Consider the following 103,255-nt stretch of genomic DNA (forward strand, 5'->3'; position numbering starts at 1 on the left):
CCCTCACCGCCCTCGGCTACCGCTGGTCCACCACCACCTTCAACCGCGACCCCAAGTAACCACGGTGACGACGCGGGCCTCTCCCGCTCCCCCGCACCGCACCGCACCGCACACCGCCCCAGGACGGCGCACCCGACACCACGTCGGCCCGCGCCGGCCCGGGGCGGACGGCTGTCCGGAGACGGGACGTGCTCCGGGGCAGCGGCTCGGGCGGAGTCGCAACGGCGGTACGGCCCGGCCGCCCCGCTCTCAGACCGTCGGGCCCCCGTCGAGCTGCTCGATGGTGGCGATGGACGGGCGGCGGGTGCGCTGCAGACCGCGAGCGACCTCCTCGGCGTCGCGCAGGACGCGGACGGCGTTGTGCCAGGTGAGCTTGGCGAGGTCGGCCGCCGACCAGCCCCGGTGGAGGAGTTCGGCGATCAGGTTGGGGTAGCCGGCCACGTCGTCCAGGCCGGCCGGGACGAACGCGGTGCCGTCGAAGTCGCCGCCGATGCCGATGTGGTCGATCCCGGCCACCTCGCGCATGTGGTCCAGGTGGTCGGCGACGGTCGCGGGGGTGGCGACCGGGCGGGGGCTGGCCGCCTCGAAGGCGCGCTGCTGGTCCATCGCGGCCGGGGTGGTCTCCAGCGGGTGGAAGCCGTGCGCGCGCATGTTGTCGTCGGCGGCGAGCGTCCACTCGATGGCCGCGGGCAGGATGAACTTGGGGACGAAGGTGGCCATCGCCAGACCGCCGTTGCCGGGCAGCTGGGCGAGCACGTCGTCGGGGACGTTGCGCGGGTGGTCGCAGACCGCGCGGGCGGAGGAGTGCGAGAAGATCACCGGCGCCTCGCTCACCCGCAGGGCGTCCCGCATGGTGCCGGCGGAGACGTGCGAGAGGTCGACCAGCATGCCGAGGCGGTTCATCTCGCGGACGACCTCCTCGCCGAAGCGGGTGAGTCCGCCGGCCACCGGCTTGTCGGTGGCGGAGTCGGCCCACGGCAGGTTGTCGTTGTGGGTGAGCGTCAGGTAGCGCACGCCCAGTTGGTGCAGGGCGCGCAGGGTGGCCAGCGAGCAGTCGATGCTGTGGCCGCCCTCGGCGCCCATCAGCGAGGCGATCCGGCCCTCGGCGCGGGCGGTCTCCATGTCGTCGGCGGTCAGGGCGAGCCGCAGCCGGTCCGGGTAGCGGTCGGTGAGCGCCCGGACGAAGTCGATCTGCTCCAGGGTGGCGCTGACCGCGTGGTCGCCGGCCAGGTCGGAGCGGACGTAGACGGACCAGAACTGGGCGCCGACCCCGCCCGCGGCGAGGCGGGCGAGGTCGGTGTGCAGCCGTACGCGCTGGTCGGCGGCCAGGTCGATGGCGTCCAGGTCGTACCCGGCCTGGGCCCGCATCGCCCAGGGGAGGTCGTTGTGACCGTCCACCACCGGGGCCTCGCGGAGCAGCGCCCTGGCCCGCTCGACCAGCTCCGGGCCGGGCCCGCCGGCCGGGGCGGTCCCGGGCGTCGAAGCCCGGCCGCCGGCCGGCGCCGGTCCGTCGTTCTGCCCGTCGGCCTGCCCAGGGATCTGCTCAGAAGTCATATGACCTCTTGTATCCCGAAGAGCTACTTCCCGAAACCGAAGGCGGTGGAGCCCGCCACCTTGGCGCGCAGCTTCTTGCCCTTCTCGGTGGCCTGGCTGTTCAGCTCGGCCTGGAAGTCGGTCATCCGCTCGGTCAGCTCGGGGTCGAACGCGGCCAGGATGCGGACGGCCAGCAGGCCGGCGTTGCGGGCGCCCGCGACCGAGACGGTCGCCACCGGCACGCCGGCGGGCATCTGCACGATCGACAGCAGGCTGTCCATGCCGTCCAGGTAGCGCAGCGGCACGGGGACGCCGATCACCGGCAGCGGGGTGACCGAGGCGAGCATGCCCGGCAGGTGGGCGGCGCCGCCGGCGCCCGCGATGATCGCCTTCAGGCCGCGGGTGTGCGCGTTCTCCCCGTAGGCGACCATCTCGCGCGGCATCCGGTGCGCGGAGACGACGTCCACCTCGTACGGGATCTCGAACTCGTCGAGCGCCTGGGCGGCGGCCTCCATCACGGGCCAGTCCGAGTCCGAGCCCATGACGATGCCGACGACGGGAGCAGTGGGGTTGCTCATTCGGTGATCGTTCCTCGCAGGTAGGCGGCCGCGTGGCGGGCGCGCTCGCGGACGTCGTCGAGGTCCTCCCCGAAGACGTTGACGTGGCCGACCTTGCGGCCGGGCTTCACGTCCTTCCCGTACATGTGGATCCGCAGCCCGGGGTCACGGGCCATGCAGTGCAGGAAGGCGTGGTACATGTCCGGGTAGTCGCCGCCGAGGACGTTCACCATGACGGTCCACCGGGCGCGCGGGCGGGGATCGCCGAGCGGCAGGTCGAGCACCGCGCGCAGGTGGTTCTCGAACTGCGAGGTGACCGAGCCGTCCTGGGTCCAGTGGCCGGAGTTGTGCGGACGCATCGCCAGCTCGTTGACCAGGATCCGGCCGTCGCGGGTCTGGAACAGCTCCACCGCGAGGTGACCGGTGATGTCCAGGTCGCCGGCGATCCGCAGGGCCAGCGCCTGGGCCTCGGCGGCCATCGCCGGGTCGAGGTCCGGCGCGGGCGCGGTGACCTCGGCGCAGACGCCGTTCTCCTGGACGCTCTCCACCACCGGGTAGGCGACGGCCTGGCCGCTGGGCGAGCGGACCACGCTCGCGGCCAGCTCGCGCAGGAAGTCGACCTTCTCCTCGGCCAGCACCGGGACGCCGGCCAGGAACGGCGCGTGCGCCTGCTCCTCGTCGTCGACGACCCAGACGCCCTTGCCGTCGTAGCCGCCCCGGACGGTCTTCAGCACGACGGGGTAGCCGTCGCCCTCGTTCGCGAAGGCGGTCACGTCGGCCGGGTCGGCGACCAGGCGGTGGCGGGGGCAGGGCACGCCGATGGAGTCGAGCTTGGCCCGCATGACGCCCTTGTCCTGGGCGTTCACCAGCGCCTCGGGGCCGGGCCGCACCGCGATGCCGTCCGCCTGCAGCGCCCGCAGGTGCTCGGTCGGGACGTGCTCGTGGTCGAAGGTGATCACGTCGCAGCCGGCCGCGAAGCGGCGCAGGGTGTCGAGGTCGCGGTAGTCACCGAGGACGACGTCGGAGACCACCTGCGCGGCCGAGTCCTGCGGGGTGTCGGCGAGAAGCTTGAAGCGCACACCGAGCGGGATGCCCGCCTGGTGCATCATGCGGGCCAGCTGCCCGCCGCCGATCACGCCCACCACTGGAAAATTCGCCTTGCCCGGGAAAGTCACCTTGCAAGGATATCCGGGCCGGTGGGGGCCGATGGACAGGCCGCCCGCGGGCCCTCACGGCCGGCCTGGCGGGCGTTCCCCGGCCGAGGCCCTGCTGAGCCACCTGGCTGAAGCGAGTAGCCTGGATCGCTGGGTCCCGGAGCACGCTGATCGGATCATGTGTGCGGTGGGTTCACGGAGTGCTGCGCGCCCGCGCAGGTATCTCTCGTCCGCAGGCACAGGAGACAGCCGGGTATGACGACGACCGCCCCTTCGCGACCTTCCCTCACCGAGCGGCTCAGCGGCATCTCCGGTGAAGTGGTCAAGTTCGGCATCGTCGGCCTGATCGGCGTCGTCGTGAACTTCGGCGTCTCCAACGCCGTCCTGCACCTCACCGGCTGGGCACCGGTGCGCTGCTCGGTGATCGGAACGGCGGTCGCCATCGCGGCCAACTACCTCGGCTACCGCTACTGGGTCTACCGCGACAGCGACGCGGCCTCGCGCCGCCGCGAGATCACCCTGTTCCTCATCTTCAGCGGCATCGGCATGCTGATCGAGAACGGCACGGTCTGGTTCTCCACCTACACCCTGGGCCTGCACGGCACGCTCGCCTACAACGTCTCCAAGGCCGTCGGCACGGGCCTCGGCACGCTGTTCCGCTTCTTCTCGTACCGCACCTGGGTCTTCAAGGCGATCCCCGAGGTGGCGAAGCCCGAGGAGGCGGCGCTGCCGCGCCCACAGCTCGGCACCGAGGGCCAGGCCGGCCGGGCCGCCCACGCCGGGCCGCCCGCGGCGGGCGGTCACGTCCCCGCACCCGCGCCCGCCGAGCGGGTCGCGGCGCGCTGAGGGTCCGGCACCCGGAGCACCGGCGGCCCGGTTCGCGAGCAGCGAGCCGGGCCGTTCCTGTACCCGGCTGATCCTCGTTCGGGCCCGGCTGATCCTCGTTCAGGCCCGGCCGGCCCGGCGCCCGGGGGGCCGGGTCCTAGCCGGCCCGCTGGTCGTCGTCCTTGTGGCTCCGCCCGAGGAAGAGCGCGAACACCGGCGGCCGCAGCGAGAGCAGCTCCAGCCGGCCGCCATCCGCCTCCGCCAGGTCCCGGGCCACGGCCAGGCCGATGCCGGTGGAGTTGCGGCCGCTGACCGCGCGCTCGAAGACCCGGTTGCCGAGCTCCGGCGGGACGCCGGGCCCCTCGTCCTGGACCTCCACCACGATCGTGGTGCCGGACGGCCGGACCCGCAGGGTGATCATGCCCGCGCCGTGCATCAGCGAGTTCTCGATCAGCGTGGCGAGCACCTGGGCGACCGTGCCCGGTGTGCCGACCGCCGCCACCCCGCGCAGGCCGTCCACCTCCAGCAGCCGGCCGGTGCCGCGCAGCGAGGGCGCCCACTCCTCGACCTGCTGCTTGATCACCTCGTCCAGGTCGAAGGAGACGGCGGCCGGGCTGCGCGGGTCGCGCTGGTTGGTCAGCAGCCGCTGCACGACGTCGGTGAGCCGCTCGACCTGCTGGAGGGCGATGGTCGCCTCCTCCTTGACGGTCTCCGGGTCCTCCGCGACGGCGGTGATCTCCTCCAGCCGCATCGAGAGCGCGGTGAGCGGGGTGCGCAGCTGGTGGGAGGCGTCGGCGGCGAGGCGGCGTTCCGCGGTGAGCATCCGGGCGATCCGCTCGGCGCTGAGGTCGAGCACCTCGGCCACCCGGTCCAGCTCGGGCACGCCGTAGCGGCGGTCGCGCGGGCGGGGGTCGCCCGAGCCGAGCCGCTCGGCGGTCTCGGCGAGGTCGGTGAGCGGCCGGGCCAGCCGCTTGGCCTGCCAGACCGCGAGGGCGACGGCCGCCTGGACGGCCAGCAGGGCGACCACGCCGAGCAGCAGCAGCATGTTGGCGATCTCGTGGTCGACGTCCGCGCGGGACTGCTCGACGATCACCGTCTCGCCGCTGGCCCCCTGGTCGACGGCCTTGAGGACGTGGTCCCCGGCGGGGCGGGTGCCGGTGGAGACCACCGCCTGGCCCGGGATGTCCACCTCGACGTAGCTGCCGTCGGTGACCTGGTTGGCGAACTTGTCGCCGGAGACCGGCTCCCCCGCCGCGAGCCGGTCCTCGACCAGGGCCAGCACCCGGGCCGCGGTCGCCTCCACCCGGTCCTGGGCGGAGTTGACGATGGTGCGCTTCTCGACCAGGGCGAGCGGGACGCAGAACACCACGACCACCACCAGGACCACGCCCAGCAGCGAGTTGATCATCCGGCGTTTCACGCTGCTGCTCCTGGGGTGGTCCGGGCCGGCCGGCCCGGGCTCGTACTCGGTCGTTCAGGTCCTGCGGGCGGTCAGTTCTTCTCGAACCGGAAGCCCACGCCGCGGACGGTCGCGATGTAGCGCGGGTTGGCCGCGTCGTCGCCCAGCTTCTTGCGCAGCCAGGAGATGTGCATGTCGAGGGTCTTGGTGGAGGTCCACCAGGTGGTGTCCCAGACCTGGCGCATGATCTCCTCGCGGGTGACCACCCGGCCGGCGTCCCGGACCAGCACCCGCAGCAGCTCGAACTCCTTGGCGGAGAGGGTCAGCTCCTCCTCGCCGAGCCAGGCCCGGTGCGACTCGATGTCGATCTTCACGCCGTGCGCGCCGGTGGTCAGCTGGTCGACGTTGCCGCGGCGCAGCAGGGCCCGGACGCGGGCCAGCAGCTCGGCGAGCCGGAACGGCTTGGTGACGTAGTCGTCGGCGCCGGCGTCCAGGCCGACCACGGTGTCCACCTCGTCGGCGCGGGCGGTGAGCACCAGCACGGGGCAGCTCTTGCCGTCGGCGCGCAGCCGGCGGCAGACCTCCAGGCCGTCCATCTCGGGCAGGCCCAGGTCCAGGACGACGAGATCGACCTCCTCGGTGAGGCCGGCGGCCAGCGCGGCGGGGCCGTCCTCGCGGACGAGCACCTCGTAGCCCTCGCGTCGCAGGGCCCGGGCCAGCGGTTCGGAGATCGCCGGATCGTCCTCGGCGAGAAGCACACAGGTCATGGGGCGATCGTAGTCCGCCCGGCACTCCGCGTTGACCCTGTGAGGTGATTCACAGAGAGTGATCATCCGGCGAGGGCGACGCCCGTTCGACCACGATCGTCACCACCGACGCTTCGTCGAATATTCTGCGATTCGATCTTGATTTCCAAGGAAACTATCCGCATTAGCCATGGATGGACGAGTAAGGCAAGCCTCAGGCTTTACCTCCGCCATACCTTTTCGCCGCGATTTGTCAGCCGATGTGCCCAAAAACGGCCACGTACAGTGGTTTGGTCCCCGTCCAGTCCACCACCCTCGGCGGACGGGTCCCCCGCAGCAAGGAACCTCTACTCATGGCGTCATCGACCCTGGACGTCGGCGTACAGCGCCCGACGTCCCCCGGCGGCAAGACCTTCCTCGGGCACCCCCGGGGCCTTGCCACCCTCTTCATGACCGAGATGTGGGAACGCTTCAGCTTCTACGGAATGCGCGCCCTGCTGGTGCTCTACCTGGTCGCGGGCACCTCCGAGGGCGGGCTCGGGTACACCGCCGCCGTCGGCGCCGCGATCTACAGCGTCTACAACGCGATGCTCTACCTGCTCGCCCTGCCCGGCGGCTGGCTCGCCGACCGCTTCTGGGGCGCCCGGAAGACGGTCGCCGTCGGCGGCGGCATCATCATGACCGGCCACTTCCTGCTGGCCGTGCCGTCCACCGCCTCCTTCTTCGCCGGCCTGGCCCTCATCGCCGTCGGCTCCGGCCTGCTCAAGGCCAACATCTCGACGATGGTCGGCCACCTGTACGACGGCCCGAACGACCCCCGCCGTGACGGCGGATTCACCATCTTCTACATGGGCATCAACCTCGGCGCCTTCCTGGCCCCGCTGGTGATCGGCACCGTCGGCCAGAACATCGGCTGGCACTTCGGCTTCGCGCTGGCCGGCGTCGGCATGGCGCTGGGCCTCGTCCAGTACCTGATGGGCACCCGGCACCTGAGCGCCCGCAGCGACGTGGTGGCCTCGCCGATCACGCCCGCCGAGAAGACCGCCGTGTTCCGCAAGGCCGCGGTCTGGGCGGCCCTGGCCGTGGTGTTCTTCGGCGTCGTCACGCTGTCCGGCCGGATGTCGGTCGACTGGGTGATCTGGCCGCTGTCCATCGCCGGCATCGCCGTCCCGGTGCTCTACTTCGCCCGGATCAAGCGGGACAAGGACCTGGACGAGGCCGAGCAGTCCAAGATGAAGGGCTTCATCTGGTTCTTCGTGGCCGCCGCCGTGTTCTGGATGATCTACGACCAGTCCGGCTCGACGCTCAACATCTTCGCGACCGACTCGACCGCCTCCACGCTGTTCGGCTTCGACTTCCCGTCCAGCTGGTTCCAGTCGCTCAACCCGCTCTACATCATGGCGCTGGCCCCGGTCTTCGCCTGGCTCTGGGTCTGGCTCTCGCGCCGCGGGAAGAACCCCAGCACCACCATGAAGTTCGCCTTCGGCCTGCTGCTCATCGGCGCGTCCTTCCTGGTCATGATGCTGGCGATGGGCGCGGCCGCCGGCGGCGCCAAGGTCTCGCCGCTCTGGCTGGCGATGGTCTACCTGATCCAGACCGTCGGCGAGCTGACGCTCTCCCCCGTCGGCCTGTCCGTCACCACCAAGCTGGCCCCCGCCAAGTACGGCAGCCAGATGATGGGCCTGTGGTTCCTCGCCGTCACGGCGGGCGACTGCGTGGCCGCCATCATGCAGCTGCTGGTCGGCGACGCGACCGGCTCCACCTGGTACTTCGCCTCGCAGGGCGTGCTCGCGGTGATCGCCGGCATCGCGCTCACGATGTACCGCAAGAACGTGGTCCGGATGATGGGCGACGTGCACTGACGCCAGGCGCACCCGCACACGCGTGAGGGCCGGTACGGATCCGTCCGTACCGGCCCTCACGCGTACCGCGGCCCCGCCGCGGGTCAGAGCTCGCGCACCCCGGCCCGCCAGACGGCGGCGGTCAGCGGCACCCCCGGCCGGTAGGCCAGGTGGACGTGCGAGGGCGCGTCCAGCAGCAGCAGGTCGGCCCGGGCGCCGGGGGCGATCAGGCCGACGTCCGGCCGGCGCAGCGCCCGGGCGCCGCCGGCCGTCGCCGCGTGCACGGCCTCGTCCGGGGTCATCCCCATCTCACGGACCGCGACGGCGATGCAGAAGGCCATCGAGCTGGTGAAGCTGGAGCCCGGGTTGCAGTCCGTGGAGAGCGCGACGGTGGCGCCCGCGGCCAGCAGCCGGCGGGCGTCCGGGTAGGCGGCGCGGGTGGAGAACTCCGCGCCGGGCAGCAGCGTGGCCACCGTCGCCGAGCCGGCCAGCGCGGCCACGTCCTCGTCCGTCAGGTGGGTGCAGTGGTCGGCGGAGGCCGCCCCCAGCTCCACCGCGAGCTGCACGCCCGGGCCGTACGACAGCTGGTTGGCGTGCACCCGGGGGGTCAGGCCGCGCGCCACGCCGGCCGTCAGGACCGCCCGGGCCTGGTCCCCGTCGAAGGCGCCGTTCTCGCAGAACACGTCCACCCAGCGGGCGAACGGGGCGCAGGCGTCCAGCATCTCGCCGGTGACCAGGTCCACGTAGCCGGCCGGGTCGTCCGCGAACTCCGGCGCGACCACGTGCGCACCGAGGTAGGTGGTCTCCGGGGTGTGCCCGGCCGCGATCCGCAGCGCCCGGGCCTCGTCCTTCACGGTCAGGCCGTAGCCGGACTTGCACTCGACCGTGGTGGTGCCCTGGTGCAGCGCCTCGCGGACGAAGCGGGCCAGGTTGGCGTCCAGCTCGGCGTCGGTGGCCGCGCGGGTCGCGGCCACGGTGGTGCGGATGCCGCCCGCCGAGTAGGCCTGCCCGGACATCCGGGCGTTGAACTCGGCGGTCCGGTCACCCGCGAAGACCAGGTGCGCGTGCGAGTCGACGAAGCCGGGCAGCAGGGCGCGGCCGCCCGCGTCGAACCGCTCGTCGGCGGCCGGCGCCGCACCGGCCGGGCCGACCCAGACGACGGTGCCCGCGTCGATCACCACGGCCGCGTCGGTGAGCAGCCCGAGCGGGCCCGTCCCGTGCGCGGTGTCGTTGGTGACCAGGCTGCCGATGCCGGTGATCAGGGTGCTCGGCGCCGCCGGGGAGCCCGGCGCGGCCGTGGTGCTGTGCGTGCTCACAGGAGCCCTTTCAAGGTGATGGCCCCGGGGGCGGGCGCAAGGTGGTGGCCCCGGGGGCGGACGGCGGGATCAGCCCCCGTGCCCGCCCCCGGGTGTCTTCAGGAGCTCAGCGCGGCGATCGAGTCGCGCAGCGCCGCCGGGACGTCCGGCACCAGCTGGTGCACGCCGTCCCGGACGACCTGCCGCCCGCCGACCACCACGTGCCGGACGTCGGCGGCCGACGCGGCGAAGACGGCGGTCTCGGCGCCGAGCCGGGCCGGCGGGCCCGCCGTGCGGACCGAGTCGAGCGCGAGGACGGTGAAGTCGGCGAGGGCGCCCGCCTCGATCCGGCCGGCCTCCGGCCAGCCGAGCGAGGCGTGGCCGTCCTCGCTGCCGGCCCGGAGCAGCGCGTTGGCCGTCCAGTGGCCCCTGGTCCGGGTGCGCAGCCGCTCGTTCAGCTCCAGCGCGCGGGCCTCCTCGAACGGGTCGATCACCGCGTGGCTGTCGCTGCCCAGGCTGACCGGGCAGCCGGCCGAGGCGAGCCGGCGGGCCGGGCCGATGCCGTCCGCGAGGTCCCGTTCGGTGGTCGGGCACATGCAGATGGTGGTGGAGGAGTCCGCCAGCAGCCGGATGTCCTCGTCCGTCAGGTGGGTCGCGTGCACCGCGGAGGTGCGCGGGCCGAGCACGCCGTGGTCGGCCAGCAGCCGGGTCGGGGTGACGCCGTGCGCGGTGAGGCAGGCGTCGTTCTCGGCGGTCTGCTCGGAGAGGTGGACGTGCAGCGGCGCCCTGCGCATCGACGCCCAGTGCGCGATGGTGCCCAGCTGGTCGGCCGGCACCGCCCGCACCGAGTGCACGGCCGCGCCGATCCGGGCGTGCTCGCGCGGCTTCAGGCCGTCCGCGCGGACGGCCCAGGCGTCGGCGTCACCGTCGCTGAACCGCAGCTGCGGCTTGGTCGGCTCGGTGCCGAAGCCGGAGGAGAGGTAGCAGGTGTCCAGCAGGGTGATCCGGATGCCGGCCCGGGCGGCCGCCTCGATCAGCGCCTCGCCCATCGCGTTGGGGTCGTCGTAGCGGCCGCCGCCCGGCGCGTGGTGGAGGTAGTGGAACTCCCCCACCGCGGTGATCCCGGCCAGCGCCATCTCGGCGTAGACGGCGGTGGCGAGCGCCAGGTAGCTGTCGGGGTCGAGCGCGCAGGCGAACTTGTACATGGTGTCGCGCCAGGTCCAGAAGGTGCCGGAGCCGACCTGCACGGTGCCGCGCAGCGCCCGGTGGAAGGCGTGCGAGTGCGCGTTCGCCTGGCCGGGCACCAGCAGCCCCTCCAGCCGGACGGCGCCGGACGGGCAGGGCCCGCTGTCCGGGGTAACCTTGGCGATCCGGCCGCCGTCGACGGTGCTGATCAGCACGTCCCGCTCGACCACCGGGCCGTTGACGTGCGGGAGCCAGGCGTACTGCGCCCAGAAGGTTACCGACACGCCAGGTCCTCCAGTACGTGTGCCAGCGCGGCCACCCCGGCGAGGCAGTCGGCCTCCTCGGCGTGCTCGGCCGGGGAGTGCGAGACGCCGGTGGGGTTACGTACGAACAGCATGGCGGTCGGCACGGCCGATGCCAGGATTCCGGCGTCGTGTCCCGCGCCGGTCGGCAGCACCGGCACCCCGCCGAGGGTGCGGGCCAGGCGGTCACGCAGCACCTGGTCGAACTCGACGACCGGGGTGAACGACTCCCGGGTCAGCTCGACCCGGACGCCGTCCCGCCCGCCGTGCTCGACGGCCGCCGCCCTGATCTCCTCGACCACCCGCTGCAGGGTCGCCTCGTCGGCTGCCCGGGAGTCCAGCCAGCCCCGGACCAGGGAGGCGATCGCGTTGGTGCCGTTCGGCTCGACCGCGACCTTGCCGAAGGTCGCCAGCGCGCCCGCCGAGCGGGCCCGCTCGCGCGCGGCGAGCACCGTGCTCGCATAGCTGAGCATCGGGTCGCGGCGGTCCTCGATCCGGGTGGTGCCGGCGTGGTTGGCCTCGCCGTGGAAGTCGAACCGCCAGCGGCCGTGTGGCCAGATCGCGCCCGCCACGCCGACCGGCTGGTCCTCGGTCAGGTAGCGGCCCTGCTCGACGTGCAGTTCGACGAACGCGCCGACCCGGCCCAGCCGGTCGGTGTCCGCGCCGATCGCGGCGGGGTCGTAACCGGCCTTCTCCATCGCGTCCGGCAGCCGGGTGCCCCGGGCGTCGCGCAGCTCGAAGGCCTGCTCCTTGGAGAGCACGCCGGCGCTCAGCCGCGAGCCGATGCAGGCGACGCCGAACCGCGCGCCCTCCTCGTCGCCGAAGTTGACGACGGCCAGCGGCCGCCGGAACTCCGCCCCGCGCGAGCGCAGCTCGTCCAGCGCGGCGAAGGAGGAGACCACGCCGAGCGGGCCGTCGTAGGCGCCGCCGTCCGGCACCGAGTCCAGGTGCGAGCCGGTGACCACCGCGTCGCCGGCCTCCGGGTCGCCGAGCCAGGCCCACTGGTTGCCGTTGCGGTCCAGTTCGTAGGCCAGGCCGCGGCTCTCGGCCTGCTCGCGGAACCACGCCCGGCACTCGGCGTCGGCGCCGTCCCAGGCGTGCCGTCGGTACCCGCCGGAGGCGGCGGAGCGGCCCACGGGGAGCAGCTCCGCCCACATCCGGCGGAAGGAGTCCTCGCTCACAGCTCGTTCATGGGGACGCGGACCCCGCGCTCGTCGGCGACCTCGTCGGCCCGGTCGTAGCCGGCGTCGACGTGCCGGATGACGCCCATGCCCGGGTCGTTGGTGAGCACCCGGCGGATCTTCTCCCCGGCCAGCGCGGTGCCGTCGGCGACGGTGACCTGGCCCGCGTGGATGGAGCGGCCGATGCCGACCCCGCCGCCGTGGTGGATGGAGACCCAGGACGCGCCGGAGGCCACGTTGACCATGGCGTTGAGCAGCGGCCAGTCGGCGATCGCGTCCGAGCCGTCCAGCATCGCCTCGGTCTCGCGGTACGGGGAGGCGACCGAGCCGCAGTCCAGGTGGTCGCGGCCGATCACGATCGGCGCGGCGAGCTCGCCGGACGCCACCATGTCGTTGAACCGCTCGCCGGCCTTGTCGCGCTCGCCGTAGCCGAGCCAGCAGATCCGCGCCGGCAGGCCCTGGAAGTGCACCTTCTCCTGGGCCATCTTGATCCAGCGGTGCAGCGACTCGTTCTCGGGGAAGAGGTCGAGCACGGCCTTGTCGGTCTTGGCGATGTCCTGCGGGTCACCGGAGAGCGCCGCCCAGCGGAACGGGCCCTTGCCCTCGCAGAACAGCGGCCGGATGTACGCGGGGACGAACCCGGGGAAGGCGAACGCCCGGTCGTAGCCGGCCAGCTGGGCCTCGCCGCGGATCGAGTTGCCGTAGTCGAAGACCTCGGCGCCGGCGTCCATGAAGCCGACCATCGCCTCGACGTGGCGGGCCATCGACTCGCGCGAGCGGGTGGTGAACTCGGCGGGCTTGGCGGCCGCGTAGTCCGCCATGTCCTCGAAGGCGACACCGGTCGGCAGGTAGCTCAGCGGGTCGTGGGCGCTGGTCTGGTCGGTGACGATGTCGATCGGCGCGTCCATCGCGAGCAGCTGCGGGAAGACGTCCGCGGCGTTGCCGAGCAGGCCGATCGAGAGCGGCTGCCGCTTGTCGCGGGCGTCGGTGGCGAGCTCCAGCGCGTGGGCGAGGCTGGTCGCCTCGACGTCCAGGTAGCGGTGCTCGATCCGACGCGAGATCCGGGACGGGTCGCAGTCGATGCAGATCGCCACGCCGCCGTTCATGGTGACGGCCAGCGGCTGGGCGCCGCCCATGCCGCCGAGGCCGGCGGTGAGGGTGATGGTGCCGGCCAGCGTCCCGTCGAACTTCTTGTTGGCGACGGCGGCGAAGGTCTCGTAGGTGCCCTGGAGGATGCCCTGGGTGCCGATGTAGATCCAGGAGCCGGCCGTCATCTGCCCGTACATGGTGAGCCCGAGGCTCTCCAGCCGGCGGAACTCCTCCCAGTTGGCCCAGTCGCCGACCAGGTTGGAGTTGGCGATCAGCACGCGGGGCGCCCACTCGTGGGTTTGCATCACGCCGACCGGGCGGCCGGACTGGACCAGCATGGTCTCGTCCTGCTTCAGGGTCTGCAGCGTGCGGACCATGGCGTCGTACGAGCGCCAGTCACGGGCGGCCTTGCCGGTGCCGCCGTAGACGACCAGCTTGGACGGGTGCTCGGCCACCTCGGGGTCGAGGTTGTTCATGAGCATCCGCAGGGCGCCCTCCTGCTGCCACCCCCGGGTGGTCAGGCCCGTCCCGCGTGCGGCACGCACCTCGCGCGGACCACTGCCCGTCTGCTGCTGCACCATGCTGCCGGCCTCCTTGCGGATGGATTCATTCAGGGTTGATAAGACTGAATATATCCAAACATCCGGGCGGCGGCCAGACATGCGGCCGGACATGCACGCGGGCCTGGGGTGAAGAGCCCCGTTCAGGCCGCGGACGGACCCGGGCCCGGGGCGCCGCCGGACCGGGCCCGCGGACGGTCCGGGCGCGTCAGCCCGGCGGTCCCGCGGACGGAGGTGGTGGCGGCGGCGCGGACGGAGGTGGCGGCGGGGGTGCGGGCGGCGCGGCCCCGCCCCGCAGGGCGGCCACCCTGAGCCGGTACTCGTCGACGTCGATCTCGCCGGATGCCAGCCGGCCCGCGAGCACCTGCTCGGGCGTGGGCGGCGCGGCGGCGCCCTGCCAGTGCGGCGGCGCGGCGACCGGGCCGGGGGTGCGGTGCGCGATCGCCCGCCACAGCAGCACCAGGACGCCGATCAGCACCAGCCCGAACAGCAGCGTGAAGATCCCGGGCACGATCCACGTCCACGCCGTGTCGTGCCCGTCATGCCAGTAGTGCCTCATCCTGCTCACCCGTCACAGACCGTGGGTCAGGTGGATATCCGCACGGTCCAGTGTGCGCCCGCGGCGCTGTGCTGCGCATAAGCGCCGTGCTGCACGGGAGAGCTGCCGGGGCGCCGCGCACGGGCGGCCGGGGCGCCGCGCGCAGGAACGGCCGGGGCCCGGCGGCCGCCCGCGCGGGGCGGGGCGGCCGGGGGCACCCGGCCGGCGGGCGGTGCTACGCCGCCGTCTCGCCGTCCCAGTCGATGCCGATCTCCGCGAGCCAGCGGCGGTCGTCGGCGTGCGGGGCGGGGCGGGGCGGCTGGTCCTGGCGGGCCGACGCCGCCGGGGAGGCCGGGACGGCCGGGTCCGGGGTCCGGGGCGAGCGCGGGATCTCCTGGATCGGGCCCAGGCCGTAGCGTTCGGCGGCGGCGGCCGAGGCGGCGTCGGGTTCGATCACGCCGACATGGACGGCGCTCTCGTCACCGGGGTCGAGGACGATGAGTTCGGGCTCGGGCAGCCGGCGCAGGGAGACCCGTCGGCCGCAGGTGGGGCAGGTCCACTCGTCGGCGCCCGTACCGAGCCGGCCGACCAGCTTCATCTCGTGGATCACACGCATGTCGTGCACTCCCCCAGCCATCGGCGAGGGAGGCCCCCGCCGTTCTGGTGGCCCCGTCAACAGGGCCTGTGGAGGGGATGCCCGGGTTTGGGTGGACTCACTCCCGGCGGGGCAGGTCCGGGGCCGGTCTACACCGAACTGTGCCCGGCGCGGCCGGTGCCGGCCCGTACGCCCGCGCCGGGCGGCCCCGGTGACGGTCACTCCGGCCCCACCGTCCACGCCTTTCCCGTGCGCCACGGGCTGCGGATCCGCCCGCCCGCCGGCTCCGGGCACTCACTCCAGGAAGAGCCCCCGGGCCGTCGCGGACTGCTCGATGCTCTCCAGCCGGGCCTCCGCCCCCGGGAGTTCGTCGCACATGGCCTGCAGCAGCACCCGGCCCAGCATCATCGGGGCGCAGGCGGTGTCGAAGACCAGCCCGGTGCCCACCGCCGCCGGCAGCAGCACGTCGGAGAGCTTAGCGACCGGCGCGAAGGCGCTGTCGGCGACGGTGAGGACGGTCAAACCGCATTCGCGGGCGGCGGTCAGAGCGTCCATCAGCTCGCGCGGGTAGCGCGGCAGGGCGAAGCAGAGCAGCGCGCTGGCCCCGGCCGCGGCGGCCTGCTCCAGGCGGTCGGTGAGCATCGAGCCGCCCTCGTCGATCAGCCGGATGTCCGGATGCACCTTGCCGGCGAAGTAGGCGAAGCCGCGGGCCTGGGCCGAGGCGGCGCGCAGGCCGAGCACCGGCAGCGGCCGTGAGGCGGCCAGCATCCGGGCGGCGCGCAGGACCGGCCCCGGGTCGGCGAGGAGTTCGGCGAGGTGACGCAGGTGGGCGATCTCCGCGAGGACCGCCTGCTGGTGCTCGTTGCGGACGGCGTCGTCCGGGCTCTCCGGCGCGGCCGGCTCGCCCGCGCCCAGCTCGCGCAGCTGCTTGCGCAGCGCCGGGTAGCCGTCGTAGCCGAGGGCGACCGCGAAGCGGGTCACCGAGGGCTGGCTGACCCCGGCCAGTTCGGCGACCTCGACGCTGGAGAGGAACGGCGCCTCGGTGGCGTGCCGGACCAGCGAATGGGCGATCCGGCGCTGGGTCGGCGTGAGCCGGTGCCCCTCGAACAGCTGGAGCAACCGGGCGGAGGGGCCGACGGAGCCGGCGTCGTCGGTGGCGGTCATCGGCTTTTCCTCCGGATGCGGGCTGTTCGGACGACTGTGCAGCAGTCTCGGCCCGTGGGCAAAGACGTCTCGACCGCCGGGACGGCGGCGGCCTCGGGGTGACCCTGATTTCTCCCTGAGCCGCCCCCGAAACCGGGCCCGTCCGGTGGACCCTGACGATCCGCCGACCGCAGAGTGACCGGTATGGACACTCGCCAGGACGAACTCAAGAAGGACCTCGACGCCGCCGTGCAGGCCCGCAAGGAGCTCGGGAAGGAGTTCGAGTCCGAACTCGTCGACTCGTTCCTCGCCCGGATCGACGCCCGGCTGGACGCCCGGGTCGAGCAGCGGGTCGCCGAGCGGCTCGGCGGGTACGGGCCGGCCGGGGCGTACCCGCCTGCCGACGCGTACGCGCGGGGCGGGCCGCACGGGCACCCGGGCCGGCGCCGGGGCCGGTTCGGCGGCGCCGGCCGGATGCCGGTGCTGTCCCTGGTGATGGGCGTACCGCTGTCCGGCATCGCCGCCGGCACCTCCGGATTCATGGGCCTGCTGGTGTGCTGGGCCGGCATCGTCGGGGTGAACTTCGCCGCCGCGCAGGCCGAGCGGCGCGAGGAGCAGGGCGCCAAGGACACCGCCCGGAGCGAGTGGGCCTGACCGGCGGCCGGTACCGCGGCCGGCCCACCCGTCCCCGGCCCACCCGCGGCCGGCCCACCCGCTCCGGGACGGATCAGGCCAGCGGCCCGGTGACGCGCTCGACGGCCCGCACCAGCTCGCCGGAGGCGACCAGCCCGGCGGCGGCCTCCAGGTCCGGCGAGAGGAAGCGGTCCCGGCCGGCCCCGCCCACGCCCGCCTCGCGGGCGGCGGCGAGCGCGGCCGCGGTGGCCGGGGCCAGCGGTCCGCTGCCGTCGGCCTGCCGGCGGATCTCCAGCGCGCGGGCGGCGGCGGTCAGCTCGACCGCGACGATCCGGCCCAGGTTCTCGACGGCCTGGCGCAGCTTGCGGGCGGCCGACCAGCCCATCGACACGTGGTCCTCCTGCATCGCGGAGGACGGGATGGAGTCGACCGAGGCCGGGACGGCCAGCCGCTTGTTCTCGCTGACCAGCGCCGCCTGGGTGTACTGCGCGATCATCAGGCCGGAGTCCACGCCCGGGTCGTCGGCCAGGAAGGCCGGCAGGCCGTGCGAGCGGGCCTTGTCGAGCAGCCGGTCGGTGCGGCGCTCGGAGATCGAGCCGAGGTCGGCGGCGGCGATGGCGAGGAAGTCCAGCACGTACGCGACCGGGGCGCCGTGGAAGTTGCCGTTGGACTCCACCCGGCCGTCGGCCAGCACCACCGGGTTGTCCACCGAGGCGGCCAGCTCGCGGGAGGCGACCAGCTGGGCGTGCGCGAGGGTGTCGCGGCCGGCGCCGGCCACCTGCGGGGCGCAGCGGATCGAGTAGGCGTCCTGGACGCGCGGGGCGTCGTCCTGGTGGTGGCCGGTGAGGCCGGAGCCCTTGAGCACGGCGAGCATGTTGGCGGCGCTGAGGGCCTGGCCCGGGTGCGGGCGGATCGGGCCGTGCAGCTCGGGGGCCAGCACCTTGTCGCTGCCGAGCAGGGCCTCCAGCGACATCGCGGCGGTGATGTCGGCGGTGGTGAACAGGCGGGACAGGTCGGCGATGGCCATCACCAGCATGCCGAGCATGCCGTCGGTGCCGTTGATGAGGGCCAGGCCCTCCTTCTCCAGCAGCTCGACCGGGGCGATGCCGGCCTCGGCGAGCAGCTCGCCGGCCGGGCGCTCGGTGCCGTCCGGGCCGTACGCGACGCCCTCGCCCATCAGGACGAGCGCGCAGTGCGAGAGCGGCGCCAGGTCGCCCGAGCAGCCGAGCGAGCCGAACTCCCGGACGACCGGGGTGATGCCGGCGTTGAGCAGGTCGGCGATGGTCTGCGCGACCAGCGGGCGGACGCCCGTCCGGCCGGAGGCGAGGGTCTTCATCCGGAGGAACATCAGCGCCCGGACCACCTCGCGCTCCACGGCCGGGCCCATGCCGGCGGCGTGCGAGCGGACCAGCGAGCGCTGCAGCTGGGCGCGCAGCTCGGGGCTGATGTGGCGGACGGCGAGCGCACCGAAACCGGTGGAGACTCCGTAGACGGGGCGCGGCTCGGCGGCGAGGGCCTCGATGGTGGCGCGGGCGGCCGCCATCTCGGCGAGCGCGTCCGGGCCGATCTCGACCCGGGCGTTGCCCCGGGCGACGGCGAGGACGTCCTCGGCGCTGACGTCGGCCTTGCCGACCCGGACGAGCGGCGCGTCGGGGGCCACAGCACTGTGCATATCCATATACACCATCACATCAGGTGAATGAAGATATGACAACCGGTGGCGCGACCCCGGCCGGGTGATCCGCGCCGCCACCCCGGATTACCCGGTCCGCCCCCGAGTGGCGCAGGCTGGTGGGGCGGACCGAACGAAGGCGGAGAACTGATGGGGCGAGCGACGGCACGGCGCCGGGTGGTCCGGCTGCGCGGGGACACGACCGGCGCGCGGCCGGACGCGCTGGCGGCGGAGGAACCGCTGGAGATACGCGTCGGCGGCGAGCCGCTGACCGTCACCATGCGCACCCCCGGGGACGACTTCGACCTGGTCGCCGGGTTCCTGGTCGGCGAGGGGCTGGTGCACACCGGCGACACCCTGGCCGCCCTGCGGTACTGCGCGGGCACCGACGAGGACGGCGCCAACACCTACAACGTGGTGGACGCGACCCTGCGCGGCGGCGCCGCGCTGCCGCTCTCCGCCCACCGGAACCTGCTGACCACCAGCGCCTGCGGCCTCTGCGGGCGCGACACCGTCGAAGCGGTCCGCACCCACGTCCGCTGGCCGGTCGCCGCCGACCCGCTGCGGGTCGCCCCGCGGCTGCTCTACGGGCTGCCGGACCAGCTCCGGGCGGCCCAGCGGACCTTCGACTCGACCGGCGGCCTGCACGCCGCCGGCCTCTTCGACGCCACCGGCCGGCTGCTCTGCGCCCGCGAGGACGTGGGCCGGCACAACGCCGTGGACAAGGTGATCGGCTGGGCGCTGCGCGAGGGCCGGCTGCCGCTGGCCGGGCACCTCCTGCTGGTCAGCGGCCGGGCCTCGTTCGAGCTGACCCAGAAGGCGGCGCTGGCGGGCGTCCCGCTGCTGGCCGCCGTCTCGGCGCCGTCCTCGCTGGCGGCCGACCTGGCCGAGGAGCTCGGCCTGACCCTGGTCGGCTTCCTGCGCGGCGAGAGCGCCAACGTCTACACCCGCCCCGACCGGGTGACCGCCGGGCCGGCCCCCGCGCCCGCCGGGCCGCCCGTCCACCAGCACGCGCACGGGGGCTGAGGCCCGCCGGGCGTCCGGGCAGCGGGGGCGGAACGCGCCGGCCCGGAACGGCACCACCCGGAACGACACCGTCCCGCCCACCGGTGGTGGACGGGACGGCGGACCGGACGGCCGGGGGCGCGGGACGGCTCACGTCCCGGCCGGGCCGGCGGACGTCAGTCGCGGCTGCGGCGACGGAGCATCAGCACCACCGCGATGATCACGGCGATCACCACCAGCAGCACCACGATGCCGATGACCACGCCGATCAGCTTGCCGAAGAACCCCGACTTCTTCTTCTTGGACTTGGACTTCGACTTCGCCAGCTCGGTGTGCTTCTTGGCGACGGTCACCGTGCTGCCGCTCGCCGGGGCCGCCGCCGGCGCGCCCTGGACGGCCTGCGCGGCCTGCGCGGGCGCTCCCTGGGCCGACACGGCCACGGCCGTACGGGGCGCGGCCTGCGCCGGGGCCGCGGCGATCGCCGCACCGCCGAAGGCCAGCGTCATGGACAGGACCGCACTAGCCAGACGTGCTCTCATCGACTCATCTCCCCGATCCGGCCGGGCCCACTTGGCCGCCGATCGCGCTCACTGTGCCACGCGCCACGACGGTGCGACAGGCCTGCGGCCACGACTGTTCCCGGACCGCTACCTGCCCGGAACAGAGCGGTCACCGACACGCACCGGCTACCCCGCCCGCCCCCGTTCATTCATGGGCCGGGCCGGTGCGCCGGCCACCCGGCGGGCGGGACGGGCTCAGGACGGCGGCGGGGAGGCCGGGCCGGAGAGGGCGACCGCGACCAGGGCCCGCATCGCGGAGGCGACCTGACCCAGCGGCAGGGTCGCGTCGTCCGCGAAGAGTTCGACCAGCCAGCCGCCGGCCACGTTCTGCCCGCCCGCCGCGACCATCCCCCGGTAGCCGCTGACCACCAGCATGGCCTCCTCGGCGGGGTCGTTGCCGGCCGCGCCGGCCCGCAGGGCGAAGGAGCCGCCGCGGACGGCGCGCCGGGTGAGGGGGTAGTGGCGCAGGTCGAAGATGGCGTCCGGGGCCTCGATCTGGGCCCGCTGGGTCTCGGCCCGGGAGCTGCTGGGGCCGCTGGTCATCCGGTACACGGCGTGCTGGACGGTGCGCATGAGGTGCGAGCCCGGCGGGACGTAGGAGATCCACCAGCCGACCGCGTCCAGCAGCCGGGCGGCGGTCTCGGCCACCCCGGCCAGCCGGCCCAGGGTGTCGGCGGGGTGGTGGGAGCGCACCGCGCCGGCCTGGTCGAGGGTGGCGAGCACGGCGGTGAGCAGCTGGCCGGGGTCGGCGCTGTGGGCGGCGCCGCGGATCCGGCGGCGGTCCCCGGCGGCGCGCGAGGAGGAGCCGCGGCCGCGGCCGTCCGCGCGGTGGTGCGGGTCGGCGGCGTCGGCGAGCAGGACGGTCGGGTCGGGGGTGAAGCCGGGGCCGTGGCTGCGGCCGGCCACCACGGGGTGGGCGGCGCGGGCGGCCTTGGCGCGGTACTGGGCGGCGTCGGCGAGCCGGAACAGCCGGTCGGGGGTGGTGACCGGGCCGATCGAGTCGCCGGTGGAGGCGACGCCGCAGGCCACGCCCTCGCCCTCGGCCAGGGCGAGCGCCCGGGCGCAGAGCTCCTCGGCGACGGCGACCACCTCGTCCGCCTTCTGGCCCTCCGCGAGCAGGCAGAACTCGTCGCCGCCGAGCCGGGCCGCGAGGCTGCCGGGGAGTTTGGCGGCGCCCAGCGAGAGCTGGTGGGCGAATCGTTCCAGCAGCCGGTCGCCGACCTCGTGGCCGAGCTGGTCGTTGACCCGCTTCAGGCCGTTGACGTCGCAGACCACCAGCGAGACGACGGTGTGGTCCCGGTTGTGGGCCTCCAGCGCGCTCTCCAGCCGGGCGTCGACGGCGCGCCGGTTGGCCAGTCCGGTGAGCGGGTCGGTGAAGGCGAGCCGGCGCAGGTCGGCGAGCCGTTCGGTCTGGGCGAGGCCGGCCGAGATCTGGGCGGCGAGCAGGGTGGCGTAGTCGGCGTCGGCCTCGGTGAACACCGGCAGACCGGCGGTGCGGGCCAGGTACAGCTCGCCCCAGGCCTGACCGTGCAGCACGATCGGCGCGACCAGGCAGCACTCGCGCCCGCGCCGGCGCAGCCCGGCCGCGCGGTGCTGGCGGAACGCGCCGGCGCCCGGCTGGGCGTGGCCGGCGGGTTCGGCGCCGTCCTCGGGTCCGGCCGGGCCGGCGGTCTGCAGCCAGGCGCGCGGCAGCCGGCCGGTGGTCCAGCGCTCCTCCAGGTAGGTGACGATCTCGGGGAAGTCCGCGACCGGGTAGGACTCGTCCTCCGGCAGCTCCTCCTCCCCCGGCGCCAGCTCGCCGTGGTTGACCAGCACCCGCAGCCGGCCGGACTCGCGGTCCCAGACCGAGACGGCCGCCATGGTGGCGTCGAGGGCGGCGGTGGCGCGGACGGCGGCGACCCGGACGGCCTCCAGCGGGGTGAGGGCGCCGGCCATGTCCTGGGCCAGCTCGACCACCGACTGCAGCCGCAGGTCGGGGGAGGGCGCGGACTGCTCGCGGTCCGTGACGCTGGCCTCACCGCTCACCGGCTCGCCTCGATCCTGTGGTCGGTCGTGGGTCGTTCGTGTGGTCGTCCGGTCGTCGTGGGTGCCGCCACGGTCACCGCCTCGGCCGGGCACGACTCCGGTGCCCCAAGACTAGGGCGACTTGCCGGGCGTATGCCCCATTTGTCCGGGACGACGCGTCCGGCCGCGCCACGGCTTCAGTCGTTGCGCGTACGCCGGGGGCGTCAGGCGTACGGCCGGCGCCGGTCGCTCCCGGAGCCCGGCGGCCCCGGAGTCCGGCGGCCCGGCCCTGGACGCAGCGGCAGAGCCGCCCCGCGGCCGTCAGTCCGTGCGGACCCGGCGCGAGAGCAGCCAGGGCTCGACCAGGCCGAGCCCGCGCACCGGGCGGCGCCACATCGGCTGCAGCCGGAACCGGTGCCCGGCGTTGACGTCCACCCCGACCGGCAGTCCGGCCGCGGCCGAGATGGCGTCGGCGAGGTCCGGGCCGTCCAGCTCCGCGGGCGCGACGCTGCCGTTCTGCTCCAGCACGGCCGCGAACTCGCCGTCGATCAGCACCGCGTCCTTGGGCGCGATCGAGGTGAGCCGGCTGGCCAGGTTCACCGTGGTGCCGAACACGTCGCCCATCCGGGAGGTCACGGTGCCGAAGGCGAGACCGACCCGCAGCTCGGGCATCGTGTCGTCGTCCGCCAGCGTCTCGACCAGGCCGAGCGCGATCTCGGCGGCCGTCACCGGGTCCTCCGAGACGTACAGGATCTCGTCGCCGAGGGTCTTGATGACCCGGCCGCCGAGGCCCGCGATCAGGTCCGAGCAGGTGTTCTCGAAGGTCTCGACCAGCTCGCCGAGCTCCTCCTCCTCCAGCCGGCGCGACAGCCGGGTGAACCCGACCAGGTCGGCGAAGCCGACGGCCAGCCGGCCGCTGGTGATCTCGGCGTCCTCGGCCGCCTGCACCACCCGGCCGGTGACGGCCGCCAGCTGCCGGCGCCAGACGTAGACCAGGAACTGCTCCAGCTCCGGCAGCAGGAGTTCGACCAGCGGGTAGGCGACGTCGGCGCGGGTCAGGCCCGGTTCGACGGCCTGGGTCAGGCTGTCCAGGAAGGTGTCCATCTGCCAGCCGGCCAGCCGGGCGGTGGTCTGGCCGGTGGAGCGCGCCACCTGGATCGCCATCGACTCGCTCAGCAGCCCGGACTCCACCAGGCCGGCCAGCCGGCGCAGGGCGATCACGTCGCCGTCGGTCAGCGCCCGGGACTGCCCGATGTCCGGGAAGCCCATCGCCCGCCAGAAGCGGGTGGCCAGCTCCATCGGCACATCGGCGGCCCGGGCGGCCTGGTACGGGGTGTAGCGGCGTGGTGCGTCCAGGATCAGCCGCTCAAGATCCAGCGCGACCGTCTGGTCGTCCGGATCCGCCTTGGCGCCGCCGTTGCCGTCCTCTGCCACCGGTCCGTCCCCGTGCGGTCGCCGCACTCGCTCATGTCCCGCCTACTCGACTTCCCCGGCGGTGGCGCACACCGCCCACCCCGGGGGGTAGTGGCGCGCCTCACACCGCTGCCAGGTGGAATGTTCGCACGAAATCGCGTAATCCGGGGCATCCGCCCAGGGCGGGCGGGCCCGGGGGTACCGACTCAGCCACTCTCCGGCCGTACGTGTACGACGTCCCCGGCCGCGACCGGCTGCCGGGTCCCGTCGGCCGTCCGGACCACCAGACGGCCGTCGCCGTCGATCGCCACCGCCTCGCCCACCAGCTCGCGCCCGCCCGGCAGCTGGACCCGGACGGCCCGGCCGAGGGTGGCGCAACGGTCGGTGTACGCGGGCAGCAGTCCGCTCGCCTGCGGGTCGCCGGCGGCGGCCGTCCACTCCCGGTACAGGTCGGCGAACTCGCGCAGCAGGGCCCGCAGCAGGGTGTCGCGCTCGGTGACGGCGGCGCCGGCCAGCAGCAGCGAGGCGGCGGCCGGGACGGGCAGTTCGTCGGCCCGCAGCGAGACGTTGATCCCCAGGCCCGCGACCACGGCGCCGCCGCCGAGTTCGGTGAGGATGCCGCCGATCTTGCGCTCGGTGCCGTCGATCGTCACCTGGAGGTCGTTGGGCCACTTCAGCGAGACGTCCACCTCGGCGACCCGGCCGAGCGTGCTGGCGGCCGCCACGCCGACCAGGATCGGCAGCCAGCCGTAGCGCTCCACCGGGACGGCGGCGGGGCGCAGCAGGACGGAGAGGAAGATCCCGGAGCGGGCCGGCGCCGTCCAGGTGCGCTCCAGCCGGCCGCGCCCCGCGCTCTGCTCCTCGGCGATCAGCACCGCGCCCTCGGGCAGGCCCTCGCGGGCGCGGGCGGCCAGGTCGGTGTTGGTGGAGCCGGTCCGGGCGACCACGTCGACGGAGGTCCAGAAGCCGCCGGGGCCCAGCAGGTCGTGGCGCAGCGCCGTGGCGTCCAGCGGCGGGCGGTCCAGGTCGGTCCACGGGGACGGCCCGGCGCCGCCGAAGCCGCGCAGTCCGCTGCGGCGGGGGGCGGACTCGTCGGCAGGTTCGCTCAGTGACTCGCTCATGGGGCCGAGCCTAGAGGCGGCGGGTGACGGCGGCACGCAGGCGGCCCGGTCCGGTGACCGCGGGTGACGGCGCCACCCGGGCGGCCGGCACGGATGAGCACGGGCGGTGTCGGTGACCGCGCGTTGCAACGGCGGGCCGGCGGGCGGCCGGGACAGGATGGTGACGGGCGCCGGCACCGGCGCGCAGTCCGCCCCATCGTCCCGCATAACGCTCGTTAACACACTGTGTCGCTGGCCATAACGGGAAACGGTCCGCGCTGGCTACGCTACTCAACGGTAGTTCGTTGCGCCGCCCTGCCCTCACCCCAGTACTGACAGGTCGCGGCCCATGGATCAGGGAGAGCCACCGGATGACCGAGGCGTCGTACGACCCGCACACCACCGCCGGCAAGCTCGCCGACCTACGGCGCAGGCTCGACGAGGCGGTGCACTCCGGCTCGGCCGCGGCCGTGGAGAAGCAGCACGCCAAGGGCAAGCTGACGGCCCGTGAGCGGGTCGTGGAGCTGATGGACGAGGGCTCCTTCGTGGAGTTCGACGAGTTCGCGCGGCACCGCTCGACCAACTTCGGTCAGGCGAAGAACCGCCCGTACGGCGACGGCGTCGTCACCGGCTACGGCACCGTGGACGGCCGTCAGGTCGCCGTCTTCGCGCAGGACTTCACCGTGTTCGGCGGCTCGCTCGGCGAGGTGTTCGGCGAGAAGATCGTCAAGGTGATGGACTTCGCGCTGAAGACCGGCTGCCCGGTCATCGGCATCAACGACTCCGGCGGCGCCCGGATCCAGGAGGGCGTGGTCTCGCTCGGCCTGTACGGCGAGATCTTCCGCCGCAACGTGCACGCCTCCGGGGTGATCCCGCAGATCTCGCTGATCATGGGCCCGTGCGCGGGCGGCGCGGTGTACTCCCCCGCGATCACCGACTTCGTGGTGATGGCCGACCAGACCTCGCACATGTTCATCACCGGCCCGGACGTGATCAAGACCGTCACCGGCGAGGACGTCGGCATGGAGGAGCTGGGCGGCGCCCGCGCCCACAACGCCAAGTCCGGCGTGGCGCACCACCTGGCCGCCGACGAGAAGGAGGCCATCGAGTACGTCAAGAGCCTGCTCTCGTACCTGCCCTCCAACAACCTGAGCGACCCGCCGGCCTACCCCGAGGAGGCCGACCTCACCGTCACCGACGAGGACCTCGAACTCGACACCATCGTGCCGGACTCGGCGAACCAGCCGTACGACATGCACAAGGTGATCGAGCACGTCCTGGACGACGGCGAGTTCCTGGAGACCCAGGCGCTGTACGCGGGCAACATCCTCACCGGCTTCGGCCGGGTCGAGGGCCACCCGGTCGGCATCGTCGGCAACCAGCCGATGGACCTGGCCGGCTGCCTGGACATCGCGGCCAGCGAGAAGGCCGCGCGCTTCGTGCGCACCTGCGACAGCTTCAACATCCCGGTGCTGACCTTCGTCGACGTGCCCGGGTTCCTGCCCGGCACCGGCCAGGAGTGGGACGGCATCATCCGGCGCGGCGCCAAGCTGATCTACGCCTACGCCGAGGCCACCGTCCCGCTGATCACCGTGATCACCCGCAAGGCCTTCGGCGGCGCCTACGACGTGATGGGCTCCAAGCACCTCGGCGCCGACCTCAACCTGGCCTGGCCGACCGCGCAGATCGCCGTGATGGGCGCCCAGGGCGCGGTCAACATCCTGCACCGCCGCGAGATCGCCGAGGCCGAGGCCGCCGGGCAGGCCGAGGAGAAGCGCGCCGAGCTGCTCGCCTCCTACGAGGACACCCTGCTCAACCCCTACCTGGCGGCCGAGCGCGGCTACGTGGACGCGGTCATCGCGCCCTCCGAGACCCGCCGGCACATCGTCCGCGGCCTGCGGGCCCTGCGCGGCAAGCGCGAGACCCTGCCGCCGAAGAAGCACGGCAACATTCCCCTGTGAGCGGGTTTGGGAGAGGATTGAGCATGGCCCCGATCCACGTGCTGCACGGGCAGCCGACCCCCGAGGAGCTGGCCACCGTCCTGGCGGTGGTCTCAGCCCGGGCCGCCGCCACGCAGGCCGCCGCCGGGGCGGCCCGCGCCGGTGCCGGCCCGGCGACCCCCTGGAACGACCGCGCCCGGCGCCTGCGCACCACCCCGAAGCCGGGCCCGGACGTCTGGCGCACCTCGGGCTGGGCCCGCTGACCGGGCCCGTCGCACCGCATGACCCGGGGCGGTCCGGGCCGGATGGCCCGGATTGCCCCGAAACCTGAGTACGGATACTCAGGCGCCCCGCAGGCCGCGCGGCGCACCCTGGAGAAGTGCTCTGGTCAGACCCCCGCGACGAGCCCTCCCCCGACACTCGTCAACTGCAGGAACGGCTGCGCCGTGCCGGACCGCTGCTCGCGGTCCTCGCCCTGGTGATGGCCGTCCTGTTGATGCTCTGAGCGGGCCGTGCGCCCCCACGGCGCGGCCGGCGGCCGCCGGGCACCCCCTACCCTGGTGCCCATGACCGACCGCCGCACCCTCGTGCTCGCCTCCGCCTCCCCCGCCCGGCTCGGACTGCTGCGCCAAGCCGGCCTCGACCCGCGGGTGGTCGTCAGCGGGGTCGACGAGGACGCCGTCACCGCCGCCACGCCCTCCGAACTGGCCCTGGTGCTCGCCGAGGCCAAGGCCAAGGCCGTCGCGGCCGAACTCGCCGGCGGGGAGCTGGTGATCGGCTGCGACTCCGTCCTGGAGCTGGACGGCGAGGCGCTCGGCAAGCCCGCCGACGCCACCGAGGCGCTCGCCCGCTGGCAGTCGATGCGCGGCCGCTCCGGCGTGCTGCGCACCGGGCACTGCGTGATCGACACCGCCACCGGCCGGCAGTCCTCGGCCACCGCCTCCACCACCGTCCGGTTCGGCACCCCGGACGACGACGAGGTCGCCGCGTACATCGCCTCCGGCGAGCCGCTGCACGTGGCCGGCGCGTTCACCCTGGACGGCCGCTCGGCGCCGTTCGTCGAGGGGATCGACGGCGACCCCGGCAACGTGATCGGCCTGTCGCTGCCGCTGCTGCGCCGGCTGCTCGCCGATCTCGGGGTGCGGATCACCGACCTCTGGGTCTGACCGGGACCGGGCGGCGGCGCGCCAGGGCCCCGGAACACATCCGGGCTGCCCCGCCCCTGCCGATTCCGACAGAGACCCGGCCGGACATCTGTGCCGGTGATCCAGCCCCTTTGACCGGACCACGCCGATAGGCTGGCCGGGCCGCCGACCCGGAGAGGACATGCAGGGATGACCGACAGCGTGCTCAACGTGGTGCTCGGCCTGGTCGCCACCGCGATCAGCGCCTCGCTCGGCTGGCTCGCCCAGAACCTGCGCCGCCGGCGACGGCTCGGCCGGGTCCGCGAGTTCTTCGGCATGCCCGGCGGGTCGGAGTGCCTGCTGGTGGTCAACCGGCACACCGCGTCGAACAGTTCGAAGAGCGTCTCGCGCAACGACGTGTTCGCCCTGATGGAACTGTCCGCCCTGGTGAAGGAGTGCGGCGCGCAGGCCGAACTGGTCACCCACGACGAAGTGCGCCAAGGGCTGGGCCACAAGGCCGAGTTCTGCCTCGGCGGGCCCGCCAGCAACGACCGGACCGCCGCCCACCTGGCCTCCTGGCTACCGGGCGTCAGGTTCGCCGAGGACCCGGTCAAGCACCACGAGATGAGCCTCGTGGTCGGCGCCGAGGAGTACGCCTTCGAGAGCCCCTCGCGGACCTCCGGCGGCCGGGTCTACGCGCTGCTGGCGCGGATCCAGACCGGCCACGGCGGCCGGCCCGCCTTCCTGATCGCCGGCCAGACCGCGACGTCCAACCACGCCGCCGTCCGCTACCTGGTGGCCAACCACCGGAAGCTGGCCCGTACCTACGGCACCGACGGGACGTTCGCGCTGGTGCTGCGGCTGGTCAACTCCACCGCCTACGGCCCGGACCTGGTCGAACTGGTCGCGGACGTCACCCGTAAGGCCCTGGCCCCGCCCGAGGCGCCCGCCACGCCGGCCGCCGTGCCGGCCCAGGCCCCGGCGCCGTCGACATGATGTGGCGAAGGCCACGGCACGGCGGGGCGACGGCGCGACCACCTCTCAAGGCCCAGGCCTGACACTGTCACCATCCACGACCTGCGGAGCGTCCCGTTCCGTGCCCGACCGGTCACGCAATCGCGTCACCCTCCGTGTGGGATAGCTCACCACCTTGGGCTACTCGCCGGTACCACCCTGTAATCCCTAGACTCGACGAGGTTCAAGAAGGGAGCCATTGTGCGCAAGGTGCTCATCGCCAACCGCGGAGAAATCGCCGTCCGCGTCGCCCGGGCCTGCTCGGATGCCGGTATCGCCAGCGTCGCCGTCTACGCCGAGCCGGACCGGGATGCGCTGCACGTCCGCGCGGCCGACGAGGCGTACGCGCTCGGCGGCGACACCCCCGGCACCAGCTACCTGGACATCGCCAAGGTGCTGAAGGCAGCCGCCGACTCGGGTGCGGACGCCGTCCACCCGGGCTACGGCTTCCTCTCCGAGAACGCCGACTTCGCCCAGGCCGTCATCGACGCGGGCCTGACCTGGATCGGCCCGCCGCCGCAGGCCATCCGCGACCTCGGTGACAAGGTCACCGCCCGGCACGTGGCGCAGCGCGCCGGTGCCCCGCTGGTCGCCGGCACCCCGGAGCCCGTCTCCGGCGCCGACGAGGTCGTCGCCTTCGCCACCGAGCACGGCCTGCCGGTCGCCATCAAGGCGGCCTTCGGCGGCGGCGGCCGCGGCCTCAAGGTCGCCCGCACGCTGGAGGAGATCCCCGAGCTGTACGACTCGGCCGTCCGCGAGGCGGTCGCCGCCTTCGGCCGCGGCGAGTGCTTCGTCGAGCAGTACCTCGACAAGCCGCGGCACGTCGAGACCCAGTGCCTGGCCGACCAGCACGGCAACGTGGTGATCGTCTCCACCCGTGACTGCTCGCTGCAGCGCCGCCACCAGAAGCTGGTCGAGGAGGCGCCCGCGCCGTTCCTGACCGCCGAGCAGAACGCCGAGCTGTACCGGGCGTCCAAGGCCATCCTGCGCGAGGCCGGCTACGTCGGCGCGGGCACCTGCGAGTTCCTGGTGTCGCAGGACGGCCTGATCTCCTTCCTGGAGGTCAACACCCGTCTGCAGGTCGAGCACCCGGTCTCCGAGGAGGTCACCGGGATCGACCTGGTCCGCGAGATGTTCCGGATCGCCGACGGCGAGGAGCTGGGGTACGACGACCCGGCGGTGCGCGGTCACTCGATCGAGTTCCGGATCAACGGCGAGGACCCGGGCCGCGGCTTCCTGCCCGCCCCCGGCAACGTCACGCTGTTCGCGCCGCCGTCCGGCCCGGGCGTCCGGCTGGACGCCGGCGTCGAGACCGGCTCGGTCATCGGCCCGGCCTGGGACTCGCTGCTGGCGAAGCTCATCGTCACCGGCGCCACCCGCAAGCAGGCGCTGCAGCGCGCCGCGCGTGCGCTGGCCGAGTTCAAGGTGGAGGGCATGGCCACGGCCATCCCGTTCCACCAGGCCGTGGTCACCGACCCGGCGTTCGCGCCGGAGGTGCACGGCGGCGAGGGGCCCTTCACGGTCTTCACCCGCTGGATCGAGACCGAGTTCCAGAACACCATCCCGGCGTTCTCGGGCGCGGGCGGCGAGGCCGACGAGGCCGACGCCCGCGAGACCGTGGTGGTCGAGGTCGGCGGCAAGCGGATCGAGGTCTCGCTGCCCTCGTCCCTCGGCGTCTCGGCCGCCCCGGCCGCCGGCGCCTCGGGCGCCAAGGCCAAGCGCCGGGTCGGCGCCAAGAAGGCGGGCTCGGCGGTCAGCGGTGACACCCTGGCGTCGCCGATGCAGGGCACCATCGTCAAGGTCGCCGTCGAGGAGGGCCAGGTCGTCGCCGAGGGCGAGCTGATCGTCGTCCTGGAGGCGATGAAGATGGAGCAGCCGCTGAACGCGCACAAGGCCGGCACGATCGTCGGCCTGAAGGCCGAGGTCGGCGCGAGCGTCAGCAGTGGCGCCGCGCTCTGCGAGATCAAGGACAACTGACGCGGGATCCGCGCCATCGGGCGGCCCGTACACCTCCGGGTGTGCGGGCCGCCCGGGCGTTCCCCGGGGCGGCCGCTCCCGCCCCCCGGCCGGCCGGCGGGGTGCCCGCCGGGCGCCGTGACACTCCCCGGCGACGTCTGCTTCCGGCCGAATTCATCCCGCCGTCATGCTCCGGCTCGGCTCGCGCCCTACCCTTCCGCTAGATTGACGGCGCGTCGTACCGGGGCCCCGGCACGGGCCCGGCGGCGCACCCGTCATCGCCGGGCGGACGGCCACCCCGCCGCCGGGCGTTCCGCGTCCGGGCGGCCGCGCGCCGCCGCGGGCCCCACCCAGCTCGCCCCACCCGCCGGTCCCCGCGCCGGCCGCACTCCCCGTGCCCACGGCCGAGGGGCCGGCCCGCGCCGGGTCCGCTCCTCCGGAGTCGTCCATGCCCCAGCCCCAAGGCCCCCGTCCGCACCACCGCCGCGCGGCGGCCGCCGGCTCGCTCGTCCTCGCCGTCCTCTGCCTGGGCGGCGGGCCGGCCACGGCGGCGCCCACGGCGGAGCGGCCGGCCCGCGGCGCCGACGGCGGCCACCGCCCGGACGTCCGGCTGCTGGACACCATCACCGTCCCGGTGGGCACCGTGCTGGACGGGGTGCCCTTCGGCGGCGTGTCCGGGATCGACTACGACCCGCGCTCCGGGCGTTACGTGGCCCTCAGCGGTGACCGCTCCGAGCCGGCCCCGGCCCGGCTCCACGTCCTGCGCCTGCCGCTGGACGCCAAGGGCTTCGCGGTCCGCACCCCGCAGCCGGCCGGCAGCACGGTCCTGTCCGGCCCCGACGGCAAGCCGCTCCCGCGGCGGACGGTGGACCCGGAGGCGATCCGCTGGGCACCCGGCGGCAAGGGCCTGCTGTGGGCCGGTGAGGGCGACGCGGCGGCCGGCCTGCCGCCGTTCGTCCGCGAGGCGGCCACGGACGGCGGCCACCGGCGCGAGCTGCCGCTGCCGGCGGCGTACCGGCCGGTGCTCGGGGCGGACGGCACGCCGGTCTCCGGGGTCCGCGCCCACCAGGCCTTCGAGGGGCTGGCCCTCTCCCTGGACGGCTCCAAGGTGGTCACCCTGACCGAGGGCTCGCTGGTCCAGGACGGTCCGGCGCCGACCGCCGCCGCCGGCAGCCGCTCCCGCCTGCTGGTGCAGGGCCGCGCCGACGGGCGCCCGCTGGGCGAGTTCGTCTACCCGCTCGGCCCGCCGACCGACGCCGGTCCGGTGCCGGCCGGCACCCGGCGGGGCGCGTCGGAGATCCTCGCGGTCAACGAGACCGACTACCTGGTGGTCGAGCGGACCGCGAAGTCCGGCACCGACTTCGGCATCCGGATCTGGTGGACCACCACGGTCGGCGCCACCGACGTGAACGGCCGGGCGGCGCTGGCCGGCAGCGAGCGGGTGATGCCCAAGCGGCTGCTGTTCGACTTCGCGACGGCCGGGGTCGCCCCCGACAACGTCGAGGGCCTCACCTGGGGGCCCCGGCTGGCCGACGGCTCCCGCTCCCTGGTGCTGGTCAGCGACGACAGCGCCGGCGCCTTCGGCAGCCCCGGCACGGCCTTCCACCTGCTGGCCGTCCGCCCGGGGCTGCTGGCCGTGCACAGCCCGGACGTCGACCACGACGGGTGCGTCGACCGGGCGGACCTGCGGCGGCTGCTCCGCTCCGGCCGGGCCGGCGACCTGAACGGCGACGGCCGGACGGACGGCCGCGACATACGGCTCTGGGGCTCGTACGGCCGTACCTTCCCCTTCCCGCGCGGGGACTGACGCACCGGCGGCCCGCCCCGGACCGGCGGGCCCGCCCGGCCCCGGGTCAGGGGCGCCCGGTGGCGAGCGGGCGGACGATCATGCCGCTGTGCGCGCCGGGGCGGCGCTGGCCGGGCAGCGGCGCGGCACCGGGCGGCGGCGGGGCGGCCCGGCGCGGGCCGACGCCGAGCGGGGCCTGGTGCTGCACCGGGCCGGTGCCGTGCACCGGCTGCTCGACCGGCAGCCCGAGCGGGGCGACGTCGATCTGCACCCCGCAGTCGGCCAGCGCGTCCAGCTGACGGGCGGTGGGGTCGTCCGCGGTGGCGTGCTCGTCCGTCACCAGGCGGGTGATGGCGTCGGTCGGGACGGTCTGGAACATGGTGTCCGCGCCGAGCTTGGTGTGGTCGGCGAGGACGATGACCTCGGCGGCCGACTGCACCAGAGCCCGGTCCACGCTCGCGGAGAGCATGTTCGTGGTCGACAGCCCGCGCTCGGCGGTCAGCCCACTGCCGGAGATGAAGGCCTTGGAGACCCGCAGCCCGTGCAGCGACTGCTCGGCGCCGCTGCCGACCAGGGCGTAGTTGGAGCCCCGGAGGGTGCCGCCGGTCATCACCACCTCCACCCGGTTGGCGTGCGCCAGGGCCTGGGCGACCAGCAGGGAGTTGGTCACCACCGTCAGCCCCGGCACCCGGGCGAGCCGGCGGGCCAGCTCCTGGGTGGTGGTGCCGGCGCCCACCACGACGGCGTCGCCCTCGGCCACCAGACCGGCCGCGAGATCGGCGATGGCGCTCTTCTCGGCGGCGGCGAGATGGGTCTTCTGCGGATATCCGGGTTCGCGGCTGAAGCCGCCGGGGAGCACCGCGCCGCCGTGACGGCGGTCGAGGAGCCCTTCTGCCTCCAGTGCCCGTACGTCCCTGCGGACGGTCACTTCGGAGGTCTGGACGACGCGGGCCAGTTCACGGAGCGACACTGCTCCGTTGGCGCGCACCATTTCGAGGATCAACTGGCGACGTTCTGCTGCAAACACAGAACCGACGGTAACCTGAATGACCGTCTGCTTTCAGGCGTTTGCTCCTGGTAACGGGAATTGCTCACACAAGGGCGGCGCGTGACCGTACACTACGCGCCGTCAGGCCCCGGGGAGCACGCCCGCCGTACGGGTGATGCGCCGGCGCGCGGAGCGGGCGGCCGCCCCACGACGGCCGCCCCAACTGCTGGTTCCCCGCTCAGGATTCGCCCTCGGCCCGCTTGCGGATGTGCAACTGCCGGGCGGCCTCGGCGGTGGAACCGGACACCGACGGGTAGACCGTGAACGCACTGGCCACCTGTTCGACCGTCAAATTGGCGTCCACCGCGAGCGAAATCGGGTGAATCAGTTCACTGGCGCGCGGCGCCACCACGACACCGCCGACCACGATGCCGGTGCCCGGACGGCAGAACAGCTTGACGAAGCCGTCCCGGATGCCCTGCATCTTGGCCCGCGGGTTGCCGCGCAGCGGGAGCTTCACCTCGACCGCGTCCATCTTCCCGCAGGAGACGTCGGCGGCGGTGTAGCCGACCGTGGCGATCTCCGGGTCGGTGAAGACGTTGGAGGCCACCGTCTTGAGGTTCAGCGGCTGCACCGCGTCGCCCAGCGCGTGGTACATCGCGATCCGGCCCTGCATCGCGGCCACCGAGGCCAGCATGAAGACGCCGGTGCAGTCGCCGGCCGCGTAGACGCCCGGGGCGCTGGTGCGGGAGACCCGGTCGACCTGGATCTGGCCCCAGTCGTTGAGCTTGACCCCGGCCTCCTCCAGGCCCATCTCCGCGGTGTTGGGGATCGAGCCGACCGCCATCAGGCAGTGCGTGCCCCGGATCACCTGGCCGTCGGCGAGCGAGACCTCCACGTGGTCGCCGACGCGCTTGGCGCCCTCGGCCCGCGAGCGGCCCATCACGTTCATGCCGCGACGGCGGAAGACCTCCTCCAGCACCTCGGCCGCGTCCGGGTCCTCGCCCGGCAGCACCCGGTCGCGGCTGGAGACCAGCGTGACCTTGGAGCCGAGCGCCTGGTACGCGCCGGCGAACTCGGCGCCGGTGACGCCGGAGCCGACCACGATCAGCTCGCGCGGCAGCTCCTCCAGGTCGTAGACCTGGGTCCAGGACAGGATCCGCTCGCCGTCGGGCTGCGCGTCGGGCAGCTCGCGCGGGTGGGCGCCGGTGGCGATCAGCACCGCGTCCGCGCGCAGCGTCTGGACGCCGCCGTCGGGGCCGTCCACCAGCACCTCGCGGGAGCCGTCCGCGGCCTGCCCGCCGCCGCCGAGCCGGCCCTTGCCGCGCAGCACCGTCACGCCGGCCCGGGTCACGGACTGGGTGATGTCGTGCGACTGCGCGATCGCCAGGCGCTTGACGCGTCGGTTGACCTTGCCGAGGTCCACGCCGACGACCCGGGCCGAGCCCTCGACCGGGGGCGTGTCGTCCGCGACGATGATGCCGAGTTCCTCGTACGAGCTGTCGAAGGTGGTCATCACCTCCGCGGTCGCGATCAGCGTCTTCGACGGCACGCAGTCCGTGAGCACCGCCGATCCGCCGAGGCCGTCGCGGTCGACGACGGTCACCTCCGCGCCGAGCTGGGCCGCCACCAGGGCTGCCTCGTATCCGCCAGGTCCGCCACCGATGATCACGATCCGAGTCACGTGCACCATTGTCCCGCACGCCGACCCCGCCGCCACGCCGGGGTCACGGCTGCTCCGCGAACAGTGGGCGACCGTCCGGCCGGCGGCGGCCCCGGCGCACCGGTGAACGCTCCCCCCGGCCGGTTCCCGCGTTCAACTCCCGTAGGCTGACGCCCATGCCCCTCTACGCCGCGTATGCCACCAACCTCGATGCCCGGCAGATGACCCGCCGTGCTCCGCACTCCCCGCTGCGCGGCACCGGCTGGCTGGACGGCTGGCGGCTGACCTTCGGCGGCGAGCAGCTCGGCTGGGAGGGCTCGCTGGCCACGGTGGTGGAGGACGAGAAGGAGCAGGTCTTCGTCTCGCTCTACGACGTCGCGCCGATGGACGAGGAGGGGCTGGACCGCTGGGAGGGCGTGCAGCTCGGCATCTACCGCAAGATGAAGCTGCGGGCGCACACCCTGGACGGCGACATCCAGGTCTGGACGTACGTCCTGAACGACTACGAGGGCGGCCTGCCCGCCGCCCGCTACCTCGGGCTGATCGCGGACGCGGCCGAGAGCGCCGGCGCCCCCCACGACTACGTGCTGGACCTGCGCCGCCGGCCCTGCTGACGGCTCCCGGGGCCGGCCCGCCGGCTGCCCGCGCACACCCGTTACGCGCCGCCCGCCGGCCCGCCGCACCCGCGCCGCCCACCGGCCGAGCACCCGCGCGCCCACCGTCCCCGCCCCGGAGCACGCCCGCCGGCGCCGCCCGCACCCACCGGCCCCGCCGCCGCGCGGCGCCCGTCGGCGCGACGCCCGCCCCCGCCGGGGCGTCCACGTTTGTGGGTATCGCCGGAAGGGCACGGTCAGATCCGGCCTCGACCTGTGCTTTTGGGTCATCCGGGTAACAATCCGGCATGGCCTGGGAGGGTTTTCTACGCGCGTAGTCGATTCCCGTCTATCCTCGGACCCGTGAACGTATCTCCTCAGTCGGTCGTCTCCGCCGACCCCTATGCCGCCGCCCAGGCCGCCGCCGAGCGCCTGCGCGAGCTGACCGGTGCCGAGCGCCACGACGTCGCCCTGGTGATGGGCTCCGGCTGGGTGCCCGCCGCCGACGCCCTCGGAGAGACGGTGGCCGAGTTCGCGGTCACCGAGCTCCCCGGCTTCCCCGCCCCGGCCGTGGCCGGCCACTCCGGCAAGATCCGCTCGGTGCGGATCCCCGGCCCGGACGGCGACCGGCGCGCCCTGATCTTCCTCGGCCGCAACCACTACTACGAGGGCTACGGCGTGGCCACCGTGGTGCACGGCGTGCGCACCGCCGCCGCCGCCGGCTGCGGGACCATCGTGCTCACCAACGGCTGCGGCGGGCTGCGCGAGGGCTGGGTCCCCGGCCAGCCGGTCCTGATCAGCGACCACATCAACCTCACCGCGGACTCCCCGATCGTCGGCGCCAACTTCGTCGACCTGACGGACCTCTACTCCAAGCGGCTGCGCGAGCTGTGCCGCGAGGTGGACCCGTCCCTCGACGAGGCCGTCTACGTGCAGTTCCGCGGCCCGCACTACGAGACCCCGGCCGAGGTGCACATGGCCCGGGTGATCGGCGGCGAGCTGGTCGGCATGTCCACCACGCTGGAGGCCATCGCCGCCCGCGAGGCCGGCGCCGAGGTGCTCGGCATCTCCCTGGTCACCAACCTGGCGGCCGGCATCACCGGCGAGCCGCTCAACCACGCCGAGGTGCTGGAGGCCGGCAAGGCCTCCGCCGAGCGCATGGGCGCGCTGCTGGCGAAGGTCCTTGAGCGGATCTGAGCCGCCCGCGGCGCAGAATCATCACTGACGGGGTCCGCGGGACGCGTCCCGCGGACCCCGTCGGTCCGCCCGCCCCCTGCCCGCGCGCCTTCGCCGGCCCCGGGCCCGACCGCCCCCGGACCCCGTCCCCGGCGTCCCCCGGCGAACCTGCCGACATCCGCACGACTTCCCCGTTGGAGCTGGAAGCGATGACCCAGGCACCCACCACCGACCTCCTCGCCCGGGCCCGGGCCTGGCTGGCCGAGGACCCCGACCCGCAGACCCGCGAGGAGCTGTCGGCCCTGCTGGCCGAGGCGGAGGGCGAGACCGAGTCCGGCAACCGGATCGCCTGGTCCCAGCTGAGCGAGCGCTTCGCCGGCCGGCTCCAGTTCGGCACCGCCGGCCTGCGCGGCGAACTCGGCGCCGGCCCGATGCGGATGAACCGCGCGGTGGTGATCCGCGCCGCCGCCGGCCTCGCCGCCTACGTCAGGCGCGAGCAGCTGGGCGACCTCGTGGTGATCGGCTACGACGCCCGCCACAAGTCGTACGACTTCGCCCGCGACACCGCCGCCGTCGTGGTCGGCGCCGGCCTGCGCGCCGCCCTGCTGCCGCGCGCGCTGCCGACCCCCGTCCTGGCCTTCGCCGTCCGGCACCTGGGCGCGGCCGCCGGCGTCACCGTCACCGCCAGCCACAACCCGCCGCAGGACAACGGCTACAAGGTCTACCTGGGCGACGGCGCGCAGATCGTCCCGCCCGCCGACGCCGGCATCGCCGACGAGATCGACGCCGTCGTCGCGCTGGCCGACGTCCCGCGCGCCGAGGACGGCTGGGAGGTGCTCGGCGAGGAGGTCGTCGAGGCGTACCTGGCCCGCGCCGCCGGCGTCCTCGAACCTGGCGGCCCGCGCGACCTCGACGTCGTCTACACCCCGCTGCACGGGGTCGGCCGGGACGTCCTGGTCGCCGCCTTCGCCAAGGCCGGCTTCCCCGCCCCGACCGTGGTCGCCGAGCAGGCCGAGCCCGACCCCGACTTCCCGACCGTGGCCTTCCCCAACCCGGAGGAGCCCGGGGCGATGGACCTGGCCTTCCGGACCGCCGCCGCGGCCGGCCCCGACATCGTCATCGCCAACGACCCCGACGCCGACCGCTGCGCGGTGGCCGTCCCCGACCCGGCCGCCGGGAGCGGCTGGCGGATGCTGCGCGGCGACGAGGTGGGCGCGCTGCTCGGCGAGGCCCTGGTGGCCAAGAAGGCCGCCGGCACCTTCGCCACCACCATCGTCTCCTCCACCCTGCTCGGCCGGATCGCGGCCGCCGCCGGCCTCGGCTACGCCGAGACGCTGACCGGCTTCAAGTGGATCTCCCGCGCCGAGGGCCTGCGCTACGGCTACGAGGAGGCGCTCGGCTACTGCGTCGACCCGGAGGGCGTCCGCGACAAGGACGGCATCAGCGCCGCCCTGCTGGTGGCCGAGCTGGCCGCCGGCCTCAAGCGGGCCGGGCGCACCCTCACCGACCTGCTCGACGACCTGGCCGTCGAGCACGGGCTGCACGCCACCGACCAGCTCTCCGTCCGGGTGAGCGACCTGTCGCTGATCACCGACGCCATGCGCCGGCTGCGCGAGCAGCCGCCGACCGTGCTGGCCGGGCTCCGGGTCACCCAGGCGGACGACCTGACGGCCGGCTCCGCCGACCTGCCGCCCACGGACGGCCTGCGCTACCGGCTGGCGGGCGAGGGCGTCCGCTCGGCCCGGATCGTGGTGCGCCCCTCCGGCACCGAGCCCAAGCTCAAGTGCTACCTGGAGGTGGTCCTGCCGGTCGGTTCCGCCGAGGCGCTCGGCGCGGCCCGGGAGGCGGCGGCCGGCGTGCTGGCCAGCATCAAGCGGGACCTCGCCGAGGCCGCGGGCATCGAGGCCTGACCTCCGGAGCACCCCGCCCCGCGGAACACCCCGCACGGCAACGGGCCCGGCCGACGCAGTCCTGTCGGCCGGGCCCGGGTGCGTCCGGGGCGGGGCGGGTCAGGCCGCGATCACCGCGATCAGGGCGACCAGCCCGGCCAGGGTCGGCGCGATGACCCACCAGCACCAGGTGGCGGTCGCCTCGCCGGCGGCGTCCGGCCGGCCGCCGTTGCGCTCGGCGAGCTCCTGCAGCACCGCGACGACCTGGTCGGAGTAGGCCCGGTTCGGGTCCGGCGCGCCCGGCAGCACGGGCATGCTCGGGCGGACCAGCGACCCCAGCCGGGAGGCGTGCGGGTCGCCCGAGGCGGCGCTGCGGGCCGCCAGCCGGTTGGCCCGCTTGCGCTGGCGCAGCGACACCGGCACGGCCCACACCTGGTACTTCTTGCCGCTGGCGAAGAGTTCGACCGAGTACCCGGCGCGCAGTCCCTCGACCGAGGCCCAGGGCGCGTGGACGGTCCGCAGCGGGTTGCGGACCAGCAGCCGCCGGTCGTCGGCCAGGACGGCGGGGCGCAGCGTGTAGGCGACGACCGGGGCCGCGAACACCGGCACCGCCGCCAGCGCGACCCACGGCGTCTTGCCGGTGCCGGTGAGAACGGCGTCGATGATCAGCCAGCCGGCGATGGCCAGCAGCATGACACCGGAGATGATGCCGGGAACGGAGCGGTACACGCGGTCGGCGTACACGGGCTCGCCTTCGGGGGCGGCGGAGCCCTGGTGGGGCGTGCCGTCTGAATCGGTCATGGCGTCGATTCTGCCCCATGGGCCCCCCGATCCACAGGGGTCGAGGGGGCCCGGGCCGAGGTCACAGCGCCGGCCGCCGGTTCACGCCGTCCGGCGGCGCAGGGTGGCGGCCCCGAGGGCGAGGGCGAGCAGGGCCGAGCCCGCGATCACCGCGAGGTCCCGCAGCAGCGGGCCGCCCGTCCCGGCGGTGGTGGTGATCCTGCTCATGGCGTCCACCGCGTAGGAGAGCGGCAGCACGTCGGAGAGCCCGCGCAGGCCGGAGGCCATGCTGTCGCGCGGCACGAACAGCCCGCAGAGCAGCAGCTGCGGCAGGATCACGGCGGGCAGGAACTGCACCGCCTGGAACTCGGTGGCGGCGAAGGCGGACACCAGCAGGCCGAGGGCCATGCCGAGCAGCCCGTCGCCCAGGGCGACGGCGAACAGCAGCCAGGTCGGCCCGGCGACGTCCAGCCCGAGCAGGCCGAGGGTGAGCGCGGAGGCCAGCGCGGCCTGGACGAGCGCGACGACACCGAACGCCAGGGCGTAGCCGAGCAGCAGGTCGAGCTTGCCGAGCGGCATGGTGAGCAGCCGCTCCAGGGTGCCGGTGGTCCGCTCGCGGAGCATCGCCACCGAGGTGACCAGGAACATCACCAGCAGCGGGAAGATGCCGAGCAGTGCGGCGCCGACCCGGTCGAAGGCCTGCGGCTGGCCGTCGTACATGAAGCGCAGCAGGGTGAGCAGCAGGCAGGGCACGACCAGCAGCAGCGCGATGGTGCGCGGGTCGTGGCGCAGCTGGGCGAGCACCCGGCGGGCGGTGGCGGTGGTACGGGCGAGGTTCATGCCACTGCTTCCGTTCTGCCCGCCACCAGGGTGAGGAAGGCGCTGTCGACGTCGGCGGCGCCGGTGCGGCGCAGCAGTTCGGCGGGGGTGTCGTCGGCCAGCAGGCGGCCCTCGCGCATCAGCAGCAGGCGGTCGCAGCGCGAGGCCTCGTCCATGACGTGGCTGGAGACCAGCAGGGTGCTGCCGTGGTCGGCGAGGTCGCGGAAGAGCCGCCAGAGGTCCTGGCGGAGCACCGGGTCGAGGCCGACGGTGGGTTCGTCCAGGATCAGCAGCTCGGGCCGGCCGAGCAGCGCGGCGGCCAGCGAGACCCGGGCGCGCTGGCCGCCGGAGAGCCGGGCGGCCAGGTCGTGCTCGTGGCCGGCCAGGCCGACGGCGGCGACGACGCGTTCCGGGTCGCCCTTGGGGGCGCCGAGGACGGTGGCGAAGTAGCGGAGGTTCTCCAGGACGCTGAGGTCGCCGTAGACGGAGGGCGCCTGGGTGACGTAGCCGACCCGGTGGCGCAGGCCGGCGGTGCCGGCGGGCAGGCCGAGCACCTCCACCTGGCCGGAGGCGGTCCGCTGGACGCCGACGATCGCGCGCAACAGGGTGGTCTTGCCGCAGCCGCTGGGGCCGAGCAGGCCGGTGATCGAGCCCCGGGGGACTTCGAGGGCCAGGTCGTGCAGGACGCTCCGGCCGCCGCGCAGCACGTTGAGCGCCGTGACGCGGATCGCGGGAGGTTCGCCCGCGAGTGAATTCATCATGTGATGAGTTTCTCGCCGCAGACCCGTGGCGTCAAGCCGTCGGACGCGGCCGGCTCAGGCGCCGCCGAGATACCCCTGGAAGGTCGGCGCGAGCAGCGGCACCAGCTCCGCCCGGGTCGCCGAGGCCAGCGGCTCGACCCCGATCACATAGCGGGCCATCGCCAGCCCGACGATCTGCGAGAACATCAACTCGGCCCGCAGCTCCGGCTGTTCGACCTGCAACTCGGCCGCGATCCGGGCCACCAGCTCCTCCTGGACGAACTCCCGCATCAGCCGCGCCACCTGCTCGGTGGTGGCCGCCGCCCGGACCAGCGCCATCAGCCGGTCCAGCACCCCGGGCTGCTCCCAGAGCGTCAGCACGAACTCCGCCACCCGCTCCCCCACCACCGCCCGGTCGCCCTCCAGCAACTGGGCCACCGCCGCCTTCGGCTGCACCGGGAACTCCAGCGCGGCCATGAACAGCCGGTCCTTGCTGCCGAAGTAGTGGTGCAGCAGGGCCGCGTCCACCCCGGCCGCCCGTCCGATCGCCCGCATGCTGGCCTTCTCGTAGCCCCGCGCCGCGAACTCCGCGCGGGCCGCCTCCAGCACCGTCCGGCGGGTGTCGGCACCGCCGGGGCGCCGGCCGGTCTTCTTGCGGGGGGCGGGGGGCTGCTCTGCGGTCGTCACCGGACCATTGTCCGCACCGGGCGCCCCGGCCACTCGTTCGAGCGAGCAGGATCGTTGCTTCTCCGCAGATCGGCTTCTGCACCGCCGTGGCCGACGACAAGGTCCGTGACCCGGAACGCGACGACGCCACGCTCGGCATCCTGATCGCCGCCGCTGGGACGAGGACGTCGTCCAGCACTCGCCGCGCGGGACGAACCAGCCGCCGGCCGTGACCACGTACCAGACGCTGCCCGCCGAGCTGCGCCCGCTGCTGCCGAGCCCGGAGGACCCGGCCAGGGTGACGCACGAGGTGCCGGAGACGCACGGGGGCGCGGAGGCGCGGGAGGCGTGGTCGCGAGCCGGTCCGGCGTCCGGGCCGGGGCGCCGGACCGGCCGAGGTCTCGGTCCCGTATCGAAGGCCGGCAGAAAGGGGCTCGCCCTAGCGGACGACTACGCGCGTAGATATGCTGGTCTGGTGACTATGTCCACTGTTGCAGCCCAAGCCTCCAGCGCTGCGGGCGGCGGCCTGAGTGACGTCGCGTCCTCCGAGGCCTCGCTCCGCCGTTTCCTGCACGGTCTGCCAGGAGTCGACGCCGTCGGCCTGGAAGCCCGCGCCGCCACCCTCGGCACCCGCTCGATCAAGACCACGGCGAAGGCGTACGCCATCGACCTGGCGATCTCGATGATCGACCTGACCACGCTGGAAGGCGCGGACACGGTCGGCAAGGTGCGCGCCCTGTGCACCAAGGGCAGGAACCCCGACCCGACCGACCCGACCACCCCCCGCGTCGCCGCGATCTGCGTCTACCCCGACATGGTCGCCACCGCGAAGGCGGCCCTGAACGGCACCGGCATCCAGGTCGCCTCGGTCGCCACCGCCTTCCCCGCCGGGCGCGCCTCGCTCCCGGTGAAGCTGGCCGACACCGCCGACGCGGTGGCCGCCGGCGCCGACGAGATCGACATGGTGATCGACCGGGGGGCCTTCCTCTCCGGCCACTACCTGTCCGTCTTCGAGGAGATCACCGCCGTCAAGGAGGCGTGCAAGCGCCCCGACGGCACCGCGGCCCACCTCAAGGTGATCTTCGAGACCGGCGAGCTGCAGACGTACGACAACGTGCGCCGCGCCTCCTGGCTGGCCATGCTGGCCGGCGCCGACTTCATCAAGACCTCCACCGGCAAGGTCGCGGTCAACGCGACGCCCCCGGTGACGCTGCTGATGCTCGAAGCCGTCCGCGACTTCAAGGAGCAGACTGGGGTCCAGGTCGGTGTGAAGCCCGCCGGTGGCATCAAGACCACCAAGGACGCCATGAAGTACCTGGTCATGGTCAACGAGACCCTCGGCGACGACTGGCTGAGCCCGCACTGGTTCCGCTTCGGCGCCTCCAGCCTGCTCAACGACCTGCTCATGCAGCGGCAGAAGCTGACCACCGGCCGGTACTCCGGTCCCGACTACGTGACGGTGGACTGAGAACCATGGCCAAGAACACCAAGAAGGCGGAAGAGCCCGTGCGCAAGAACGGCCTCTTCGAGTACGCGCCCGCGCCCGAGTCCCCCGCGGCCGCCGGCGACATCGCCACCTCGTACGGTCACTTCATCGGCGGCGAGTTCGTCGACAGCAGTGGCAGCGAGGCCCTGAAGACCGTCAACCCGGCCACCGAGCAGGTGCTCGCCGAGTTCGCGCAGGGCACCGAGGAGGACGTCGACCGCGCCGTCGCCGCCGCCCGCAAGGCCTTCACCGACTGGTCGGCGCTGCCGGGCAGCGAGCGCGCCAAGTACCTGTTCCGGATCGCCCGGATCATCCAGGAGCGCTCGCGCGAGCTGGCGGTGCTGGAGTCGATCGACAACGGCAAGCCGATCCGCGAGACCCGCGACGTCGACCTGCCGCTGGTCGCCGCGCACTTCTTCTACTACGCGGGCTGGGCCGACAAGCTCGACTTCGCCGGGTACGGCTCCAACCCGCGTCCGCTGGGCGTGGCCGGCCAGGTCATCCCGTGGAACTTCCCGCTGCTGATGCTGGCCTGGAAGATCGCCCCGGCGCTCGCCACCGGCAACACCGTGGTGCTGAAGCCCGCCGAGACCACCCCGCTGACCGCACTGCGCTTCGCCGAGATCTGCCGCCAGGCCGGTCTGCCGAAGGGCGTCGTCAACATCGTCACCGGTGACGGCCGCACCGGCGCCGCGCTGACCTCCCACCCGGACGTCAACAAGGTCGCCTTCACCGGCTCCACCCCGGTCGGCCGGGCGATCGCCAAGCAGCTGGCCGGCACCCGCAAGAAGCTGTCGCTGGAGCTGGGCGGCAAGGCCGCCAACATCGTCTTCGACGACGCGCCGATCGACCAGGCCGTCGAGGGCATCGTCAACGGCATCTTCTTCAACCAGGGCCACGTCTGCTGCGCGGGCTCGCGCCTGCTGGTCCAGGAGTCCGTCCAGGACGAGGTGCTGGACGCGCTGAAGCGCCGGATGGACAGCCTGCGGGTCGGCGACCCGCTGGACAAGAACACCGACATCGGCGCGATCAACTCGGCCGCGCAGCTGGCCCGGATCACCGAGCTGACCGCCGCCGGCGAGGCCGAGGGCGCCGAGCGCTGGTCGCCCGCCTGCGAACTGCCCGGCGCCGGCTTCTGGTTCAGGCCGACGCTGTTCACCGGCGTCAGCCAGGCCCACCGGATCGCCCGCGAGGAGATCTTCGGCCCGGTGCTGTCCGTGCTGACCTTCCGCACCCCGACCGAGGCGGTCGAGAAGGCCAACAACACCCCGTACGGCCTCTCGGCCGGCGTCTGGACCGAGAAGGGCTCGCGCATCCTCTGGATGGCGAACCAGCTCAAGGCCGGCGTGGTGTGGGCCAACACCTTCAACAAGTTCGACCCGACCTCGCCGTTCGGCGGTTACAAGGAGTCGGGCTACGGCCGCGAGGGCGGTCGCCACGGCCTGGAGGCGTACCTCGATGTCTGAGACCAGCACGCGACTTGACGTCCTCAAGACCTACAAGCTGTACGTCGGCGGGAAGTTCCCGCGCTCCGAGAGCGGGCGGGTGTACGAGGTGACCGACAGCAAGGGCCAGTGGCTGGCCAACGCCCCGCTCGGCACCCGCAAGGACACCCGCGACGCCGTGCTCGCCGCCCGTGCGGCGGTCAAGGGCTGGTCGGGCACCACCGCGTACAACCGCGGCCAGGTGCTCTACCGGGTCGCCGAGATGCTGCAGGGCCGGCGCGAGCAGTTCGCGGCCGAGGTGGCGGTCTCCGAGAACATCGGCGCCAAGAAGGCCGCCGCCCTGGTGGACGCCGCCATCGACCGCTGGGTCTGGTACGCGGGCTGGACCGACAAGGTCGCCCAGATCGCGGGCAACGGCAACCCCGTCGCCGGGCCGTTCTTCAACCTGTCGGTGCCGGAGCCGACCGGCGTGGTCGGGATCGTCGCGCCGCAGGCCGGGTACGGGCACTCGTTCCTCGGCCTGGTCTCGGTGATCGCGCCCGCCGTCGCCACCGGCAACACCGTGGTGGTGGCGGCCGCCGCCGACGCCCCGCTGCCGGCCCTCTCGCTGGGCGAGGTGCTGGCCACCTCCGACCTGCCGGGCGGCGTGGTCAACATCATCTCGGGCCGGACGGCGGACATCGCGCCGACGCTGGCCTCGCACCAGGACGTCAACGCGGTCGACCTCACCGGCGCGATCGCGGCCGACGGGCCCGGCGCGGCGGCGGAGCTGGAGGCGTCCGCCGCGGATACCCTGAAGCGGGTGGTTCGACCCGAGGTGGACCCGTTCGCCCAGGACTGGACCGTTGCGCCCGGAACCGACCGGCTACTCTCCTTCCTGGAGACCAAGACGGTCTGGCACCCGATCGGGATCTGACCGGCCCCGGGGCCGCAGGGCTCCGGTACAACTCCACAGACTGGCCGTCCCCAGTGCCCTACCCCCCCAGGGCCCGGACGTGCCATGACGGACCCGCGCCCACCCCCCCTGGCGCGGGTCCGTCGACTTTCCGGGGCGGGCCGCGCCGGCCGGGCGCCGCCCCCGTACGTACCGCCGCCGCTCCCCGGCCCGGCCGGCCGCCGGGCCCGCTCCAGACCGGCCACCGACCGGCCACCGACCGGCCACCGACCGGCTCCCGCCGTCGACTTTCGTCGCGGCGGACCGAGCCGATCGGCGCTCCCCCGCCGGCGCCCCGGCGCCCAGACTGGGGTCACCGACCGGGAGGGGAGCACCATGGGGGAAGTCATCGGCGAGCTGCTGGCACTGCTGACGGACGGCTTCGTCCGCAGCCTGCACGTGGTCCGCACCCGGCGCCGGCTCGCCGCCGGCCGGCCGGTCCGGGTGCCGTGCTCGGCCCGCCCCGACCGGTCCCGGTGGCTGGCCGAGTACGCGTCCGGACGGCTCTGGCTCACCCCGGGCGCGACCCACGCCGTCTTCCGCGCCCGCGGCCTCGGCCACCTCGACCTGCCGGTCGGCGGCACCTTCCACGACCCGGAGCCGGACTCCTGGCAGAGCCAGGACTGGGCCGCCAAGACCTACCGGCCGCCCGGCGGCGGCACCCCGGTGCACCTCCAGGTGGACAGCCGCTACCTGCCCCTGCTGGAGGCGGCCCTCACCGGGCCGGACCCCCTGCGCAAGGCCTGAGCGACGGCCGCCCGCCGACGCGGGACGACCTTCGGACCCGTCGGGCGGCCGCTGCACCGCGACGCCGTCCACCTGCCCGCCCGGGTCCGACGTCTCCGGCCCCCCGGGGGCCGGGGTTGCCCGTCGGTCACCGGGGCCTCGGGGGCGGAGGTGCCCGGCCGGTGCGCACCGCCCCTCGGTCCGGCGGCGGCCGCCGGGGAGGGGAGCAGGACGGCCGGCGGCCGAAAGTCCGCTCCGCACCGTTTCGGCATCACCGTCCGATGCGTCAGACTGGTGTCTCGTGAGTGACTCCCCGCTGAACCCCGTGCCGACAGCCCGCGCCCTGGTCGTCCTGCTGTCCGGACCGTCCGGATCGGGGAAGTCCTCGCTGGCCGAGCGCAGCGGCGTCCCCGTGCTCCAGCTCGACGACTTCTACAAGGACGGGGACGACCCCACCCTCCCGCTGCTGGACGACGGCGCCGTCGACTGGGACTCCCCCCTCTCCTGGCACCGCGACCAGGCCGTCGCCGCGATCCGCGCCCTCCACGGGACCGGCCGCGCCGACGTCCCGGTCTACTCGATCCCCGACAACGGCCGGGTCGGCACCCGCACGCTGGACCTCGCCGGGTCGCCCGCGTTCATCGCCGAGGGCATCTTCGCCGCCGAGATCGTCGGACAGTGCGCGGCCGAGGGCCTGCTCGGGGACGCGCTCTGCCTGCGCAACCGCCCGCTGACCACCGCCTGGCGGCGGCTGCGGCGGGACGTCCGCGAGGGCCGCAAGTCGCTGCCCGTCCTGCTGCGCCGCGGCTGGCGGCTGATGCGCGCGGAGCGCGGCATCGTCGCCCGCCAGGTCGAGCTCGGCGCCTACGCCTGCGCCGGCCCGGAGGCCGGGCGCCGGGTCCGGTCGGTGGCGATGCGGCCGGCGGACGTCCCGGTCGGCGCCTGAGGCCCCGGCGCCGGGCCCGGTCCGGCGCCGGGCCGCCCGGGTCGGGTCGCGCGCTCAGGGCAGGTCGCGGCGCAGCAGGTCCTGGTAGCTCTCCCGGCGCACCACCGCCCGGTGCCCGCCGTCCCGGCAGAAGACCACCGGGGGCCGCCGGGCCCCGTTGTAGTTGTTGCTCAGCGCGTACGTGTAGGCGCCGGTGACCGGCACCGCGACCAGGTCGCCGGGGCGCGGGTCGCGCAGCCGGACGCCCGCGCTCAGCACATCACCGGACTCGCAGTGCCGGCCGACCAGCCGGCACCGCTCGCCGCCGCCCACCCGGGTCGCCACGGTGGCCTCGAAGCGCTGGCCGTACAGCGAGACCTCCAGGTTGTCGCCCATCCCGCCGTCCACCGCGACGAACGGCTGCCCGCCCGGCTTGACCGTCACCACCCGGTACAGCGACACCCCCGCCTCCGCGACCATCGAACGGCCCGGCTCGATCAGGATCCGCGCCCCCGCCGGCAGGACCATGCCCGCCGTCTCCACCAGGGTGTCCAGGTAGTGCTCGACGCTCGGCGGACGGTCCCGGTAGGTGTAGCGGGCGCCGAGGCCGCCGCCCAGGTCGTACACCGCGAACTCGCCCAGGCCGGCCAGCGCCTCGACGGCCCGCGCGAACGGCCCGGTCTCCATGACCTGCGAACCGACGTGGGCGTGGACGCCGTCCAGCCGCAGCCGGTCGCTGCCGCGCAGCCGGGCCACCGCCTCCCGCGCCTGCGGGAGCAGCAGGCCGAACTTGGAGCCCGCCTGGCCGGTCGAGACCGCCGCGTGGGTGTCCGGGCGGATGTCGGGAGTGACCCGGACCAGCACCCCCTGGGTACGGCCGGACACCTCGCCGACGATCCGCTCCAGCCGGTCGATGTCGTCGAAGCTGTCCACCACGATCAGGCCCGCCCGAGCCTCGACCGCGAGCCGCAGCTCCTCCTCGGTCTTGGCGTTGCCGTGCACCACCAGGCCCTCCGGGTCCGCGCCGGCGGCCAGGGCGAGGGTCAGCTCGCCACCGCCGGCGACGTCGAAGCCCAGGCCCTCCTCGGCCAGCAGCCGGTAGACGGCGGTGCACGGGAAGGCCTTGGAGGCGAAGGCCACCCGGGAGTTGGGCCAGCGGGCGGCGAGCCCGTCGGCGTACCGGCGGGCCCGGGCGCGGACCGCGTTCTCGTCGACGAGCAGGGCCGGCGTGCCGTAGGCCTCGGCCAGCTCCGTCACCGGGACACCGCCGACCAGCAGGGTGCCGTCGCCGGCCACGGAGGTGCCGGGCGGGAAGAGCCCGAGCAGGTCGTCCGCGGCCGGATCGCCGCCGACGCCCGTGGCCGTGGCCGTGGCCGTACCTGAGGCTGTCGCCGTCGCCGCACCCGTCGCCGGGCCGGTCGCCGCCGCCGGGACCCGGGGCCCGGGGGCCGCGCTTCCCGTGCTCCGGGCGGTGGACGGCCGGGCCGCGGGCGTGGTGGCGGCGAAGCTCATGGACTCCCTGCCTTTCGGGCTGCTGGGGGTGTGGACGGCCGCGCGCCGGTGAGGGGACGCGTCCGGAGGGTGTGAGCACCATCCTTCGCGTGCCGGGCCGCCCGGTCTTTGGCGGAACTGCCTAAGGTGAGGACATGGACCTCGCGAAATCGCCAATCGTCGACGGCACCAGCGAGGAGCTCTTCGCCCTCGCCAACGCCGTCGCGGCCGTGGTCGGCGGCTCGGTGGCGGTCGAGGACCTCGACCGGCGGGTCCTCGCCTACTCCGCCCTGCCCGGCCAGCCGATGGACGACCTGCGCCGGCGCGGCATCCTGGAGCGCCAGGTGCCGGACGACGAGCCCGAGCAGCGCGGGCAGTACCGCGAGGTGCTGGCCGCACCCGGGGTCGTCCAGGTGCCGACCCTCGGCGCGGACGAGATGCCCCGCTCGGCGGTGGCCATCCGCGCCGGGGACCTGCCGCTCGGCACCATCTGGGCGATCGAGGGACCGGCCGCCACCGACCCGGCCGGGCGGCTCGTCCCGGCCGCCGAACGCGCCCTGCTGGACGGCGCCCGGCTGGCCGCCCTGCACATGCTGCGCCGCCGCAGCTCCGCCGAACTCGACCTGCACGCCAGGGAGGACGCGCTGCGCGACGCCCTGAACGGCAGCGGGCCGGCCGCCGAGGCCCGCTACCGGCTCGGACTGCCCGACCGGGCCCGGCTCACCCTGCTCGGCCTGGCGCCGCGACGGACGCCCGGGGGCGAGGCACCGCCGCTGGTCCGGCTGGCGGCAGCGGCGGCCCGGCACTGGGCCGCGGTGCACACCGACGCCGCCGTCACCACGGCCGGCCGGACCGTCTACGTGCTGCTGGCGGAGCTCGACCCGGCCGCCGTGCGCCGGCTCGCGGAGCAGGCCGTGGCGACCCTCGGCCGGACCTTCGGCACCCCGCTGCGGGCCGCCTTCAGCCGCGGCGCCGACGACCTGGGCGAACTCCCCGTCCTGCGCTCGGAGGTGGACGACATCCTGCGGGTCACCACGGCCGGCCCGGACTCCCCCGAGGTGGCCGACCTGTCCGACGCCCACGCCGGCGTGCTGCTCGCGCACCTCGCGGACGAACTCGCCCGGCTGCCCCGGCTGCGGCACCCCGGCATCGAGGCGATGGTCGCGCACGACCGGGCTCAGCAGACCGCCTACGCCGCCTCGGTCACCGCCTGGCTGGACGCGGTCGGCAACGTCGCGCAGGCGTCCGAGCGCCTGGCGGTGCACCCCAACACCCTCAAGTACCGGCTGCGCCGGGCCCGGGAGCTGTTCGGCCTGGACCTGGACGACCCGGATGTCCGGCTGTCCTGCTGGCTGCAGCTCCGGCTCTCCGCCTGACCGGGCGGCGTGCCGGCACCGGCCACGCACGTCCGGGGCCCGGCCCGGCTCCGGGCACGGAAGAACGGCGGCCGGGCCGGTGCATCTCCCCCGCACCGGTCCGGCCGCCGTTCGCTGCTGCGGACTTCCCCCGCGACACCCGCTCCCCCGAGCGGCCGCCGCGGACCCGCAGCCTTTCCGATCCCGTCCCCCGACGGGAGTCCTGCACCGCGGGCCTCCCCCGCGACACCCGCTCCCCCGAGCGGCCGCCGCGATCCCGCAGCCTTTCCGGTCCCGTCCCCCGACGGGAGTCCTGTGGTGGTGCCCGTTACGCCACCAGCTCGCCGAAGGCGTGCGCGGTGTCGCCGGTGCGGTTGAGCTGCTCGTCCTCGCGCAGCCGGCGCAGGGCGCGCCAGATGCTGCTCTTGACGGTGCCCACGCTGATGCCGAGCACGTCGGCGATCTCCGGGTCGGTCTTGCCCTCGTAGTAGCGGAGCACCAGCATGGTGCGCTGGTTCTCGGGCAGCTTGGCCAGCGCCTGCCAGAGCACGGCGCGCAGCTCGGTGCCGCCCATCGCGTCGGTGTCGCCGACCGTCTCCGGCAGCTCCTCGGTCGGGTACTCGTTGACCTTGCGACGCCGCCAGGCGGAGATGTGCAGGTTGGTCATGGTGCGGCGGAGGTATCCCCCGACCGCGGCCTTGTCGGTGATCCGGCCCCAGGCGCGGTAGGTGCTGAAGAGCGCGCTCTGCAGCAGGTCCTCGGCCTCGTAGCGGTCACCGGTCAGGTGGTAGGCGGTGGCGTACAGGGAGGCGCGGCGCTCGCGCACGTACGCGGTGAACTCCGTGATGTGGTCCTCCGCGGCGGCCGAGGGCTCCCCCTGCGCGCCTCCCTGCACTCCCCCGCCGGTGCGTCCCGCCGCGGGAGACAGCCGCAGCAGCGTCGCACCTGCGGCCTCGCGGGCGTCCGGCTCCCCCGAGCCGAGCGCCGCCAGGCCGTTCCCCGCACCCCCCGGGGTGTCCTTGCCCTCGACGCGGACGGGGAGGATGCCCCGCAGCGTGAGGGTGTTGGCGGAGTCGGCCGCGTTCCCCCGTCGGCCGATCCCGTACAGCTCCCCCGCCCTGCCGACGCCACCCACCCGGCGTCCGACAGGGTTTCCACCGGTGCTGTGGGCGCACCCCCGTACGACGACGGCACCGGAAGTCTCGTCGGTCCTGACCTCGTACCGCGTCCGGTGGGCCGGCTGGACGCCGGCTGACGAACGCGCGTTCCGCACAGCCGGGTTGCTCCGGGTCTGAAGCGATGCGTTCATCGTGCGCCCCCTTGGTCGGTACGAGCGGTTTCCTTGCGCCGCCTCCGCGACCGGCCTGTTGGCCTGCTGCGTTGCGGCGACATGGAAAATCTTGCCCGCCGGTTGTGATGGCGCTGTCCGCCGACTGTCACAGGGCTGTCACAGCGGCCGGGGCCGTCACCCGCCCCCCACCGCTCGCACCCGAGGACGCCTGAACACCTCCTTCCGGTTGCGGCTCCCGGCGCCCGGTCACCGCCGTCGCCCGCGCGGCTGTCCGCGATGCCGGTAGCGGGGGTGATTCGGCGGGCCGGGTGGGCCAGAATGAGGCCGTGCCATTCCTCCTTCTGATCGAGGACGACGACGCCATCCGGACCGGCCTCGAACTCGCTCTCACCCGCCAGGGCCACCGCGTGGCCGCCGCCGCCTCGGGCGAGGACGGACTGAAGCTCTTCAAGGAGCAGCGTCCGGACCTGATCGTCCTGGACGTCATGCTGCCCGGAATCGACGGCTTCGAGGTGTGCCGCCGGATCCGGCGCACCGACCAGCTGCCGATCATCCTGCTGACCGCGCGCTCGGACGACATCGACGTCGTGGTCGGCCTGGAGTCCGGGGCGGACGACTACGTCGTCAAACCGGTCCAGCCACGGGTGCTGGACGCCCGGATCCGCGCCGTCCTGCGACGCGGCGAACGGGAGAGCTCCGACTCCTCCGCGTACGGCTCGGTGGTGATCGACCGCTCCGCGATGACCGTCACCAAGGACGGCGAGGACCTCCAGCTGACGCCCACCGAACTGCGGCTGCTGCTGGAGCTCAGCCGGCGGCCGGGCCAGGCGCTGTCCCGGCAGCAACTGCTGCGGCTGGTCTGGGAGCACGACTACCTGGGCGACTCCCGCCTGGTGGACGCCTGCGTCCAGCGGCTGCGGGCCAAGGTGGAGGACGTGCCCTCGGCCCCGACGCTGATCCGGACGGTGCGCGGCGTGGGCTACCGGCTCGACCCGCCGGCCTGACCGGACGGCCCGACCGGGCCCGCCCCGGGCGGCGGTCCGGCCACCGGCCCGCGTACGGTGCTTCATCCGGACGCCCGTCCGGGCGTCCACCCGGGATTCCTCCCGGCGTTCATCCCGACATCCATCCCGACGACTACGCGACAGGTTCAAGTGACTGACCTTCAGGGGCCCCGGCGGTTCGGACCGGTGCGGTGGCGCAGGCTGCGCTCGCTGCGGGTACGGCTGATCGCGGTGTTCGCCGTGGTCGCGCTGACCACCGCCGTGTCGGCCTCCGGGATCGCGTACTGGCTGAACCGGGACGCGGTGCTCAAGCGCGCCCAGGACACCGCCCTCAACGACTTCCGGGTGTCGCTGACCCGCAACGTCTCGGAACTCCCGCTGGGCGCGACCTGCGAGGAACTCACCGCGCTCGCCGCCCAGGTGGCCAGCTCCGGGCTCAGCTACGACGTCCTGGTCGTCGACGACGCCCACCCGGAGTGCACCGCCTCCTCGGACCCGTCGCTCTACACCCTGGCCCAGGTCCCCGTCCCCCTGCGGACCACCGTCAACAAGCCGCGCGAGCTGACGGCGAGCAACTCCGACGCGTACCACCTGTACTGGCAGCGGCAGAACCTGTCCGGCCGGCCCTTCCTGATCGGCGGGACCAAGGTCGTGCCGACCGGTCCGACCGCCTACATGTTCAAGTCGCTGGAGAACGAGCGGGCCGACCTCAACACCCTCGGCTGGTCACTGGCGATCGCCACCCTGCTCGCCCTGATCGGCTCGGCCCTGCTGGCGCAGGCCGCCTCGGCCACCGTGCTGCGGCCGGTGAAGCGGCTCGGCGAGGCCGCCCGGCAACTCGGCGAGGGCCGGCTCGACACCCGGCTGGAGGTCGAGGGCGCGGACGAACTCGCCGATCTGGCACGGACGTTCAACCGCACTGCCGAGTCGCTGCACGAGCAGGTCGAGGAGCTGAGCGCGCGCGAGGCGCAGAGCCGGCGCTTCGTCGCCGACATGTCGCACGAGCTGCGTACGCCGCTGACCGCGATGACGGCGGTGACGGACATCCTGGAGGACGAGGCCGAGTCGCTGGACCCGATGATCGAGCCGGCCGTCCGGCTGGTGGTGAGCGAGACCCGGCGGCTCTCCGACCTGGTCGAGAACCTGATGGAGGTGACCCGCTTCGACGCCGGCACCGCCAAGCTGGTCGCCGACGAGGTGGACATCGCCGACCTGATCATGTCCTGCATCGACGGCCGGGCCTGGTACGACGCGGTGGAGCTGGACGCGCCGCGCGGCGTCCGGGCGGTGGTCGACCCGCGCCGGCTGGACGTGGTGTTCGCCAACCTGATCGGCAACGCGCTCAAGCACGGCGGGTCGCCGGTGCGGGTGAAGGTCCGCGAGCGCGGGGAGAACGTGGTCGTCGCGGTCTCCGACAGCGGCCCCGGCATCCCCGAGGACGTGCTGCCGCACGTCTTCGACCGCTTCTACAAGGCGGACAAGGGCCGGGCCCGCTCCGAGGGCAGCGGTCTCGGACTGTCGATCGCGATGGCCAACGCCCAGATACACGGCGGCACCATCGAGGCCGCGAACGGCGAGCAGGGAGCGGTCTTCACCCTGACCCTGCCGCTCACCCAGCCCCGGCCCGCAGACCAGGACGAGGACATCCGATGAACGCCCGCCCCGACGAGCGACAGCCCCCGCGACGCCGCGCGGACACCTCCCGCCGGGGGCCGGCCGGCGTCGTGGTGACGGCCGCCCTGCTGGTGGCCCTGGCCAGCGGCTGCGGGATCCGCCCGACCGCCGTCCCGGTGGACGCCGGCGGGCCCGCCAGCCGGACGGCCTGCCCGAGCCCGGTGCAGGTGCCCACCGCGGCGGCCACCCCCTCCGCCGCCCCGAGCGTGCAGCGGGCGCCCGCTGCCGTGACACCGTCGGCCAGGGCGGCCGGCACCGGCAGGTCCGCCGCGGCCTCCCCCGCCGCGAGCCCATCCGGGCCGGCGACGCCCTCGCCCGCCGCCGTCCCGACGGACAGCCTGTTCAGCGCCCTGCCCTCGCCCTCGGCCGGCGGGTCCGGCCGGCCCGGCTGCCCCTGACGGGCCGGGCGCCCCGGCGCCCCGGGCCCGCATCGCCCGCGTAGCGCGCATCGCCCGTCGAGTCCGCGTAGCCCCGTCGGCGGCCCGGAAGGTCCCCGCGACCGGTGGGAACCGAGGCGCCCCGGGCCCGCGTCCTCCCCGGTGTGCAGCGAGATGGCACCAGCACACGCGCCGAGCGTGTCGGAGTGCGGACCGAGAACGAGCCGACCCGGCAGTGGTCGGCCTCGCCGTCCGCCGCCGAAGTCCCCCGCCCGCTCCGCGCGGCCGGCCTGACGGCGCTGGTGCTGCATCTGCTGGTGGTCGGCTGGATCGTGCTGCGGCCGCTGCCGGTGGCCTGGGTGTACGACGCCAATCTGACCCCGTTCGGGTCGGTCCGGCGGGCGCTGTCCCTGGGCGAGGCCGCCGGACTCTGGCAGGTGGCCTGCGAACTGCTGCTGCTGGCGCCCCTCGGGGTGCTGCTGCCGCTCGTCCGGGGCCGGCTGCGGGCGGCCTGGCTGCCGTCCTTCCTCCGGGTGGCCGGGGTGTCGGCGCTGCTGGCCACCGGCCTGGAGATCGTCGGCTCCTGGGTGCCCGGCCACGTGCTGAACGTCGACCACATCCTGCTCGGCGTGGCCGGCGTCTCGCTGACCCACCTCGCGGTCGTGCCGGCCGCCCGGGCCGTGCTCCGGGCCCGGCCCGCGCGGGAGCACCGGACGGCACCGGCGCCCGCCCCGGCCCCGCTGCCGGGCGAGCCTCAGGCACCGGTGCCCGTCAAGGCGCCGGCCCCGGTGCCGGTCCCGCTGCCGGCCGCCGCCAAGCTGAGCGCCGCCGCCTACGGGCGCCCCGCACCGCGCACGCGCTGAACCGCCGCGCCCGGAGCGCGCCCCCTGCTGACGCACCGCGGTCGCGGTCCTCGCCGCCCTGCTCCGGAGGCCGGCCGCCCGCACCCCGCCGCTCCCCCGCCGTGGGCCGGCGCGCGTCCGCTCCTCCGGGGAGACCCTGAGCCGGACCCCGAGAACCGGCCGCGCGGGCCCCGGTGGGATGCCAGGGGCCGGGTCGCCTTCGGGGCTGACGCCCGCAGGAGCCGCCCTGCGGAGGATGGAGACACGCCCACCGGAGAGACCGGCACCGGGCCGAACCCCTTCGGAGACTGTCATGAGCCGCCTCGCCCGCCCCCGTCACCACCGAGTCATCGCCGGCGTCTGCGCCGGGATCGCCGAGCGCTTCGGCCTGACCCCGTGGACCGTCCGGATCATCTTCGTGCTCTCCTGCCTGCTGCCCGGCCCGCAGTTCCTGGTCTACCTGGCGCTCTGGCTGCTGCTGCCCCAGGAACCCTGAGCCCGGGGCGCCGCGCGCGCCCGGCGACCGGAGGACGGCACCGCGTCAGCACGCGGACAGGCCCGCGGGCCCCGGGAGTTCCGGGGCCCGCGGGCCTGTGCCTGTACCTGTGGCTTTACCTGTGCGCGGCAGCGGTCGCGCGGACCCGGCCGCACGACGGGTGGTGGGGCCGGGTCAGCCGCCGAGGCCGGGCAGGCCGGCGCCGCCGAGCGCGCCGGTGAGGCCGCCGACCGGGGTGCTGCTGAGGCCGGGGACGGCCGGCAGGCCGGCCCGGGAGGCGGGCGCGGCCTCGGCGGCCGGAGCGGCCTGGCCGGCGCTCGGCGCGAGGGTGCCGACGGTGCTGGCGACCCGGTCGCCGCCCGGCAGGCTGCTGACGGCGTTGGTCGCGGCGCCGGTCAGGGCGGGGTTGGTCAGCGCGCCGACGGGGGTGCCGAGCCCGCCGGTGGCGGCGGGGGCGGCGGACGCGGTGCCGGCGGCGGCCGCGGCCATCGCGACGCCGAGAGCGGCGACGCCGGCAACCTTGAGAGTGGCCTGCTTCATGAGTTGGTCCCCTTGAGTCCTCGTCGGTGGCAGCCGTCCGGGCGCGTAGGACGGCACCCGCCGCCACACCGTGTCAGCAACGACTGGCACACCGTAGTGACTCCGTCGCATGCGGATCAAAGCCGCCTCACTCACACGGCCCAGTTGTCCGATGAGCGCCGATCCCGCTCGGGAGGGCGCCCACCGGACCGCGGCCACCGGCCGGGGGCTCAGCCACCCACGCTGAACAGCCACTCCGCCTTGAGTTCGGCGTAGCCCGGCTTGATCACGTCGTTGATCATCGCGAGCCGCTCGTCGAAGGGCAGGAACGCCGACTTCATCGCGTTGACCGTGAACCACTCCATGTCGCCCAGGGTGTACCCGAAGGCCTCCACCAGGTGCCCGAACTCCTGGCTCATGCTGGTGCCGCTCATCAGCCGGTTGTCGGTGTTGACGGTGACCCGGAACTTCAGCCGGCTGAGCAGCCCGATCGGGTGCTCGGCGTACGAGGTGGCGGCCGCGGTCTGCAGGTTGGAGGTCGGGCACATCTCCAGCGGGACGCGCTTGTCCCGGACGTACGCGGCGAGGCGGCCGAGCTCGACACCGCCGTCCTCGTTCACCGTGATGTCGTCGATGATCCGCACGCCGTGGCCGAGCCGGTCGGCGCCGCAGCACTGCAGCGCCTCCCAGATGGACGGCAGGCCGAAGGCCTCCCCGGCGTGGATGGTGAAGTGGTTGTTCTCGCCCTTGAGGTAGTCGAAGGCGCCCTGGTGACGGGTCGGCGGGTGGCCGGCCTCGGCACCGGCGATGTCGAAGCCGACCACCCCGTGGTCACGGAAGCGGTTGGCCAGCTCGGCGATCTCCTGCGAGCGGGCGGCGTGCCGCATGGCGGTCAACAGGGTGCCGACCCGGATCCGGTGGCCGGCCACGCGGGCGTTGGCCTCGCCGAGTCGGAAGCCCTCGTTGACGGCCTCGACGACCTGGTCGAGGGTGAGGCCGGCCTCCAGGTGCTGCTCGGGGGCGTACCGGACCTCGGCGTAGACGACGCCGTCGGCGGCCAGGTCCTCGGCGCAGTCGGCGGCGACCTTGACCAGCGCCTCGCGGGTCTGCATCACGGCGCAGGTGTGCGCGAAGGTCTCCAGGTAGCGCACGAGGGAGCCGGAGTCGGCGGCCTCGCGGAACCAGAGGCCGAGCTTGGCCGGGTCGGTGGTGGGGAGCCCTTCGTAGCCGCAGGCCGCCGCCAGTTCGACGATGGTCTCGGGCCGCAGCCCGCCGTCGAGGTGGTCGTGCAGCAGCACCTTGGGCGCGCGGGCGATCTGGTCGGGAGTGGGGATGCGGGGGCCGGTGGTGCCCGCGGTCACGGGGATCTGCTTCTCCATTGCGGGAGTGTAGCCCCTACGCGCGTAGATTCCCTAGCACGAATCACGCCCGGCGAAGAACCGGCGCCCGGATTCCACCGAAGGGCCCCGTCCCGGCACCTCCCGCGGGGCGCCCGGCCACCGGGGCCGGGCGGAACCGCTCAGCCGTGGTCCAGCAGCCGCCCGCGCCGCGACAGCACGAAGTCCCGGAAGGTGGCCACCGGGGGCGTCAGCGGCCGGCCGGCCGCCCAGGCCAGCCCGATCGCCCGCCGGGTCCGCGGCGCCGTCACCTCCAGTTCGACCACCCCCGGCCGGGCCACCAGGGCCGGCGGCAGCAGCGCCACCCCCAGCCCGGCCGCCACCAGACCGCGCAGCGTCTCGGCGTCCTCCCCCTCGAAGGCGATCCTCGGGACGAACCCGGCCTCCGCGCAGAACCCGTCCGTGATCGCCCGCAACCCGTACCCGCGCTCCACCGCCACGAAGGGCTCCCGGGCCACCTCCGCCAACCGGATCCGCCGGCGCCCCGCCAGCCGGTGCCCGTCCGGCACGACCAGCGCCAGCCGCTGCTCGTCCAGCGGGCGGGCCGTCAGGTCCGGGGCGTCCGGCAGCGGGGAGACCAGGCAGAGGTCCAGCTCGCCGGCGCGGAGCCGCTCCAGCATCGCCGCCGTGTAGTCCTGCACCAGCTGGAACCGGATCTGCGGCTGCACCGCCCGGAACCCGCGGAGCAGGGCCGGCACCGCGTCCGTCCCCATGGTGTGCAGGAACCCGAACGCCACCCGGCCGCTCGCCGGGTCCGCCTCCGCCCTGGCCGCCTCCGCCCCGCGCTCCAGCTCGGCGAGGGCCCGCTCGACCGAGCCCAGCAGGAGCCGGCCCGCCCTGGTCAGCCGGACGGTCCGGCCCTGACGGGCCAGCAGGTCCACCCCCAGCTCCTCCTCCAGCCGGGCCACCGCCCGGGACAGCGTGGGCTGCGGCATCCCCAGCAGCTGCGCCGCCCGGGTCACGTGCTCCAGCCGGGCGACCGCCGCGAACTGCGCGAGCCGGGGCGCCAGCTGAGCCACCGCCGTCTCCGGCCCCAGCTCGGCGAGCCGGATCGGCAGCTCCACCGGCGGCTCACCGGGCGTCGCACCCCACGGTCCACCGGGCGGCCCGCCCGCCCGTTCCCCCGCCCGCTCCGCAGGCTGCCCGGTGCCGTCCGTCACGCCGTCCCCGCTCCCCGGCGGCGGCCATCGGCCCCGCCACCTCGACTCATGCCCGTACGCATCGATTTCGAGTCAATCATGCATTGGACGCATCAGTCGGCCCGGTCCTACGGTCGTCCCATGCCACCCGCCAGTACCGGGGCAGCCGCGGCCACCACGCCGACGGGTGCCCTCACCCAGTCGTCCCCCGCCACCGAAGCCCCCGCCGGCCGGCCCCCCGGCGGCACGGTCGGTACCGACCGCCGCCACCGCCCCGGCGACCGCGCCTTCCGCCGCGCCAACCTGGCCCTGTTCGCCGCCGGCGTCGCGACCTTCGTCCTGCTGTACTCCACCCAGGGCCTGCTGCCGATCCTCTCGGCCGACCTGGACCTCACCCCGGGCCGGGCCAGCTGGACGGCGTCGGCCGCCACCCTCGGACTGGCCCTGGCCCTGCTGCCGGCCAGCGCGCTCTCCGACCGGTACGGGCGCACCGCCGTGATGACGGCCTCCATGCTGGCGGCCTCCGCGCTCGCCCTGGCCCTGCCGTTCGCCCCCGACCTGAGCACCCTGGTGGTGCTGCGCGTCCTTCAGGGCGCCGCCCTGGCCGGGCTCCCCGCCACCGCGATGGCCTACCTCGCCGAGGAGATCCACCCGAGCGCGCTGGCCTCCGCGATGGGCCTGTACGTCGCGGGCAACAGCATCGGCGGCATGGGCGGCCGGCTGGTCTCCGGCTGGGCCGGCGCCGCCTGGGGCTGGCGCTGGGGCCTGGCCGCCTCCGCCGCGCTGGCCCTGCTCGCCGCACTGGCCTTCCGGCTGCTGATCCCGGCCGCCCGGCACTTCCGCCCGGCCCCGGTCGACGCCCGCGCACTGGCCCGCACCGTCGGGGCCCACCTGCGCAACCCGCTGCTGGTCCGGCTGTACGCGCTCGGCATGCTCTTCATGGCGGTCTTCGGCGCCGTCTACAACACCGTCGGGTACCGGCTGACCGCCGAGCCGTTCGGCCTGCCGCAGTCGCTGGCCGCCTCGATCTTCGTGGTCTACCTGGTCGGCACCGCCACCTCGGCCGCCGCCGGCCGGCTCTCCGGCCGGCTGGGCCGCCGCGGCGCGCTGTACGTGGCGATCGGTGTCACGGCGGTGGGCCTGCTGCTCTCGCTGAGCGAGTCGCTGGTGGGCGCGCTGCTCGGCCTGGTGCTGATCACCGGCGGCTTCTTCGCCGGCCACGCCACCGCCTCCAGCTCGGTGGGCCGCACCGCCACCCACGGCCGCGCCCAGGCCTCGGCGCTCTACCTGATCGCCTACTACCTGGGGAACAGCCTCGGCGGGACGGTGGGCGCCGACGCCTACCACTCGGTCGGCTGGGACGGCGCCGCCGCCGTCGGCCTCGCCGCGATGACCCTCGCCGCCGGCGTCACGCTGTACGCGACCCGGCAGGCGGTCCAGGCCCGGCGGTCCATGGCCGTCGACACACTCCGGGCATGAGCACCGATCCTGCTGTGTTCGCCCGGTTGCGCGGGATCGCCGACCAGCTGCCGCAGGTGCCGGGGATCGGGAAGGTCGAGATCGCCGAGGGCGGGATCGTCCTGACGCCGTCACCGGTCGACCGCCATGAATTGCCGTACCGCGGATCGCCCGGCAGCCCGATGCCCAGCTTCCGCACACTCACCCCGGCCACATCGCCCGCGGCGGCGCGGACCTGGAGGACGCCGGGCCGGGCCGGCTGAGGAACCCCGATCCGACGGTCTTCCCCGAGGCCACTCCGGACGACGAGGCCCCGGCCCCGCTCCCCCACGAGGTCCTGCCGGTCGTGGAGATCGCCTCCGAGTCCAACCCGGAGAACGACCACCGCAACAAGGTCCACGACTACGCCACGATGGGCATCCCGCTCCACCCGTTGACCGACCCCCGCAAGGGCAAGGCATCGTGCACGACGAACCCGGGTACACCTCCCGCACGGAGTTCGCCTTCGGCGACACCGTCACCGTCGGGCCCTGGACCCTGGACACCGGCGTCCTGCGCACCTACGCCTGACCGGACGGAACGGACCACCGAAAGGACTCACCACCGTGCGTCTGCGAGCCTACGGCCCCCACGGCTTCCGTTAGTGACGCCAGGACCCTCCTGGCGGGCTACGGAGCGCCATGTCCCGCACGATCAGTCACATCCGTCACCGGCCCGTCGACACCGGCTCGCCCCGGCGCGAGCACCGCGGGGGCGAGCGGCCATGGCGCCGGTCCGTCCTGCGCACCCTGCGGTACAGCGCCGCACGCCTCGACCGGGCCCGGGCCGAGGGCCGGCGGCCGACCCCCGAGCGGATCCGGCTGAGCCTGGAGATCCACTGCTACGGCAACGCGTTCCGCGACAGCGCCTGGACGGGACGCTTCAGCAACCTCGCCGAGCGCGGCGCCCGGCAGGCGACCCGGCTCCGGCTGCGGGAGATCCTGCTCCTGGCCGCCTTCGAGGACGCCGAGGTCGAGCCCACCCGCCACCGGCACGGCGTCCTGTGGGACTCCTGGTGATGCGCGCGGGCCCCGCCGGTCGCGCCGGCGGGGCCCGCTCCGCTGTGCGGGACGCGGTTACGCGATCCGGTCCAGCACGATCGGCTTCGCCGTGAACGGCGTGTCCGCCGGGTCGACCACGATGCCGCCGGCGAGCGCCTCGATGGCGTACTCGTAGCGCTCGGGGGTGTCGGTGTGCAGGGTCAGCAGCGGCTGGCCGGCCACGATCGGGTCGCCGGGCTTCGCGTGCATCTCGACACCGGCACCGGCCTGCACCGGGTCCTCCTTGCGGGCGCGGCCGGCGCCGAGGCGCCAGGCGCAGACGCCGACGGCGTAGGCGTCGAGGGTGGTGAGGACGCCGGAGGAGGAGGCGGTGATGACGTGCTGCTCGCGGGCGACCGGCAGCGGGGCGTCGACGTCGCCGCCCTGGGCGCTGATCATGCGGCGCCAGTGGTCCATCGCGGAGCCGTCGCGGAGCGCGTCCGCCGGGTCCTTGCCGTGCACGCCCGCGGCGGCGAGCATCTCGCGGGCCAGCGCCAGGGTCAGCTCGACCACGTCGGCCGGGCCGCCGCCGGCCAGCACCTCGACCGACTCGCGGACCTCCAGCGCGTTGCCGGCGGTCAGGCCGAGCGGGGTGGACATGTCGGTGAGCAGGGCGACGGTGTTGACGCCGGCCGCCTTGCCGAGGCCGACCATGGTGCGGGCCAGCTCCTGGGCGTCGGCGAGGTTCTTCATGAAGGCCCCGGAGCCGACCTTGACGTCCAGGACCAGCGCGCCGGTGCCCTCGGCGATCTTCTTGGACATGATCGAGCTGGCGATCAGCGGGATCGCCTCGACCGTGCCGGTGACGTCGCGCAGCGCGTACAGCTTCTTGTCGGCGGGGGCCAGGCCGTCGCCGGCCGCGCAGATGACGGCGCCGGCGTCGCGCAGCACGGTCATCATCTCGTCGTTGGAGAGCAGGGCCCGCCAGCCGGGGATGGACTCCAGCTTGTCGAGGGTGCCGCCGGTGTGGCCGAGGCCGCGGCCGGAGAGCTGCGGGACGGCGGCGCCGCAGGCGGCGACCAGCGGGGCGAGCGGCAGGGTGATCTTGTCGCCGACGCCGCCGGTGGAGTGCTTGTCGGAGGTCGGCAGCGGCAGGGCGGAGAAGTCCATCCGGACGCCGGAGCGGATCATCGCGTCGGTCCAGCGGCTGATCTCGCGCAGGTTCATGCCGTTCAGCAGGATCGCCATCGCCAGCGCGGACATCTGCTCGTCGGCGACCTCGCCGCGGGTGTAGGCGTCGATCACCCAGTCGATCTGGGCATCGGTCAGCTCGCCGCTGTCGCGCTTGGTCCTGATGACGGAGGGGGCGTCCATGGGGTTCTCCAGGAGGGTCGGAAAAAGCGAAGAGTGCCGCGAGCCGACTGGTTCACACAGCCTCTCGCGACACTCTACGCGCGTAACAAACGGAACGGCCAGAGCCGCTCCCAAGACCTACAGCCGCTCGGGCCCGAACGCGTCGGGGAGCACCTCGCTCATCGGCCGCCGGCCCGAGGGCAGGTCGACCAGCAGCTCGGGCCCGCCGTGCTCGTACAGCAGCTGGCGGCAGCGCCCGCACGGCATCAGCAGCTCGCCGGCGCCGTCCACGCAGGTGAACGCCACCAGCCGGCCGCCGCCGGAGGCCTGCAACGCGGAGACCAGACCGCACTCGGCGCAGAGGCCGAGCCCGTACGAGGCGTTCTCCACGTTGCAGCCGCTGACGGTCCGTCCGTCGTCCACCAGGGCCGCCGCACCGACCGGGAACTTGCTGTACGGGGCGTACGCGTGGCCCATCGCCTCGCGGGCCGCCGCGCGCAGCGCCTCCCAGTCGACCGTCGGAGCGGGCGTCACTTGCCCTGCCCCTTGCGGTAGATCTGGCCGTCGGCCTTCGGCGGCCGCAGCCGCTGCGAGGCCAGCGCGAGCACCACGAGGGTGATCACGTACGGCGTGGCGACGATCAGCGGACGCTGCACCTGGTCGGTCAGCGCGTACCAGGCGCCGAGGCCGCCGGCCACCACGAAGCTGATCACGGCGGGGACGTACTTGCGGCGGTAGAGCTGCCAGAGCGCGAACAGGCCCATGGCGAGCGAGACCACCAGGATCAGCACGTGCACCGACTCCGGGTCGCGCAGCTGGAGGCTGTCGGTGAAGCCGAACAGACCGGCGCCGATGGCGAGGCCGCCCGGCATCCAGTTGCCGAAGATCATCGCGGCGAGGCCGATGAAGCCTCGGCCGAGCGTCTGGCCGTCCTTGTAGAAGTGCGCCGCGACCAGCGAGAGGTAGGCGCCGCCGAGGCCCGCGAAGGCGCCCGAGGCGATCACCGCGATGTACTTGTACTTGTAGACGTTGACGCCCAGCGACTCGGACGCCGTCGGGTTCTCGCCGCAGGACCGCAGCCGCAGGCCGAACACCGTCCGCCAGAGGACGAAGTAGCTGGCCACGATCAGCGCCGCCGCCAGGACCACGACCACCGAGAGGTTGGTGACCAGGCCGCCGAGCACGCCGGCCACGTCGGAGACCACGAACCAGTGGTGGTTCTCGATGTCCTTCAGCGCGGTGGACAGCCCCGGCACCGTGATGCTCGGCAGCGAGTCGGCGGGCGGCGACTGGTTGGCGCCGGCGCCGAACGGGATGTAGTCCTTGTAGTAGATCTTGTTGAGGTACGCGCAGATCCCGGGGATCAGCAGGTTGACGCCGACACCGGACACGATGTGGTCCACGCCGAAGGTCACCGTGACCACGGCGTGCAGCAGGCCGCCGAGCGCGCCGCCGAGCATGCCCGCCACCAGGCCGAACCAGGGGCTGACCAGGTAGCCGCCCCAGGCTCCGCAGAAGGTGCCGGCGATCATCATGCCTTCGAGGCCGATGTTGACCACGCCGGCCCGCTCGGACCAGAGACCGCCCAGACCGGCCATGCCGATCGGCACGGCGGCGCCGAGCGCCGCCGCGATCTGCCCGGAGGAGGTCAGGCTGTGGTTGCCCGTCGCCATCCCCACCGCGGAGAACAGGATCGTGGCGCCCGCGATCAGCAGCAGCACCACCGGCAGGGAGAGCTTGCGCTTCTTGGCGGGCGCGCTGCCCGGCGTCTTCGCGCGAGCGGTGGTTGCGGTGCTCATGCGGACACCTCCTTCTTGGCGGTCGACGCGGCCAGCGCGGCGAGTTCGGCGCCCACCTTCTGCTGCTGGCGCTTGAGGCCGTAACGGCGCACCAACTCGTAGGCGACGACGACGCAGATGACGATGGTTCCCTGCATGACCTGGACGATCTCGAACGGGAAGGCCCCGTTCTGCGGCAGCGGCAGCTGGGTGCCGCTGACGTCCAGGAAGGCGAACAGCAGCGCCGAGAAGACCATCCCGATCGGGCTGTTGCGGCCGAGCAGGGCGACCGCGATGCCGGTGAAGCCGAGGCCGGCCTGGAAGCTCTGGCCGTAGTAGAAGGAGTTCTGCAGCAGGTCGGGCAGGCCGATCAGGCCGGCCAGCGCGCCGGAGACCGCCATGCTGATCAGCACCATGCGCTTGACGTTGACGCCCGACGCGGTGGCGGCGGTCTCCGAGCGGCCGGTGGCGCGCAGGTCGAAGCCGAAGCGGGTGCGGTTCAGCGTGAACTGGAAGAGCACGCCGACGATCACCGCGATCACGATGAAGCCCCAGAGCGTGCCGCCGGCCGTCTCGATCGAGAAGAAGTGGCTGGAGGCCGAGACCGGGTTCGTCTGGATGCTGTTGGTGGTGGTGCCCTTCTCCGGCGCGAAGATGCCGGGGACGAGCAGCAGGCCGACCACCGCGCTGGCGATGGCGTTCAGCATGATGGTCGAGATGACCTCGCTGACGCCCCGGTAGACCTTGAGCAGGCCGGCGATGCTGGCCCAGAGGCCACCGACCAGCATCGCGGTGATCAGCAGCAGCGGGATCTGGATGACCGCCGGCAGGTCCATCTGGCCACCGACGTACGCGGCGAACAGCGCCGCGATCCGGTACTGCCCCTCGACACCGATGTTGAAGAGGTTCATCCGGAAGCCGCAGGCGGCGGCCGCCGCGGCCAGGTAGTACACGGTGGCCCGGTTGAGGGTCAGCACCTGGCCGTCCGACTTGGTGCCGTAGGTCAGCATCACGTCGAAGGCGTCGAACGGGTTCTTGCCCGACACCAGCAGCAGGATCGAGCAGATCACCAGCGAGAGCAGCACGGCCAGCACCGGCGCGGCCAGGCCGAGCGCGATCCGCTCGCCGTCGAAGCGCTTGGCGGCCGTGGGCTTCGCCGGAGCCGGGGCGCCGCCCCGGCCGGGCGCGCCCGAGGAGCCGTCGGAGGGCGGGCCGTCGGCGAACGCGCCTTCGGCGGAGGTGCCGTCGGCGGGCTTGCCGTCGTCGGCGGAGTGGGAACTGGTCATGGGTTACTCCCCCGCCTGCGGGTCTTCGGCGGTCTCGGTGGTCGCGTCCGTGGCGCCCGGCAGGCCGTCGGCTCCGGCGGACTCGGCCTCGGTGCCCTCGGCGGCGAGCGCGCGGTCCTCGGCCACGGCCTCGGGCTCCGACTCGATGTGGCCCGAGGCGGCGCCGGTCATCGCGGTGCCCAGGTCCTCGGCGGTGACGGTGGCCGGGTCGGCGTCCGCGACCAGCCGGCCGCGGTAGATCACCCGGATGGTGTCGGAGAGGCCGATCAGCTCGTCCAGGTCGGCCGAGATCAGCAGGACGGCCAGGCCCTCCCGCTGGGCGACGCGGATCTGCTCCCAGATCTGCGCCTGCGCGCCGACGTCGACCCCGCGGGTGGGGTGGGCCGCGATCAGCAGCTTGGGACGGTGGCTCATCTCGCGGCCGATGATCAGCTTCTGCTGGTTGCCGCCGGAGAGGGAGGCCGCCGTGACGTCGATGCCCGGGGTCCGGACGTCGTACTCCTGGACGATCCGCAGGGTGTCCCGGCGGGCGCCGGCCGCGTCGAGCAGCGGGCCCTTGGAGTTGGGCGCCTCGGTGACGTGCCCGAGGATCCGGTTCTCCCAGAGCGGGGCCTCCAGCAGCAGGCCGTGCCGGTGACGGTCCTCGGGGATGTAGCCGATGCCGGCCTCGCGGCGGGCCCGGGTCAGGGTACCGGTGAGGTCCTTGCCGTCCAGCGTGACGGTGCCGGCGTCCAGCGGGAGCATCCCCATCACGGCCTCGACCAGTTCGGCCTGGCCGTTGCCCTCGACGCCGGCGATGCCGAGGATCTCGCCCTTGCGGATCCGCAGCGTGATGTCGTCCAGGACGACGCGCTCGATGCCCTCGGCGTCCGCCTTGGCGATCCGCAGGCCCTCGACGCGCAGCATCTCGTCCTCGGTGACGGTGGACGCGCGGCTCTCCGGGGAGGGCAGCTCGGTACCGACCATCATCTCGGCGAGCTGGCGGGCCGTCACGGTCTTCGGGTCCGCGTCGCCGACCGTGGTGCCGCGGCGGATGACGCTGATCGCGTCGGCCACCGAGAGCACCTCGTGCAGCTTGTGCGAGATGAAGATGACGGTGACGCCCTCGGCCTTGAGCTCGCGCAGGTTGGCGAAGAGCGCCTCGACCTCCTGCGGCACCAGGACGGCGGTGGGCTCGTCCAGGATCAGGATCCGGGCGCCGCGGTAGAGCACCTTGAGGATCTCGACCCGCTGGCGGTCGGCGACGCCGAGGTCCTCGACCAGCGCGTCCGGGCGCACGCCCAGGCCGTACTGGTCGGAGATCTCCCGGATCTTCGCCTTGGCCTTGCCTCCTATGCCGTGCAGCTTCTCCCCGCCGAGAACGACGTTCTCCCAGACGGTGAGGTTGTCGGCCAGCATGAAGTGCTGGTGGACCATGCCGATGCCGCGGGCGATGGCGTCGCCGGGGGTGCTGAACTCGACGAGCTCGCCGTCGACGGCGATGGTGCCCTCGTCGGGGCGCTGCATCCCGTACAGGATCTTCATCAGAGTGGACTTGCCGGCGCCGTTCTCGCCCATCAGGGCGTGCACGGTGCCTCGTCGCACGGTGATGTCGATGTCGTGGTTGGCCACGACGCCGGGGAAGCGCTTGGTGATGCCGCGCAGTTCGACGGCCGGTGTCGCCGTCCCCGCGCTGGGGGTGCCGCCCTTGCTCAGGGCGGGGTCGGAAGCGGTGATGGCGGTCTCCTGGTGGTCTGGAGGCGCGTCGTTGCGCTGGAGGGCCAAAAGTTCTCGGGGGGACGGGACGGGGCCCGGGGGTACGCGCTGAGCGCACCCGGCCGGGCCCCTCCCTGATGCTGCGTCAATCATCCCGCTGCCCGGCAGGCGGCAGCGGTACCGACGTCCTGTTCCGCGCGCCTTACGGGGCGGTCGGGACGGTGGTGGCGCCGCTGGTGATCGCCGTGGTCGCGGCGTCCAGCTTGGCCTTGATGTCGTCGATGTGGCCGCCGGTGGTGGCGAGCGAGACGCCCTGGGCCTTCAGGTCGAAGTTCTTCACGCCGGTGAGCGGCGCGTTGTCCTTGATCGACTTGATGTAGGTGTACACCGCGGTGTCGACGTTCTTCACCATCGAGGTGAGGATGACGTTCTTGTACTTCGACAGGGCCGGCTGGCTGGCCTGGTCGGAGTCGACGCCGATGGCCCAGGTGCCGGCCTTGTTGGAGACGGCCTCGATCGCACCGCTGCCGGAGGAGCCGGCCGCCGCGTAGATGACGTCCGCGCCCTTGTCGAGCTGGCCCTGGGCGGCCTCCTTGCCCTTGTCGGGCGAGGAGAAGCCGGAGAAGTCCGGCGGGGTGGTCAGGTAGGTCGTCTCGACCTTGATGTTCGGGTCGACGGACTTGGCGCCCGCCACGTAGCCGGCCTCGAACTTCTTGATCAGCTCGGACTGCACACCGCCGATGAAGCCGACGTGCTTGGCCTTGCTCTTGTTGGCGGCGGCGACGCCGGCCAGGTAGGAGCCCTCCTGCTCGGAGAACGTCAGCGAGGTGACGTTGGCCGGCTGGGTGGAGGAGGCCGAGTCGATGATCGCGAACTTGACGTTCGGGTTCTCCTTGGCGACCTTCTCGACCGCGGACTGGTAGACGAAGCCCACCGCGATGATCGGGTTGTAACCGCCGGTGACCAGGCTCTTCAGCCGGGTCTCCTTGTCGGCCTCGGCCTCGCCGGTCTTGGCGTCGGCCTCGGTGATCTGGACACCCAGGTCGGCCTTGGCCTTGTCGAGGCCGCGGGCGGCGGAGTCGTTGAACGACTGGTCGCCGCGGCCACCGATGTCGTAGGCCATGCCGACCTTGATGCCGGAGTCGCCGGAGGCGCCGGCGGAGGCGGTCGTGTCGTCGGTGCTCTTTGCGCCGCAAGCGGCGAGCGAGGCAATGCCCAGGGAACCCGAGAGCACAACCGCGGCGAGCTTAGTAGAACGGCGCAAGGGAGTATCTCCTTCTCACACGCACCCGTTTAGCGTGGTCGGACGCCACCGTAACGCGCGTAGAACACGGTTGTGTTACGGCTCGTTCGGGCATCCGGGTTGTTATCAAACCGTGCCACCCGAGGGTGCGGAACCAATATCCGCCTCCAGTGTTACGGGCCAGGAGCCCACATCCAAACCAAATCGGATGCGATCGCGACAAATCCGGTCGGATCCGTGCAGGAACCCCGGTCGAAGGGGGCATCCCGGGGCATCCGGCTCACGCAGCGTCCTCGGCCGCCCGCGCTGCGTCGACCGGAAGAAGGGGGGGCAGGGGGCAGGGCCGGACCGGGGGCAGGTCCGAAGAAGGGGCCCCGGGCTCTGCCCGGGGCCCCTCGACGCTCGGCTGCGACCCGCCTCAGACCTCGCTGTGCTCCAGGGCCAGCGCGGCGAAGAGCTCGACCCCGATCCCGATCGCCCGCTCGTCCACGTCGAAGCGGCCCTGGTGGAGGTCCCGGACGGCGCTGTCGCCGGGGGCCCGGACGCCCAGCCGGGCCAGCGCGCCGGGCGCGTGCTCCAGGTACCAGGAGAAGTCCTCGCCGCCCAGGCTCTGCTCGGTCTCCTCGACCACCACCTGCCCGGCCGCGCCGAAGCGGGCGGTCATCGCCGCCTCCAGCTGGGCGATCGAGACGGCCTCGTTCACCACCGGCGGCACCCCGCGGTGGTAGTCGAGCGTCCACTTGGCGCGGTGCGTCTCGGCCATCTTGGCGATCAGCTCGTGCAGCAGGTCCGGCGCCTCGCGCCAGCCCGGCAGCTCCAGGCAGCGGACGGTGCCCTCCAGCTCCGCGTGCTGCGGGATGACGTTCGCGGCGGAGCCGGAGGCGATCCGGCCCCAGACCAGGCTGACGCCCCAGCGCGGGTCCATCCGGCGGGCGAACACGCCCGGCAGGTCGGCGGCCATCCGCGCGATCGCGGTGACCAGGTCGGTGGTCAGGTGCGGCCGGGCGGTGTGGCCGCCGGGGCCGTCCAGGTGCAGCACCAGCCGGTCGCAGGCGGAGGTGATCGCGCCGACCTTCAGCCCGATCCGGCCGACGGTGACCTTGGGATCGCAGTGCACGGCGAAGATCCGGCCGACGTTGTCCATCCCGCCGGCCTTGATGACGTCCAGCGCGCCGCCGGGCATCACCTCCTCGGCGGGCTGGAAGAACAGCCGGACGGGCCGGCGCAGCTCGCCGTTGCGGGCGGCGGCGGCCAGCACCAGGGCGGTGCCCAGCACGATCGAGGTGTGCACGTCGTGCCCGCAGGCGTGGGCCCGGCCGGGCACGGTGGAGCGGTACGTGACGTCCGTCTTGGCGTCGTCGATCGGCAGGGCGTCGATGTCGGCCCGGAACGCCAGGAACGGCATGCCCGCGGGCGTACCGGGCGGGACGATGTCGACCGTCATCCCGGTGCCGCCGGGCAGCACCCGGGGCTCCAGGCCCGCGGCGACCAGGCGGTCGCGCAGCAGCCCGGTGGTGCGGAACTCCTGGCGGCCCAGCTCGGGGTGCCGGTGCAGGTCGCGGCGGAACGCGATCAGCTCTGCCTCGAAGGCGCGTACCCGGGTGCGCAGGTCGACGGGGCGGGCAGCGGCGAGGGTGGCCTGTTGGGCGGTCCGAGGATCGTTCACCTCAACAAGGGTAGGCCCGTGTGGGGGATTTGGCCTGACTTCCCCCGAAGAAGTCCCCGGATGGGCGCATACCGGCCGCGCAGCTGGGTATGACATCTCGTTTCTGTCGCCTTCCCGGGTGATCACTGTCCTGTGCAACGAACGCCCGCCCGGACGGACACGGCCGCGCCCCAGCCTGCCGCCCGCACGTGACAGCCGGGTGTACCAACTGTTTCGGCCTCGGGGCGGGGCACCCCGAACGGGTGACGCGACGTCAGAACCGTTCGACCGGCTCGTAGGTGCCCCACACCTCGCGCAGGGCGTCGCAGACCTCGCCGACCGTCGCGCGGGCCGCCAGCGCCTCCTTCATCGGGGGGAGCACGTTGTCCGTCCCCGCGGCGGCACGGCGCAGCGCGCCCAGGGCCCGGTCGACGGCCCGCCGGTCGCGCCCGGCCCGGAGCGCGGCGAGCCGGGCGGCCTGCCGGGCCTCGGCCGCCGGGTCCACCCGCAGCGGCCGGTACGGCTCCTCGGCGTCCAGCCGGAACCGGTTGACGCCGACCACGGTGCGCCGGCCGTCGTCGGTCTCCTGCTGGACGCGGTAGGCGGTGCGCTCGATCTCGGCCTTCTGGTGGCCCTGCTCGATCGCGGCCACCGCGCCGCCCAGCTCCTCGACCCGGCGCATCAGCCCGAGCGCGAGGGCCTCGACCTCGTCGGTCATCCGCTCGACCGCGTAGGAGCCGGCGAAGGGGTCGACGGTGGCGGTGACGTCGGTCTCGTACGCCAGCACCTGCTGGGTCCGCAGGGCGAGCCGGGCGGCCTTCTCGGTGGGCAGCGCGATCGCCTCGTCGAAGCTGTTGGTGTGCAGCGACTGGGTCCCGCCGAGGACGGCCGCCAGCGCCTGCACGGAGACCCGGACGAGGTTGACCTCGGGCTGCTGGGCGGTCAGCTGCACCCCGGCGGTCTGGGTGTGGAAGCGCAGCATCTGCGACCTCGGGTCCCGGGCGCCGAACTCCTCGCGCATCACCCGCGCCCAGATCCGCCGCGCGGCACGGAACTTGGCGACCTCCTCCAGCAGGGTCGTGCGGGAGACGAAGAAGAAGGAGAGCCGGGGCGCGAAGTCGTCCACGGCCATCCCGGCCGCCAGCGCGGTGCGGACGTACTCGATGCCGTTGGCGAGGGTGAAGGCGATCTCCTGCGCGGGGTCCGCGCCGGCCTCGGCCATGTGGTAGCCGGAGATCGAGATGGTGTTCCACCGCGGGATCTCGGCCCGGCAGTACCGGAACACGTCCGCGACCAGCCGCAGCGAGGGCTTCGGCGGGAAGATGTACGTCCCGCGGGCGATGTACTCCTTCAGCACGTCGTTCTGGACCGTGCCGGTGAGCCGGGCGGGCGCCACCCCCTGCGACTCGCCGACCAGTTGGTACAGCAGGAGGAGCAGCGCGGCGGGCGCGTTGATGGTCATCGAGGTGGAGACCCCGTCCAGCGGGATCCCGCCGAACAGGACGGCCATGTCCTCGACGCTGTCCACGGCCACGCCCACCTTGCCGACCTCGCCGGCCGCGAGCGCGGCGTCGGAGTCGTAGCCCATCTGGGTCGGCAGGTCGAAGGCGACCGAGAGCCCGGTGCCGCCGCCGGCGATCAGCTGCCGGTACCGGGCGTTCGACTCGGCGGCGGTGCCGAAGCCGGCGTACTGGCGCATCGTCCAGGGCCGTCCGGTGTACATCGAGGGGTACACGCCGCGGGTGTAGGGGTACGCGCCGGGCTCGCCGAGCCGCTCGGCCGGGTCCCAGCCCCGGAGCGCCTCGGGGCCGTAGACGGGCTCGACGGGCAGGCCCGACTCGGTGCGGCGGGGCTCGGCTGCCATGGGGTCTCCTCGGGTCCGAGGGTGGCGCGGCGGCGCCGCCCGGCGGGCGTCCGGCCCTTCGCAATCTAGTCCGCGGGGCGGGGCGGCGCCCGGGCGGCGGGAACGGACGGCGGGAACGGACGGCGGCGCGGGCGGCGCGGGCGGCGCGGGCGGCGCGGGCGGCGCGGGCGGCGCGGGCGGGCCGCAGGCTCCCGCGGCCCACCGGCGCCGGCGACCCCGGACACTTTGAGATGATCGGATGAACGTCCAAGCCCCGCCGACAGCCCCGCCACGGGCGGTCGGCCCACTCCGGCCGGCACCCCCTGCCGGCCGGCCCCACGAAGGAGCGGCTATGACCGAGCAGAAGGTGGCCGTGGTCACCGGCGCCAGCAGCGGGATCGGCGCGGCGACCGCGCGCCGGCTGGCCGCGGAGGGCTTCGAGGTGGTGCTCACGGCCCGCCGCACCGAGCGGATCGAGGCGCTCGCCAAGGAGATCGCCGAGCGCGGCGGATCGGCCCGCGCGATCACCCTGGACGTGACCGACCGGCCCGCCGTGGACGCCTTCGCGGCGGAGCTCGGCCGGGTGGACGTGCTGGTCAACAACGCGGGCGGCGCGGTCGGCGCGGAGTCGGTGGAGACCGGCGACCCGGCCGACTGGCTGGCCATGTACCAGGTCAACGTGCTGGGCGTGCTGCACGTGACCCAGGCGCTGCTGCCGGCCCTGCGGGCCACCGGCGACGGCACCGTGCTGATCCTCTCCTCGACCGCCGCGCTGACGGCCTACGAGGGCGGCGGCGGCTACGTGGCCGCCAAGCACGCGGCGCACACCATCGCGGCCACCCTGCGGCTGGAGCTGTGCGGGGAGCCGGTCCGGGTGATCGAGATCGCGCCGGGGATGGTGAAGTCCGAGGGCTTCGCGGTCACCCGGTTCCGGGGCGACGAGGAGAAGGCCGCCGCCGTCTACGCCGGTGTCGCGGAGCCGCTGACCTCGGACGACGTCGCCGACACCATCGCCTGGGCGGTCACCAGGCCGCCGCACGTGAACATCGACCTGCTGGTGGTGCGCCCGCGCGCGCAGGCCGCCAACCACAAGGTCCACCGGGCCTGACCCGGCCGGTCGCGCCCGGGGGGGCCGACGAGCGGATTCATCACATGATCATCACCTGGTACACCTGTGCGATGAGAACTCCCCGGGCCACCCGTCCACGCCTGCTGGCCGCCTGCCTCGCGGCCGGCGCGCTGCTGCTCACCGCGTGCAGCGGCCACCCGCGACCGCAAGGCGCCGCCCCTGTCCCGACCGGCCCCGCACCGTCGGCCACCGCCACCGCGAGCCCCACCCCGACCGCCCGGCCCACCGGTGCGGCCGACCCGGCGCTCAAGCCCTTCTACGGCCAGCAGATCACCTGGGCCGGCTGCCCGGACGACCCGCGCGCCGAGAAGGTCGACACCTCCACCATGCAGTGCGGCAAGCTGCACGTCCCGCTGGACTACGCGCACCCGGAGGCCGACGCGATCGACGTCGCCCTGCTGCGGCTGCCCGCCGCCAAGCCCGAGCAGCGGATCGGCTCGCTCGTGGTCAACCCGGGCGGCCCCGGCGAGTCCGGCGTCGACATGGTCCTGTTCGGGGCCGACCGCTTCAAGGGCGCCCTGCACGACCGCTTCGACGTGGTCGGCTTCGACCCGCGCGGCGTCGGCGGCAGCGCCCCCGTCAACTGCCTGGACGACAAGGACCGCGACGCGCTCAACTCCACCGACGAGCCGCAGGACCCGCAGGCCCGCCAGGCCGACCGCGCGAAGCGGGCCGCCGACTTCGCCGCCGCCTGCCAGGCCCGCTCCGGCAAGCTGCTGCCCTTCGTCGGCACCCGCAACACCGCCCGGGACCTCGACGTGATGCGCGAGGCCCTGGGCGACCGCAAGCTCAACTACCTCGGCATCTCGTACGGCACCTACCTCGGCTCGCTGTACGCCGAGGAGTTCCCCGCCAACACCGGCCGCCTGGTGCTGGACGGCGCCGTCGACCCGGCCGCCGACAAGCTGGACCAGAGCGTGAACCAGGCGGCCGGCTTCGAGAAGTCGCTGGAGCGCTTCGCCGTCGACTGCGTCCGCAACCACGCCGACGACTGCCCGCTCGGCAACTCCCCCGACCAGGCCGCCAAGAAGGCCGCCGACTTCCTGGACGGCCTGCGGGAGCACCCGCTGACCGCCAAGGACGGCCGCCGGCTCACCAGCGACCTCGGCTGGACCGGCGCCATCAGCTACCTCTACGGCGACGAGACGACCGCCTGGCAGCAGCTGCGCTGGTCCCTCGGCTGGGCGATGGCGCGCGGCAAGGGCGACTTCCTGCTGGCGTCGGCCGACAACTACAACGGCCGCGACGACAAGGGGCACTACACCACCCTGGAGGACGCCGGACGGGCCATCCGCTGCGCCGACAGCGCGCCGCCCGCGCCCTCCGCCGAGCGGATCCAGCAGGTCCTCGGGCAGTTGCACGAGCAGGCGCCGCTGGTCAGCAAGGGCACCAGCGCCGAGGACTACAGCACCCCCTCCTGCGCGGCCTGGCCGTACCGGACGACCGAGACCCCGCACGCCGTCCGGGCCGAGGGCAGCGCCCCGATCCTGGTGGTCGGCACCACCGGCGACCCGGCCACCCCGTACGCGGCCGCCGAGAGCCTGGCCAAGGGGTTCGCCTCGGCCACCCTGCTCACCAGGGAGGGCGAGGGCCACGGCGCCTTCGGCAAGGACAACGGCTGCATCGACGCCGCGCTGGAGGCGTACCTGGTGAACGGCGTCCCGCCGGCCGCCGGCACCCGCTGCGCGCGGTAGCCGGGACGGCCGGCCCGGCCCGGCGGGACCCTCCTGCCGGGCCGGCACCCCCCGGGGCGCGCCGGGGAGAAGTAGCACATCAGGCCGCTGCGGGGACTGACGCAAAGCTGTCAACGTCACAACTTGATAGCTCGATCGGGTGAATTCCGCGCGCGCTCTCCCCAACTGATGACTGCTCAACTACCGTTGTGCCGCTGCCCGGCCACCCTCCGGAACCGCCCGGACCGGCCCATACTTCACCCGTGCCGCGCACCGACGGCACAGTCCCACGCGACCACCGAGCACCGATTCATCGGCAGGCTTGTCCGTACCCCTGTACGGCGCGGCTCCCTTCACACTCCCACCGTGCCGCCCTTCCCGCCCTCACGAGGAGGACCCGCTGGCCAGCGACGTCCCGCCACAGCGGCTCGACCTTCCCCCGGCTCTCGTCCAGGGGAGCCCCCAGACGGAGCCGGCACTGCTCGGACTGCACCGCTTCAACGAGGCCGACGCCGGTGCCGCCGAGGAGGCCCTGCTCGCATGCTGCGGCAGCCACCGATGGGCCCTGCGGCTCACCGCGCACCGGCCCTACCCCGACATAGGGTCTCTGCTCGCCGCCGCGAGCGAGGCCTCCTACGACCTGCGCCCGGCCGACCTGGCCGAGGCGCTGGCCGACGAGAGCTGGATGCCGCAGCCGCTGCTCGGCATGCGCGCTCCCGGCAGCCAGGCCGCGCACACCGCCCTGCGGGCGGCGCACGCGGCGTACGAGGCCCGGTTCGGTCACGTGTTCGTGGTCTGCCTGGAGGGCATCGCCCCCGAGGAGATGCTGGACACCGTGCTGACCTCGGTCCGCACCCGGCTGGCCAACGACCCGGACGAGGAGCGGCTGATCGCCGCCGACGAGCTGCGCCGGATCGCCCTGACCCGGCTGGAGCACCTGGTCGCCACCCACACCGAGGCCGGGGCGCGCTGAGACCGGGGCGGCTGGGGACCGGTCCGCCAACCGGCCCTCAGCCGCCCCGCTGCGCGGCGCGGAGCTTGGCCACCTGCTGCCGGACGACCCGTTCGTCCGGCGCGGAGGCCGGCTCCGCGCCGACGCCGACCGTGCTGAAGACCGCGAGCACCGACCCGACCCGGGCGAGTACCGCCCGCTGGGTGAGGGTCACTCCCCCGGATTCATTCGTCAGGGTGAACCCTGTCACCGCGTCGGCTCCCCCGGTGGTGGGCGTGTCGACCCGGCTGAGCCGGTGCCTGGCCGGGACCCCTTTCCGCCCGCCCGCCGCGCCGTGGCCCGTCGCCGTGGTCGAGGTGAAGCTGCCGCAGCTCGCCAGCACCTGCTCCACCTGACGGCGCAACTCCGCCGCCCGGCCGGGGCGGTAGGCCAGCAGGCCGGCGTAGACACTGCCCCGGGGATCGGCCGCGGTGGCCACGCTGAGGTCCGTCTCGGCGATCGGGAGGTCCGGCCCGGCGGGGGCCGGGGAGCCGCCCTGGCCGGCCGCCACGGCGGCGTTGGCCGGGGTCACCGCGTCCAGGACGGGCTGGCAGGCGGGCAGGTCGGTGACCTCCCGGCCGTCCGCCGGGCCGGTCTCGCCGTGACCGGGAGTCATCACCGTCACGATGTAGCCGGGGCCGAGGTCCCCGTCGGTGAGGGCGGCGGCCCGCAGCTCGGCGGCGGCCAGCGCCCGGCCCTCGGTGACCCGGTCGGCGGAGACCCCGACCGTGGTGCACCCGCCGGCCAGCAGCAGGGCGCAGGCCAGGGCCGCGGCCCGGCGGGCGGCCGCCGGGGGGAGCGACGGGCGTCGCGGGCGGACCCGGGGGGCGGGCCGCGGCAGCGGGCGGAGGACGGGGCGACGGGCAGGGCGGAGCGGCACGGGGGCCTCGGCAGTCGTCGGCGGCGGGGCGGGCCGCCACCGTAGCGCAGTCGAGTGGTGACGGACAGTGACAAGTTCCCGCCGGATTAGCCCGCCCGTGCCTGTTTGATCACACCTCGGGCCCCCGGAGGCGGTTCCCGACAGCGCGTCGATAGGATGCTGGCGGCCGGAGGACCGTACCGGCCGGGCTGACCGACACCGAAGCCGGCCGAGCCCCCAATCGCTTCCGGAGGGTTTTTCCGTGCCGGCTGGAACGCTGTACCGCGGCCGGGAAGGCATGTGGAGCTGGGTGGCTCATCGAGTCACCGGCGTCCTCATCTTCTTCTTCCTGTTCGCCCACGTCCTCGACACCGCCCTCGTGCGGGTGTCACCCGAGGCCTACGACTCCGTCATCCAGACGTACAAGACGCCGCTGGTGAACCTGATGGAGTACGGCCTGGTGGCCGCCATCCTGTTCCACGCACTGAACGGCCTGCGGCTCGTCGCCGTGGACTTCTGGTCCAAGGGCCCGAAGTACCAGAAGCAGATGCTCTGGTCCGTGCTCGGCGTCTGGGTCGTCCTGATGGCCGGTGCCTTCTACCCGATCCTCCAGCACACGCTGACCAACTGGTTCGGGAAGTGACGGGCATGCCTACGGACTACACCTACACCGACTCCGTGGTGGTTCCCTCCGCCCAGGCCCACACCGGCCAGGGCCTCGGCACCGGGAACCCCGCCGACGCCTTCGTGGTCGAGCCTCCCCGTACTCGCACCAAGAAGACCCCGCGCCGCACCCGGACCAACTTCGAGATGCTCGCCTGGCTCTTCATGCGCCTGTCGGGTGTCGTGCTGGTCGTGCTGATCCTCGGCCACCTGCTGATCATGCTGGTGCTCGACGGCGGCGTCTCCAAGATCGGCTTCGCCTTCGTGGCGGGCCGCTGGGCCTCGCCGTTCTGGCAGGGCTGGGACCTGCTGATGCTGTGGCTGGCCATGCTGCACGGCGCCAACGGCATGCGCACGGTCATCAACGACTACGCCGAGAAGGACTCCACCCGGTTCTGGCTGAAGACGCTGATGGGCGCTGCCACGGTGTTCACCGTGCTGCTCGGGACGCTGGTGATCTTCACCTTCGACCCCAACATCTGACGACACAGCATCTAATCGGCAATCGGCAGAGGCCAGAGGCGAGTTAAGACCCCCATGCAGATTCACCAGTACGACACAGTCATCGTCGGCGCGGGCGGCGCCGGCATGCGCGCGGCCATCGAGTCGACCCAGCGCAGCCGTACCGCCGTGCTGACCAAGCTCTACCCCACCCGGTCCCACACCGGCGCGGCCCAGGGCGGCATGTGCGCCGCCCTCGCCAACGTCGAGGAGGACAACTGGGAGTGGCACACCTTCGACACGGTCAAGGGTGGTGACTACCTGGTCGACCAGGACGCCGCCGAGATCATGTGCAAGGAGGCCATCGACGCCGTCCTCGACCTGGAGAAGATGGGCCTGCCCTTCTCCCGCACCGAGGCCGGCCGGATCGACCAGCGCCGCTTCGGCGGCCACACCCGCAACCACGGCGAGGCGGCCGTCCGCCGCTCCTGCTACGCGGCCGACCGCACCGGTCACATGATCCTGCAGACGCTGTTCCAGAACTGCGTCAAGCACGGCGTCGAGTTCTTCAACGAGTTCTACGTCCTGGACCTGCTGATCAACGACGGCAAGACCGCGGGCGTCGTCGCCTACGAGCTGGCCACCGGCGAGATCCACGTCTTCCAGGCCAAGGCGGTCGTGTTCGCCTCCGGCGGCACCGGCAAGTTCTTCAAGGTCACCTCCAACGCCCACACCCTCACCGGTGACGGCCAGGCCCTGGTCTACCGCCGCGGCCTGCCGCTGGAGGACATGGAGTTCTTCCAGTTCCACCCGACGGGCATCTGGCGCATGGGCATCCTCCTCACCGAGGGCGCCCGCGGCGAGGGCGGCATCCTGCGCAACAAGGACGGCGAGCGCTTCATGGAGCGCTACGCCCCCGTCATGAAGGACCTCGCGTCCCGTGACGTCTGTTCGCGCGCCATCTACACCGAGATCCGCGAGGGCCGCGGCTGCGGTCCGGACGGCGACCACGTCTACCTGGACCTCACGCACCTCCCGCCGGAGCAGCTGGACGCCAAGCTCCCGGACATCACGGAGTTCGCGCGCACCTACCTCGGCATCGAGCCCTACACGGACCCGATCCCGATCCAGCCCACCGCGCACTACGCGATGGGCGGCATCCCGACCAACGTCGAGGGTGAGGTCCTGCGCAACAACACGGACGTCGTCCCGGGCCTGTACGCGGCCGGCGAGGTCGCCTGCGTGTCGGTGCACGGCGCCAACCGCCTGGGCACCAACTCGCTGCTGGACATCAACGTCTTCGGCAAGCGGGCCGGCATCGCCGCCGCCGACTACTCGTCCACGGTCGGCTTCACCGAGCTGCCCGAGAACCCGGCCGAGAAGGTCCAGGCGCTGGTCGACGGCCTGCGGGAGTCCACCGGCACCGAGTCCGTCGCGCAGATCCGCAAGGAGCTGCAGGAGACCATGGACACCAACGCCATGGTCTACCGCACCGGCGCGACCCTGAAGCAGGCCGTCGAGGACATCGCCGCGCTGCGTGAGCGGTACAAGAACGTCGCGATCCAGGACAAGGGCTTCCGGTACAACACGGACCTCCTGGAGGCCGTCGAGCTGGGCAACCTGCTCGACCTGGCCGAGGTGCTGGCGGTCTCCGCGCTGGCCCGCGAGGAGTCGCGCGGCGGTCACTACCGCGAGGACTTCCCGACCCGTGACGACGTGAAGTTCATGCAGCACACCATGGCGTACCAGGAGGTCGCCGAGGACGGCACCACCTCCATCCGCCTCGACTACAAGCCGGTCGTCACCACCCGCTACCAGCCGATGGAGCGTAAGTACTGATGAGCACTCCGACTGTGGAGCAGCACTCGGCCGCTCTGGACGCGGCCGAGGCGGGCGGCGTCCAGCTGATCACCGTGACCCTGCGCATCCGCCGGTTCAACCCGGAGGAGCACCCGGAGCCGGTGTGGGTGGACTACCAGCTCACCCTGGACCCGAAGGAGCGCGTCCTGGACGCGCTGAACAAGGTCAAGTGGGAGCAGGACGGCACCCTGACCTACCGCCGTTCCTGCGCGCACGGGATCTGCGGCTCGGACGCGATGCGGATCAACGGCCGCAACCGCCTGGCCTGCAAGACCCTGATCAAGGACGTCAACCCCGAGAAGCCGATCACCATCGAGGCCATCAAGGGCCTCACGGTCCTCAAGGACCTGATCGTCGACATGGACCCGTTCTTCCAGGCGTACAAGGACGTCATGCCGTTCCTGATCACCAACGGGAACGACCCGACGCGCGAGCGCCTGCAGTCCGCCGAGGACCGCGAGCGCTTCGACGACACCACCAAGTGCATCCTGTGCGCCGCGTGCACGTCGTCCTGCCCGGTCTTCTGGAACGACGGCCAGTACTTCGGCCCGGCCGCGATCGTCAACGCGCACCGCTTCATCTTCGACTCGCGCGACGAGGGTGCGGAGCAGCGGCTGGAGATCCTGAACGACCGTGAGGGCGTGTGGCGCTGCCGCACCACCTTCAACTGCTCGGAGGCCTGCCCCCGTGGCATCGAGGTCACCAAGGCGATCCAGGAAGTGAAGCGGGCCCTGGTGACCCGCCGCTTCTAGGAGCCGCCCGCACCGACGCCCGAGGGCCCGTCCGGAGTGATCCGGACGGGCCCTCGGGCGTCTGCGTGGTTCAGCCGAGGAGGCCGAGGTCCTTCGGGGCGGTGTACCCGCTGAAGGTCACCAGGTGCCGGTCCGCGGTGACCGCCCACAGGTCCGGGGCGCCGTCGGCGTTGCCGTCCCCGGAGCTGCCGAGCGTCGGGTACGCCTCGACGGTGAAGCTGCCCGGGACCACGCCGGCGGCCGGGTCGGCCAGCGCGGTGAAGTCGAGGTTGCCGTCGGCCTTCTTCGGGACCGCGTAGGCGTGCAGCTTCCCGGTGGCCCGCTCACGGGCCCAGAGCGCCAGGTTGCCGGCCGCGTCGGCGCCGGGGGCGATCAGGTCGTAGCCGGTCCAGGTGCCGGTGGTGGTGAGCTGCTGGGCCGAGCCGTAGGACAGGCCGGACGAGTAGTACGCCCAGAGGTTGCCGTGCTCGACCGCGATCAGGACGGGCAGCTCGCGCTGCGGGGCGTAGGGGTTGCCGAGCGCGACCAGCTGCCCGGCGGCCGACCAGTCGTCGGCGAAGTCCGCGGGGCAGGCGACCGGGGCGGCGTCCAGGTCGTAGCAGTCCCCGGTGCCCGGGTGGTCCACCAGGACGGGGCTGCGGCCGCTGAAGTTCCCGGCGGCGAAGTTCCGGTAGCCGTAGAGGACCCCCGGGTTGCCGGGCCTGCGGACCAGCAGGTCGTCGACCGGCGCGTGGGCGGCGGTCGAGCCCCGGTGCAGCACCTCGGCGCCCGTCCAGGTGCCGCCGGGACCGAGCGCGGCCGGGACCGCCGAGGACGGCGCGGTGGTGGTCGCGGCGGCGCTGATGATCTGGAGGTTCCCCGCCGCGTCGGGCAGCAGGATGTCGGGCACCCCGTCACCGTTCACGTCCCCGTCCGTGCTCGGCTTGGGGCGCGGGTCGGACGGCGCGTAGAAGCTGTAGGAGAAGGGCTGCGAGACGTTGCCCGCGTTGTCCATGGCCTGGACGGCGAGGACGTTGGTGCCCCAGTCGGCGGGCTTCACCTGGACGGACGCGCCGCCGTCGGCGGCGGCCGCCACGGTGCCCGGGTCGCCGCAGTGCTTGCCGACGCTCAGCCCGGCGGGGGCCAGCGCGTACTGGTAGCAGGCCACGCCGGAGGCCGCGCCGCCGGCCGGCACCGGGTCGGTGCCGGTGACGGTGAAGGTGCCGGTCTCCCCGGCGTACTTGACCGGCTGGGCGCCGGAGCCGCTCGCCGGGAAGTCGGTGGAGTTCACCGCCACCGTGGGCGGGGTGAGGTCGAGCCGGAAGTGGCAGTCGGCGGTCGGCTTGGAGTGCCGGTCGCCCTGGACGGCCTTGGCGTTCCACGCGTAGGCGTGACCGTCCGCCAGGCCGGGCGCCTGGATCCGGACGAGGCCGGGCGCGCCGGGCGTGGTGTCCCCCTGGAAGGCCCTCTTCTCCTTCGCCCCGGTGACGTCCCGGACGGTGAAGCGGGCGCCGACCGGGGTGGCGGTGTCCGTCCCCGTCCCGACCACCGCGGTGAGGGTCGGGCCGCCCGTGGAGAGGCCGAGCCAGCCGGGCACGCTGGAGTCGTCGCAGGCGTCGCCGGTGACGCCGGTGGAGGCGAAGCCGGGCGCCGGCGAGGCCTTGGGCTCGGCGACGGTCGGCTTGGCGGCTCCGGCGGCGAGCGCTCCGGGAGCCGCGATCAGCCCGGCCGCGAGGGTCACGGCCGACACCGCCGACAACCGGCGGACGTATCGGGTACTCCTCGAACGTGTCACTTGACCCCACCCTTGAATCGCAAGTCCGTTCGCGCGGTCGCGCGCCTGAGGATCTTGCCAGCGCGCGGCCGGGGCGGGCAACGGATATAGCGTCAGCCGGCCGCGGGCTCCCGGCCGGCGCGCAGGCCGCGGACGCCCACCAGGCCGACCAGGACGCCGAGGACGAAGGAGGTCACCGCGAGGGCCAGGTGGATCCAGAAGAAGGCGGTCGGCTGGGAGTGGTCGCCGCCCACGAAGGCCTGGCCGCCGGAGTCCTTCCAGAGGTTCTTTACGAAGGTCACCCAGATGACCATGGACCAGGCGCCGAAGGCGGTCAGGAACCAGGCGGTGCGGCGGCTGAGCTTCATGGTGCGAGTCCTCCGAGGGGCGGGGCGGACGGGCCGGCGGGCCCTCCGTCCCAGTATGCGCAGTGCGCCGGACGGCCCAGCCGAGGCCCCTCCCCCGGGGGACATCGGCCGTGGTGCGGACGGACGCACCCGAATGTGGGTACGGTCTGCGAGTGCAAACACGCCGTCACCTCGCACGCCGGCTGGCCGCGCTGACCGCCGCCGCCTCGTTCTGCGCGGCTCCGGCCGCCGTCGCCGCACCGGGCGAGGACCCGCCGCCCCCGCCACCGGCGATCGGCGGCGAGCGGCTGGGTCTGCCCGGCGTCCAGATCTCCCCCTCGGCGGGCGCGCCCGCGCTGCCCGGGGACCTCACCGGCAAGTCCTGGATAGTGGCCGATGCCGCCTCCGGCGAGGTGCTGGCCGCGAACAACCCGCACCTGCGGCTGCCCCCGGCGAGCACCATGAAGATCCTCTTCGCCGACACCGTGCTGCCCAAGTTCGACAAGGAGCAGGTGCACAAGGTGGCGCCCGAGGAGCTCACCGGCCTCGGCTCCGGGAGCAGCCTGGTGGGCATCAAGGAGGACCTGGACTACCGGGTCGAGGACCTCTGGCGGGGCGTCTTCCTCAGCTCCGGCAACGACGCCGTGCACGTGCTCTCCCACATGAACGGCGGGATCGCGACGACCGTCGCCGAGATGCAGGCCCGCGCCGAGGCGCTGCAGGCCCACGACACCCACGTGATCTCCCCCGACGGCTACGACCAGGACGGGCAGGTCTCCTCGGCCTACGACCTGACCCTGTTCGCCCGGGCCGGGCTGCGCAATCCCGACTTCCGCGCCTACTGCGCGACCCGGGACGCCCAGTTCCCCGGCATGTTCGACAAGAACACCGGGCAGCGCGGCAGCTTCGGGATCGCCAACACCGACCGGCTGCTCGGCAAGTACCCGGGCCTGATCGGGGTCAAGAACGGCTTCACCACCAACGCCGGCTCCACCTTCGTCGGCGCCGCCGAGCGCGGCGGCCGCACGCTGCTGGTGACGGTGATGCACCCGACCACGTACCAGAAGGTCTACGACGAGACGGCCGCCCTGCTCGACTGGGGGTTCGCCGCCGCCGACAAGGTCACCCCGGTCGGACAGCTGGTCGACGAGGTGCCGGCCGCCGGGGCGGGCCCGGAGCCGACCGCACCGGCCGCGAGCGGCGGGCAGAGCGGCGGCGACGGCGGGAGCGGGCCGGCCAAGGCGCTGGCACCGCCGGTGGCGCGGGCTCCGTCCTCGGAGGGGCCTGGCGCCGGACCGGCCGTGGCCCTCGGGGTGGCCACCGCGGCCCTGCTGCCGCTGCTGGCCTTCCTGGTGATCCGCCGCGCCCGCCGGGCCGAGGCCGCCGCCGCGGACCCCCGGTGGAGCGGACCGCCGCCCTTCGACCAGGAGGCCTGAGCGGCGCCGGCGGGTCTCGTGGCGGGCCGCACGACAGGCAGTGGGGACGCGAGAAACGGAACAGCGGGCCCGGCAGGCTTCGGAAGCCTGCCGGGCCCGCTGTTCCGTTTCGCCGTGCCGGGTTGTCGTTACTGGGTCGTCGCGCCGGGTCGGCAGCGCCGGTTCATCCGGGCCGGTTTCGCGGCCGGGGTCAGTCCGTCCTGCGGTCGCGGGCGGCCTGCAGCCGTCGGCGGACGGCCCGGGTGGCCACCGGGGGCAGCAGGTCCAGGGCCAGCCGGCGCCCGACCGAGCGGGGCCTGGGCACCGGCCCGCGCGGGACGGCCCGGACGGGGGCGGGGCGGGCGGCCTCGGCCTCGGCCTCGGGGTCGGACGGGTTGATGCCGTTGCCGGACAGCCGCAGCACCTCGACGCCGGCCAGCGTGTCCCGGCAGAGGTCCCAGCCCTCGCCGGTCCAGTCGTGGCGGAGCAGCATCTCCTGGACCACGAGCGGGTCGCCCCAGGTGCCGTAGAACTTCTCGGGGCTGAGGCAGACCGGCCGCAGCCCGTGGCTGAAGACCGCCTCCCAGACCGCGGCGGCCGTCCCCGGGGTGTGCGCGGAGCGGTAGTCGTCGAAGACCACCACGCCGTTCTTGCCCAGGGCCGCGCGGGCGACCTGGACGTCCCCGGCGACGTGCTCGTACAGGTGCGAGGCGTCGATGTGGACGAAGCGACAGCTCTCCGCGGTGATCCGGCCGTCCTGCAGCACCGAGGTGGGTGCCTGGACGACGGTCGGGAGTTCCTCGTGGAAGGCCAGGTAGTTGGCCTCGAAGGCCTGTCGGGTCAGGGTCTTGCGGTACGACATGGACATCTCGTCGGCATTGGCCGCGTCGGGCGCGTCCGAGTCGAAGAGGTCACAGATCGTGAAGGACTCGCCCGCCTGCCGGTGCCGGCCGATCAGGATCGCGCTCCGGCCCAGGTAGGTTCCGAGTTCCAGCAGGTCACCGGTGGTGCCGGCGTCGGTCTGCCCGTCCAGGATCCTGGTGAAGAGCAGTTGGTCGACGGGCCAGAACCAGCCGGGGACGTCGTCCAGGCGCCGTGGGGTGGGGCGCACCGGATTCATGCTGTGGGGATCGGCGCTCATCACGGGAATCTCCAGGTGACTGCGGTGAGCGGGGTGGCCGCTGCTGCCTGCTGACACTGAAGCGGGGTCGGCAGTGAGGTGTGAGCCTAGTCACTTGTTCGACGCAGTGCGAGAGATACGGGCGGCTCAGTTTTATTCCCCGCGGAGGCCCTTCGGCGGGCCCGGGAGACCGGTCCCGCGGGCGGCCCGGGAGGAGCCCGCGGGCGGCCGGGGCAGGGCACCGGAGCCGTCGGGGAGCCGCCCCGGTGACGTCAGGGGGCAGCCCCGGGCGCTCCCCGGAACCGCCCGGGAAGGGCCCGGGAAGGCCTCAGGCGGCCCCGCCGCCGGCCGCCGCCGCGTCCTCGTCCACGGCCTTCAGGGCCCGCCTGGCGTGCTCCCTGGCCCGCTCGCGGGCGGCCTCGGGGTCGGCCAGCGCCGTCCAGGAGACGCAGTACATCAGCAGCCGGCAGACGAAGTTGATCCACAGCAGCAGGGCCACCGGGACGCCGAAGGCCCCGTACAGGCTCTTGCCGGCCACCGAGCCCAGGTAGGAGGCGAGCAGCAGCTTGAGCAGCTCGAAGCCGACCCCGCCGATCAGCGCGCCCTCGACCAGGCTGCGCCGGCGCTGGCCGGTGATCCGGGGGAAGGGCGCCAGCAGGTAGGCGAAGAGCACCATGTCGGAGGCGACCGCGATCAGCAGGCCGACGGCGCTGAGCAGGTAGCCGCCGGGGCCGCTGCGGTCCAGTCCGAGCTGGTCGGCGATCTTCCCGGCGAGGGTGGTGCCGGCCGCGGAGGCGGCCAGCGAGAACAGGCTGACCAGCCCGAGGCCGAAGAGCACCAGGCAGTCCCAGGCCTTGCGCAGCACCGGGTTGGCGGTCTCCTCGGGCAGCAGCCAGACGTCCCGGATCGCGCCGCGCATGGTGTCGACCCAGCCGAGGCCGGAGAGCAGCAGCAGGATGCCGCTGATCGCCCCGACCGTGCCGGCGTTGGCGACCAGCGAGTTCAGGTCGAGCGAGTCGGACAGGCCGGGCAGCTGGTCCTCGATGCGCTTCTGCAGCTCCTGGACCCGGCCCGGGGTGAGCGCGGCGACCGCGATCGCCAGGGCGACGGTGAGCAGCGGGAAGAGCGCGAGGAACCCGAAGAAGGTGATCGCGCCGGCCAGCCGGTTGCCCTTGGCGGCGGTGAAGTGCTCGTAGACGCGGTACGGGCGGCTGCGCAGCACCCGGGCCACGAGCGGGCCGACCACCGGGAGACGGGTGAGGAAATCCACGGCGGGGGCTACCTGTCTCGGGTCGGGGCGGCCGGAAGCGGGCGGCCGCGAGCGGCGGCTCGTCCCCGTTATACCGTCCGGGCCGCCCCGGGCGGCTCAGGCGCCCCGGGTGACCAGCCGGCGGGTCCGGGCGAGCGCCCGGACGGCCTGGTAGCCGGTGTAGCGGCCCTGGCTGAGCAGTTCGGTGCGGACGCCGTCCACGCCGGCGGGCGGCCGGTAGCCGGCCGGGCGGAGCCGGGCGCAGTGCTCGGCGGCGCGGCGGAAGAACTCCCGCCGGTCGCCGGGCGGGATCCGCCCGGCCCGGCTGACCACGGTGTTGAGGTGGTGCAGCATCCGCCCGTAGACCACCGGGCGCCAGCGGTCCAGGTCGGGGCGGCGGTCGAGGAAGGCGAAAACCAGGTCGTACTGGGCGAAGACGTCGAAGTGCTTGCGGCTCGGGGTGGCGAGGATGTTGCCGCCCTCCTGGCGCTGGCGGTAGTGGACGCCGACCCGGTCGAGCAGGGTGATCCGGCCGGCCGCGAGCAGCGCCGGGTAGGTCCACGGCGTGTCCTCGTAGTAGCCGGCCGGGAAGGTCAGGCCCTGCTCGGTGACGTAGTCCCGGCGGTAGGCCTTGTTCCAGACCACCTGCAGCAGTTCGAGCAGGTCGGGCCGCTCGTCCAGGTCGAAGACCTCGGGGCCGGGGCGGCCCGTCACGGCGGCGGAGGCGGCCCGGACGACCCGGCCGTCGGGGTGGCTGCGGGCGTAGTCGTAGACCAGCACGTCCGGGTCCTGGCAGTGGCGCAGCCGTGCCTCCACGGCCGCCAGCAGGCCGGGGGTGAAGGTGTCGTCGCTGTCGAGGAAGAGCACGTAGTCGCCGGTGGCCCGGTCGAGACCGGCGTTGCGGGCGCGGCCGAGCCCCACGTTCTCCGGCAGGTGCAGCACCCGCACCCGGTGGTCGCCCTCGGCCGTGGCGTCGAGGATCGCGCCGCAGCCGTCCGGGGAGCGGTCGTCCACCGCGATCAGCTCGAAGTCCTCGAAGGACTGCGTGAGCACCGAGTCGAGGCACTCGGCCAGGTAGTCCTGCACCTGGTAGACGGGGACGATCACGCTGAAACGGGGCATCCGGCCATCATTCCAAAGCGGGCGGGCGGGTGCGCGGGCGGGTGCGCGGGGGCCGGGGCCCCGCGACCGGTGCCGGGCGGGCGGCACGGGCGGGCGGGTGCCCGGGCCGGACGGGCCCCCCGGCGGGGCCCGCGGATGCCGCGCGGGGCCCGGGGCACCGGTGGGTCGGGCCACCGGGACCGCGGGGGCCGGACGGTAGGATCGGGGCACGTGTGCAGCCAGAACAGCCTGTGACCAGCTCCCTCCAGCCGGTCGGGCCCCGTCCCCAATCGAAAGGCCCGCGTAGCCGATGGCTCCCCGCCTCTCCATCGTCGTCCCGATCTACAACGTCGAGCGCTACCTCGTGGAATGTCTCGACTCGATCGCCGCCCAGACCTTCGAGGACTTCGAGGTCGTCATGGTCGACGACGGTTCCAAGGACGGCAGCGCGGCCCTGGCCAAGGCCTACGCGGCCAAGGACCCGCGGTTCCGGCTGGTCCAGCAGGTGAACAAGGGCCTCGGCGCGGCCCGCAACACCGGCATCCGGAACCTGACCGAGGGCACCGAGTTCCTCTGCTTCGTCGACAGCGACGACTCGATGCCGCCGAGCGCGTACGAGCTGATGATCAACACGCTCGACGAGACCGGCTCCGACTTCGTCACCGGCAACGTCCTGCGGTTCCGGGCGGTGGGCTACTACCAGTCCAACGGCCACGTGAAGCCGTTCAAGGAGACCCGCCTCAAGACGCACATCACCGAGATCCCGGCGCTGGTCACCGACCGCACCGCGTGGAACAAGGTGTACCGGCGCTCGTTCTTCGACGCGGCCGGCATCCTCTACCCCGAGGGCATCCTGTACGAGGACGCCCCGGTCAGCGTGCCGCACCACTACCTCGCCCGCAGCGTGGACGTGCTCTCCGAGCCGATCTACCACTGGCGCGAGCGCGAGGTCGGCGAGATGTCGATCACCCAGATGCGCACCAACCCCAAGGGGCTGGTCGACCGCGTGAAGTCGGTCGAGCTGGTCCGCGCCTGGCTCCAGGAGCAGACCGAGCCGCGCTTCGCCGCGTACCTGCGCTCCTACGACGAGAACACCCTCGTCGAGGAGATCCCGATGTTCTTCTGGTCGGTCGTCGACGGCGACCGCGAGTACCGCGACGCCTACCGCACCAGCGTCAGCCGCCTGCTGCGGGCGATCGGCCCGGAGAAGGTCCGCAAGCTGCGGGCGCCGCTGCGGCTGAAGTACCACCTCACCCTCCAGGGCCGGATCGACGAGTTCGTCGAGCAGATGAAGTTCGAGGGGAAGAGCAACGGCGCCGCCCCCGCCCGCGGGGTGCTGCGCCCGTACGCCGACTACCCGTTCCTGAGGGGCGGGCGCAAGAGCGTGCCCGCCGACGTGCTGCGGCTGGAGAACTCGCTGGTCATGCGCAGCCGGCTGTACGAGTCGGACTGGGTCGACGGCAAGCTCCAGCTCACCGGGCACGCCTACCCGGAGCACCTGGGCGCCGAGAACAAGCACGACATGGTCAAGGTGCTGGTGCTGCGCGAGGTCAAGGGCCGCCGGGTGCTCGCCGTGCAGACCCGGACCCAGTACAGCCCCGAGGCCACCGCCAGCTCCCCGCACGACCTGTACAGCTGCGACTGGGGCGGTTTCACCGCCTCCATCGACCCGAAGCGGCTCAAGCACCGCGGCCGGTGGAAGGACGGCAACTGGCGGGTGCTGGTGGCCGGCGCGGGCAAGGGCGGCGTCTACAAGGGCCGGATCTCGGCCGGCTGGAGCGACAGCGCCGCCTTCCTGCCGGCGCACTGGGTCGAGCAGGACGTCCGGGTCGTGCCGTGGGTCCGGGACAACCACGTCTACCTGCGGGTGGAGAACATCCGGGCCCGGGTCACCGGCCTGGCCTCGGCCGGCGGTCAGATCGAGGTCACCGGCTCCGCGCGCTCCGGCCCGGACCTGGCCGGCGCCCAGCTGCGGCTGACCCACGTCGAGTCGGACCGCACGCTGACCTTCCCGCTGGAGCTCGGCGTGCCGGCCGGCACCACCCAGCCGTTCACGGCGGCCTTCCCGGTCGCCGAGCTGACCGAGGTCCGCGAGGGCTGGGCCGCGCTGGACCCGCTCGCCGAGGAGCGCACCCGGGACCGCTGGGACACCGCGCTGCTGCTCACCGACGGCAGCACCGTCCCGATCGCGCTGGACGACCGGAACGCCCCCGCCCCGCTGGACGTCGCGCTGAACCCCGGCGCGGCTCCGCAGCTGCGCCGCTCGCTGTTCTCGAAGCCCTCGCCGACCGGCTTCCTCCAGCTCTGCGACCAGATCCTGCAGCCCGTGGTGGAGACCATCGCCCCCCGCGGCGAGGACGGCTTCCTGCTCAGCGGCAGCTTCGCGCTGCCCGGCACGCACCACTACGAGCTGGTGGTCCGCCACCACTGGCGCGAGGAGGAGCACAGCTACCCGGTCGAGATCGCCGAGGGCCGGTTCGTGGCGGCCCTGCCGACCGTGCCGACCGCCTCGTTCGCCGGCCGCGTGCCGCTCGCCCAGGGGACCTGGGAGGTGTTCTTCCGCCCGGCCGGCGCCCCCGTGGAGTCGAGCTGGCCGCAGGCCCTGGTCGCCTCCGGGTGCTGGGACACGCTGCCGGTGGAGGTGGACTCCCGGGGCAAGCGGATCGGGCTGGAGCGCCGCGAGTACGACCGGCTCTCGCTGGAGTCGCACTCCGTGCTGCTGCCCGAGGAGCGCAGCGGGTACCGGCAGCGCCAGGAGCGCCGGGTCGACTACCCGGCCGCCCAGCAGCGTCCGCTGCGGGACTCCGTGCTCTACCACGTCGCGGCCGGCGGCCAGTACTCGGACTCGCCGCGGGCGATCCACGAGGAGCTGGTGCGCCGGGAGCTCCCGCTGGAGCACGTCTGGGGCGTCGACGACATGCAGGCCGAGCTGCCGCAGACCGCCCGGGCCCTGCGCCAGTGGAGCCCGGAGTGGTTCGAGGCGCTGGCGACCTCGAAGTACATCGTGTCCAGCGGTCACCTGCCGGACTTCTTCACCCGGCGGGCCGGCCAGGTGATACTGCAGACCTGGACGGGCACCCCGCTCAAGCAGATCGGGCACGACTTCGAGAAGATCTGGTTCACCGACTCCAACTACCTCCAGCAGCTCGACCGCGAGGTCGCGCAGTGGAGCCTGCTGGTCTCGGGCAACCGCTTCTCGACCCCGGTGCTGCGCCGGGCGCTGGCCTTCGAGGGCGAGATCCTGGAGACGGGCGCGCCGCGCAACGACATCCTGCACGCGCCGGACCGGGAGAAGAACGCCGACCGGGTCCGCGAGCAGCTGGGCCTGCCGCAGGGCAAGAAGGTGGTGCTCTACGCGCCGACCTTCCGGGAGGACCGCAAGCGTCCCAACGGCGGCTACCAGCTCGACCTGCGGCTCGACCTGGAGACGGCGAAGGCCGCGCTGGGCGAGGACCAGGTGCTGCTGGTGCGCGGCCACCACCTGATGTGCGGCCAGATCCCGGGCGCCGGCAACGGCTACATCTGGGACGTCGGCAGCTACCCCGACATGGCCGACCTGCTGCTGATCGCGGACGTCCTGGTCACCGACTACTCGTCGACGCTCTTCGATTTCGCCGGAACCGGCCGGCCGATCCTGTTCTTCGTGCACGACCTGGAGCACTACCGCGACAATCTGCGCGGTTTCAGCCTCGACCTGGAGGCGGAGGCGCCCGGCCCGCTGCTGGCCACCTCGGCGGAGCTGGTCACCGCCCTGGGCCGGGTGGACGAGATCGCGGCCGAGCACGCGGACCGCTACGCGGCGTTCCGCGAGGCGTACTGCGAGCTGGACGACGGCCAGGCCGCGGCACGGGTCGTGGACGCCCTGCTCGACCGGTAGGCCCCCCGCAGCAGCACCCGGCGGCGTCCGGCGCGATTCCCGCGCCGGGCGCCGCCTTCGTGCTCCCCCGGAGCGGCCGGCGCATTTCCCGGCCGTCGAACTCATGTTTCGTTGACGAATTTCACAGCAGAGTCACAGCCTTCAGCAATTGACCAGGGATGCCTTCCCGGGTTGTGATATCGGTTCGGCCCACCCCCCCTGTCGCACTCCGTGCGGCTCGGGCCCGCTCCCCCCGGCGCGGTGGGCCCGCCGACCGCCGTCATGGCCGGTCCACCGCCATGAAGGGCCCTCGTATGCCGCTCATCGACCGACTCCTCGTCCCCCGTCCCCGCAGCGCCGGGCAGGGGGAGGAGCCCGAGTTCGGCCTGCTGAGGGCCCGCTGGGCGTCGCGCGGCCTGGAGCTGACCGGCTTCGCCCGCCCGGCCGACCTGGCCACCGCCCGCCGGGGCAGCGCGCTGACCTGGCTGACCCTGCGGCGGGAGGACGGGCGGCGGCTGGGCCTGCGCACCCGGCCGTGCTACCTCCCGGAGATCACCGACGACAGCGGCCAGAGCCTGTTCAACCACGACTGGTCCGGCTTCACCGCCGTGCTCGACCCGCGCCGGCTGCGCACCGGCGGCGCCTGGACGCCCGGCGAGTGGCAGCTCGGCGCCACGCTGTTCACCCGCCCCCGGCCCGCCCTGCTGCGCCGCCAGTACGGCCCGCTCAGCCGGCACTGGTGCGGCTCCGGGGAGTACCCGCCGGCCCGCTGGGTGGACGAGGGCGTCAGGATCCAGCCGTACTTCGAGGACGAGGCCCTGCGCCTGCGGGTCGAACGGCCCCGGGCCCGGCTCACCTCGGCCCGGCCGGCGGACGGCGGCGTCGAGCTGCGCGGCACGTCCGACCGGTGCCCGCCCGGCACCGTGCTGCGCCTGCGCCACCGCCAGTCCGGCGCCGTGCTGGACCTCCCGGCCGACGCCCGGGACGGCGGCTTCACCGTACGGCTGCCGTTCGGCCCGTTCACCGCCGACGGACGCGGCGGCGAGCCCCTCGAACACTGGGACCCGGAACTGCGGCTCCCCGGCGGCGCCGTCCCGCTGGTCGTCGACGAGCGCGGCGGCCCGGTGGCCGGGCAGTACCCGCTGGCCGTGCCCGACCGGGTGCTCTACCTCAAGCAGCTGGCCGACGGCCGGCTCCAGCTGTGCGTGCAGCCCGCGGCCGGCTTCGTCGACCGGATCGCCGTCCGCCCCGACGGCTTCGAGCTCTCCGGCAGCATTCCGCGCCCCGGCGACGACCCGCTGGAGCTGGTCCTGCGGCACAACAACGGCACCGCCGAGCTGCGCCACCCGGTCAGCCTCGGCGAGGGCGACCGGTTCCGGATCCACCTGCCGGCCACCGCCACCGACTCCGGCGGGACACCGCTGCCGCTGCGCAAGGGCGTCTGGGAGGCACTGCTGCGCCCGGCCGGCCGGCCCGGCGCCGAGCGTCCGCTGCTCGCCGCGCCCGCCGCGCTGCCCGCCCTGCCCGCAGCCACCGAGGCCGGCGGCAAGCGGATACTGCTCCAGCGGCGGTGGCACGACACCGTGGTGCTGGACTCCACGCCGGTGCTCAGCGCCACCGAGCGCAGCGCCTACACCCAGGAGCGGCTGCGCACCCGCCACTACCCGGCCGCCCGCGGGCGCCCGCTGCGCGAGGCCGTGCTGTACGACGTCTTCGGCGGCCGCGGCTACTGCGACTCGCCGCGCGCCGTGCACGCCGAACTGACCCGCCGAGGCGCCCGGCTGGAGCACCTGTGGACGGTCGACGACGCCCAGGCGGTGGTGCCGGACGGCGTACGGGCGGTGCGGACCTGGAGCCCCGAGTGGTACGAGGCCCTGGCCACCAGCCGTTACCTGGTCGGCAACACGCACTTCCCCGACTTCCTGGAGCGCCGGGCCGGGCAGGTCGTGGTGCAGACCTGGCACGGCTCGATGCTGAAGCGGATCGCCCACGACGTCGACAACCCCTGGCTGGCCGACCGCGGCTACCTGGAGCAGCTGGACCGCGAGTCCCCGCACTGGAGCCTGCTGGTCTCCCCCAGCGCGTTCGCCACCCCGATCCTGCGCCGGGCCTTCCGCTACGAGGGGGAGATCCTGGAGGCCGGCTACCCCCGCAACGACGTGCTGACCCGGCCGGACCCGGCGGCGGTCGCGGCGGTCCGCCGGCGGCTCGGCCTCCCCGACGGCAAGCGGGTGGTGCTCTACGCGCCGACCTGGCGCGAGGACCAGCAGCGGGACAACGGCGACGGCTTCCGGCTGGGGCTGCGCCTGGACGTGGACGCCGTCCGCCGGCGGCTCGGCGAGGACCACGTCCTGCTGGTCCGCCCGCACGCGCACGTCCGCGAGCCGATGCCCGGCGCGGGCGACGGATTCCTGTACGACGTGGGCGACTACCCGGACGTCCAGGAGCTGCTGCTGATCGCCGACGTCCTGGTGACCGACTACTCCTCGATCATGTTCGACTTCGCGATCACCGGCCGGCCGATGCTGTTCTTCACCTACGACCTGGAGCACTACCGGGACACCCTGCGCGGCTTCTACTTCGACTTCGAGGCCGAGGCGCCCGGGCCGCTGCTGCGCGACACCGGCGAGGTGGTCGCCGCGCTGGCCGCGCTGCCGGACGGCGCCGGCGCCCACGCCGAGCGGTACCGGCGGTTCCGCGCACGGTTCTGCGCGCTGGAGGACGGCGGCGCGGCGGGCCGGGTGGTCGACCGGATGCTCGCCCTCGGGAACGGCTGAGCCGCCCGGGGCCGGGCGCGGCGGGCCGGGCCCGGCCGACCTTCCCCGGCCCCGGGCGGCGGCCGGCCCCGGCCGGGGTCAGCCGCCGAAGCCGAACGTCCGCCAGGGCCGCCAGACCGCGTCGGCGTCGAAGCGGGAGATGCCGAAGCCGCTGACCGTGAAGGCCGCCTGGAAGGTCCTGGCCTTCTCGTACGCCTCGTCCAGGACGTCCGCGGCCAGGCCGTGCGCCACCGTCACGTGCGGGTGGTAGGGGAAGGCCAGCTCCCGGGCCAGCGGCCCGGAGCGGACGGCGGCCTCCAGCAGCCGGCACTCGTGCGCACCCTCCTCGACCCGGACGAAGACCACCGGGGACACCGGGCGGAAGGTACCGCTGCCCTGCAGCAGCATCCGGAAGGGCCGGTGCGAGCGGGCCACCGCCGCCAGGTGCTCGCCGATCACGGGCAGCCGGCCGGCCGGCACCTCGGTCGGCGGCAACAGGGTGACGTGCGTCGGTATGGACCGGGCGAGCGGGTCGCCGTGACCCGCCCGCGCGTCCTGGATCTCGGAGCCGTACGGCTCCGGGACGCTCACGGACACACCGATGGTGACGACCTCGGGGAGGTCGCCACCACCGGGCAGGCTCGTCAGCGGCATCAGCGCTGGGCGGGGTTCGGGCTCGCCGGCTTCAGGAACCCGATCCGGTCGTACACCGAGGCCAGGGTCTCGGAGGCCACCGCCCGGGCCTTCTCCGCGCCGACCGCGAGCACCCGGTCCAGCTCGGCCGGGTCCTCCAGGAAGCCCTGGGTGCGCTTCTGGAACGGCGTCACCCAGTCGGTGAACAGCTCGGCCAGCTCGGTCTTCAGGGCGCCGTACATCCTGCCCTCGAAGTGCGCCACCAGCTGGTCGATGCTCTGCCCGCTGAGCGCCGAGTGGATCCGCAGCAGGTTGGAGACGCCGGCCTTGCCCTCCTCGTCGTAGGAGACCACGATGCCGGTGTCGGTGACGGCGCTCTTGAACTTCTTGGCGCTGGCCTTCGGGTCGTCCAGCAGGTTGACCAGGCCCTTGGCCGAGGAGGCCGACTTGCTCATCTTCGCGGTCGGGTCCTGGAGGTCCAGGATCTTCGCCGTCTCCTTGAGGATGTAGGGCTTGGGCATGGTGAAGGTCGGGGCGTAGCGGGTGTTGAAGCGCTCCGCGAGGTCGCGGGTGAGCTCCAGGTGCTGGCGCTGGTCCTCGCCGACCGGGACGGCGTCGGCCTGGTAGAGCAGGATGTCGGCGATCTGCAGGATCGGGTAGGTGAACAGGCCCACCGAGGTGCGGTCGTTGCCCTGCTTGGCGGACTTGTCCTTGAACTGGGTCATCCGGGCCGCCTCGCCGAAGCCGGTGAGGCAGTTCATCACCCAGCCGAGCTGCGCGTGCTCGGGCACGTGCGACTGGACGAACAGGGTGCAGCGCTCCGGGTCGAGGCCGGCGCCGAGCAGCTGGGCGGTGGAGATCCGGGTGTTCTCGCGGAGCGTCGCCGGGTCCTGCTCGACGGTGATCGCGTGCAGGTCGACCACCATGTAGAAGGCGTCGTTGGCCTCCTGGAGGTCGACCCACTGGCGCACCGCGCCCAGGTAGTTGCCCAGGTGGAACGAGCCGGAGGTGGGCTGGATGCCGGAGAGAACCCGAGGGCGGTCCTTGACCGGACCATTGACCGCTGCGTTGACCATGCGGGCCATTGTTCCAGCTTCACCGACCGCTCAGGAAACACCTTCGGCGGAGGGCTGCGCCAGTGTGACCGCACTCACCCTCAGCCTGGCGATCCGGCGGCCCTCCACCTTGGCCACCGTCAGCAGCACGCCGTCCGCCATCCGGACGCTGTCGCCGTCCACCGGCAGCCGGCCCAGTTCCGCGACCACGTAACCGGCCACCGTCTCGTACGGGCCCTCCGGCACGGTGACGCCGGTCTCCTCGGTGAAGTCGCCGAGGTTGAGCAGGCCGTCCAGCTCCATGCCGCCGCCGGCCAGCCGGCGGGTGGTGGTCGGCTCCTGCGAGTCGTACTCGTCCCGGATCTCGCCGATCACCTCCTCGACCAGGTCCTCCAGGCTGACGATGCCCGCCGTGCCGCCGTACTCGTCGACCACGATCGCCAGGTGGTGGCCCTCGCGGCGCATCTCCCCCATCGCCTCCAGCACCCGTTTGGTGGCCGGCAGCAGCTTGACGGGGCGGGCCAGGTCGCGGACCCGGACGGCCTGCTCGCCGCGGGCCCCGTACAGGTCGCGGACGTGCACGAAGCCGACCACCGCGTCGTAGCTGCCCTCGACCACGGGGTAACGGGAGTGCGGCGAGGAGCTGGTCTCCTCCCGCACCTCGGCCAGCAGCCGCTCGGCGTCCAGGAAGGTCACCTCGGTGCGCGGCACCATCACCTCGCGCAGCTGGCGCTCGCCGGCCGCGAAGACGTCCGCGATCAGGGCGCGCTCGTCGCTGCCCAGCTCGGTGTTGGCCGCCACCAGGCCGCGCAGCTCCTCCGAGCTCATGCTGCCCCGGCCGGCCTTGGGGTCGCCGCCGAACAGCCGCACCATCAGGTTGGTGGAGTGGCCGAGCAGCCAGATCGCCGGTCGCAGCACGACCGACATCACGTCGACCACCGGCGCGGCGAGCACCGCGATGGAGTCGGCCCGCTGGAGTCCGATCCGCTTGGGGGTCAGCTCGCCGAGGACCAGCGAGACGTAGCTGATCACCAGGGTCAGCCCGACCAGGGCGACCGCGTCGGAGAGGCCCGGGGACAGCCCCAGGTCGACGAAGAGCGGGGCGACCTTGCCGGCCAGCGTGTCCGCGCCGAACGCGGCCGAGAGGAAGCCCATGCAGGTCACGCCCACCTGGACGGCCGCCAGGAACCGGTTGGGATCGGCGGCCAGGTGGGCGGCCCGGGCGGCCCGTCGGGTGCCCTTGCTCTCCAGGGCCCTGATCTGGCCCTCCCGCAGGGAGATCAACGAGATCTCCGCGACGTTGAACAACCCGCCCAGCATGATGAAGACGAGGACGAGCGCGGCGTCCCCGAGGGTTTCGTTCACAGTGGGTCATCCTAGGACCGTGGGGTGACTGGGCGGCATTCCCGGCGGACCGGCACAATGTTGCGGAATGCTGCACTTCCTTCTCCGCTAGCCCCCCAGGACTCATGGCACGGACCGCCCCCACCCCGTCCCCCGCCCCTTCCACCGATCTCGACCCGTCCCGGCGGGCAGGCCGCCGGGCGCGGCACGGCCTGCGAGCGGTCCCCCCGCGCGGGCTGCGCGCCCTGCTGCGACAGGTCTGGGTGCTGCCGACGCTGGCCACCCTGGCAGCGGGTCTCTTCCGGATCAGCAATCCGGTGATGTGGCACGACGAGCTGGCCACCCTCACCGTGATCCGGCGCCCGACGGTCGCGATCCTCGCGATGCTGCAGAACGTGGACGCCGTCCACGGCACGTACTACCTGCTGCTGCACTACTGGATCCTCGCCTTCGGCGAGTCGCCCGCGATGCTGCGGCTGCCGACCGTGCTGGCCATGGCGGCCGCCGCCGGCTGCGTGGCGCTGACCGGCCGGCGGCTGTTCGACGCCCGCGCCGGCCTGGTCGGCGGCCTGGTGTTCGCGCTGATCCCCAGCGTGACCCGGTACGGCCAGGAGGTCCGCAGCTACGCCTTCGTCGTGCTGGCGGCCGCCGCGGCGCTGCTCCTGCTGCTGCGCGCGCTGGAGCGGCCCTCGCTGCTGCGCTGGTTCTGCTACTCCCTGGCGGTGGCCGCCGCCGCCTACCTGCACCTGGTGTCGCTCACCTTCCTCGGCGCGCACGCGCTGGGCGTGGCGATGTGCTGGTGGCGGGACCGCCGCAACTGGCGGCTGCCGGCCGGGTTCGTCCTGGCGGCCGGCCTCGGGGTGGCCTCCGCGTACCCGCTGGTGAAGCTGGGCGAGGTCCAGGTGACCCGGCAGCTCGGCTGGATCGCCGTGCCGAAGGCGGGCGACCTGATCACGATCTGGGGCGGGGTGTTCTGCGGCACGCTGGCGGCCGGCGGGGTGCTGCTGGCCGGCGCGCTGGCCTGGGGCACCGGCCGCAGGTTCGGGGCGCTGCTCTGCTCGACCGCCGCCGTCCTGCCGGTGGTGGCGATCTGGGTGGTCTCCCGGGTCGGCGAGACCTCCTACTTCATCCCGAAGTACATGTTCTTCGTGCTGCCCGCCTGTGCCGTGCTGGCCGGCGCCGGCATCGCGGCGGTCCGGCCCCGCGGGGTGGCGGCCGCGCTGGTCGCGCTGGGCCTGCTGGCCTCGCAGGACCAGATCGTCATGCGGGAGCCGCTGTCGCACGCCCACTACCTCTACCCCGAGCCGCTGACCCTGTTCGTCCCGCTGGACTACCGGGCCGCCGCGAAGATCATCGACGCGGAGTACCGGCCGGGCGACGCGGCGGCGTACGGGCAGCAGCGGCAGGCCGTGTGGTGGGGCGTGGACATCGGCGTGGCCTACTACCTGAACTACCTGCCGCACCACGTCAAGGTGCGCGACGTGTTCGCGGGGACGAGCGGCAAGGACCGCAACGACCTGTGGCCGACCCAGTGCCCGGACCCGGCCGGCTGCCTGCACGACGAGCCCAGGATCTGGCTGGTCTCCAAGGACGACGGCGACCCGAACGTGCTCGCCAGCGTCTACCAGCCCGCCCAGCAGGTGCTGGAGCAGCGGTACACGATCTCCAAGGTGGACAAGGTGTCGGGCCTCACGGTCGCCCTGCTGGTCCGCAAGTGACCGCCGCGGCGGGCGGCGGCTGACGGCCGCCGGGCAGGCCGGAGCGAGAACGGCGACGGCCGGTCACCCCGCGGGGTGACCGGCCGTCGCCGTTGCGGGCGGTGGGGCTCAGATCAGGCCGAGCTCGGCGACCGCGTCGCGCTCCTCGACCAGCTCGCCGACCGAGGCGTCGATCCGGGCGCGGGAGAAGTCGGAGATCTCCAGGCCCTGGACGATCTCGAACTTGCCGTCCTTGGTGGTGACCGGGAAGGACGAGATGATGCCGGGCTCCACGCCGTACGAGCCGTCGGAGACGATGCCCATCGAGGTCCAGTCGCCCTCGGCGGTGCCGTTGACCCAGGTGTGCACGTGGTCGATGGCGGCGTTGGCGGCCGAGGCGGCCGAGGAGGCGCCACGGACCTCGATGATCGCGGCGCCGCGCTTGGCGACGGTCGGGATGAAGTCGTTCTCCAGCCAGGCCTGGTCGTTGACCAGCTCGGCGGCGTTCTTGCCGGCCACCTCGGCGTGGAAGATGTCCGGGTACTGGGTGGCCGAGTGGTTGCCCCAGATGGTGAGCTTCTTGACGTCGTTGACGGTGACGCCGGTCTTCTTGGCGAGCTGGGCGACCGCGCGGTTGTGGTCCAGGCGGGTCATCGCGGTGAAGCGCTCGGCCGGGACGTCGGGCGCGTTGCGCTGGGCGATCAGCGCGTTGGTGTTCGCCGGGTTGCCGACCACCAGGACCTTGATGTCGTCGGCCGCGTGGTCGTTGATGGCCTTGCCCTGCGGGCCGAAGATGCCGCCGTTGGCCTGCAGCAGGTCGCCGCGCTCCATGCCGGCGGTGCGCGGGCGGGCGCCGACCAGCAGGGCCACGTTGGCGCCGTCGAACGCGGTGGCCGCGTTGTCGGTGATGGTGATGTCGCGCAGCAGCGGGAAGGCGCAGTCGTCGAGCTCCATGGCGACGCCCTCGGCGGCCTTGAGGCCCTGCGGGATCTCCAGGAGGCGGAGGTTCACCGGCACGTCGGCACCGAGCAAGTGGCCCGAGGCGATGCGGAAGAGCAGCGCGTAGCCGATCTGGCCAGCCGCTCCGGTGATGGTGACGTTGACGGGGGTGCGAGTCATTTTTACCTACTCCAGCGATCGCCAGTACCGCGCTCCACGCGCGCCCGACGCGCTGGAGCCGAGGACGATCTCTCGACGTCGAGAGACCCGGCCCAGGCTATCGCAAGCTGGGCGCGGCGCCAGCGCACGGGCCTGGCTGATACCTCACATCCCCGCTTTCCCGGCCCGGGAAAGGACGATGCCGGCCCGGGACGGTGTGTCCCGGACCGGCATCCGCGCCGCGCGGCGGCCCCGGGCCGCCCGGTCGGCCCGGCGGCCGGGGCCGGGGCGCCCGGTGCTCAGCGCCGGGGACGGCCGATCAGCTGGCCGATGTTGTCCAGCAGCGGGAACTCCAGCCACGGGTTCGGCTGGGCCACCATGGTCAGCAGCACGATCCCGCAGCCGAGCACCAGCAGCACGATCACGTCGGTGAACCTGCTGCGCACCGCCAGCATGCCGACCTCCGGCAGCAGCAGCCGCAGCACGGCGCCCAGCAGGATGCCGCCGCCGACCACCATCAGCCCGTACTTGAAGCCGTCCTCGAAGTCGGCGAACACGGTGACCGCGAGCCCGGTCAGGACCACCGTCAGGACCAGCGTTATCGGCCACTGCCGGACCGGCAGCGGGTGGCCCCGCCCCAGCGCCGGGCGGGCGCCCTCCGGGGGCAGCGTGCCCGTCGTCCGCACCGGCCTGCGGCGGGTCCTGGCCGGTCGTCGTTCGATCATGGCCTGACCGTCCCTCGGGGTCAGATGCCGGCGCGGCGCTCGGCCGCCTCGACGATGTTGTTCAGCAGCATGGCGCGGGTCATCGGGCCGACGCCGCCGGGGTTCGGGGAGATCCAGCCGGCCACCTCGGCGACACCGGGGTGCACGTCGCCGACGATCTTGCCCTCGCTGCGGCTGACGCCCACGTCCAGCACGGCCGCGCCCGGCTTGACGTCCTCCGGCTTGACCAGGTGCGGGACGCCGGCGGCGGCGATGACGATGTCGGCCTTGCGCAGGTGGTAGCCCAGGTCACGGGTGCCGGTGTGGCACAGGGTGACGGTGGCGTTCTCGCTCTTGCGGGTGAGCAGCAGGCCGATCGAGCGGCCGACCGTCACACCGCGGCCGAGCACGACCACCTCGGCGCCGTTGATCTCCACGCCGTGGCGGCGCAGCAGCTCGACGATGCCGAGCGGGGTGCAGGGCAGCGGGCCCTGGATGCCGAGGGCGAGCCGGCCGAGCGAGGTCGGGTGCAGGCCGTCGGCGTCCTTGTCCGGGTCCATCAGCTCCAGGACGGGGTTCTGGTCCAGACCCTTGGGCAGCGGGAGCTGGACGATGTAACCGGTGCAGGCGGGGTCGGCGTTGAGTTCGCGGACGACGTCCTCGACGTCCTGCTGGGTGGCGGTGGCGGGCAGTTCGCGCTGGATCGAGGCGATCCCCACCTCGGCGCAGTCCTTGTGCTTGCCGTTGACGTACCAGCGGCTGCCCGGGTCGTCGCCGACCAGGACGGTACCGAGACCGGGGACGATGCCCCGCTCCTTGAGAGCCGCCACGCGGACGGACAGTTCGGACTTGATCGCGGCAGCGGTGGCCTTGCCGTCGAGAATCTGGGCAGTCATGGGCCTATTCTCCTGGATCGGCCGGGGTGCCCGTGAATGCGCCCCGGCGAATACGGAACGTGTGGTTCTAGTTGCGGTTGCGCCACAGTTCTGTCCGCGCCCCGGGCCAGGCTGGACACGGCCGGGCCGTCCGGTCGACGATGAGGGCCGGCCATCTCCGCGCCCACAATCCGGTGACGGGCCACCGGAGACGATGCGGGGACATCCTCGGGGGAAGAACAAGTGAGCAATCCGTACCAGACACCGCCGCCGGACCCGCACGGCGGCTACGGCCAGCAGCAACAGCCGTACGGCGCCCCGCAGTACCCGCAGCCGCAGGCGTACCAGCAGCCCGGCTACGGCTACCCGCAGCAGCAGGCGTACCCACCGCCCCAGCAGCAGGTGTACCCGCCGCAGCCCGTCGCCCAGCCGAACTCCTTCGCCACCGCGACCGTCGTCCTCGGCTTCGTCGCCATCCTCTTCTCCTGCGTCTACGGCGGGTTCATCGGCCTGATCGGCCTGGGCGTCGGCATCGCCGGGCTCAACCGGTCGGCGTCCACCGGGATCGGCCGCAACATGTCGATCGGGGGCATCGCGCTCAACACGCTGGCCGTGCTGATCTCGGTCGCCCTGGTCGTCCTCATCGTGCTCGCCCCGCAGTAGCCGTGTCCACGCCCACCCTGACCGCACTGGCGGTCCGTTGGCGGCGCGGCGCCGGCTCGCGGCCGGGCGCGGTGCTGCGCACGCTGCTGCGCGGGGCCGCCGGCGCGGCGGCCGCGGTGGCCGCGGCCGGACTGCACCGGGCGCACGATCCCGGCGTGCTCTGCCCGCTGCGGCTGATCACCGGCGTCCCGTGCCCGGTCTGCGGGAGCACCACCGTCTTCATCGAGGCCGGCCAGGGCCACTGGGCGGCCGCGCTCGGCGCCAACCCGGTGACCGTCGCCGCCGCCGTGGGCCTGCTGTTCGCCCCGCTCGGCCCGGGCCACCGGTGGTCGGCGCTGCCCGCCGACCGCCGGAACACCCTGATCGCCATCGCCCTGGCCGCCGCCTGGGTGTGGCAGCTGGAGCGGCTGGGGATCTCCCGGCCCTGACCCGGCGTCCGCCCGCACCCGACGGCTCGTACCCGAACGCTCGTACCCGAACCCACCACCCGGTCACGGGCCGACAGGTTTCCTGCCGTCACCGGCCGCCCCCTCGTCGGTCGGCTCCGCTATTGTCCCCTTCGGTCGGCAGCCCACCTGCCCGTCCGTCCAGGACTCCCCTGCTGTCCGTCCCCCGTCCCTTCCTGCCCGGAGGCATCACATGAGCTACCCGCCCGACCCCAACAACCCCTACGGCCAGCAGGCCCCGCAGCCCGGCTACGGCTACCCGCAGCAGCAGCCGCCGCAGCCCGGCTACGGCTACCCCCAGCAGCCGCCGGCCGGCTACGGCATCCCGCAGCAGCCCGGCTACGGCCACGCGGCCTACGTGCAGCCGTTCTACGCGGGCTGGGGCTCGCGGGTCGCGGCGTACCTGATCGACGGTCTGATCGTCGGCGTTCCGGCCGGCATCCTCTACCTGATCGGCGCGGCGATGACCGCGGGCAGCCTCGACTGCTCGACCGACTCGTACGGTGTCACCTCCTGCGACGGCGGCGGCATCAGCGGCGGCGGCATCGCGCTGATCCTGCTCGGCGCGGCCATCGGCATCGCGGGCAACCTCTGGCTGATCGCCCAGGAGGGCAAGACCGGCCAGACCCCCGGCAAGAAGATGGTCAACATCCGGGTGGTCCGCGAGGCGGACGGCCAGCCGCTCGGCTTCGGCATGGCGTTCGTGCGCAAGCTCTGCCACGCCATCGACGGCATGGCCTGCTACGTCGGCTTCCTGTGGCCGATCTGGGACGCCAAGAAGCAGACCTTCGCGGACAAGATCATGAGCAGTGTCGTGGTCAAGTCCTCCTGACGAGGACGCGAACGCGGAAGGCCCGCACCCCCGGAGGAATCCAGGGGGTGCGGGCCTT

At 73.8% G+C, this 103,255-nt stretch carries 88 protein-coding genes and 3 pseudogenes; 43 read left to right on the forward strand and 48 right to left on the reverse strand.

Annotation, left to right across the window (positions count from 1 at the left end; all coding sequences use genetic code 11):
* Positions 1 to 249: 249 nt before the first annotated feature.
* Genes IE329_RS24135 through IE329_RS24145 form a run of 3 tightly spaced genes read right to left on the reverse strand, consistent with a single transcriptional unit; the run spans position 250 to position 3,199 of the window.
* Positions 250 to 1,554, reverse strand: coding sequence for a dipeptidase (locus IE329_RS24135; protein ID WP_190213056.1), 1,305 nt, complete (start codon positions 1,552 to 1,554; stop codon positions 250 to 252).
* A gap of 23 nt (positions 1,555 to 1,577) precedes the next feature.
* The gene (gene purE / locus IE329_RS24140) at positions 1,578 to 2,111 is read right to left on the reverse strand and encodes a 5-(carboxyamino)imidazole ribonucleotide mutase (RefSeq protein ID WP_190213057.1); all 534 of its coding nucleotides are present in this window, start codon (positions 2,109 to 2,111) and stop codon (positions 1,578 to 1,580) included.
* Positions 2,108 to 3,199, reverse strand: a complete 1,092-nt coding sequence (locus IE329_RS24145; protein ID WP_229927717.1) for a 5-(carboxyamino)imidazole ribonucleotide synthase — start codon at positions 3,197 to 3,199, stop codon at positions 2,108 to 2,110. The genes purE and IE329_RS24145 overlap by 4 nt, the downstream gene beginning before the upstream one ends.
* A gap of 300 nt (positions 3,200 to 3,499) precedes the next feature.
* On the opposite strand from IE329_RS24145, the gene IE329_RS24150 reads away from it, so the two are divergent.
* Positions 3,500 to 4,090, forward strand: a complete 591-nt coding sequence (locus IE329_RS24150) for a GtrA family protein (RefSeq protein ID WP_190213059.1) — start codon at positions 3,500 to 3,502, stop codon at positions 4,088 to 4,090.
* Positions 4,091 to 4,226: 136 nt separating this feature from the next.
* On the opposite strand, the gene IE329_RS24155 is transcribed toward IE329_RS24150, so the two are convergent.
* Together IE329_RS24155 and IE329_RS24160 are read right to left on the reverse strand one after the other, a co-directional pair.
* A complete protein-coding gene (locus tag IE329_RS24155; protein ID WP_190213060.1) occupies positions 4,227 to 5,489 on the reverse strand; it encodes an ATP-binding protein in 1,263 nt (420 codons plus the stop codon).
* 71 nt (positions 5,490 to 5,560) lie between these two features.
* Positions 5,561 to 6,235, reverse strand: coding sequence for a response regulator transcription factor (locus tag IE329_RS24160; protein WP_073924168.1), 675 nt, complete (start codon positions 6,233 to 6,235; stop codon positions 5,561 to 5,563).
* A gap of 332 nt (positions 6,236 to 6,567) precedes the next feature.
* Between IE329_RS24160 and IE329_RS24165 the strand changes: the two genes are divergently transcribed.
* A complete protein-coding gene (locus IE329_RS24165) occupies positions 6,568 to 8,076 on the forward strand; it encodes a peptide MFS transporter (protein WP_190213061.1) in 1,509 nt (502 codons plus the stop codon).
* Positions 8,077 to 8,159: 83 nt separating this feature from the next.
* On the opposite strand, the gene hutI is transcribed toward IE329_RS24165, so the two are convergent.
* From hutI to IE329_RS24200, 7 genes are all read right to left on the reverse strand, one after another.
* Entirely contained in the window at positions 8,160 to 9,371 is a 1,212-nt protein-coding gene (gene hutI, locus IE329_RS24170; RefSeq protein ID WP_190213062.1) for an imidazolonepropionase, read from the reverse strand.
* A 98-nt stretch (positions 9,372 to 9,469) separates the two neighbouring features.
* Positions 9,470 to 10,819 carry a formimidoylglutamate deiminase gene (locus tag IE329_RS24175; protein WP_190213063.1) on the reverse strand — a complete coding sequence of 450 codons (1,350 nt, stop codon included), beginning with the start codon at positions 10,817 to 10,819 and terminating at the stop codon, positions 9,470 to 9,472.
* Complete coding sequence (locus tag IE329_RS24180; protein ID WP_190213130.1) at positions 10,810 to 11,994, reverse strand: allantoate amidohydrolase; 1,185 nt, start codon at positions 11,992 to 11,994, stop codon at positions 10,810 to 10,812. The genes IE329_RS24175 and IE329_RS24180 overlap by 10 nt, the downstream gene beginning before the upstream one ends.
* A 20-nt stretch (positions 11,995 to 12,014) precedes the next feature.
* Complete coding sequence (gene hutU, locus IE329_RS24185; RefSeq protein WP_190213064.1) at positions 12,015 to 13,688, reverse strand: urocanate hydratase; 1,674 nt, start codon at positions 13,686 to 13,688, stop codon at positions 12,015 to 12,017.
* A gap of 187 nt (positions 13,689 to 13,875) precedes the next feature.
* Positions 13,876 to 14,226 carry an SHOCT domain-containing protein gene (locus tag IE329_RS24190; RefSeq protein WP_190213065.1) on the reverse strand — a complete coding sequence of 117 codons (351 nt, stop codon included), beginning with the start codon at positions 14,224 to 14,226 and terminating at the stop codon, positions 13,876 to 13,878.
* Between the two features lie 214 nt (positions 14,227 to 14,440).
* Complete coding sequence (locus tag IE329_RS24195; RefSeq protein ID WP_190213066.1) at positions 14,441 to 14,821, reverse strand: hypothetical protein; 381 nt, start codon at positions 14,819 to 14,821, stop codon at positions 14,441 to 14,443.
* A 273-nt stretch (positions 14,822 to 15,094) separates the two neighbouring features.
* Complete coding sequence (locus IE329_RS24200) at positions 15,095 to 15,964, reverse strand: MurR/RpiR family transcriptional regulator (RefSeq protein WP_190213067.1); 870 nt, start codon at positions 15,962 to 15,964, stop codon at positions 15,095 to 15,097.
* A 183-nt stretch (positions 15,965 to 16,147) separates the two neighbouring features.
* Between IE329_RS24200 and IE329_RS24205 the strand changes: the two genes are divergently transcribed.
* Entirely contained in the window at positions 16,148 to 16,597 is a 450-nt protein-coding gene (locus IE329_RS24205) for a hypothetical protein (protein ID WP_190213068.1), read from the forward strand.
* 73 nt (positions 16,598 to 16,670) lie between these two features.
* Here IE329_RS24205 and hutH read toward each other — a convergent pair whose 3' ends face one another.
* Entirely contained in the window at positions 16,671 to 18,254 is a 1,584-nt protein-coding gene (hutH, locus tag IE329_RS24210) for a histidine ammonia-lyase (protein WP_190213069.1), read from the reverse strand.
* Between the two features lie 144 nt (positions 18,255 to 18,398).
* Here hutH and fdhD point away from each other — a divergent pair, with 144 nt between their 5' ends.
* On the forward strand, positions 18,399 to 19,274 hold the full coding sequence (fdhD, locus tag IE329_RS24215; RefSeq protein WP_190213070.1) for a formate dehydrogenase accessory sulfurtransferase FdhD: 876 nt from the start codon (positions 18,399 to 18,401) through the stop codon (positions 19,272 to 19,274).
* 155 nt (positions 19,275 to 19,429) lie between these two features.
* On the opposite strand, the gene IE329_RS24220 is transcribed toward fdhD, so the two are convergent.
* The 4 genes and pseudogenes from IE329_RS24220 to IE329_RS24235 form a co-directional block, all read right to left on the reverse strand.
* Positions 19,430 to 19,759 carry a hypothetical protein gene (locus IE329_RS24220; RefSeq protein ID WP_190213071.1) on the reverse strand — a complete coding sequence of 110 codons (330 nt, stop codon included), beginning with the start codon at positions 19,757 to 19,759 and terminating at the stop codon, positions 19,430 to 19,432.
* An 861-nt stretch (positions 19,760 to 20,620) separates the two neighbouring features.
* Positions 20,621 to 21,748: pseudogene (locus IE329_RS40820) on the reverse strand (GGDEF domain-containing protein); the annotation flags it as partial.
* A 390-nt stretch (positions 21,749 to 22,138) separates the two neighbouring features.
* Positions 22,139 to 23,251 (reverse strand): adenylate/guanylate cyclase domain-containing protein, encoded by a 1,113-nt coding sequence (locus IE329_RS24230; RefSeq protein ID WP_229912654.1) that lies wholly within the window; start codon positions 23,249 to 23,251, stop codon positions 22,139 to 22,141.
* A 185-nt stretch (positions 23,252 to 23,436) separates the two neighbouring features.
* The gene (locus tag IE329_RS24235) at positions 23,437 to 24,351 is read right to left on the reverse strand and encodes a biotin--[acetyl-CoA-carboxylase] ligase (protein WP_190213073.1); all 915 of its coding nucleotides are present in this window, start codon (positions 24,349 to 24,351) and stop codon (positions 23,437 to 23,439) included.
* Positions 24,352 to 24,701: 350 nt separating this feature from the next.
* Here IE329_RS24235 and IE329_RS24240 point away from each other — a divergent pair, with 350 nt between their 5' ends.
* From IE329_RS24240 to IE329_RS24265, 7 genes are all read left to right on the forward strand, one after another.
* Complete coding sequence (locus IE329_RS24240; protein WP_190213074.1) at positions 24,702 to 26,291, forward strand: acyl-CoA carboxylase subunit beta; 1,590 nt, start codon at positions 24,702 to 24,704, stop codon at positions 26,289 to 26,291.
* A 23-nt stretch (positions 26,292 to 26,314) separates the two neighbouring features.
* Complete coding sequence (locus IE329_RS24245; protein ID WP_190213075.1) at positions 26,315 to 26,533, forward strand: acyl-CoA carboxylase subunit epsilon; 219 nt, start codon at positions 26,315 to 26,317, stop codon at positions 26,531 to 26,533.
* Between the two features lie 116 nt (positions 26,534 to 26,649).
* The gene (mmpB, locus tag IE329_RS41585; protein ID WP_268257311.1) at positions 26,650 to 26,775 is read left to right on the forward strand and encodes a morphogenic membrane protein MmpB; all 126 of its coding nucleotides are present in this window, start codon (positions 26,650 to 26,652) and stop codon (positions 26,773 to 26,775) included.
* A 61-nt stretch (positions 26,776 to 26,836) separates the two neighbouring features.
* Positions 26,837 to 27,436, forward strand: a complete 600-nt coding sequence (locus tag IE329_RS24250; protein ID WP_190213076.1) for a nucleoside triphosphate pyrophosphatase — start codon at positions 26,837 to 26,839, stop codon at positions 27,434 to 27,436.
* Between the two features lie 168 nt (positions 27,437 to 27,604).
* Entirely contained in the window at positions 27,605 to 28,390 is a 786-nt protein-coding gene (locus tag IE329_RS24255) for a hypothetical protein (RefSeq protein ID WP_190213077.1), read from the forward strand.
* Positions 28,391 to 28,609: 219 nt separating this feature from the next.
* On the forward strand, positions 28,610 to 30,385 hold the full coding sequence (locus IE329_RS24260; RefSeq protein WP_190213078.1) for an acetyl/propionyl/methylcrotonyl-CoA carboxylase subunit alpha: 1,776 nt from the start codon (positions 28,610 to 28,612) through the stop codon (positions 30,383 to 30,385).
* Positions 30,386 to 30,812: 427 nt separating this feature from the next.
* Positions 30,813 to 32,171 (forward strand): esterase-like activity of phytase family protein, encoded by a 1,359-nt coding sequence (locus tag IE329_RS24265; RefSeq protein ID WP_190213079.1) that lies wholly within the window; start codon positions 30,813 to 30,815, stop codon positions 32,169 to 32,171.
* Positions 32,172 to 32,217: 46 nt separating this feature from the next.
* Here the strand turns inward: IE329_RS24265 and IE329_RS24270 are convergent, their stop codons facing one another.
* Both IE329_RS24270 and IE329_RS24275 read right to left on the reverse strand, forming a co-directional pair.
* The gene (locus tag IE329_RS24270; RefSeq protein WP_461782306.1) at positions 32,218 to 33,141 is read right to left on the reverse strand and encodes a DeoR/GlpR family DNA-binding transcription regulator; all 924 of its coding nucleotides are present in this window, start codon (positions 33,139 to 33,141) and stop codon (positions 32,218 to 32,220) included.
* A gap of 235 nt (positions 33,142 to 33,376) precedes the next feature.
* A pseudogene (locus IE329_RS24275) lies at positions 33,377 to 34,864 on the reverse strand (NAD(P)H-quinone dehydrogenase); the annotation flags it as partial.
* 113 nt (positions 34,865 to 34,977) lie between these two features.
* On the opposite strand from IE329_RS24275, the gene IE329_RS24280 reads away from it, so the two are divergent.
* The 3 genes from IE329_RS24280 to IE329_RS24290 all read left to right on the forward strand — a co-directional run bounded on the left by IE329_RS24280 (position 34,978) and on the right by IE329_RS24290 (position 38,480).
* Entirely contained in the window at positions 34,978 to 35,415 is a 438-nt protein-coding gene (locus tag IE329_RS24280; RefSeq protein WP_073924190.1) for a gamma-glutamylcyclotransferase, read from the forward strand.
* A gap of 342 nt (positions 35,416 to 35,757) precedes the next feature.
* Positions 35,758 to 36,591 (forward strand): purine-nucleoside phosphorylase, encoded by an 834-nt coding sequence (locus IE329_RS24285; RefSeq protein WP_190213082.1) that lies wholly within the window; start codon positions 35,758 to 35,760, stop codon positions 36,589 to 36,591.
* A gap of 188 nt (positions 36,592 to 36,779) precedes the next feature.
* Complete coding sequence (locus tag IE329_RS24290) at positions 36,780 to 38,480, forward strand: phospho-sugar mutase (RefSeq protein ID WP_190213083.1); 1,701 nt, start codon at positions 36,780 to 36,782, stop codon at positions 38,478 to 38,480.
* A 99-nt stretch (positions 38,481 to 38,579) separates the two neighbouring features.
* Here IE329_RS24290 and IE329_RS24295 read toward each other — a convergent pair whose 3' ends face one another.
* The 4 genes from IE329_RS24295 to IE329_RS24310 form a co-directional block, all read right to left on the reverse strand.
* Complete coding sequence (locus IE329_RS24295) at positions 38,580 to 39,260, reverse strand: PH domain-containing protein (protein ID WP_190213084.1); 681 nt, start codon at positions 39,258 to 39,260, stop codon at positions 38,580 to 38,582.
* Positions 39,261 to 39,341: 81 nt separating this feature from the next.
* Positions 39,342 to 40,079 (reverse strand): ABC transporter permease, encoded by a 738-nt coding sequence (locus IE329_RS24300; protein WP_190213085.1) that lies wholly within the window; start codon positions 40,077 to 40,079, stop codon positions 39,342 to 39,344.
* On the reverse strand, positions 40,076 to 40,819 hold the full coding sequence (locus IE329_RS24305; protein ID WP_229927711.1) for an ABC transporter ATP-binding protein: 744 nt from the start codon (positions 40,817 to 40,819) through the stop codon (positions 40,076 to 40,078). The genes IE329_RS24300 and IE329_RS24305 overlap by 4 nt, the downstream gene beginning before the upstream one ends.
* A 54-nt stretch (positions 40,820 to 40,873) precedes the next feature.
* The gene (locus IE329_RS24310; RefSeq protein ID WP_229927712.1) at positions 40,874 to 41,485 is read right to left on the reverse strand and encodes a TetR/AcrR family transcriptional regulator; all 612 of its coding nucleotides are present in this window, start codon (positions 41,483 to 41,485) and stop codon (positions 40,874 to 40,876) included.
* Between the two features lie 460 nt (positions 41,486 to 41,945).
* Between IE329_RS24310 and deoC the strand changes: the two genes are divergently transcribed.
* The 5 genes from deoC (at position 41,946) to IE329_RS24335 (ending at position 47,001) form a co-directional block, all read left to right on the forward strand.
* Positions 41,946 to 42,932, forward strand: coding sequence for a deoxyribose-phosphate aldolase (gene deoC, locus IE329_RS24315; RefSeq protein ID WP_190213086.1), 987 nt, complete (start codon positions 41,946 to 41,948; stop codon positions 42,930 to 42,932).
* 5 nt (positions 42,933 to 42,937) lie between these two features.
* Positions 42,938 to 44,416 carry an aldehyde dehydrogenase family protein gene (locus IE329_RS24320; RefSeq protein WP_190213087.1) on the forward strand — a complete coding sequence of 493 codons (1,479 nt, stop codon included), beginning with the start codon at positions 42,938 to 42,940 and terminating at the stop codon, positions 44,414 to 44,416.
* Positions 44,409 to 45,311: an aldehyde dehydrogenase family protein gene (locus IE329_RS24325; protein ID WP_073924200.1), complete on the forward strand. Its 903-nt coding sequence runs from the start codon at positions 44,409 to 44,411 to the stop codon at positions 45,309 to 45,311. The genes IE329_RS24320 and IE329_RS24325 overlap by 8 nt, the downstream gene beginning before the upstream one ends.
* A 354-nt stretch (positions 45,312 to 45,665) precedes the next feature.
* On the forward strand, positions 45,666 to 46,076 hold the full coding sequence (locus IE329_RS24330) for a hypothetical protein (protein ID WP_190213088.1): 411 nt from the start codon (positions 45,666 to 45,668) through the stop codon (positions 46,074 to 46,076).
* 280 nt (positions 46,077 to 46,356) lie between these two features.
* A complete protein-coding gene (locus IE329_RS24335) occupies positions 46,357 to 47,001 on the forward strand; it encodes an ATP-binding protein (protein WP_190213089.1) in 645 nt (214 codons plus the stop codon).
* 54 nt (positions 47,002 to 47,055) lie between these two features.
* Here the strand turns inward: IE329_RS24335 and lysA are convergent, their stop codons facing one another.
* Positions 47,056 to 48,492, reverse strand: coding sequence for a diaminopimelate decarboxylase (gene lysA / locus IE329_RS24340; protein ID WP_190213090.1), 1,437 nt, complete (start codon positions 48,490 to 48,492; stop codon positions 47,056 to 47,058).
* Between the two features lie 134 nt (positions 48,493 to 48,626).
* On the opposite strand from lysA, the gene IE329_RS24345 reads away from it, so the two are divergent.
* A complete protein-coding gene (locus IE329_RS24345) occupies positions 48,627 to 49,847 on the forward strand; it encodes a PucR family transcriptional regulator (protein WP_190213091.1) in 1,221 nt (406 codons plus the stop codon).
* 307 nt (positions 49,848 to 50,154) lie between these two features.
* Here the strand turns inward: IE329_RS24345 and IE329_RS24350 are convergent, their stop codons facing one another.
* Positions 50,155 to 50,961, reverse strand: coding sequence for a SigE family RNA polymerase sigma factor (locus IE329_RS24350; RefSeq protein WP_229912649.1), 807 nt, complete (start codon positions 50,959 to 50,961; stop codon positions 50,155 to 50,157).
* 482 nt (positions 50,962 to 51,443) lie between these two features.
* Here IE329_RS24350 and IE329_RS24355 point away from each other — a divergent pair, with 482 nt between their 5' ends.
* The 5 genes from IE329_RS24355 to IE329_RS24375 all read left to right on the forward strand — a co-directional run bounded on the left by IE329_RS24355 (position 51,444) and on the right by IE329_RS24375 (position 55,510).
* Complete coding sequence (locus IE329_RS24355; protein WP_184918780.1) at positions 51,444 to 52,121, forward strand: response regulator transcription factor; 678 nt, start codon at positions 51,444 to 51,446, stop codon at positions 52,119 to 52,121.
* Positions 52,122 to 52,271: 150 nt separating this feature from the next.
* Complete coding sequence (locus IE329_RS24360; protein WP_190213092.1) at positions 52,272 to 53,774, forward strand: sensor histidine kinase; 1,503 nt, start codon at positions 52,272 to 52,274, stop codon at positions 53,772 to 53,774.
* A complete protein-coding gene (locus IE329_RS24365) occupies positions 53,771 to 54,193 on the forward strand; it encodes a hypothetical protein (protein ID WP_190213093.1) in 423 nt (140 codons plus the stop codon). Before IE329_RS24360 ends, IE329_RS24365 begins: the two co-directional genes overlap by 4 nt.
* A 185-nt stretch (positions 54,194 to 54,378) precedes the next feature.
* Positions 54,379 to 55,035: a VanZ family protein gene (locus IE329_RS41590; protein ID WP_190213094.1), complete on the forward strand. Its 657-nt coding sequence runs from the start codon at positions 54,379 to 54,381 to the stop codon at positions 55,033 to 55,035.
* A 292-nt stretch (positions 55,036 to 55,327) separates the two neighbouring features.
* Complete coding sequence (locus tag IE329_RS24375) at positions 55,328 to 55,510, forward strand: PspC domain-containing protein (protein WP_190213095.1); 183 nt, start codon at positions 55,328 to 55,330, stop codon at positions 55,508 to 55,510.
* Between the two features lie 174 nt (positions 55,511 to 55,684).
* Here the strand turns inward: IE329_RS24375 and IE329_RS24380 are convergent, their stop codons facing one another.
* The 3 genes from IE329_RS24380 to IE329_RS24390 all read right to left on the reverse strand — a co-directional run bounded on the left by IE329_RS24380 (position 55,685) and on the right by IE329_RS24390 (position 58,490).
* The gene (locus tag IE329_RS24380; protein ID WP_190213096.1) at positions 55,685 to 56,050 is read right to left on the reverse strand and encodes an ATP-binding protein; all 366 of its coding nucleotides are present in this window, start codon (positions 56,048 to 56,050) and stop codon (positions 55,685 to 55,687) included.
* A gap of 209 nt (positions 56,051 to 56,259) precedes the next feature.
* Positions 56,260 to 57,408 (reverse strand): adenosine deaminase, encoded by a 1,149-nt coding sequence (locus IE329_RS24385; protein WP_190213097.1) that lies wholly within the window; start codon positions 57,406 to 57,408, stop codon positions 56,260 to 56,262.
* A gap of 140 nt (positions 57,409 to 57,548) precedes the next feature.
* Positions 57,549 to 58,490 (reverse strand): LysR family transcriptional regulator, encoded by a 942-nt coding sequence (locus IE329_RS24390; RefSeq protein WP_190213098.1) that lies wholly within the window; start codon positions 58,488 to 58,490, stop codon positions 57,549 to 57,551.
* A 216-nt stretch (positions 58,491 to 58,706) separates the two neighbouring features.
* On the opposite strand from IE329_RS24390, the gene IE329_RS24395 reads away from it, so the two are divergent.
* The 4 genes and pseudogenes from IE329_RS24395 to IE329_RS40830 all read left to right on the forward strand — a co-directional run bounded on the left by IE329_RS24395 (position 58,707) and on the right by IE329_RS40830 (position 61,081).
* The gene (locus IE329_RS24395) at positions 58,707 to 60,044 is read left to right on the forward strand and encodes an MFS transporter (protein WP_190213099.1); all 1,338 of its coding nucleotides are present in this window, start codon (positions 58,707 to 58,709) and stop codon (positions 60,042 to 60,044) included.
* The gene (locus tag IE329_RS24400; protein ID WP_190213100.1) at positions 60,041 to 60,286 is read left to right on the forward strand and encodes a hypothetical protein; all 246 of its coding nucleotides are present in this window, start codon (positions 60,041 to 60,043) and stop codon (positions 60,284 to 60,286) included. Before IE329_RS24395 ends, IE329_RS24400 begins: the two co-directional genes overlap by 4 nt.
* Positions 60,283 to 60,441 (forward strand): annotated as a pseudogene (locus IE329_RS42070) (Uma2 family endonuclease); the annotation flags it as partial. The gene IE329_RS24400 and the pseudogene IE329_RS42070, both read left to right, overlap by 4 nt.
* Before the next feature lie 262 nt (positions 60,442 to 60,703).
* On the forward strand, positions 60,704 to 61,081 hold the full coding sequence (locus IE329_RS40830) for a hypothetical protein (RefSeq protein ID WP_229927713.1): 378 nt from the start codon (positions 60,704 to 60,706) through the stop codon (positions 61,079 to 61,081).
* A 57-nt stretch (positions 61,082 to 61,138) separates the two neighbouring features.
* Here the strand turns inward: IE329_RS40830 and IE329_RS24410 are convergent, their stop codons facing one another.
* The 8 genes from IE329_RS24410 to IE329_RS24445 all read right to left on the reverse strand — a co-directional run bounded on the left by IE329_RS24410 (position 61,139) and on the right by IE329_RS24445 (position 71,906).
* Positions 61,139 to 62,416, reverse strand: a complete 1,278-nt coding sequence (locus IE329_RS24410; protein ID WP_190213101.1) for a thymidine phosphorylase — start codon at positions 62,414 to 62,416, stop codon at positions 61,139 to 61,141.
* Positions 62,417 to 62,533: 117 nt separating this feature from the next.
* The gene (locus IE329_RS24415; protein WP_190213102.1) at positions 62,534 to 62,929 is read right to left on the reverse strand and encodes a cytidine deaminase; all 396 of its coding nucleotides are present in this window, start codon (positions 62,927 to 62,929) and stop codon (positions 62,534 to 62,536) included.
* The gene (locus tag IE329_RS24420) at positions 62,926 to 64,194 is read right to left on the reverse strand and encodes an ABC transporter permease (protein WP_190213103.1); all 1,269 of its coding nucleotides are present in this window, start codon (positions 64,192 to 64,194) and stop codon (positions 62,926 to 62,928) included. The genes IE329_RS24415 and IE329_RS24420 overlap by 4 nt, the downstream gene beginning before the upstream one ends.
* Complete coding sequence (locus IE329_RS24425; RefSeq protein ID WP_190213104.1) at positions 64,191 to 65,459, reverse strand: ABC transporter permease; 1,269 nt, start codon at positions 65,457 to 65,459, stop codon at positions 64,191 to 64,193. Before IE329_RS24425 ends, IE329_RS24420 begins: the two co-directional genes overlap by 4 nt.
* 3 nt (positions 65,460 to 65,462) lie before the next feature.
* Positions 65,463 to 67,016 (reverse strand): ABC transporter ATP-binding protein, encoded by a 1,554-nt coding sequence (locus IE329_RS24430; RefSeq protein ID WP_373311276.1) that lies wholly within the window; start codon positions 67,014 to 67,016, stop codon positions 65,463 to 65,465.
* 340 nt (positions 67,017 to 67,356) lie between these two features.
* Complete coding sequence (locus IE329_RS24435) at positions 67,357 to 68,418, reverse strand: BMP family lipoprotein (RefSeq protein WP_190213105.1); 1,062 nt, start codon at positions 68,416 to 68,418, stop codon at positions 67,357 to 67,359.
* Between the two features lie 397 nt (positions 68,419 to 68,815).
* Entirely contained in the window at positions 68,816 to 70,063 is a 1,248-nt protein-coding gene (locus IE329_RS24440) for an amidohydrolase (RefSeq protein ID WP_373311275.1), read from the reverse strand.
* A 253-nt stretch (positions 70,064 to 70,316) separates the two neighbouring features.
* Positions 70,317 to 71,906 (reverse strand): acyl-CoA mutase large subunit family protein, encoded by a 1,590-nt coding sequence (locus IE329_RS24445; RefSeq protein WP_190213107.1) that lies wholly within the window; start codon positions 71,904 to 71,906, stop codon positions 70,317 to 70,319.
* 331 nt (positions 71,907 to 72,237) lie between these two features.
* Here IE329_RS24445 and IE329_RS24450 point away from each other — a divergent pair, with 331 nt between their 5' ends.
* From IE329_RS24450 to IE329_RS24460, 3 genes are all read left to right on the forward strand, one after another.
* Positions 72,238 to 72,993, forward strand: coding sequence for an SDR family NAD(P)-dependent oxidoreductase (locus IE329_RS24450; protein ID WP_190213108.1), 756 nt, complete (start codon positions 72,238 to 72,240; stop codon positions 72,991 to 72,993).
* A 44-nt stretch (positions 72,994 to 73,037) separates the two neighbouring features.
* Positions 73,038 to 74,708, forward strand: a complete 1,671-nt coding sequence (locus IE329_RS24455; protein ID WP_229927714.1) for an alpha/beta hydrolase — start codon at positions 73,038 to 73,040, stop codon at positions 74,706 to 74,708.
* 301 nt (positions 74,709 to 75,009) lie between these two features.
* A complete protein-coding gene (locus IE329_RS24460; RefSeq protein ID WP_308438397.1) occupies positions 75,010 to 75,660 on the forward strand; it encodes a 2-oxo-4-hydroxy-4-carboxy-5-ureidoimidazoline decarboxylase in 651 nt (216 codons plus the stop codon).
* A 37-nt stretch (positions 75,661 to 75,697) separates the two neighbouring features.
* Here IE329_RS24460 and IE329_RS24465 read toward each other — a convergent pair whose 3' ends face one another.
* Positions 75,698 to 76,558, reverse strand: coding sequence for a hypothetical protein (locus IE329_RS24465; protein WP_190213109.1), 861 nt, complete (start codon positions 76,556 to 76,558; stop codon positions 75,698 to 75,700).
* 241 nt (positions 76,559 to 76,799) lie between these two features.
* Here IE329_RS24465 and sdhC point away from each other — a divergent pair, with 241 nt between their 5' ends.
* The 4 genes from sdhC to IE329_RS24485 are packed head-to-tail and all read left to right on the forward strand — an operon-like array spanning position 76,800 to position 80,253.
* Positions 76,800 to 77,180, forward strand: a complete 381-nt coding sequence (gene sdhC, locus IE329_RS24470) for a succinate dehydrogenase, cytochrome b556 subunit (protein WP_190213110.1) — start codon at positions 76,800 to 76,802, stop codon at positions 77,178 to 77,180.
* Between the two features lie 5 nt (positions 77,181 to 77,185).
* Entirely contained in the window at positions 77,186 to 77,683 is a 498-nt protein-coding gene (locus tag IE329_RS24475; protein WP_190213111.1) for a succinate dehydrogenase hydrophobic membrane anchor subunit, read from the forward strand.
* Between the two features lie 54 nt (positions 77,684 to 77,737).
* Positions 77,738 to 79,480: a succinate dehydrogenase flavoprotein subunit gene (gene sdhA / locus IE329_RS24480; RefSeq protein WP_190213112.1), complete on the forward strand. Its 1,743-nt coding sequence runs from the start codon at positions 77,738 to 77,740 to the stop codon at positions 79,478 to 79,480.
* Positions 79,480 to 80,253, forward strand: a complete 774-nt coding sequence (locus tag IE329_RS24485; RefSeq protein WP_190213113.1) for a succinate dehydrogenase iron-sulfur subunit — start codon at positions 79,480 to 79,482, stop codon at positions 80,251 to 80,253. Before sdhA ends, IE329_RS24485 begins: the two co-directional genes overlap by 1 nt.
* Positions 80,254 to 80,323: 70 nt before the next feature.
* Here the strand turns inward: IE329_RS24485 and IE329_RS24490 are convergent, their stop codons facing one another.
* Entirely contained in the window at positions 80,324 to 81,973 is a 1,650-nt protein-coding gene (locus tag IE329_RS24490; protein WP_190213114.1) for a hypothetical protein, read from the reverse strand.
* 146 nt (positions 81,974 to 82,119) lie between these two features.
* Positions 82,120 to 82,374, reverse strand: a complete 255-nt coding sequence (locus IE329_RS24495) for an SCO4848 family membrane protein (protein ID WP_190213115.1) — start codon at positions 82,372 to 82,374, stop codon at positions 82,120 to 82,122.
* A gap of 152 nt (positions 82,375 to 82,526) precedes the next feature.
* Between IE329_RS24495 and IE329_RS24500 the strand changes: the two genes are divergently transcribed.
* The gene (locus tag IE329_RS24500) at positions 82,527 to 83,789 is read left to right on the forward strand and encodes a D-alanyl-D-alanine carboxypeptidase family protein (RefSeq protein WP_229927715.1); all 1,263 of its coding nucleotides are present in this window, start codon (positions 82,527 to 82,529) and stop codon (positions 83,787 to 83,789) included.
* Positions 83,790 to 83,979: 190 nt separating this feature from the next.
* Here IE329_RS24500 and IE329_RS24505 read toward each other — a convergent pair whose 3' ends face one another.
* The 3 genes from IE329_RS24505 to IE329_RS24515 all read right to left on the reverse strand — a co-directional run bounded on the left by IE329_RS24505 (position 83,980) and on the right by IE329_RS24515 (position 87,259).
* Positions 83,980 to 84,909 carry a class I SAM-dependent methyltransferase gene (locus IE329_RS24505; RefSeq protein ID WP_190213116.1) on the reverse strand — a complete coding sequence of 310 codons (930 nt, stop codon included), beginning with the start codon at positions 84,907 to 84,909 and terminating at the stop codon, positions 83,980 to 83,982.
* Between the two features lie 307 nt (positions 84,910 to 85,216).
* The gene (locus IE329_RS24510) at positions 85,217 to 86,158 is read right to left on the reverse strand and encodes a YihY/virulence factor BrkB family protein (protein WP_190213117.1); all 942 of its coding nucleotides are present in this window, start codon (positions 86,156 to 86,158) and stop codon (positions 85,217 to 85,219) included.
* A gap of 96 nt (positions 86,159 to 86,254) precedes the next feature.
* Positions 86,255 to 87,259, reverse strand: a complete 1,005-nt coding sequence (locus IE329_RS24515; protein ID WP_190213118.1) for a glycosyltransferase family 2 protein — start codon at positions 87,257 to 87,259, stop codon at positions 86,255 to 86,257.
* A 289-nt stretch (positions 87,260 to 87,548) separates the two neighbouring features.
* Here IE329_RS24515 and IE329_RS24520 point away from each other — a divergent pair, with 289 nt between their 5' ends.
* The gene (locus tag IE329_RS24520; RefSeq protein ID WP_190213119.1) at positions 87,549 to 91,115 is read left to right on the forward strand and encodes a bifunctional glycosyltransferase/CDP-glycerol:glycerophosphate glycerophosphotransferase; all 3,567 of its coding nucleotides are present in this window, start codon (positions 87,549 to 87,551) and stop codon (positions 91,113 to 91,115) included.
* Between the two features lie 293 nt (positions 91,116 to 91,408).
* Positions 91,409 to 93,871: a CDP-glycerol glycerophosphotransferase family protein gene (locus tag IE329_RS24525; RefSeq protein ID WP_190213120.1), complete on the forward strand. Its 2,463-nt coding sequence runs from the start codon at positions 91,409 to 91,411 to the stop codon at positions 93,869 to 93,871.
* Positions 93,872 to 93,949: 78 nt separating this feature from the next.
* On the opposite strand, the gene IE329_RS24530 is transcribed toward IE329_RS24525, so the two are convergent.
* Genes IE329_RS24530 through IE329_RS24540 form a run of 3 tightly spaced genes read right to left on the reverse strand, consistent with a single transcriptional unit; the run spans position 93,950 to position 96,903 of the window.
* Positions 93,950 to 94,504, reverse strand: coding sequence for a 2'-5' RNA ligase family protein (locus IE329_RS24530; protein WP_190213121.1), 555 nt, complete (start codon positions 94,502 to 94,504; stop codon positions 93,950 to 93,952).
* Positions 94,504 to 95,559, reverse strand: a complete 1,056-nt coding sequence (gene trpS, locus IE329_RS24535; RefSeq protein ID WP_190213122.1) for a tryptophan--tRNA ligase — start codon at positions 95,557 to 95,559, stop codon at positions 94,504 to 94,506. The genes IE329_RS24530 and trpS overlap by 1 nt, the downstream gene beginning before the upstream one ends.
* Before the next feature lie 30 nt (positions 95,560 to 95,589).
* Positions 95,590 to 96,903 (reverse strand): hemolysin family protein, encoded by a 1,314-nt coding sequence (locus tag IE329_RS24540; RefSeq protein ID WP_190213123.1) that lies wholly within the window; start codon positions 96,901 to 96,903, stop codon positions 95,590 to 95,592.
* A gap of 104 nt (positions 96,904 to 97,007) precedes the next feature.
* On the opposite strand from IE329_RS24540, the gene IE329_RS24545 reads away from it, so the two are divergent.
* Positions 97,008 to 98,600: a glycosyltransferase family 39 protein gene (locus IE329_RS24545; protein WP_190213124.1), complete on the forward strand. Its 1,593-nt coding sequence runs from the start codon at positions 97,008 to 97,010 to the stop codon at positions 98,598 to 98,600.
* Between the two features lie 108 nt (positions 98,601 to 98,708).
* Here the strand turns inward: IE329_RS24545 and IE329_RS24550 are convergent, their stop codons facing one another.
* The 3 genes from IE329_RS24550 to IE329_RS24560 all read right to left on the reverse strand — a co-directional run bounded on the left by IE329_RS24550 (position 98,709) and on the right by IE329_RS24560 (position 101,277).
* The gene (locus IE329_RS24550; RefSeq protein ID WP_190213125.1) at positions 98,709 to 99,698 is read right to left on the reverse strand and encodes a malate dehydrogenase; all 990 of its coding nucleotides are present in this window, start codon (positions 99,696 to 99,698) and stop codon (positions 98,709 to 98,711) included.
* A gap of 278 nt (positions 99,699 to 99,976) precedes the next feature.
* The gene (locus tag IE329_RS24555) at positions 99,977 to 100,402 is read right to left on the reverse strand and encodes a DUF3017 domain-containing protein (protein ID WP_190213126.1); all 426 of its coding nucleotides are present in this window, start codon (positions 100,400 to 100,402) and stop codon (positions 99,977 to 99,979) included.
* Between the two features lie 20 nt (positions 100,403 to 100,422).
* Positions 100,423 to 101,277, reverse strand: coding sequence for a bifunctional methylenetetrahydrofolate dehydrogenase/methenyltetrahydrofolate cyclohydrolase (locus IE329_RS24560; protein WP_190213127.1), 855 nt, complete (start codon positions 101,275 to 101,277; stop codon positions 100,423 to 100,425).
* A 222-nt stretch (positions 101,278 to 101,499) separates the two neighbouring features.
* Here IE329_RS24560 and IE329_RS24565 point away from each other — a divergent pair, with 222 nt between their 5' ends.
* The 3 genes from IE329_RS24565 to IE329_RS24575 all read left to right on the forward strand — a co-directional run bounded on the left by IE329_RS24565 (position 101,500) and on the right by IE329_RS24575 (position 103,197).
* Positions 101,500 to 101,919, forward strand: a complete 420-nt coding sequence (locus IE329_RS24565; RefSeq protein WP_190213128.1) for a hypothetical protein — start codon at positions 101,500 to 101,502, stop codon at positions 101,917 to 101,919.
* 2 nt (positions 101,920 to 101,921) lie between these two features.
* Complete coding sequence (locus IE329_RS24570) at positions 101,922 to 102,347, forward strand: DUF2752 domain-containing protein (protein WP_229927716.1); 426 nt, start codon at positions 101,922 to 101,924, stop codon at positions 102,345 to 102,347.
* A 211-nt stretch (positions 102,348 to 102,558) separates the two neighbouring features.
* A complete protein-coding gene (locus tag IE329_RS24575; RefSeq protein ID WP_190213129.1) occupies positions 102,559 to 103,197 on the forward strand; it encodes an RDD family protein in 639 nt (212 codons plus the stop codon).
* Positions 103,198 to 103,255 lie beyond the last annotated feature (58 nt).

It is taken from the genome of Kitasatospora indigofera, assembly GCF_014655955.1.
GTDB lineage: Bacteria > Actinomycetota > Actinomycetes > Streptomycetales > Streptomycetaceae > Kitasatospora > Kitasatospora indigofera.

Coding starts and splice junctions, on each gene's coding strand:
- IE329_RS24135 (WP_190213056.1), bottom strand. CDS start 1,554: ATGACTTCTGAGCAGATCCCTGGGCAGGCCGACGGGCAGAACGACGGA.
- purE (WP_190213057.1), bottom strand. CDS start 2,111: ATGAGCAACCCCACTGCTCCCGTCGTCGGCATCGTCATGGGCTCGGAC.
- IE329_RS24145 (WP_229927717.1), bottom strand. CDS start 3,199: ATGATGCACCAGGCGGGCATCCCGCTCGGTGTGCGCTTCAAGCTTCTC.
- IE329_RS24150 (WP_190213059.1), top strand. CDS start 3,500: ATGACGACGACCGCCCCTTCGCGACCTTCCCTCACCGAGCGGCTCAGC.
- IE329_RS24160 (WP_073924168.1), bottom strand. CDS start 6,235: ATGACCTGTGTGCTTCTCGCCGAGGACGATCCGGCGATCTCCGAACCG.
- IE329_RS24165 (WP_190213061.1), top strand. CDS start 6,568: ATGGCGTCATCGACCCTGGACGTCGGCGTACAGCGCCCGACGTCCCCC.
- IE329_RS24180 (WP_190213130.1), bottom strand. CDS start 11,994: ATGTGGGCGGAGCTGCTCCCCGTGGGCCGCTCCGCCGCCTCCGGCGGG.
- hutU (WP_190213064.1), bottom strand. CDS start 13,688: ATGGTGCAGCAGCAGACGGGCAGTGGTCCGCGCGAGGTGCGTGCCGCA.
- IE329_RS24190 (WP_190213065.1), bottom strand. CDS start 14,226: ATGAGGCACTACTGGCATGACGGGCACGACACGGCGTGGACGTGGATC.
- IE329_RS24195 (WP_190213066.1), bottom strand. CDS start 14,821: ATGCGTGTGATCCACGAGATGAAGCTGGTCGGCCGGCTCGGTACGGGC.
- IE329_RS24200 (WP_190213067.1), bottom strand. CDS start 15,964: ATGACCGCCACCGACGACGCCGGCTCCGTCGGCCCCTCCGCCCGGTTG.
- IE329_RS24205 (WP_190213068.1), top strand. CDS start 16,148: ATGGACACTCGCCAGGACGAACTCAAGAAGGACCTCGACGCCGCCGTG.
- hutH (WP_190213069.1), bottom strand. CDS start 18,254: ATGGATATGCACAGTGCTGTGGCCCCCGACGCGCCGCTCGTCCGGGTC.
- fdhD (WP_190213070.1), top strand. CDS start 18,399: ATGGGGCGAGCGACGGCACGGCGCCGGGTGGTCCGGCTGCGCGGGGAC.
- IE329_RS24220 (WP_190213071.1), bottom strand. CDS start 19,759: ATGACGCTGGCCTTCGGCGGTGCGGCGATCGCCGCGGCCCCGGCGCAG.
- IE329_RS24235 (WP_190213073.1), bottom strand. CDS start 24,351: ATGAGCGAGTCACTGAGCGAACCTGCCGACGAGTCCGCCCCCCGCCGC.
- IE329_RS24240 (WP_190213074.1), top strand. CDS start 24,702: ATGACCGAGGCGTCGTACGACCCGCACACCACCGCCGGCAAGCTCGCC.
- IE329_RS24245 (WP_190213075.1), top strand. CDS start 26,315: ATGGCCCCGATCCACGTGCTGCACGGGCAGCCGACCCCCGAGGAGCTG.
- IE329_RS24250 (WP_190213076.1), top strand. CDS start 26,837: ATGACCGACCGCCGCACCCTCGTGCTCGCCTCCGCCTCCCCCGCCCGG.
- IE329_RS24255 (WP_190213077.1), top strand. CDS start 27,605: ATGACCGACAGCGTGCTCAACGTGGTGCTCGGCCTGGTCGCCACCGCG.
- IE329_RS24265 (WP_190213079.1), top strand. CDS start 30,813: ATGCCCCAGCCCCAAGGCCCCCGTCCGCACCACCGCCGCGCGGCGGCC.
- IE329_RS24270 (WP_461782306.1), bottom strand. CDS start 33,141: ATGGTGCGCGCCAACGGAGCAGTGTCGCTCCGTGAACTGGCCCGCGTC.
- IE329_RS24280 (WP_073924190.1), top strand. CDS start 34,978: ATGCCCCTCTACGCCGCGTATGCCACCAACCTCGATGCCCGGCAGATG.
- IE329_RS24290 (WP_190213083.1), top strand. CDS start 36,780: ATGACCCAGGCACCCACCACCGACCTCCTCGCCCGGGCCCGGGCCTGG.
- IE329_RS24295 (WP_190213084.1), bottom strand. CDS start 39,260: ATGACCGATTCAGACGGCACGCCCCACCAGGGCTCCGCCGCCCCCGAA.
- IE329_RS24300 (WP_190213085.1), bottom strand. CDS start 40,079: ATGAACCTCGCCCGTACCACCGCCACCGCCCGCCGGGTGCTCGCCCAG.
- IE329_RS24305 (WP_229927711.1), bottom strand. CDS start 40,819: ATGATGAATTCACTCGCGGGCGAACCTCCCGCGATCCGCGTCACGGCG.
- deoC (WP_190213086.1), top strand. CDS start 41,946: ATGTCCACTGTTGCAGCCCAAGCCTCCAGCGCTGCGGGCGGCGGCCTG.
- IE329_RS24320 (WP_190213087.1), top strand. CDS start 42,938: ATGGCCAAGAACACCAAGAAGGCGGAAGAGCCCGTGCGCAAGAACGGC.
- IE329_RS24325 (WP_073924200.1), top strand. CDS start 44,409: ATGTCTGAGACCAGCACGCGACTTGACGTCCTCAAGACCTACAAGCTG.
- IE329_RS24330 (WP_190213088.1), top strand. CDS start 45,666: ATGGGGGAAGTCATCGGCGAGCTGCTGGCACTGCTGACGGACGGCTTC.
- lysA (WP_190213090.1), bottom strand. CDS start 48,492: ATGAGCTTCGCCGCCACCACGCCCGCGGCCCGGCCGTCCACCGCCCGG.
- IE329_RS24345 (WP_190213091.1), top strand. CDS start 48,627: ATGGACCTCGCGAAATCGCCAATCGTCGACGGCACCAGCGAGGAGCTC.
- IE329_RS24365 (WP_190213093.1), top strand. CDS start 53,771: ATGAACGCCCGCCCCGACGAGCGACAGCCCCCGCGACGCCGCGCGGAC.
- IE329_RS24375 (WP_190213095.1), top strand. CDS start 55,328: ATGAGCCGCCTCGCCCGCCCCCGTCACCACCGAGTCATCGCCGGCGTC.
- IE329_RS24380 (WP_190213096.1), bottom strand. CDS start 56,050: ATGAAGCAGGCCACTCTCAAGGTTGCCGGCGTCGCCGCTCTCGGCGTC.
- IE329_RS24385 (WP_190213097.1), bottom strand. CDS start 57,408: ATGGAGAAGCAGATCCCCGTGACCGCGGGCACCACCGGCCCCCGCATC.
- IE329_RS24395 (WP_190213099.1), top strand. CDS start 58,707: ATGCCACCCGCCAGTACCGGGGCAGCCGCGGCCACCACGCCGACGGGT.
- IE329_RS24400 (WP_190213100.1), top strand. CDS start 60,041: ATGAGCACCGATCCTGCTGTGTTCGCCCGGTTGCGCGGGATCGCCGAC.
- IE329_RS40830 (WP_229927713.1), top strand. CDS start 60,704: ATGTCCCGCACGATCAGTCACATCCGTCACCGGCCCGTCGACACCGGC.
- IE329_RS24410 (WP_190213101.1), bottom strand. CDS start 62,416: ATGGACGCCCCCTCCGTCATCAGGACCAAGCGCGACAGCGGCGAGCTG.
- IE329_RS24420 (WP_190213103.1), bottom strand. CDS start 64,194: ATGAGCACCGCAACCACCGCTCGCGCGAAGACGCCGGGCAGCGCGCCC.
- IE329_RS24425 (WP_190213104.1), bottom strand. CDS start 65,459: ATGACCAGTTCCCACTCCGCCGACGACGGCAAGCCCGCCGACGGCACC.
- IE329_RS24430 (WP_373311276.1), bottom strand. CDS start 67,016: ATGGGCGAGAACGGCGCCGGCAAGTCCACTCTGATGAAGATCCTGTAC.
- IE329_RS24445 (WP_190213107.1), bottom strand. CDS start 71,906: ATGGCAGCCGAGCCCCGCCGCACCGAGTCGGGCCTGCCCGTCGAGCCC.
- IE329_RS24450 (WP_190213108.1), top strand. CDS start 72,238: ATGACCGAGCAGAAGGTGGCCGTGGTCACCGGCGCCAGCAGCGGGATC.
- IE329_RS24455 (WP_229927714.1), top strand. CDS start 73,038: ATGATCATCACCTGGTACACCTGTGCGATGAGAACTCCCCGGGCCACC.
- IE329_RS24475 (WP_190213111.1), top strand. CDS start 77,186: ATGCCTACGGACTACACCTACACCGACTCCGTGGTGGTTCCCTCCGCC.
- sdhA (WP_190213112.1), top strand. CDS start 77,738: ATGCAGATTCACCAGTACGACACAGTCATCGTCGGCGCGGGCGGCGCC.
- IE329_RS24485 (WP_190213113.1), top strand. CDS start 79,480: ATGAGCACTCCGACTGTGGAGCAGCACTCGGCCGCTCTGGACGCGGCC.
- IE329_RS24495 (WP_190213115.1), bottom strand. CDS start 82,374: ATGAAGCTCAGCCGCCGCACCGCCTGGTTCCTGACCGCCTTCGGCGCC.
- IE329_RS24505 (WP_190213116.1), bottom strand. CDS start 84,909: ATGAGCGCCGATCCCCACAGCATGAATCCGGTGCGCCCCACCCCACGG.
- IE329_RS24515 (WP_190213118.1), bottom strand. CDS start 87,259: ATGCCCCGTTTCAGCGTGATCGTCCCCGTCTACCAGGTGCAGGACTAC.
- IE329_RS24520 (WP_190213119.1), top strand. CDS start 87,549: ATGGCTCCCCGCCTCTCCATCGTCGTCCCGATCTACAACGTCGAGCGC.
- IE329_RS24525 (WP_190213120.1), top strand. CDS start 91,409: ATGCCGCTCATCGACCGACTCCTCGTCCCCCGTCCCCGCAGCGCCGGG.
- IE329_RS24530 (WP_190213121.1), bottom strand. CDS start 94,504: ATGCCGCTGACGAGCCTGCCCGGTGGTGGCGACCTCCCCGAGGTCGTC.
- trpS (WP_190213122.1), bottom strand. CDS start 95,559: ATGGTCAACGCAGCGGTCAATGGTCCGGTCAAGGACCGCCCTCGGGTT.
- IE329_RS24545 (WP_190213124.1), top strand. CDS start 97,008: ATGGCACGGACCGCCCCCACCCCGTCCCCCGCCCCTTCCACCGATCTC.
- IE329_RS24550 (WP_190213125.1), bottom strand. CDS start 99,698: ATGACTCGCACCCCCGTCAACGTCACCATCACCGGAGCGGCTGGCCAG.
- IE329_RS24555 (WP_190213126.1), bottom strand. CDS start 100,402: ATGATCGAACGACGACCGGCCAGGACCCGCCGCAGGCCGGTGCGGACG.
- IE329_RS24560 (WP_190213127.1), bottom strand. CDS start 101,277: ATGACTGCCCAGATTCTCGACGGCAAGGCCACCGCTGCCGCGATCAAG.
- IE329_RS24575 (WP_190213129.1), top strand. CDS start 102,559: ATGAGCTACCCGCCCGACCCCAACAACCCCTACGGCCAGCAGGCCCCG.